Below are 111,952 nucleotides of genomic sequence, written 5' to 3' on the forward strand. Positions count from 1 at the left end.
GGGTGTCCGGACTGCGACCTTCACTTCGCTTCGCTCGTTACGGGCGCCGCCACGTCCGGACACCCCCACCCCCGCTCCGGTACCGGCCCCCTCCCCGCCGTTGTTGGGTGCGGGGGTGCTCAGGCGGGTGTGATTTCGCCTGAGCCTCGGGGGATCAGGGTGGTCGGGAGTACGACCGTCTTCGGGGGTTCCTCGGTGCCGTCCAGGCGGCGGAAGAGGCGTTCTGCGGCTGTGCGGCCCAGGGCCGCCGCGTCCTGGGCGATGACGGTGATGCCCAGGAGGTCGGCCAGTTCGATGTCGTCGAAGCCGACCAGGGCCACCGGGGTGCCGTGGGCCGCCAGGACGCGTACGGCCGTGACGGTGACGCGGTTGTTGCCCGCGAAGAGGGCCGTGACCGGGTTCGGGCCGGACAGCATCTGTCGTACGGCCTGTGTGACGCGGGCCGGTTCGGTCGGGCCGAGGGAGATCCACGTGTCGGATACTTCGAGGCCCGCGTCCTCCATGGCCGCGCGGTAGCCGCGCAGGCGTTCCGTGGCCGTGTGGATGCGGGGGCGGTCGCCGATGAAGCCGATCCTGCGGTGGCCGTGGGCGATCAGGTGGGCCACGCCCTCGTGGGCGCCGCCGTAGCTGTCGGAGAGGACGACGTCCGCGTCGATACGGCCCGCAGGGCGGTCCACGAAGACGGTCGCGACGCCCGCCCGGATCTCCGGCTCCAGGTAACGGTGGTCGGAGCCCGCCGGGATGACGATGAGTCCGTCGACGCGGCGCGCGCAGAGGGCCAGCGCCAGTTCCTGCTCGCGGTCCGGGTCCTCCGCGCTGGAGCCGTTGATCAGCAGTGCCCCGTGGGCCCGGGCGACCTCCTCCACGGCGCGGCTGAGGGGGCCGTAGAACGGGTCGGCCAGGTCCTCCAGGACGAGGCCGACCGACGCGGTGCGGCCCTTGCGCAGCACCCGGGCGCTGTCGTTGCGGCGGAAGCCCAGGGAGTCGATGGCCTCCTGGACGCGCCGTTCGGTGTCGGGGGTGACGCCGGGCTCGCCGTTGACGACCCGTGAGACGGTCTTGAGGCCGACGCCCGCTCGGGCGGCCACGTCCTTCATCGTGGGCCGGTTGCCGTATCGGTGCTCGGGGCGGCGGGCGGTGTCGGCCACGGTGTGCGGGTCCTCCGTCGGTATCGATCTCGTTGCTGTCGAGCATAGGCCCTGGACAACGTTGTCAGAGGTGGGAAGACTGTAGGTCGCTGCCGCCGTCCCACGGAGACCCCATGAGCACTGACCTCGTCGTCGCCCTCGACATCGGCGGCACCAAGATCGCCGGTGCGCTGGTCGACGGAGCCGGCCGGATCCGTGTCCGGGCGCAGCGGGCGACGCCCGCGCAGGAGGACGGCGAGACGGTCATGGGTGCGGTCGGGGCCGTGCTCGACGAGCTGGGTCGTTCGCCGTTGTGGGGTTCGGCCGGCGCGGTCGGCATCGGCAGTGCGGGGCCCGTCGACGCCTCCACGGGCACCGTCAGCCCGGTCAACGTGCCCGGTTGGCGGGACTTCCCGCTGGTCGAGCGGGTCTCCGGTGCGGCCGGGGGGCGTCCTGTCACGCTCGTCGGCGACGGGGTCGCCATGACGGCCGCCGAGCACTGGCTGGGTGCGGCGCGGGGGCATGAGAACGCGCTGTGTCTCGTGGTGTCGACCGGGGTGGGCGGTGGGCTCGTTCTGAACGGGCGGGTTCATCCTGGTCCGACGGGCAACGCCGGGCACATCGGGCATATGAGTGTCGATCTCGATGGTGAGTCCTGTGCCTGTGGTGGGCGTGGGTGTGTCGAGCGGATCGCCAGTGGGCCGCACATCGCTCGGCGAGCTCTGGAGGGTGGCTGGCGGCCCGGGCCCGACGGGGACGCCTCCGCTGCCGCTGTGGCTGTCGCCGCTCGTGCGGGCGACCCCGTCGCCCTCGCCTCCTTCGAACGGGCCGCGCAGGCGCTGGCGGCCGGGATCGCCGCCACCGCCTCCCTGGTCGAGATCGACATCGCCGTCGTCGGCGGGGGAGTGGCCGGGGCGGGCGAGGTCCTCTTCGGTCCGCTCCGGCGGAGCCTGCGGTCCTACGCCACGCTGTCGTTCGTGCGGGGCCTCACCGTCGTCCCCGCGCTCACCGGGACCGACGCCGGACTCCTCGGGGCTGCGGCGGCCGTACCCCGCACGTGATCCGTCCCGAAGTGTTACGCGGCCGGGGCCGGACCGGTTCCAGCCCGTGGCACTCCCGGGGGGTTTCCGTGGCAGGGTGGTGCGGGCAAGCCACAGGGGGCATACGAAGAGGGGGAACCGTGATCGTCTGGATCAACGGTGCGTTCGGCGCGGGGAAGTCCAGCACCGCGCGCGAGCTGGTCGATCTGATCCCGAACAGCACCCTGTACGACCCGGAGCTCATCGGTGGCGGCCTGAGCCTGCTGCTTCCGCAGAAACGTCTCGCTGAAGTCGACGACTTCCAGGACCTCGGGATCTGGCGCCGGCTCGTCGTGGACACCGCCGCCGCGCTGCTCGCCGAGGTCGGTGGGGTGCTCGTGGTGCCGATGACCCTGTTGCGGCAGGAGTACCGGGACGAGATCTTCGGCGCGCTCGCCGCCCGGAGGGTCGAGGTGAGACATGTCGTCCTCACTCCGGGTGAAACGATCCTGCGTCACCGGATCGACACGCGCAACGAGCACCCCGGCGATCCCGACGCCGAGGACCGGGCCCGTCGTTGGTGTCACGCCCACATCGAGCCGTACCGTGCCGCCTTCGGTGCCTGGCTCCGTGACGACGCCTACGCCGTCGACAACAGCGAGCTCACCCCGGCCGAGGCCGCGCGGGCCGTCGCCGACGCCCTCGACGCGGGGTTCGCCGCCCCCTGCGACATCGTCCAGACGCCCGAGCCGACCGGCGAGACCGTCGCCGCGGGCGTGCTGCTCTTCGACGAGCAGGACCGCTTCCTCCTCGTCGACCCCACCTACAAGCCCGGCTGGGAGTTCCCCGGCGGCGTCGTCGAGCCCGGCGAGCCGCCCGCCCGCGCGGGCATGCGCGAGGTCGCCGAGGAGATCGGACTCGAACTCGGCGCGGTGCCGAGGCTGTTGCTGGTCGACTGGGAGCGCCCCCAACCGCCCGGCTACGGCGGCCTCCGGCTCCTGTTCGACGGCGGCCTCCTCCCCGCCGCCGAGGCCGACCGGCTCCTGCTGCCCGGCGCCGAACTCCGCGCCTGGCGCTTCGTCACCGAGCAGGAGGCCGCCGACCTCCTCCCCCCGATCCGCTACCACCGCCTCCGCTGGGCCCTCCGCGCCCGCGAACGCGGCACCGTCCTCAACCTGGAGGCCGGAACACCGGTCGACTGAGAGGACGCGCGCCCTAAGGCCTGTCCGGGCCGTTCGGCACCGGCGTGGCCTGGTGGTAGTAGAGCCGGAACCGGCCGGCCGCGTCACGGCGCCAGATCGACGAACGGCGGGCGTGCCGGTCCTCGATACGGGTCTCGTAGGTGAGGTGGACGACTCCTGGGGCCAGGACCGTGCCCTCGAAGCGCTCCGCCGTGATCGGCGTGCTGTTCTCGGTGCCGCCGTGGAGCGTGGGCAGGGCGGCGATCATCTCCGCGCGCGTCCACCGTCGCCCGGAGGCGCCGACCTCGATGAATTCGGGGTCGAAGAGGGCTTCGGCGAGGGCACCGGAGAGGCGGACGGAGGGGTCGTGGAGGCTTCGCTCCCGGTCGATCGCCTCGGTGATGTCGGGATGCTGCGGGAGCGCCTCGGCCGCCTTCCTGAGCTGCTCGGGTGTGTCCGTCGTCACCGGGGTGCCGTGGCCGCAGCACAGGATCGTCGGGTTGAGGGTGGCCAGGCGGCGTAGTGAGGTCATGGCTTGGGGGCGGTCCGTGTGGAAGACGCCGAAGGTCACGCCCTGGACCGTGGCGACCGTGTCGCCGGTGAACAGCACGCCGTGGTGCGGGAGATGGAGCGCCAGGGAGCCGGGGGTGTGACCCGGGGTGTGGAGGACCACCGCGCCATCGCCGAAGGGGAGCTCCTCGCCGTCCGTCAGCTCACGGTCCACCCGGGTCGGTGGGGCCTCCGGGACGGTCAGGCCGTGCTCGTACAAGGGGAGCTCCCAGTCGAGCAGGTCCGGCTCGGGGACCGGGAGTTCGCCCCGGATCACCGGGGCGTCCAGCGCGTGCGCCAGGATCTCGGCGCCGAAACGGTCCGCCAGCTCCTGCGCCGCGCCCACATGGTCGCGGTGGCAGTGGGTGAGGACGATCCGGCGGATCCGGGACGGGTCCAGGCCTCCGTCGCGCAAGGCCGCCTCGATCGCGTCCGCCGCGCCCGCCCACCCCGCGTCCACGAGGGTGAGCTCCGTGTCGTCCTGCCACACGTACGCCTGGCCGATGGGCAGGCGCAGCATGTGCAGCCGGGGGGTGATCCGGACGAGTTCGACCGGGTGGGTGGCGGCGGGTGCGTGGTCTGGTGCGCTCATGGGGTGAACGTACGGTCCGGACGGCGTCCGGCGCGGGGGACTTCGCTCTGGGCGAGTTACGCCCAGAGCGTCATCCCGGTCAGGGGCGCTGGGTCACGCCCGCTTGGAGGCCGCGTAGTTCAGCAGGAAGTGCGCCTCCGCCACCGACAGGCGCTCCAGCTCCTGCGGCGACACCGACTCGTTCACCGCGTGGATCTGCGCCTCCGGCTCGCTCAGGCCGATCAGCAGGATCTCCGACTCCGGGTACAGCGCGGCCAGCGTGTTGCACAGCGGGATCGAGCCGCCCATGCCCGCCGCCTGCATCTCCTCGCCCGGGTACGCGACCCGCATCGCCTCCGCCATCGAGGTGTACGCCGGGCTCGACGTGTCCGCCTGGAACGCCTGGCCCTGCCCGACCTGCTCCATGCTCACCCGCGCGTTCCACGGGGTGTGCTTCTCGATGTGCGCGTACAGCAGCTCGGTCGCCTTCACGGCGTCCTGGCCCGGCGGCACCCGCAGGCTGATCTGCGCGCGGGCGGTCGACGGGATCGACGGCGTGGCACCGGCCACCGGGTGCGCGTCGATGCCGATCACGGTCACCGCCGGCCGCGCCCAGATCCGGTCCGCGACCGTGCCGCGGCCCGTCAGGTCCACCCCGTCCAGCACCTTGGCGTCCTTGCGGAAGTCGGCCTCCGGGTACTGCAGGCCCTCCCACACCGCGTCCGCCGGCAGCCCGTCGATGACGGTCGCGCCGCTCTCGTCACGCAGCGAGTCCAGTACGCGGATCAGCGCGGCGAGCGCGTCCGGCGCGGCGCCGCCGAACTGGCCCGAGTGCAGGTTGCCCTGGAGCGTATCGATCGTGACCCGGATCATCGTCATGCCGCGCAGCGTCGCCGTCACCGTCGGCAGGCCCACCCGGAAGTTGCCCGCGTCGCCGATGACGATCGCGTCGGCGGTCAGCAGCTCGGGGTGCGCCTCCGCGTACCGCTCCAGGCCACCGGTGCCCTGCTCCTCCGAACCCTCCACGATCACCTTGACCGTGACCGGGACGCCGCCGTTCGCCTTCAGGGCGCGCAGCGCCAGCAGGTGCATGATGAAGCCGCCCTTGCAGTCGGCGGCGCCGCGCCCGTACCAGCGCCCGTCCGCCCGCTCGGTCAGCTCGAACGGCGGGGTCACCCAGGCCGACTCGACCAGCATCGGCTGCACGTCGTAGTGCGCGTAGAGGAGGACCGTCGGGGCGTCGGCCGGGCCGGGCAGCACGCCGTAGACGGACTGCGAGCCGTCGGGGGTGTCGAGCAGCGCCACGTCCTGGAAGCCCTCGGTGCGCAGCGCGTCCGCCACCCAGTTCGCGGCGGCCTCGCACTCGCTGCGCGGGGCGACGGCCTCGTCCGCGACCGACTGGAAGGCCACCAGCTCCGTCAGCTCCGCCTTGGCGCGGGGCATCAGGGAGGCGACGGTCTCGGCGATCGGATTCGCGGTCATGGGCACGCTCCTGGTGGGTGCGACGTTGTGACGTTATGAGCGCGTCGCCGTGTATCGGTTGTACGGCGAACGCATGGCCGATCCTACGGCGCGGGTCGGCCCGGGGCGGCGCCCTGCTGCCCGGCTACCGGGTCGTAGGATGCGTGCAGAGCAGGAACCACCGGTCGGATCAGGAGCAGAAGCACATCGTGAGCAGCGAGAACGCAGACGCCGGAGCGGCGGAGCCCGGCGCGGCCGGAGCGGAATCGGTGGGTCCGGACGGGGGTCCGCCCCTGGTCTGGGACGTCGTCGTGGTGGGTGCCGGACCGGCCGGAGCCTCCGCGGCGTACGCGGCGGCCGTCGCCGGCCGCCGGGTGCTGCTCCTGGAGAAGGCCGAGCTCCCCCGCTACAAGACCTGCGGCGGCGGCATCATCGGCCCCTCGCGCGACGCGCTGCCGCCCGGTTTCGAACTGCCCTTGCAGGACCGGGTCAAGGCCGTCACCTTCTCGCACAACGGGCGCTTCGCCCGCACCCGCCGCTCGCGCCGCATGCTGTTCGGGCTCATCAACCGGCCCGAGTTCGACGCCCAGCTCGTCGAGCACGCGCAGAAGGCGGGCGCCGAGCTGCGCACCGGAGCCACCGTCACCCGTGTCGAGCAGCACGGGCAGGCCGTGCCCGACCGCCGCACGGTCGCCGTGGTCCTCGCGGACGGCGAGACCGTCCTGGCCCGTGCCGTGGTCGGCGCCGACGGAAGCGCCAGCCGGATAGGGGCGCACGTCGGGGTGAAGCTGGGCCAGGTCGACCTCGGTCTGGAGGCGGAGATCCCCGTACCGCCGTCGGTGGCCGAGGACTGGAAGGGGCGCGTCCTCATCGACTGGGGCCCCCTGCCGGGCAGTTACGGCTGGGTCTTCCCCAAGGGCGACACGCTGACCGTGGGTGTCATCTCGGCGCGCGGCGAGGGCGCCGCCACCAAGCGCTATCTGGAGGACTTCGTCGCCCGGCTGGGCCTCGCGGGCTTCGAACCGGCCCTCTCCTCCGGCCATCTGACCCGCTGCCGCACGGACGACTCGCCGCTCTCCCGCGGCCGGGTCCTGGTCTGCGGCGACGCGGCGGGCCTGCTCGAACCGTGGACGCGCGAGGGCATCTCCTTCGCGCTGCGTTCGGGCCGGCTGGCCGGTGAGTGGGCGGTGCGGATCGCCGAGGCGGGCGACGCGGTCGACGCGCGCCGGCAGGCGCTGAACTACGCCTTCGCCATCAAGGCCGGTCTCGGCGTCGAGATGGCTGTGGGCCGCCGGATGCTGGCCCTGTTCGAGCGGCGTCCGGGGCTGCTGCACGCGACCATCACCGGGCTGCGTCCCGCGTGGAACGCGTTCGCCGACATCACGCGCGGCTCGGCCACCCTGGGCGGCCTCGTCCGCGGCAACGGGTTCGCGCGCCGCGCGATCGACCTGCTGGACCGTCGCATGGACACCGAGTCGGGCGTGGGCCCGGCGGGCCGGGGCGTCGGCTCCCGCAAGGACGAGGAGCCCGGGCGGGACGAGCCGGTGGCGGACGTCGCTCCCGCCGCCGAGGTGGAGCCGGGTGAGCGCGGGGCCTCGGCCTCCGACGGCACGCAGGTGCCGGGGGCTTCCTGAGGTAGGTGACGGCCGGCCGGATCCGGCCGCGTGGGACGTGTGGACGAGGGCGGTACGGATTTGATCCGTGCCGCCCTCACTTCGTGACGGTGATGCGGAAGACCGGGTGGTCGGGGGCGGCGGCCGCCAGTTCGGCCTCGGAGGACTCGGCGGTCACGCCCTGGAAGTACTGGTTAACCTCCCAGCCCCAGCGCTTGAGGTAGCCGCGCAGCACCTCCGGCTTCTCGGCGTCCGGGATCTCGACCGCGGTGAAGTGCCGCACCTTCCGGCCGACCCGCAGCTCACCGCCGCCCGCCGCCCGCATGTTGCGGACCCACTGGGAGTGGCCGCGGGCCGACACCAGGTACTGGGCGTCCCCGTGCTCGTACGGGTTGACCGGGATGCGCTGCATCTGGCCGCTCTTGCGGCCCCGCACGGACAGCTCGGCCGAGCCGAGCAGGCTGACACCGTGCCGGGCGAGCCAGCCGACGATGCCGTTGAAGCGGATGGCGAGGGGGCTGCCCTGGAGGTAGTAAGGCTGGGGGTGGGGCTGGGAGGTCGACATCTGGGGCTCCTGTGGCGTGACGTGCGTGACGTGGGGTGATTCGGAGCGGTGCTCCGTTTTGTGAGCACTGCTCTCGCTTGACATCATCAGTGTGCACGGATCGGCGCTCCATTGCAAGAGCAGTGCTCTCGTTTCGGTGCGGTGCTCCGAGACGTGGCACACTGCTCTCCATGACCCCCGTTCAAGGAGCCCGCGCCCGCGCCCGCGTCGAGATCACCGCGGCCATCAAGGACGAGGCCCGCACCCAGCTCGCCGCCGAGGGCGCCGCCAAGCTCTCCCTGCGCGCCGTCGCCCGCGAGCTCGGCATGGTGTCCTCCGCGCTGTACCGCTACTTCCCCAGCCGCGACGACCTCCTCACCGCGCTCATCGTCGACGCCTACGACGCCGTCGGCGCCGCCGCCGAACAGGCCGACGCCGCCGCGGCGGCCAAGGCCCCCGACGACCACCTCGCCCGATGGACCGCCGTCTGCCGGGCCGTCCGCGTCTGGGCCGTCGCCCACCCCCACGAGTACGCGCTCATCTACGGCTCCCCGGTCCCCGGCTACACCGCCCCCCAGGACACCGTCGGCCCCGCCTCCCGCGTCGGCCTCGTCCTCGTCTCGCTCGCCCGTGCCGCGTACCAGGGCCGGGGCATCGCCCTCCCGCCCCTGGCGCCCGCGCTGCGACCCGAGGCCGAGCGGCTCGCCGCCGACCTGACGCCCGACCTGCCGCCGGCCCTCGCCGCCGCGCTCGTCGCCGCCTGGGCGCAGCTCTTCGGGCTTGTCTCCTTCGAGCTCTTCGGCCAGTTCCACCGGGTCGTCGAGGACCGGGACGCCTTCTTCACCGCCTCCGCCGAGCGCCTCGGCCGCGAGGTGGGGCTGCTGCCCGGCGCCTGACGCGGCGGCGGGACGCCCGTACTCCCTCGGGAGTACGGGTGAGCACCCCGCCCGGCTGACGCCCCGGCGCCCCGGGCCCGTCTAGCGTGGCGCCATGGACGCGCATCCGACGAGAGATCCCGGCCACGGCGGCCCGCCGTGGCCGCGCCGGTGGCAGTGGGCGGCACGCGAGCCGGGCGGCGGGCTGCCCTGGCGCTCCACGCTCCTCGTCGCCGTCCTCGTCCTGGTCGGCACGGGCTTCGCCGCCCACAACCAGCCCGGCCGGCTCGCCCTCGACGTCCTCGGCCGCGCGCTGCTCCTGCTCGCCTGCGCCCCGCTGATCCTGCGCCACCGGCACCCCGTCCCGGTGGTGTTCGGCGTGTCGGCGGCCACCCTCGGGTACCTGGCGGCGGGTTACCCGTACGGCCCGGTGTTCGCCGCCGTCGCCGTGGCCTGCTTCGCCGCCGTCGTGCACGGGCACCGGCGGGCCGCCTGGTGGGCGCTCGGGCTGCTGTGGGCCGGGCATCTGCTGCTCGCGCACTGGCTCTACCGCTGGCTGCCGCCCGCCGGCGACGGCCCCGCCCCCTGGGGGCAGGAGCTGCCGGTCGCCGCCTTCGCCGTCGCGATCCTCGCCGCCGCCGAACTCGCCCGGGTCCGCCGTGAGCAGTGGGCGAAGGAGCGGGCCGAGCGGGCCGCCGCCGAGCGCCGCAGGGCCGACGAGGAGCGGCTGCGGATCGCCCGCGAGCTCCATGACGTCCTCGCCCACTCGCTCTCCGTCATCAACGTCCAGGCCGGGGTCGGGCTCGCCCTCCTCGACGCCGACCCGGCCCAGGCCCGTACCGCCCTCACCACCATCAAGGCGGCCAGCAAGGAGGCCTTGGGGGAGGTACGGCAGGTGCTCGACACCTTGCGGGCCCCGGGCGACGCGCCCCGCGCCCCGGCGCCCGGCCTCGACCGGCTGCCCGAGCTCGTCGAGCAGGCCGCGGCCGCCGGGCTGACTGTGCGGACCAGGGACGAGGGGCGGCGCAGACGCCTGCCGCCCGGCACGGAGCTCGCCGCCTTCCGGATCGTGCAGGAGGCGCTGACGAACGTGGTCCGCCACTCCGGCTCGCGGACCGCCGAGGTCGTCCTCGGGTACGGTCCGGACGCGCTCGTCCTGAGCGTCGACGACGAGGGTCCGGCCACCGGCGGCGACGCGGGCGGCAGCGGCAACGGACTCGCCGGGATGCGGGAGCGGGCCGCCGCGCTCGGTGGCACCATCGAGGCGGGCACCCGGCCGGACGGCGGCTTCCGGGTGCGCGCCACCCTCCCCGTACGCCCTGAGGAGCCCTCGTGATCCGTGTCGTGCTCGCCGACGACCAGTCGCTCGTCCGGGCGGGCTTCCGCGCCCTCCTGGACGCCCAGCCGGACATCGAGGTCGCCGGTGAGGCCGCCGACGGCGAGGAGGCCGTCGCCCGGGTGCGTGAACTGCGGCCGGACGTCGTCCTGATGGACATCCGGATGCCGCACCTGGACGGCCTCGCCGCCACCCGCCGGATCACCGCCGACCCGGCGCTCGGTACGGTCCGGGTGGTGATGCTGACGACCTTCGAGCTCGACGAGTACGTCTTCGAGGCCATCCGCTCCGGTGCCTCCGGCTTCCTCGTCAAGGACACCGAGCCCGAGGAGCTGCTGCGCGCGGTGCGCGCGGTGGTGGACGGCGACGCGCTCCTTTCGCCGGGGGTGACGCGGCGGCTCATCGAGGAGTTCGCGGCCCGTTCCAAGCCGCCCGCGCGCACCACCGGCCTCGACGAACTCACCGAGCGCGAACGGGAGGTGATGGCGCTGGTCGGCATCGGCCTGTCCAACGACGAGATCGCCCGCCGTCTGGTGGTCAGCCCGCTCACCGCCAAGACCCATGTGAGCCGCGCGATGGTGAAGCTGGGCGCCCGCGACCGGGCCCAACTCGTCGTCCTCGCCTACGAGTCGGGCCTGGTCCGGCCGGGCTGGCTGGGCTGAGCGGGACTCAGACGGCCGAGTCGTCGCGCCACAGCCGGGCGAGGGCGGTGTCGCCGGTGACGGTCACCGCGTCCTGCGGAAGGCGGTTCCACAGCGTCATGTAGAGCCGGTCGGCGGGTCCGCTCAGCTCGCAGTCGGCCGGGCCGTCCGCGCCCGTCTCCGTCCGGGGGACGTCCTGGGACAGATGGACGGTCCACAGCCCGTCGCTGTCGGTGGTGCGGATCCGCAGGGTGCGCGGCCGGTCGGTGCGGACCCGGCTGCGGTCGCGGCCGTGGAAGCCGCGCAGCAGCTCGTCGATCCCGTCGGCGGCGATGTCCGGGTCGACGTGGCCGGGCCCGGCGCCGAGCGCGGACTCGGCGTCGGCGCGGTGCACGGTCGTCTCGTGGTTCTGCCGCCGGGCCCAGAAGGCGCGCGGCGACGGGGCCGGCAGGAAGGTCCAGCACTCCAGGTCCTCCGGGGCGCCGCGCAGGGCCTCGACGAGCCGGGCGTGGCCCTCGCGGGTGTACGCGAGGAGCGCGTCGCCGTCCAGGTCGGTCTCCGGGCCCGGGGAGAGGAAGGAGGTGCGGCCCTCGGCGACGTAGGCGGTGGCCCAGCGGTGGACCGTCGTGGTGTGCCGCAGCAGGTCCCGGACCCGCCAGCCCGGGCAGGTCGGGACCTCGGCGTCGGTTCCGGCCGACGTGGCGGCGTCCAGGAGTGCCTTGCCCGCCGTGTCGAGCGCGTCGATGTGCGTGTCGGTGCTCAGGGTGTCCATGGAGCGGATTATGGCGCCCCGGTCGGACAGCGCGGTCACCGGTGACGTGGGGGCGGGCTTCCTCAACTCCCGCCGTCGGCCCGCCTGTCGCGGGTCGCGTAGCCCATGGCGGCGGCGCCGGCGGCGAGGAGGGCGACGGTGGTGAGGGCGACGGGCAGGGAGAACCAGTCGGCGAGGAAGCCGATGGAGGGCGGGCCGAGCAGCATCCCGCCGTAGCCGAGGGTCGAGGCGGTCGCGACGCCGCTCGGGCCCGCGAGGGCGCCGGCGCGGGCGACGGCGACGGGGAAGATGTTGGCGAGACCGAGGCCGGTGACGGCGAAGCCGAGCAGGGCCGCCCACACGGTCGGCGCGAGCGCCCCGAGGAGCATGCCCGCGGCGGCGGTCAGTCCGCCCGCGACGAGGGTGCGGGTCTGGCCGAGCCGTTCGAGCAGGGCCGTGCCGGACAGGCGTCCGGCCGTCATGGTCAGCGCGAACAGCGCGTACCCGGCCGCCGCGATGCCCGGGTGCGCGTCCAGGTCCTGCGCGAGGTGCAGGGCGCCCCAGTCGGCCAGGGCTCCTTCCCCGTACGCCGTGCACAGCGCGATCACGCCGAACACGAGCACGGCCTTGCGGGAGCCGGTGGGCCGCGCGGCGGAGGGGTGCGCGGGGAGTGCCTCCGGCGGGGCGGGGGAGGGGTGACGCAGGAGTACGGGTCCGGCGGCGGCGGTCAGGACCAGTCCGGCGACGGTGAGGCCGAGCAGGTGCGCGGTGGGCGAGAGGCCGCCGGCGACGAGCCCGCCGAGCCCGGCGCCGACCATGCCGCCGAGGCTGAAGGCGGCGTGGAAGCTGGGCATCACGGGCCTGCGGAGCGCGGCGACGAGGTCGACGGCGGCGCTGTTCATGGCGACATTTATCCCGCCATACGCGGCGCCAAAGGCCAGCAGGACGAGGCCGAGGGCGAGCGGGGAGTGGGTGAGGGGCGGCAGCGCGAGGGAGAGCGAGAGGAGGATGGCGGTGACGACGGTCACGGGGTGGCTGCCGTAGCGGCGGCAGAGGCGCCCGGTGAGCGTCATGGTGACGACGGCGCCGGCGGAGACGCCGAGGAGGGCGAGTCCGAGGTCGCCGGCGGAGGCGCCGGTCTGCTGCTTGATGGCGGGGATGCGGACCACCCAGCCGGCGAAGAGGAAGCCGTCGAGGGCGAAGAAGAGGGTCAGGGCGGAGCGGAGGCGGGACAGGGGGAGGGGAGCGGTGTCTCCGCTGGGTCCCCCCGATACGGCCGTCCGTACTTTGTTTAGTAGCGGCACAAACTCAGGATAGGGGTGGCGGGGCCCAGGATTCAAGACGGGCTCCGGCGGGCCCGTCGCGGCCGTTCCCGGCCGGGGGAGCGGGCGAGACCCGGCCAAAGCGAGGGCGGCGGGGGCTCGGGGCGGGCCGATCATGGGAGACTCGGGCCCATGAACGGCAAGGCGACGACGACCACGCGGACACGGCTGGACAGGGGGCGCAGCGCGCTCGGACCCGCGCTGGAACTGGTGCACACGGGCCGGGCGCCCACCCGGGCCGTCCTCACCGCCGAGCTCGGTGTGACCCGCGCCACCGCCGGAGCCGTCGCCGCCGAACTGGAGGCGCTCGGCCTCATCCGGGTCGACTCCAACCCCGGCGCCGCGGCCGGCTCGCAGGGGCGCCCCTCGCACCGCCTGTCGGTCGACGAGAAGGGCCCCGTCGCGCTCGCCGCGCAGGTCCACGCCGACGGCTTCCGCGCCGCCCTCGTCAGCCTCGGCGGCACGCTCGTGGCCACCGCCCCCGGCTGCGTCACCGTCTCCGCCGACCCCGCGCAGGTGCTGGGCGCCGTCGTCGAGGCGGGGGCCGGGCTGCTCCGCGAGACGGGCCGCCGCTGCGTCGGCGCGGGCCTGGCCGCGCCCTCTGCCGTGGCCGAGCCCGAGGGGACCGCGCTCAACCCGCTGCACCTCGCCTGGCCCGCGGGCGCGCCGGTCCGCGAGATCTTCGCCGAGCGGGTGCGGGCCGCGGGGATCGAGGGCCCGGCCTTCACCGGCAACGACGTGAACCTCGCCGCCCTCGCCGAGCACCGCCACGGCGCGGGGCGCGGCGCGAAGGACCTGCTGTGCGTGGCCACCGGGCATCGCGGTGTCGGCGGCGCGCTCGTCCTCGACGGGCGCCTGCACACGGGGAGTTCGGGCCTCGCCCTGGAGGTCGGCCACCTCACCGTCAACCCGGAGGGCCGCCCCTGCCACTGCGGCTCCCGTGGCTGCCTCGACGTCGAGACCGACCCGCTCGCCTTCCTCACCGTCGCCGGCCGCGCCCCCGGCCCCGAGGTCTCCCTGCTCCAGCAGGCCCGCGACCTGCTCCGCGACCACGCCGACGACCCCGGAGTACGGGCCGCCACCGAGGAACTGATCGACCGCCTCGGCCTCGGCCTGGCCGGCCTGGTCAACATCCTCAACCCGGACCGCATCATCCTCGGCGGCCTCCACCGCGAACTCCTCAACGCCGACCCGGGCCGCCTCCGCGCCGTCGTAGCCGACCGCAGCCTCTGGGGCCGCAGCGGCGGCGTCCCGATCCTCCCCTGCACCCTGGACCACAACAGCCTGGTAGGCGCCGCCGAACTCGCCTGGCAGCCGGTGCTGGACGACCCGCTCGCGGCGCTGGGGGGGTTGGTGGGGGCCGAGTAGGGGCGCGTCGGGCCGGGGTGCCCCGTCCTGAGCCTCTGGCCCCGGCCGCTGCGCCGCCGCAAAACCGCTGGGATCGCAGGTCATGGCCGACTAAGGTCCCGGCTCATGACTGTTGATGATCTTCCGCCGCGCTTCGGCAGCGGCCTCGTCTTTCACGGACCCCTCTCCGAGGGCAGGGCCGGGCGGCTCGTGGCGCGGATCGCGGCGGCTTCGCCGGGGTCGGTGCTCGACATCGGGTGTGGGCAGGGCGAGTTGATGCTGCGGGTGCTGGAGGCCGTGCCCGGGGCCGAGGGGGTCGGGATCGACATCGACGGGGACGAGCTCGTCCTCGGGCGGGAGCTCGCCGCCGGGCGGGGGCTCGCCGAACGGGTCGAGTACGTCGAGGAGTCCGGGCTCGGCACCGCGCACGGACCCGCCGACGCGGTGCTGTGCCTCGGGTCGGGTCAGGCCCTGTGCGCGGAGGGCACGTACGACCTGGGGGTCATCCTGCGCGAACTGCGCCGCCTGGTACGGCCCGGCGGACGCGTCCTGCTCGGTGAGGGCTTCTGGCAGCGCACCCCCACCGAGGCGGAGCTCGCCACGATGTGGCCCGGCGCCGCCGTGGGCGACCACCCGCCGCTCGCGGAGCTCGTCGAGCTCACGGTCGCGGCGGGCTTCCGGCCCCTGTGGGTCGAGACCGCCGGCGACGAGGAGTGGGAGGAGTTCGAGTCCGGGTACCGGCACGACCTCGAACTCTGGCTCGCCGCGAACCCCCGGCACCCGCTGGCCGCCGAGACCCGTGCCCGCGTCGACCGTCAGCGCGCGGCCTGGCTCGGCTACCGGGGGCTGCTCGGCATCGCGTATCTGACGCTGGTGCCGGTGGACTGACGTCGGCGGGGGTGCAGGACGATTCAGGCCGTCCGGGTCACCACGGGCGGCCCGATCGGAGCTCCGCTCACCACAAACGGCCCGATCGGAGCTCCGCCCGGCCGGGCGCCGACAGGTGCAGCACCTGGAAGCGTTCGCCCGCCCCGGCCGGGGCCTCCGTCCCGGCCCACAGGGTGAAGGTCAGCAACTCCCAGTGGCGCGGGTCGATCGCCAGCGCGCTCGCCACCGCACCCCCCGCCCGCGCCTCCTCCGCGTGCCGCTCCACCGCCTCGGCGACCGCCTCGCCCGGCGTCGTGCCCTCGGCGAGCGGAGTCGCGCGGCGCGTCGCCGTCCGGGGCGCGTGCGCGGCCGCCGGGCCCTCCTCGTACGCGAGTCCCGTCCAGTGCCGCACGACGGGCCGGCCGAAGTCGTTCACGATGCCCTGGAAACCGGGGCCCCAGAGGAAGGAGTTCATGCCTTCCGGTGTGGCCCAGAGATAGAAGGGCGCGTACGCGTTGGCCGGTGAGCCGTCCTCGCGCTCCCGCATCAGATACGCCTTCAGGGCCAGGCCCGGGAAGGCGTCGAGGAGATGGCCCCGGGTCGCCACCCGCGCGCGGATGATCCCCATGTCGTAGTCGGCGGGCAGGGTGATCTCGTACTGCATGGCGTGCACGGGACTCGCTCCTCGGTTCAGCGGGTACGGGAGGACAGCAGCGCGAGCAGGCCGCGTACCGCCTGGTCGAAGGTGGCCGGTGAGCCCGACGCGCGGGCCAGGACATAGCCGCCCTGCACGGTCGCGACGACCGCCGCGGCCACCTCCTCCGGGCGTAGCCCACCGGCCAACTCGCCGCTGTCCAGGCCCTCCTGGACGATCCCGGCGAGGCGTCCGCGCAGCCAGTCGAGCGTCTCGTCGACCGGCGCCCGCAGCTCCGCGTCCGCCACGACGTCGGGATCCATCGTGAGCCGCCCCACCGGGCAGCCGCGCAGCACGTCACGCTCGCGCAGCAGATACGCCTCGATGCGCGCGTACGCCGAACCCTCGCCGCCCAGGACCTTCTCGGCCCCGGCCCGCAGCTCCTCGGCCGTGCGCCGGATCGCGGCGAGCGCGAGGTCGGGCTTGCCGGTGAAGTGGTGGTACATGCTGCCCTGCCCCGCCCCGGCGGCCTGCTGGATCGCCTTCGGGCTCGTGCCGACGTAACCGCGCTCCCAGAGGAGCTCGCGGGTGGCCTCGATCAGTCGCTCGGACGTACTGCTGGCGCTCATGAGCCGACTGTACATACCAGTAGGTACAGAGTCGAGAGAAGGGGGCGGGGGCCTTTGTACTCCCCGTGGGGTACGGGCGAAGCCGCTGGTCGTACGACGACTCCGAGGGGGTCTCGGGGCGAGGCTCGAAGCATCCACCGAACCCTCGCATCCACCGCACGAGGAGCTGAGCACGATGAACACCCTCGCCTACGCGGGACCCGGCCCCTGGGTCCTGCTCTTCCCGTTCGTCTGGGCGGCGGTGATCGTCGCCGTCGTCACCGTCCTGCGCCGCTTCGGCCCGCGCCGCCACCGCGGCCCCTGGACCCCGCGCGTCGACGAGCGGTCGCCGATCGCCCTGCTTGGCCACCGCTTCGCGGCCGGCGAGATCGACGAGGACGAGTACTGGCGGCGGCTGACCGTCCTGGAGGAGCAGTTCGGCCGTACCTCCGGGGAGAAGGGGCGGCGGTCATGACCGCCCCCGCCGCCCGCGTCGTCGACGCCGTCAAGGTGTACGGCGGCGGGGACACCGAGGTCAGGGCCCTGGACGGGGTGAGCGTCGACTTCCCGGCCGGACGCTTCACCGCCATCATGGGCCCCTCGGGCTCCGGCAAGTCCACCCTGATGCACTGCGCCGCCGGTCTCGACACCCTCACCTCCGGCTCCGCCCTGATCGGCGACACCGATCTGTCCGCCCTCGACGACCGGCGCCTGACGCTGCTGCGCCGGGAGCGGATCGGCTTCGTCTTCCAGGCCTTCAACCTGCTGCCGACCCTCACCGTCGCGGAGAACATCACCCTGCCCCTGGACCTCGCGGGCACCGCCCCCGACCGGGCCCGGCTCGACGCGCTGATCGACGCCGTGGGGCTCCGCGACCGGCTCCATCACCGGCCGGGCGAGCTCTCCGGGGGTCAGCAGCAGCGCGTCGCCGTCGCCCGGGCCTTCGCCGGGAGCCCGGACGTCGTCTTCGCCGACGAACCCACAGGCAACCTCGACTCCCGCTCCGGCGAGGAGGTGCTGCGGCTCCTGGGCGACACCGTCCGGCGCACCGGCCGGACGGTCGTCATGGTCACCCACGATCCGGTGGCCGCCGCCCACGCCGACGAGGTCGTCTTCCTCGCCGACGGGCGGCTCGTCGACCGGATGCCCCGCCCGACCGCCGACGGGGTCCTGGACCGGATGAAGGCCTTCGACCGCAGGGGAGCGGTGACATGACCAGCACGCTGCGGCTGAGCCTCTCCTCCCTCCGCGCCCACCGGCGCCGCTTCCTCGGCACCTTCGCCGCCGTCCTGCTCGGCGTCGCCTTCCTCACCGGCACCCTCGTCATGGGCGACACCCTGCGGGCCGGTTTCGACACCCTGTTCGCCGACGCCAACCGCGGCACGGACGCCGTGGTGCGCAGCACGAACGTGGTGACGGTGGCCGGGGAGGCGCAGGGCACCCGCCGCCCCGTCGACGCCGCACTCGCCGACCGCGTCGCCCGCGTGCCGGGCGTCGCCGCCGCCGTGCCCCGCATCGAGGGGGCCGGGCAGCTCGTCGGCGCCGACGGCAAGCCGGTCGGCGGGCAGGGGCCGCCCACCCTCGCCGGATACTGGATCCCGGACCCCGAGCTCAACCCGTACGCCCTCGCCGAGGGCCGCGCCCCGCGGAAGAGCGGCGAGGCCGTCGTCAACCGGGGCGCGGCGAAGGCCGCCGGCCTGACGCTCGGCTCCACCACCGTCCTGCGCACCCCCGACCCGCTGCGCGTCACCGTCGTCGGCCTCGCCACCTTCGGCGGCGCGGACGGCATGGGCCAGGTCACCTACACCGGGCTCACCCGCGCGGACGCCGAGAAGTACCTCACCCCGAAGGCCGGGGACGCCTCCGACATCCTCGTACGGGCCGGTCCCGGGATCTCCCAGCGGGAACTGGTCGCCGCCCTGGACCCCGTACTCCCGAAGGGGGTCGAGGCCCTGACCGGGCAGCAGGCCACTGACGAGAGCAACGCGTCGGTCTCCGGCCGCTTCCTCACCCTCTTCACCACCTTCCTGCTTGTGTTCAGCGGAGTCGCCCTGCTGGTCTCGGTGTTCTCCATCCACAACACCTTCGCGATCGTCGTGGCCCAGCGGACCCGCGAGAACGCGCTGCTGCGCGCCCTCGGCGCCGCCCGGCGGCAGGTCGTCGCGATGACGCTGACCGAGGCCGTCGCCGTCGCGGTCCTCGCCTCCGGGGCCGGTCTCCTCGGCGGCATCGGCGTGGCCGCCGGGCTCCAGGCGCTCTTCCCGGTGATCGGCTTCCCCTTCCCCGAGGGGGACCTGGTGGTCAAGGGCCTGTCCCTGGCCCTGCCGTTCGCCGTCGGGCTCGCCGTCTGCGTCGGCTCGGCCCTGCTGCCGGCCGTACGGGCCGGGCGCACCGCGCCGCTCGCCGCGCTCCGCGAGACGGCCGTGGACGACTCCGCCGCCTCCCGCACCCGTACCGTCGCGGGGGCCGGACTCCTCGCCCTGGCCGTGGGCCTGGCCCTCGCCGGGGTGCTCGGCCCGCCCTCGCTGTGGCTCGCGGGCAGCGGCGCGGTGCTCGCCCTGGCCGCCTTCGTCGTCCTGGGCCCGCCGGCCTCCTCGTACGCGGTACGGATCCTCGGCGGCCCGCTGCGCGGCGCCAACCGCGGTCTCGCGCGCCGCAACGCGCTGCGCAGCCCCCGGCGGACCGCCGCCACCGCCACGGCGCTCATGATCGGCGTCGCCGTCGTCTCGCTCTTCACGGTCTTCGGGGCCTCGCTCAAGACCACCATGGACCGCACGGTCTCGCACTCCTTCGCCGGGGACCTCGCCATCGGCTCGCCGTCCTTCGGGGCGGGCGGCAGCGGCCTGAGCCCGAAACTGGGGCCCGCGGTGGCGGCGCTGCCCGAGGTCGAGACCGCCGTCGGGCTCGGCCGGGGCGTGGCGGAGGTCGACGGCCGGGGCCGGGCCCTCACCGTCACCGACCCGGCGGCGCTCGCCCGTACCTTCGACCTCGGGACCGTACGGGGCTCCCTGGACGGGCTCGGCACGGACGGGCTCGCCGTCGCGTCCGCCGAGGCCGACCGGTACGGGCTGGCCCCGGGGCGCACGGCCCGGCTGACCTTCGCCGACGGCACCCGGCGGACCTTCACCGTCAGGGCCGTGTACCAGCGGTCCGAACTGGCCGGGGACTATGTCCTCACCCGCGCCGCCTGGGCCCCGCACCGCGCCCAGGACGCCGACCGGCTGGTCGCCGTCGCCCTCCGGGACGGTGTCTCCACGGACGCGGGCAAGGTGGCGGTGGAGCGGGTCGCGGCCCGGTACGGCAACCCGCAGGTGCAGACCAGGGACGCGTACGCGCAGTCGTCGGCGGCCGGCATCGACATGATGCTGACGCTCGTCTACGCGCTGCTCGCGCTCGCGGTGCTGATCGCCCTGCTCGGGATCGCCAACACGCTGACCCTCGCCGTCCACGAGCGCACCCGCGAACTGGGCCTGCTCAGGGCCGTCGGCCAGACCCGCTCCCAACTGCGGGCCATGGTCCGCTGGGAGTCCGTCCTGATCGCCGCCTTCGGCACGACCGGAGGGCTGCTCCTCGGCGGCTTCCTCGGCTGGGTCCTGGTCCGCGCCTCCGACGGCGCGAGCGACAGCGCCTTCGTCTTCGCCCTCCCGCCCGCGCAGCTCGCGACCGTCGCCGCGGTCGGCCTCGCCGCCGGAGCGACCGCCGCCTGGCGCCCGGCCCGGCGGGCCGCCCGGCTGGACGTCCTGCGGGCCATCGCCACGGAGTGACGGGGCGTCGGATCGGAATCCGGCCCTGTACGCCGGTCCCGTGCGCCGGAGCCGGTCCGTGCGCCCGAGCCGGCCTCAGCGCACCAGCGCCGCCGACTCCAGCGGGCCCGCCGTCATCGCCCCGTACATCACAGGGGAGCTCGGCGGGTCCGCCACCGGTGACGGGGGTGCCTGGAGTGTGAACCAGACGACCTTGCCGGAATCGCCCTGGGGGCGGACGCCCCAGCTCTCGCTCATCGCCTCGATGATGGCGAGGCCGCGGCCCGAGGTGGCGAACTCCTCGTCATCGGCGGCGGGTTCGGCCAGGTCCGGTATCCGCGGATCGTGGTCGCGGACCGAGACGGTGAGACGGTCGAGCAGCAGCTCGACCTCCACGGTGCACGTCTTGTCGGTCCTGGCGTGCCGGTGGACGTTGGTCAGGAGCTCGGTGACCCCGAGCGCGGCAAGGTCGATCAACGTGTCGAGCTGCCAGTGGCGCAACTGCGCCGAAACGATTCTGCGGACCTGACCGATCCGCGACGGCAGGGCCTGGAGCTCCACCGTGCAGTACCTGCTGGGCTCGCTGATCACGGCTGCGACTCCCCGAAATAGGTCCGGAAGAAGACGGAGGTTCGGATCTGTCATGCGGTGTAGCAGGACGGTGGGCCGGCTCGCAGCGTCACCGCCGGTAAACCCTCGGTGAGGTGGTCCCAGCCTGGACCAGTGGTGACCGGGCCGCAACTCGCGGCGACTCGCCGCAGGTCAGGACCGCGGACCGGATTTCCTGAGCACATCGAGCAGCCGCCCCGAACCCGCCATGCCGGAGATCCGGTAGCGCGTGCCGTTCACCGTCGCGACCGCCTCGTCGGACTTCGCGAACCAGGGCCGGCCCGCCCGGACCTTCTCCACCGGCGCGCTGTCGATCTCGCTGCCGTAACTGGTCAGCAGGGAGAGCCGGCCGTCCTCGACGCGGACCTCGCCCGCGCGGGTCAGCGACCTGGGCCAGCGGTCGATCCGTACCCCTGTGGCCGTGAACTCGGGTTCCGTCATCTTGCTCCGCCCCCTTCGCGCAGGCACTCCCACCCCAGTGTGCCGGGCCGCCGCCCCCGGCACCAGCAGGCCTCTCCCAGGAGCCGCGCGCACCCCGCCGCGCGGGCGCCTGCAAGCCACCCCTATGGACCCCCAAAGGGAACGTTTGCCCAGGTGAGAGGGGTATTGTCGATGCGTGGGGCACCGTTGCACATCCCATGAGAAGAGGCGCACATGACCAGCACCGACGACCTCGCGCGCAGCGCCATGGTCACCGTCGACGTCGACCGCAGCGACCCCGGTTACCGGTCCTGGCTCAAGGACGCCGTGCGCAAGGTCCACGCCGACGCCAACCGCTCGGCCGACACCCACCTGCTGCGCTTCCCGCTCCCCGAGAGCTGGGGCATCGACCTGTACCTCAAGGACGAGTCGACCCACCCGACCGGCAGCCTCAAGCACCGGCTGGCCCGCTCGCTCTTCCTCTACGGCCTGTGCAACGGCTGGATCCGCCCGGGCGCGCCCGTCATCGAGGCCTCCAGCGGCTCGACCGCCGTCTCCGAGGCCTACTTCGCCAAGCTGATCGGCGTGCCCTTCATCGCCGTGATGCCGCGCACCACCAGCCCCGAGAAGTGCCGCCTGATCGAGTTCCACGGCGGACAGTGCCACTTCGTCGACGACTCGCGCACGATCTACGACGAGGCCGCCGCGCTCGCCGAGCGCACCGGCGGCCACTACATGGACCAGTTCACGTACGCGGAGCGGGCCACCGACTGGCGCGGCAACAACAACATCGCCGAGTCGATCTACCAGCAGCTCAAGCTGGAGCGGTACCCGGAGCCCGCGTGGATCGTGGCCACGGCCGGCACCGGCGGCACCTCGGCGACCATCGCCCGCTATGTGCACTACATGCAGCACGACACCCGGGTGTGCGTCGCCGACCCCGAGAACTCCTGTTTCTTCGACGGCTGGACCCACCACGACCCGGAGGCCACCTCGGACTGCGGCTCGCGGATCGAGGGCATCGGCCGGCCCCGGATGGAGCCCAGCTTCGTGCCCGGCGCCATCGACCGCATGATGAAGGTGCCCGACGCGGCGAGCGTCGCCGCCGTCCGCGCCCTGGAGACGGCGATCGGCCGCAAGGCCGGCGGCTCCACCGGCACGGGCCTGTGGAGCGCGTTCAAGATCATCGCCCAGATGGTCGCGGAGAAGCGCACCGGCAGCGTCGTCACCCTGATCTGCGACCCGGGCGAGCGCTACCTCGACAAGTACTACTCGGACGCCTGGCTCGCCGAGCAGGGCCTCGACATCGCGCCGTACGCCGCTACGGTCGAGCGCTTCCTGGCGACGGGTGTCTGGCCGGAGTGAGCCGCCGCTCCAGGTTGCGCATCGCGTCCCGGAAGGACTTGCCGACGCCCGGCCGGGCCAGCCGCATCGCCAGCCGGCAGGGGCCGTTCCCGTCGACGGCCATGGTCCAGCGGACCCGGGTGCCCTCCGCCGTGGGGGAGAGCACCCACTCCTCCAGGAGCGCGGAGAGCCCGGGGGCGTTGGTCCGGTCGACCCGGTAGGCGTAGCGGGCGCCCGGGTCGGTCGCCAAGATCGTCTCGCGGAACTCCACCCCGCCCCGCAGCCGGACCGTCCGTCCCGCGCCGCCGTCGGTCGGCGTGGCGGACGTCACCGCGCCGAACCACGCCGGTGTGCTGGCCACTTCCACCGCCAGCGACCGGTACACCGCCGCGGGCGGGGCGGCGAGTCCGGTGGTGAACACCAGGCGCAGGGGCGCGGACGCGACGAAGTCGAGCTCCACCGGCCTCAGTCGGCGTGCCATGGGCGGTACCTCCCGTCGGGCGGGGCGTGGTTGCGGAACCCCACCGTAGCTGACAAGTCGTCAGTTCCGTAGTAGTCCGTCCAGGGCCCGGCCGAACAACACCCTTCCCGCCAGGGCCAGTACGGGATCGAGGGCGGCCGGAACACCGCGCAGGCGCAGCTCCTCCACCCACACGATCCGGCTGCCCGCGGACCCGTCCGCCCCCTCGGCGCCCGTCACCTCGAACGACGCCGAACCCCGTACCGCCCGCCCCAGCTTCACCAGCCGGCACACCCCCGTGCGGCCCGGCGCCGGAGGTTCGAGGGTCACGACCTCCATCGGGTCGTCGAAGGCGAGCCGCCCCACCCCGGTCCTGGCCGTGAACCGGGTGCCCACCGCGTTCGGTCCCGCCGTGAGCACCGTCGTGCGCGTGAACGGGACCCGCGCCCCGTGCGCCGGCCAGTCCGTAAGACGCCGCCACACCTCCGCGGGCGGCAGCGGCACCGTCCGCTCGATCCGGAAGCGGCTCATCCGGGCCGCCCCGCCCGGACCGGCCGCGGCCTCACTCCGGCTCCTCGCCCGCCACCACGAGCCCCGGCAGCCGCTCCGCCATCTCCTCGCGCACCTCCGCCGACAGGCCCGGGTCCGTCACCAGGGTGTCGACCTCCTCCAGCGTCGCGAACGAACTCAGCCCCACCGTCCCCCACTTGGTGTGGTCGGCGACGACCACCACCCGGCGCGCCGCCTGCACGAGCCGCCGGTTGGTCTCGGCCTCCGCCAGGTTCGGCGTCGACAGACCGGCCTCCACCGAGATGCCGTGCACCCCCAGGAACAGCGCGTCGAAGTGGAGCGAGCGGATCGCCTGGTCGGCCACCGGCCCCACCAGCGCGTCCGACGGCGTGCGCACCCCGCCGGTCAGCACCACCGTCGCCGCCCCCGGCCGGGCCTCCCCGCCGGAGCCCGCGTACTGCGCCTCGTAGAAGACGTCCGCGACCCGCACCGAGTTGGTCACCACCGTCAGGTCCGGCACGTCGAGCAGATGCCGGGCCAGCGCGTACGTGGTCGTACCGCCCGAGAGGGCGATCGCCGTCCCCGGCCGCACCATCGCGGCGGCCGCCCGGGCGATCTCCTCCTTCGCCCCGAGCTCCAGCGCCGACTTCGCCTCGAACCCCGGCTCGTGGCTGCTCGCCTCGACCACCGGCACCGCCCCGCCGTGCACCTTCGCGACCACCCCCTGCCGGGCCAGCGCGTCCAGGTCCCGGCGGACCGTCATGTCGGAGACGTTGAGACGGCGGGTCAGCTCGTTGACCCGGACGCCCCCGCGCCGCCGCACCTCGTCGAGAATCAGGGCGCGCCGCTGTTCCGCGAGGAGGTTCTGATTGTCACTCATCCGCCGGGGCCGGTCCTTTCCGTAGGGAAGAGGGGAGAAATGGGGAATGGGTAGAAGGGGTGTCGGAATCCGGGAGGGCCGTGCCGAGGAGCCCGGCCGTCCGCGATCCTGATGCTCACGTCGAATCCTCCCACTCAGAGAGCGAGTCACCGAAGTGTCCCCTGCCACACCCGACCCGAAGAGCGGGGGTGCGGCGCTCGAACTGCTCGTCCACGGCGTGGGCGGAGCCACCGCGGCCGACATGCTGGACGACCCGCGCACCGCGCGGGTCACCGGCGACCGGACGGCCGCGATGTACCGCCGCAGGGACGATCTCGACGCCGAGGACCACCCCGAGCGCTACGCCGACCGCCCCGTCCCCGAGGCCTACTGCTGGTCCAACCTCACCTCCGGCAACGGATCGCGCGCCCTGTGGCTGCTGCTCCTGCCGTTCATGGTCGCCAACCTCGCCCACTGGATGCGCCCGCCCACCGAGGGCCGGCCCCGCCTCGTACGCCTCTACGGGGTCCTCGTCCGGCTCGTGGCGCTCACCCTCACCGTGCTGCTCACCGCCGCCGCCTGCGAGGTCGCCCTCGACCTGACCGCCTGGCAGTGCGCGGGCTCCGGAGCCTGCGCCGCGCAGCGCTCCTGGCTCGGCTTCCTCTCCGCCGAGCGCGGCGGCTGGTGGTCCCAGCCGGGCCGCAGGCTCGCCCTCGCCGCCGTCGTCCCCGCCGCGCTCGTCGGACTGCTCTGGTACCTCTCCAACCGCACCTGGAGCGCGTACGAGGCCCAGCGCCCGCCCGCCGGTTACGAGACCGCTCCCGGCCCGGAGCGGCCGCCCGCCCCGGACACGGAGTCCGCCGACGCCGAGGCCCCCGCCGAGCTGCGGCCCGCGCTCGGCCGCCCCGGCTTCTGGTTCGGCCGCCGGCTCGTGGCCCGGCTGCGCGCCGCGCACACCGCCGCCGGCTTCCTCACCGTCGCCGCCGTCCTCGCCGGGGCGGCGGCCCGGCACGACACCCACGACGGCCTCCTGTGGGCCCTCGGCCTGGTCGTCCGGAGCGCCCTCGTGATCCTCGCGCTGGTCGTCGTCGTGGTGGTCTGCCGCCGGGGCCGCAGCGAGAACCGCCTCGACCTGCGGATCGAACAGGCCCTGGTGTCCTGGCTGCCCGCCACCGCCCTGCTGCTGCTCGCCCTCACCGCCCTGCACACCGGCTGGTCCCGCCCCGGCTGGATCTCCACCGGCACCCTGCCGGGCGACGTCGTCTTCGGCACCCTCACCGTGGCCCAGGGCGCGCTCGTCGTCGCCCTCGCCGTCGTCGCCCTGGTCCTGTGCCGCCCGCGCCGCGATCCGCGCACCGCCCTGTACGGGCTCGGCGGCCCGGCCGTCGCCATGCTCGCCTGCGCCCTCGGCGGGGTCATGTCCGGCGGCGTCGCCCAGCGGGTCGCCGACTGGCTCGACGGCCCCGGCACCCCCGGCACCGGCCGGGGGCTCATCACCGGGCCGCCCGTGCTGCTCAGCTGGCAGGCGTCCGTCATCCCCGTCCTGCTCCTGCTGCTCCTCGTCCCCGGCGCCGTCCTCGTCGTCCGTACCGCCCTGGCCGCCCGCACCCTGCGCACGGCCGTCGAGGCCGACTACGCCTCCGAGGACCCCGACCCCGTCCGCACCGGCCAGATCGCCGCCGGGCGGGCCCGCGCCGCCCTCACCGACTCCGCGCCCGGCCTCGTCGGCGTCGTCTCCGGAGCCACCCTGCTCCTCGGCGCCGTCTCCGTGGCCGGCGCCTGGGCCAGCGGCAACGTGCCGGGACGCGCCTTCGACGGCGCCCACGCGGCGGTCGCCTCGGCCGCCACCGCCGCCCAGGCGCTCGGCTCCTGGATGATCGGCTTCGGCTTCCTGCTCTTCGTCACCTGGGGCAGGCGCGCCTACAAGGACCCCTCCGCGCGGCGCACGATCGGCATCCTGTGGGACGTCGGCACCTTCTGGCCGCGCGCCGCCCACCCCTTCGCCCCGCCCTGCTACGCCGAACGGGCCGTGCCCGACCTCACCTGGCGGATGAGCTCCTGGACCCGGCGCACCGGCGGCCGGCTCGTCATCTCCGGGCACTCCCAGGGCAGCGTCCTCGCGGCCGCCGCCGTCTGGCAGCTGCCGCCCGCCACCCGCGCCCGGGTCGCCCTGCTGACCTACGGCTCCCCGCTGGAGCGGCTCTACGGGCGCTGGTTCCCCGCCTACTTCGGCCCCGAGGCGCTGAACGGACTGCACCGCACCGTGCACTGCTGGAGCAACCTGTACCGGGCGACCGACCCGATCGGCGGGCCGGTGCGGGTCCCGGCGCAGGGCGACCGGCCGGCCGTCGACCGTCCCGTGCTGCGCGACCCCGTCGCGTACGGGCGCACCCGCGAACACCCGCTGCCCGAACCGATCCTGGGGCACTCCGACTACCAGGCCGACCCCGAGTTCGCCGCCGCGCGCGCCGCGCTCCTGGACCGGCTACCGCCCGCGCTGCCCCGCCAGCGCGTCAACGCCCCGGCGGACCAGGGGAGTCCGGGTCAGGGGAGCTCCGGGAGGTCCTCCGGGTAGAGCAGCGTCAGGTCGTCCGTGTCCGCCTCGGCGAGCACGGCGACCCGCCCGGCGTGCCGCTCCACCATCGACTCGAAGGTCTGGCGGGCGGTGCGCCCATTGCCGAAGGCCGGGCCCTTGGGCAGCTCGGTGAAGTACTTCACCAGCGCCTCGCCCGCGCCCGGGGCGAGCCGGTACTCGTGCTCCTCCGCCTGCTGCTCCACGATCCGCAGCAGCTCCTCGGGCACGTAGTCGCTGAAGGTGATGGTCCGTGAGAAACGGGACGCCACACCGGGGTTGACGGTCAGGAAGCGGTCCATCTCCGCCGTGTACCCGGCCACGATCACCACCACCGCGTCCCGGTGGTCCTCCATCAGCTTCACCAGCGTGTCGATCGCCTCACGGCCGAAGTCCCGCCCCGAGTCCTCGGGGGACAGCGCGTACGCCTCGTCGACGAACAGCACTCCGCCGCGGGCCCGGTCGAAGGCCTCCTGGGTGCGCAGCGCGGTCGAGCCGATGTGCTCGCCGACCAGGTCGACCCGGGACACCTCCACGAGATGGCCGCGTTCCAGCACGCCGAGCGAGGCCAGGATCTCGCCGTACAGCCGGGCCACCGTCGTCTTGCCCGTGCCCGGGTTGCCGGTGAAGACGAGATGGCGGCGGGCGGACACCACCTTCAGGCCCGCCTCCTGACGCCGGCGGCCGACCTCGATCATGTTGGTGAGGGTCCGCACCTCGTGCTTGACGCTCTCCAGGCCGACGAGCGTGTCCAGTTCGCCCAGCACCTCGTGCGAGGAGCGCGCCTCGGCCGGCGCGGGCGGCGCCTCCGGGGCCGGGGCCGGGGCGGCGGGGGCGCGGGCCGGCGGCACGGAGCCGAGCAGCCCGCCGGTCCGCGTCGCCGTCAGGACCGTGCCGGCGTCCGGGGCGGCGGCCGTCCGCAGCTGGCTCTCGTCACTGGTGCAGTCCTCGGCGACCGGCCCCTCCTCGGGGAACTCGTAACCACCGCGCGCGCACCGCTCCGTACGACAGCCGCGCAGCGTGGTCCGGCAGCCGTCCATGACATGGAAGCCGTAGCCGCCGCTGCCCGTCACCCGGCAGCCGTGGAAGGAGCCCCGGCCCTCGGCCGACACGTAGAACCCGGCCTCGGCGGGGGAGGTGACCGTGCAGCGCTCGATCGTCGGGTCGGCGCCCTTGGTGACGATGACCCCGGTCTGCACGGCGTCGATGGTGCAGCCGCCCAGGGTGCCGCCGCTGCCGTGGTCGCGGAACCAGGCGCCCGTGGCGGCCTCGCGGATCCGGCAGTCGTCGAGCTGCGCGGTGGCGCCGTCGCTCACCGACACGGCCGTGTTGCGCACCTGGGACAGGTCACTGTCGACCACGTCGACGCGCGAGCCGCGGTCGAGGACGAAGAGGGCGTCGGGCACGTCGTGCACCCGGCAGGAGTCGAGGACGGCCGTCGCCCCGTCGCTCACCCAGACCGCCGGGTAGTCGCCCGTACTGTCGTGGATCTCGCACTGGTTGGCGTCCACCCGGGTCCCCGGGTCCCACACCGAGAGGCCGTTGCGCCCGAACCGCCGTACCGTCGAGCGGGTCAGCGTGAGCACCGAACGCGAGCGCAGGTCCACGGCGTTCTCGGGGATGTCGTGGATGTCGCAGTCGGAGAGGGTCAGCACGGCGTCCGTGTCGAGGGTGATGCCGTCGGCGGAGGTCCGGTGCACGGTGGAGTCGCCGAGGTGGGCGGTGGCGCGGGAGGCGATCTGGAGGCCGGTGCCCTTGATCTCGTACACCTCGCAGCCGACGGCCTCAAGGCCGCTGCCCTCGCCGTTGACGGCGATGCCCGCGCCCGAGGCGTGGTGCACCCGGCAGCGTTCGAGCCGGGGGTGGGCGCCGCCGCGCACGGAGACGCCGGACTGCCCCGCGGAGACGACCTCGCACTCCTCGAAGATCCCGCCCGCCCCGTCGAGCACGGCGATGCCGACACCGGCCGGGTTGTCCACGGTGCAGCGGCGCACGGTGGGGCGGGCCGCGCCGCGCACCTCGATGCCGGCGGCGGAGCGGGTGCTGATCCGCAGGTCCAGGAGCTCCGGGGTGCCGTCCTCGACGAGCAGCGCGGGCGCAGCCGCGTCCTGCCCCTCGATGTGCAGGTCCCGCAGGGTGGCCGAGGCCCGCACGGTCAGCGGCACCCCGTCGGCCGGCGCGATCCGCACCGAGCCGCCGTCGCCGCCCCGCAGGGTGACGGTCCGCTGGATCACCAGGTTCTCCCGGTAGGTGCCGGGGGCCACGGTGAGGACGTCGCCGTCGCCCGCGGCCTCCAGGGCGGCGGCGAGGGAGGCGTACTCGCCCGTACGGCGCCGCCATCGCGACGTTCCGGTGTGCGTCACCTGGACCGTGCCCTGTGCCATGGGTGTGCTCTGCCCCCGCCTCGTGCGCCGACGCTGATCCGATGCCCCACCGTAGCGCGCGCGGCGCCACGGAGTTGACGGGTCAGCTGCCCGTCCCCGTACGGCCCCAGTCGGGACCGGCCTGGGCCCAGGCGCGGTCGAGACGGGCGTACCGCCGCCGTACCAGCCGGTGTACGACCAGGCGTCTGGCGGTCTCCACGACCAGGCCCGCGAGCAGCGCCAGGGTCAGGCCCGCGATCAGGGCGTGCGCCCGCGCGGTCTCCGCGTGCATGGGCGGGGGCACGGCCCGGCCCGAGCGGTCGGTCCACAGCGGGAAGGAGTCGCCGGGGCGCGCGTGCTTCAGGGTGGTGTTCACCGTGCCGGTCCGGGCGCTGCCGTCCGGGGCGGTCCAGTCGGCGACCACGGCGGGCCTGAGCCGCTGCTCCCCGGCGGCCTCGGCGGTCCGCTCCCCGGTGTCCTCGGCGGCGATCCGCACCACCCGGGCGACGGTCGGCACCCGCTCCTCGTACTGGCTGCGGACCGAGCGCTGGAGCGACGCGTCGGCCGAGAGGCCCGCGACCACCCCGGCCGCGGGCACGGCCAGGCACAGCAGCACGGCCGCCGTGAGGGCGACCCAGGCCTCGATCACGTCGGTGGTCCGGCGCAGGGGATTGCGCCGCCAGCGCCAGAGTCCGATGGCTGCACGCACGCTCCGCACCCCCTCGTTGTCCGTTCTTCCAACGAGTGTGCCCCGGGGGAGGGTTCCCCGCCTGTCGAGCGGGTGAGCGGCGCGTGCGGCGGGCGGGTCAGTCCAGGATCTCGACCGGGTCGCCGGCCTTGATGACACCCCGGTGCTCGGGGACCAGGTTCTGGCCGAAGATCAGGCTGCTGCCCTGCCTGCGGTGCTGGGCCAGGGTGCGCAGCGGCTCCTTGCCGCGCTCGGCGGTCTCCTGGTCGGTGGTGGTGACCACGCAGCGGCCGCAGGCCTTGGCGACCCGGAAGGTGACCTCGCCGATGGCGAGGCGGCGCCAGCCGTCCTCGGCCCAGGGGGCGGTGCCGTCGATGACGACGTTCGGCCGGAAGCGGTTCATCGGCAGCGGGCCCTCGTCGGCGTGGTCGCCCTGGGCGATCAGGGAGTTGAGGGCGTCGAGCGAGGAGGTGGTGGCGGCGAGCAGCGGGTAGCCGTCGGCGAAGCTGACGGTCTCGCCGGGCAGCGCGAAGTCCGGGTCGACGGGCCGCCGGCTCGCCGGGTCGTCCATGTGGACGAGGCGGACCTCGCTCTCCAGGTACGCGCTGAACCAGGCGTCCGCCGCGGGGTCGGCGTGGACGGCCTCCACCAGGTCGCCGAAGATCTCCGTGGTGATCGTCGGCGTCTGTCCGCCGGAGGCCGGCACCTCGACCGTGAGCGGCTCGAAACCGGGGGCGGACAGCGTGACGCCGCCGTCCGGGAGCAGGGCGGCCGAGGCCAACGCCAGCCGCGCGTGCTGGCGTTGGGTCACGACCTTGCCCGTGGTGTCCACCACGGTCCAGCGGCGGTCACCGGCCAGTCCCCAGGGCTCGACCTCCGCCTGGGCGGGCGAGAACCCGCGCAGTGCTTTGACCGGGTGGACGTGGACGGAGCGCAAGACAGGATTCGGCATGGCGCCATCCTGCCAGTCGCCCTCCCGGCCGAAGCGATCAGTACCCGCGGCCCGGGTACGGGCGGTTGTACGGGTCCTCGTATCCGGTGGGCGTCGGCATCGGCCGGGGGGCGGCCGGGCGCATCGCCTCGTACCCGCCGGCCGCCGGACGCGGCTGCTGCGGCGCCTGCGGGCCCGGATAGCCGCGCGGGGCGACGGGCTGCTGCGGGATGTACGGGGTGGGGGCGTGCTGCAGGGGCACGGGGGCCATCTGCTGCGCGGGCTGGGGGTAGCCGTACGCGCCGCCGTGGCCGCCGTAGGACGGCATGGGCTGCTGGGGGGCGGGGGCCGCCGGGAGGGCGGGCAGGGCCGCGGGCAGCGCCGGCAGGTAGCCGCCGCTTCCGGGGAAGCCGCTGCCGGTGTCGTACGCGGAGGGCACTCGGATCGGGGCGATCTGAGGCGTGCCCCGCTCTGCGACGAGGGAGTCGTAGATCGGGGTGTCGGGGAACGACGGCGCGGTGTAGTAACCGCCTCCGTAGGTGGAGCGCGGGGAGGTCATGGCTCATAAGGTAAGCCCACGATGTGCCCTATGGGGAGTCCGGAAAGGCGCTTGGTTGACGGGTTCTGAGTGGCTGTCGATCCCCAATGCGATCGAACGTGACAAAAACGGACGTCCGGCAGTGTATGGATCTTGCAAAACCCAAGCTGAGGAGGGGTTACCGGCGGGTCCGGTGTCAGATTGACGTAAAGAAAACCACTGGTGACAAAGGGGTTCCGGCGACTCCCGAGGGCCGCGTCACGCACCTCTTTAATGACGGCGGTGTTGCGGCGGCGTTCCGTCATTACTCCGTGTGTCGGGAAAAGCGCGCTGCGGCGCCGATTTCTCCGGCCGGTCGTAAGTCCGCCCCTTCCACGCGGCACCCCGCCCCCGGTAGTGCCGCACCGCCGAGTCCACCGTCATCAACAAATAGAGGAACGCGGTGAAGGGGAGCAGCGGCCCCAGCCAGAGCGGCTGCCGGTAGTAGCGGAGCATCGGCAGATACGTGAAGGTCATCACCGCCCAGGCCGCACCGCCCGCCCACACCGCCGGGGCGTCCTCCGTGAACAGCCCCGCCACCAGGGCCGCGGGCGGCGCCAGATAGACGAGCGCGAGACCCGCGACGGTCCCCGCCAGCAGCGCGGGGCTGTGCCGGAGCTGCGTGTACGCGCTGCGCGAGACCATCCGCCACAGGTCGCCCAGGCGCGGATACGGGCGGACGCTGTCCACCCGGTCCGCGAGCCCCAGCCAGATCCGCCCGCCCACACCCCGCACCGCCCGCGCCAACGACACGTCGTCGATGACCGCCTGCCGGATCGCCTCCGGCACCCCGGCCCGCTTCGCCGCCTCCGTCCGCAGCAGCACGCAGCCGCCCGCGGCCGCCGTCGCCAGGGGGCGCCGCCGGTTGATCCAGCGGAACGGATAGAGCTGGCAGAAGAAGTAGACGAAGGCCGGGACGATCAGACGCTCCCAGGAGCTCGCCACCCGCAGCCGGGCCATCTGCGACACCAGGTCGAGGTCGTGCCCCGTCGCCGCTTCCACGAGCAGCCGCAGACTGTCCGGCTCGTGCGCGATGTCCGCGTCCGTCAGGAGCAGGAACTCCGGCCCGCGCGCCTGGGCCAGCGCCGTCCCGTGCCGCAGCGCCCACAGCTTCCCCGTCCAGCCGGGCTCGGGCTCGCCCGGCGCGACCACGGTCAGCGGCAGACCCGCCTGGCACGCCGCGAGCTCCTCGGCGATCCGGCCGGTGCCGTCGGTGCTCCCGTCGTCCACCAGGATCACCTCCGCCGGCCCCGGATAGTCCTGGGCGAGCAGCGAGGGCAGGCTCAGCGGCAGCACCTCCGCCTCGTCACGGGCCGGCACCACCACCACGACCCGGGGCCACGCCTCGGGCGTGCGGGCCGGCACGGGAAGGCGCTGGTCCGTGCGCCAGAAGAATCCCTGGCCGAGGAGCAGCCAGGCCCAGACGGCCAGGGAGGCGATCGCGATCCAGGCAAGGGGGCTCATTCGCCGCAGTCTGCCCCAGATCGCCGGGGATGCAAGGGTGGTCGGCTAGGGTGACCGGGTGAAGATCGCGCTGATGGACTCCGGAATCGGCCTGCTCCCGGCAGCGGCCGCGGTTCGCCGTATGCGGCCCGACGCGGATCTGGTGGTCTCCTGCGACCCGGACGGCATGCCCTGGGGCCCGCGCACCCCCGAGGACCTCACCGGGCGGGCGCTGGCCGTGGCCCGGGCCGCCGCCGCGCACGAGCCGGACGCGCTGATCGTCGGCTGCAACACCGCGACCGTGCACGCCCTGCCCGCGCTGCGCGCCGCGCTGGAGCCCCGTATCCCCGTGATCGGCACCGTGCCCGCGATCAAGCCCGCGGCCGTCGGCGGCGGCAAGGTCGCCATCTGGGCGACCCCGGCCACCACCGGCAGCCCCTACCAGCGCGGGCTCATCCACGACTTCGCCGACGGCGCCGAGGTCACCGAGGTGCCCTGCCCGGGTCTCGCCGACGCCGTCGAGCACGACGACGCCGAGGGCGTACGGCGGGCCGTCGCCGCCGCCGCCGCGCTCACGCCCCGGGACGTCCGGGCCGTCGTGCTCGGCTGCACCCACTACGAGCTCGTCGACGAGCAGATCCGCGCCGCCCTCGACCGTACGGAGCTGCCGCCCGTCGTCCTGCACGGCTCGGCGGACGCCGTCGTCGCCCAGGCGTTCCGGCGCATCGGGGCCGAGGCCGACCCGGCCGCCGCCCCGACCGGCACCCTCACCGTGCTCCTGAGCGGCCGCGCCGGCGGGCTGCCGGCCGCCGCGCTCGCCTACCCGCAGGGGCGCTTCCTGGGGACGGCCGCCGCCGCGCGCTGAGCGGCCTCACCCGCACGGCGCGACGGAGGCGCCGCAGCACGGGAACGTGCGTAGGCTGCGAGCATGAGGGAGCACTCCTCGCACCGGGGTCCCGAAGGACCCGCGCCCGCGGTCTGGACCGGCCGGGCGACCAACCGCCTCCAGTGGCTGCCGGCCGTCGCCGGAGCCGCCTGCATGGCGCTCGGCATCACCCTCGCCGTCGAGTCCCCCTGGACCTCCGGCGTCGCACCGCTGCTCATGGCCGTGATCGGCTGCGTCGCCGCGGGCGTCCTCGTGCTCTTCGGCACCCTCGCCTTCGTGCATGTCGCGGTACGCGTCGACGACGACGCCATGGAGGTCCGCTGCGGCCACATCGGCGTGCCGCGCCGCCGCATCCCCCTCTCCCACGTGGTCGGCGCCGACTTCGAGCCCTCCGTCACCCCGCGCCAGTGGGGCGGCTGGGGCTACCGCTGGCGCCCCGAGAAGGGGACGGCGGTCGTCGTCCGGCGCGGCGAGGGCCTGGTGCTGCGGCTCGGCGACGGGCGGACGTTCACGGTGACGGTGGACGACGCGGAGTCGGCGGTACGGGCGATCCGGGGGTTGCTGCGGAGGGCCGCGCCCACGGGGCCGGCGGGGCCGGCGGGGGTGTGAGGGGGCGCGGGGCGCGGCCGTGTGAGGCGGCGATGTCCTCTGGAGGAGCCGTCACGCCGGGCTTACATGGGGCGCGGCTAGACTCCGCCAGGTGAGCGCCACCATTACCCCCGTCGACGTGCCCGAACCCGCTTCCGTGCCGGGGCGGGTCCGTGGCCTGCGGCGGCTGCTGCGGCCCGGTGCGGCCGTCCTGTCCGGGCTGCTGCTCTTCCTGAGCTTCCCGCCCCGGCCGCTGTGGTGGCTCGCGCTGCCCGCCTTCGGGCTGCTCGGCTGGACCCTGCGCGGCCGACGGCTGCGGGCCGGCTTCGGGCTCGGCTACCTGGCCGGGCTCGGCTTCCTGCTGCCGCTCCTGGTGTGGACCGGCGAGGAGGTGGGCCCCGGGCCCTGGCTGGCGCTGGCCGCCGTCGAGGCGCTGTTCGTCGCCGCCGCGGGCGCGGGGATCGCCGCGGTCTCCCGGCTGCCCGTCTGGCCGGTCTTCGCCGCCGCCGTGTGGATCCTCGGCGAGGCGGCACGCGCGCGCGTGCCGTTCGGCGGCTTCCCCTGGGGCAAGATCGCCTTCGGGCAGGCGGACGGCGTCTTCCTGCCGCTCGCCGCCGTCGGCGGCACCCCGGTGCTCGGCTTCGCCGTCGCGCTGTGCGGCTTCGGCCTGTACGAGGTGGTGCGGCTGGTGCTGGAGCGGCGCCGCGCCGGTGCGGACGAGGCGTCCGGTGCGGAGGGGGCGTCCGGGGTGGACGCCGCTCGGGTGCCCCTGGCGCGGGGCGCGCTCGTCGCCGCCGCGCTCGCCGTGCTCGTGCCCGTCACCGGCGCGCTGGCCGCGCTGCCGCTGGTGGACGACTCCGCCGAGGACGGCACCGCCACGGTCGCCGCGGTGCAGGGCAACGTGCCGCGCCTCGGTCTCGACTTCAACTCCCAGCGCCGCGCGGTGCTCGACAACCACGCCAACCGCACCAAGGAGCTCGCCGCCGACGTGAAGGCGGGCCGGAAGCCGCAGCCGGACCTGGTGCTGTGGCCGGAGAACTCCTCCGACATCGACCCGTACGCCAACCCCGACGCCTACGAGGTGATCGACCAGGCGGTCCGGGCGATTAACGCGCCCACCGTGATCGGCGCCGTGATCGCGCCCGAGACCGGCAAGCTGCGCAACACCCTCATCCAGTGGAACCCCGGGCGCGGTCCGGTCGCCGAGTACGACAAGCGGCATGTCCAGCCCTTCGGCGAGTACATCCCGATGCGGTCCTTCGTGCGCCTCTTCAACAGCAACGTCGACCGGGTCCGCCGCGACTTCGGCCCCGGCACCAAGGTCGGCGTCTTCGACCTCGCCGGCACCAAGGTCGGCCTGGCCACCTGCTACGAGGCGGCCTTCGACTGGGCGGTGCGGGACACCGTCACGCACGGCGCCCAGCTGATCTCCGTGCCCAGCAACAACGCGACCTTCGGCCGCAGCGAGATGACCTACCAGCAGCTCGCGATGTCCCGGGTACGCGCCGTCGAGCACAGCCGCAGCGTGGTCGTGCCGGTCACCAGCGGCGTCAGCGCGATCATCCGCCCGGACGGCGAGATCGTGGCGCAGACCAAGATGTTCACGCCGGACGTGCTGGTCGAGAAGGTGCCGCTGCGCTCCTCGCTGACCCCCGCGACCCGCATGGGCACGCTCCCCGAGGCGCTGCTCGTGGCCGTGGCCGCCGCAGGTCTCGGCTGGTCGGTCGCCCGTTCCGTGCGGGCCAGGCGGGGCCGGACGGCCACCGGGGCCTGACCCGGGCGGTCCGTCCCGGGCCCGGAAGATGATCTAGGGTCGGCCCATGGGCACCCCAGACTTCATCCGTGACATCCGGGCCTCCGCGGGCCATCAACTGCTCTTCCTGCCGGGCGTGAGCGCGGTCGTCTTCGACGACCGCGGACGGGTGCTGCTCGGCCGGCGTGCCGACACCGGCATGTGGGCGGTCATCGGCGGGATCGTCGAGCCCGGCGAGCAGCCCGCCGACTGCGCCGTCCGCGAGGTGTTCGAGGAGACCGGCGTGCACTGCGTGACCGAGCGGATCGTGCTCGTGCAGACCCTGCGCAGGCCGGTCGTCTACCCCAACGGCGACCAGTGCCAGTTCATGGACGTGTCCTTCCGCTGCCGGGCCGTCGGCGGCGAGGCCCGCGTCAACGACGACGAGTCGCTGGAGGTCGGCTGGTTCGAGACCGACCGGCTGCCCGAGATGAAGCGGTTCTCGTACTTCCGGATCGAGAAGGCGCTGGCCGACGAACCCACATGGTTCGACACCACCTCCCAGGGCTGAACTATGGGTGGGGAACACATCGGTCGGGGGTGGGGCGCTTCATAGGGTGCGGAGCATGAGCGCCCCCACCACACCAGGTCCCGTACCGGCCCAGGCCCCCGCGCCCGGGCCCGTACCCGGGGCCGTCACCCTCGACCTCTCCGGGCGCACCGCGCTCGTCACCGGCGCCGCCAGCGGCATCGGCCGGGCCTGCGCGCTGCGGCTCGCCGCCGCCGGGGCCCGGGTCAGAGCCGTCGACCGGGCCGCCGAAGGCCTCGACGAACTGGCGGGCGCCGCCCGGGGCCTCGCGGGCGCGGTCGAGCCGCAGCTGCTCGACCTCACCGACCTCGACGCCGCCGAGGCGGCCGCCGCGGGCACCGACATCCTCGTGAACAACGCCGGACTCCAGCTCGTCCGGCCCATCGAGGAGTTCCCCCCGGAGGTCTTCCACACCGTTCTCACCGTGATGCTGGAGGCGCCGTTCCGGCTGATCAGGGGCGCGCTGCCGGAGATGTACGCGCGCGGCTGGGGCCGGATCGTGAACCTCTCCTCCGTCCACGGGGTGCGCGCCTCGCCCTTCAAGTCGGCCTATGTGGCCGCCAAACACGGTCTGGAGGGCCTCTCCAAGACCGCCGCCCTCGAAGGCGCCCCCCACGGGGTCACCTCCAACTGTGTCAACCCCGGCTATGTGCGCACGCCCCTGGTCGAGCGCCAGATCGCCGACCAGGCCGCCGCCCACGGCATCCCCGCCGAACGGGTCCTGACCGAGGTCCTGCTGAAGGACTCGGCGCTGAAGCGGCTCATCGAGCCCGAGGAGGTCGCCGAGGCCGTGCTCTACCTCTGCACCCCGCAGGCCTCGTTCGTCACCGGCACCTCGCTGATCCTCGACGGGGGCTGGACGGCCCACTGAGCACTCTCGCGCCGAGTCCGTTGTCCACAGGCGGTTGTCCACAGGGCTGGTGCGACCCCCCGTACGGCAGGTATCCCTGTGACCATGACCCACGAACAGGCCGTCTACCTGGAGCTCCTCGCCCGCGGCGCCGCCACCGAGGCGTACGACCGGCCCGCGCTGCTCGCCCGAGCGAGCGGCGCGGGCCCCGAGGAGCTGGCCCAGCTGGAGCAGGCCAAGCAGCTCGCGCTGCGGGTCCGGGCCGAGCTGGAGGGCCGGCGGCGGCGCGAGGCGGAGCTGTCCGCGCTCTTCGAGACCGCCAACGACCTCGCGGGCCTGCGCGACCTCGACGACGTGCTGCGGGCCATCGTGCAGCGCGCCCGCTCCCTGCTCGGCACCGAGGTCGCCTACCTCAGCCTCAACGACCCGGTCCGCGGCGACACCTACATGCGGGTCACCGAGGGCTCCGTCTCCGCCCGCTTCCAGCAGGTCAGGCTCGGCATGGGGGAGGGGCTCGGCGGCCTCGTCGCCCAGACCGCCCGGCCGTACGTGACCGACGACTACTTCCACGACGCGCGCTTCCAGCACACCGAGTCCATCGACAGCGCCGTGGGCGACGAGGGCCTGGTCGCCATCCTCGGCGTGCCGCTCACCCTCGGCAGCCAGGTCATCGGCGTCCTCTTCGCCGCCGACCGGCGGGCCAGGGTCTTCGAGCGCGAGCAGGTCGCCCTGCTCGGCTCCTTCGCCGCCCACGCCGCCGTCGCCATCGACACCGCCAACCTGCTCGCCGAGACCCGCTCCGCCCTCGCCGAGCTGGAGCGGGCCAACGACATCATCCGCGAGCACAGCGGCGTCATCGAGCGGGCCTCCGAGGTCCACGACCGGCTCACCGAGCTCGTGCTGCGCGGCGGCGGGGTGCACGACGTGGCCGCCGCCGTCTCCGAAGTCCTCGGCGGCACCGTCGAGTTCACCGAGGAGCGCCGCGCCCCCGGCCGGATCACCGAGGGCCACGCGACCCGCGCGGGCGACGACTGGATCGCCGCCGTCTCCGCCGGCGGCGAGAGCTTCGGCGCCCTCGTCCTGCGCGACAGCCCCGACGTCGACCCCGTCGACCTGCGCACCCTGGAGCGGGCCGCCCTGGTGACCTCGCTGCTGCTGCTCGCCCGCCGCTCCGCCGGCGAGGCCGAACAGCGCGTCAGGGGCGAGCTCCTCGACGACCTCCTCGACGCGCCCGACCGCGACCGGCGGCTCCTGCGCGAGCGCGCCGCCCGGCTGCGCGCCGACAGCGACGCGCCCCATGTGGTGCTCGCCGCCCGCATCGACCGGGCGGGCGCCGGAGCCGAGCCGGACTCCGGCGGACGGGAGAGCGCCGACCGCCAGCGGCTGCGCTCCGCCGCCTCGCACCTCGCCGCCACCCGGCACGGACTCGCCTCCGCCCGCGACGGCGGCACGGTCCTGCTGCTGCCCCTCGGCCCCGGCGAGACCGCCGCCGAACTGGCCCGGCAGGCCGCCCGCCAGCTGGGCGCGGCCCTCCACGAGCCGGTGACCGTCGGCGCCTCCGCCCCGCTCACCGCCCCGCTCACCCACCCGGACCGGGTCGCCCCGGCGTACGACGAGGCCCGCCGCTGCCTGGACGCCCTGCGGCTGCTGCACCGCCAGGGCGAGGGCGCCGCCGCCGAGGACCTCGGCTTCCTCGGCCTGCTGCTCGCCGACACCCGCGACATCGAGGGCTTCGTCGACCGGACCGTCGGCCAGGTCGTGGCGTACGACCGGCGCCGGGGCACCGACCTGGTGCGCACCATGGAGGCCTACTTCGCCTGTGGGATGAGCCCCGCCCGTACCAAGGACGACCTGCACGTCCATGTGAACACCGTGGCCCAGCGCATCGACCGGATCGGGCGCCTCCTCGGCCCCGACTGGCAGAGCCCGGCCCGCGCCCTGGAGATCCAGCTGGCCCTGCGGCTGCACGCCCTCGCGGAGGCCGTCATACGCTGACCCGGTCGCGCGGGCCGCCCACCGCGTGCCGCGCCTCCTCGCGCCCGGGCACGGCCCGGGTGGTGACCGTGTGCATCAGCCACTCCAGCGGGCCACGGCGCAGGAAGCGGCGCCAGAGCAGCGACACCGCCAGGGCGACGGCCGTGAAGACCGCGAAGGCGAGCACGGACCGGCCGCCGGGCATGCCCGGTCCAGCGGCCTGCACAGGCAGCGCCTTCAGGACCAGGAAGTGGCCGACGTACCAGGTCAGCGCCATGCTGCCGAAGGCCGCCAGCGGGCGCAGCAGCCGCCGCCACAGCCGCTGGTCCAGCAGGATCAGCAGACCGCCGAGGAGCGCCGTGATCAGCCCGAGCATCATCACGCCCTCCACGACGCTGAGCAGCTTCTCGGCGGGCCCCGGGTGGCCGAGGGTCACCAGCTGCTGCCACGGCACCAGGGGCGGCGGCGGGGGCACGTCCGCGGGGAGCTCGGGCATCGGCGGATTCCGGTACGCCGTCACGGCCGTCACGGCGCCCAGCGGGTACATCGCGACGAGCCCGGCCGCCACCGCCACGAGGGCCGTGGCCGCTCCGGCCGTGAGCAGCCGCAGCCGTATCGCCGCGTCCCGCAGGTCGAGCCGCCCGAGGGCCAGTCCGAGCACGAGGAACGGCAGGACGGAGACGGTGTCCTGGGTGCTGCCGCCGAGCCCGAAGAGCACGTTCTGCAGGGTCGGCCACCAGTCGCCGGGATGCGCGAGGAGGGAGAAGCCGCCGTGCAGCCGCAGGAAGACCGGGTCCATCGGATCGGGGGCGAGCCCCCAGCCGCCCGCCCGCGCGGCGGCGACCTTGAGGACGGGCGCCGCCACCGCCAGCGCCCCCGCGAGGCCGAGCAGCGTCGGCACCCGCAGCCGGGACAACGGCAGCAGGAGCACCAGCCACAGCGCGTAGAAGTGCAGGATCTGCACCTCCCACTCGCCCAGGGACCCGAGCGTCAGACCGAGCAGCAGGAGCAGTCCGGCCCGCACCAGGATCCGGCGTCGGTCGGTGCGCCGGGCCGCCCCGGCGCGCGGACGGTGGCCGCCGGTCATCAGGGCGAGGGAGAGCCCGGCGAGAAGGAAGAAGATCTCGCGCGAGCGGGTGCCGACGAGGCCGTTGATCCACAGCACCGACTCGCTCGGCGGCCGGCCCGGGGGCGCGGCGGCGAGCCAGCCGGTGAGCACGAAGTGCGCCCAGACCATGCCGAGGACGGCCAGCGCGCGGAGCACGTCGACACCGAGCAGACGGCCGCCCGGCCGGGCGGCGGGGGGAGATACGGAATTCACTGGAGTCCTTGGGAGGGGGAGAAAGGGTCAGCCGGCCTGGGGAAAACTGAAGGAATACCCCTCTTCCGTGAACCACGGCAGCAACTGCTCCAGCGCCTCCATGGTCTGCCGGCGATTTCCGCCGCCGTCGTGCATCAGCACCGTCGGGCCTTTCGCCAGTTGGTTCTTGACGGCCCGTACGATCCGCTCGGTGCCGGGCTGCTCGTAATCGCTGGGATCGACGTTCCAGCCGAGGTTCCGCATGCCCTCGGAGGCGGCGATCCGGCGGCTCTCCGGGGTGAAGGCGCCGCCCGGGGCGCGGTAGTACCAGATCCGTTCGCCGCCCGACGCGGCGTCGATCATCGCCTTGGCGTCGAGGATCTCCTTGCGCTGGTAGTCGACCGGCTTCTTGTCCATCGCCGTGTCATGGCTGATCGAGTGGTCGCAGAGGCGGTGCCCGGCGGCGACGACCTTCTTCACCAGGTCGGGGTGGGCGGCGGCGTTGGGTCCCGTCATGCAGAAGACGGCCTTGGCCTGGTACTTCTCCAGGAGTTCCAGGGCCTTGGGGGTCCAGCGCGGGTCGGGGCCGTCGTCGAGGGTGAGGTTGACCGTCTTCCCCTCGTCCTCGGAGGCGCGGACGATGGCCATGTCCACCGTGGGGGCGGGCAGCCCCGGTGCGGCCGCCGCGTCGCCGGGCGTCGCGTCCGCCGCCTCCGCCGGGCCGCCGTCCGTCACCGGCAGCAGCGCGACCGCCGCCAGGGCCAGGCCGCAGAGGGCCGCCCCGGCGATCAGCCTTCCCTGGGTCCGGTTCCGCTTCGGGTGTTCCGTGTCGTTCTCGTTCATGCCTTCGACGCAAACACGCCGGAAAGCCCGGAACGGCGGCCGTCATCGTTTCATCACACGACGCGAAAACGCTCGTCATCCGCGTCGAGCACACTGTTCAAGAAATCCGGCGGCATCCGGTGCACGATGGCCCCGGAACGGTCGCGGAGAGGAAAGCGGAGTCACCAGCACCCATGACACGAGTTCTGCTGATCGAGGACGACCCGGCCGTACGGAAAGGGGTCACCCTGGCGCTGCGCCGGCGCGGCCACGAGATCGAGACGGCGGCCAGCGGCGAGACCGGGCTGCTCGCCCTGGAACGCTCGCAGCCGGACCTCGTCCTGCTCGACCTGATGCTGCCCGGGATGAGTGGCCTTGAGGTGTGCCGGCGGATCAGGGAGAGCCGGCAGATCCCGATCATCATCCTCTCGGCGCGCGGCGACGACATCGACATGGTCGTCGGCCTGGAGGCGGGGGCCGACGACTACATCGTCAAACCGGCCAGCGGCGAGGTCCTGGAGGCGCGGATGCGCGCCGTGCTCCGCCGGGTCGTCCCGCAGACACCGCCCGGGGAGCCCGAAGGACCGTCCGGCGCGGGCACGGGCGGCGGCGGCCCGGAGATCCATGGCGCGCTGACCGTCGACCGGGCCGCGCTCCTGGTCGCCAAGAACGGCACCGAGCTGGTCCTCGCCCCCTCCGAGCTGAAGCTGCTGCTCTTCCTCAGCGCCACGCCCGGCCAGGTCTTCAGCCGCCAGCAGCTCCTCGAACAGGTCTGGGAGCACAGCTTCTACGGTGACGCCCGGCTCGTCGACGCGTGCGTGATGCGGCTGCGCGGCAAGGTCGAGGACGACCCGCGCAGGCCGGTGTACGTGCAGACCGTGCGCGGCTTCGGCTACCGGTTCGGCCCGCTGTGAGCCCGGCCCGCCCCGACGGCCCCACGGGCCCCGACCGCCCCGCGCGGCCCGGCAGGCGGCCCCGGCACCGGCCCGGACTGCGGTCCCGCCTGGTCATCGCCTTCCTCCTGGTGTCCGCGCTCAGTGCCCTGGTCACCGCCGCGCTCACCTTCCGTCAGGCCCGCGCCGCCATCCTCGACCAGGCCCAGGAGACCGCCGTACGCGACCTGCGGGCCCAGGCCGAGTCGCTCGCCCCCGACGTGCCGGTCCCGCCCACCACCGAGGACCTGCGCAACGTCGTGCTCCAGCTCGACCGGGCGGGCGCCTCGCGCGGCTGGCACGCCCAGGCCGCCTACCGGGACGGCCGGCCGGTGGCGGGCGGGCCCGGCACCCCGGAACTGCCTCCCGGCCTGCGGGCGGCCGTCGACACGGGCGGGGAGGCCGTGTACCAGCGGTTCGAGCGGTACGGCGAGCCATGGCTCGCCGTGGGGATGCCCGTCTTGTTCGCCTCCGGCGGGTCCTCCGGGCTCACCGTGTACACCTCCTTCGCCCTCGACGAGCAGAAGGCGGACATCGCCGCGCTGGTCACCGCCGCGCAGGCGGGCGCCGTCCCCGCGCTCGTGCTCGCCGTCGTCCCGGCCCTGCTCGCCGCCCGCCGCGTCCTGCGGCCGGTGCGCCAACTGCGCGGGGCCGCCGAGCGGATCGCCCACGGCGCCCTCGACACCCGCCTCGACGCCACCGGCGGCGACGAACTGGCCGACCTGGGGCGCACGTTCAACACCATGGCCGCCACCCTGGAACGCGACGACGCCGAGCTGCGCCGCCTGGAGGCCGGTGCCCGCCGCTTCGCCGCCGACGTCTCCCATGAACTGCGCACCCCACTCGCCGCGATGAGCGCGGTCACCGAGGTCCTCGACGAGGACGCCGCCTCCGGGCGGCTCGACCCCGACACCGCGGAGGCGGTCCTGCTCATCAGCGAAGAGACCCGCAAACTGGCCCGGATGGTCGAGGACCTGATGGAGATCTCGCGCTTCGACGCGGGCGCCGCGGCCCTCCACCCCGACGAGGTCGACGTCGCCGAGGCCGTCCGCAAGACCGTCCAGCTGCGCGGCTGGACGTCCGGGCAGGTCACCGTCGACGTGCCCGAGGGGCTGCGGGCCCTGCTCGACCCCCGGCGCCTGGACGTGGTCCTCGCCAACCTGGTCGGCAACGCCCTGCGGCACGGTGGCGCCCCCGTGCTCGTCCGGGGGCGCCCGGCCGCCGACGGGGAACGGCTCGTCATCGAGGTCTCCGACCACGGCCCGGGCATCCCGGAGGAGGTCCTGCCCCAGGTCTTCGACCGCTTCTACAAGGCGGACTCCGCCCGTACCCGCTCCGACGGCAGCGGCCTCGGGCTCGCCATCGCCCGCGAGAACGTACGGCTGCACGGCGGCACCCTCACCGCCGCCAACGCCCCCGGCGGCGGCGCGGTCTTCACCGTCAGCCTGCCCCTGCGCGCGGAGGAGCCGGCATGAGCGCCCGCCGCACGCTCCGCACCGGGCTCGCCGCCCTCGCCGCGCTGCTGCTCGCGGGCTGCGGGATCGAGTCGACCGGACCGCGAGGGGCGGGAGCGCCCGCCGTCGGGGCCAACCGGCCCGGGGCGCAGACCCACGACGCCCGGCTGCTGTTCGTCGGCCCCTACGGGCTGCGCTACGCCGCCCGCGTCGCGAGCGCGCCGGTCGGCCCCCAGGAGGCCGTCGACCTGCTCCTGGAAGGCCCCACCGCCGCCGAACGCGAGCGGGGCCTGGTCACCCTGGTCCCGCCGATGAAGGGCGAGGTGACCGCCGCCCCCTCGGCCCCCGACCGCGTCGACCTCCATCTCCCGGTCCCGGTCGAACGCCTGGAGCAGGCCGCGGTGAGCCAGCTCGCCTGCACCGCCGCCAAGGCCGTCGACCTCGACCAGACCAAGGTCCTGGTCCGGGTCCACGAGCCGGACGCCCCCGGCACCTGGGACCTGCGCTGCGACGCCTCCGGGAGCGCCTACCCGGCGGAGGCGCCGAAGCCCTCGGCGTAATGTCATGGCTGCGCCAGGACCGTACCCCTCAGGAGGTCACTCCATGACCGCACGCCCCGACGGGCTCCCGCTCGCCGGCATCACCGTCGTCAGCCTCGAACAGGCCGTGGCCGCGCCCTTCGCCACCCGGCAGCTCGCCGACCTCGGCGCCCGGGTGATCAAGGTGGAGCGCCCCGGCGAGGGGGACTTCGCCCGCCGGTACGACACGACCGTGCACGGCGAGTCCAGCTACTTCGTGTGGCTCAACCGGTCGAAGGAGTCCCTCACCCTCGACCTGAAGACCGAGGCGGGCCGCGAGGTCCTGGAGCGACTCCTCGGCGGGGCCGACGTGTTCGTTCAGAACCTGGCGCCGGGCGCCGCCGCCCGCATGGGACTCGGCGCGGACGCGCTCGCGGAGCGCTTCCCCTCGCTGATCGCCTGCACCGTCTCCGGGTACGGGACCAGCGGCCCCTGGGCCGACCGCAAGGCGTACGACCTGCTCGTCCAGTGCCAGACCGGCCTGGTGTCGCTGACCGGCAACGAGCACGGGGCCGCCCGCGCGGGGGTGTCGGTCGCCGACATCGCCGCCGGGATGTACGCGTACAGCGGCATCCTCACCGCCCTGTTCACCCGCGCCACCACGGGTGTGGCCCGCGCCGTCGAGGTCTCGCTCTTCGAGGCGCTCGCCGAGTGGATGGGCCAGCCCGCCTACTACACGCGCTTCGGCGGCACCCAGCCGCCGCGCGTCGGCACCCGGCACGCCACCATCGCCCCGTACGGCGCCTTCACCGCCGCCGACGGCAACGACGTCCTGTTCTCCGTCCAGAACGAGCGCGAATGGGCCGCCCTGTGCGAGCGGTTCCTCGGGCGGCCCGGCCTGGTCGACGACCCCCGGTTCGCCACCGGCTCCGACCGGGTCGTCCACCGCGACGAGCTCGACGCGATCGTCGCCGCCCGCTTCGCCGAGCTCGACAGCGCGACGGCGGGCCGGCTCCTCGACGAGGCGGGCGTCGCCAACGCCGGGGTCAACGACATCGCCGCGTTCCTCGACCACCCCGTCCTCGACGCCCGCGACCGCTGGCGCGAGGTGCCGCTCCCCGGCGGCGCCCTGGTGCCCGCGCTGCTGCCCCCGGCCGATCTCGCGGGCGTCGAGGCGCGGATGGGCGCCGTGCCCGCCGTCGGAGAGCACACCGAGAGCATCCTCGCGGAACTCGGGTACGGGGCGGCCGACATCGCGCGGATGCGGTCCGGCCGTGCAGTCTGAGGCCACGTCACCGGCCGCGGGTCTGGCCGCGGGGCCGGCCGTGTCACCGGCCGCGGGTCCGGCCACGTCCCCGGCCGCGTCGCTGGCCCCGGGCCCGGCCGCCGTCACGCTCGTCCGCGCCTGCCCGCGCGACGGCACCGGCGGCAGCCCCACCGCGGTCGTCGTCGAGACGGGCGCGCCGATGAGCGACGAGGAGCGCCGCGCGGTGCCCGGGGCGTGGGGCGCCTCGCACGCCGTGTACGTCCGCGTGCGCGCCGACGACGGTCCCGAACCCACCGTGAACCTACGCTTCTTCACCGCCGAGGGGGAGCTGCCCGCCTGCGGCCACGGCACCGTCGCCGCGCTCGTGCTCCTCGCCTCGCGCGCGGCGCCGGGCGCGCCGTACCGCGCCACCCTCCGCACCGCCCGGCGCGCCTTCGCCGGACGCGCCCGGGTGGCGGGGGACCGGGGCACCGGCCTGTTCGACCCCGGCCCCGTCGACCTGCGCGCGCCGACCGCCGCCGAGCTCGGCCTCGTCCTGCCCGCCCTCGGCCTGGCGCCCGGCGAGGCGGGCCCGGACGTCCGGGTGGCGGGCGTCGGCCGGGAACGGATCCTGGTGCCCGTGGCCTCCAGGGCCGCACTCGCCGCGCTGGCACCGGACTTCCCCCGGCTCCGCGCCGCCTGCGACCGGCTCGGACTCCTCGGGGCCTACGTCCACTCCCCGCCGTCCCCCTCGGGCTCCCTCGCGGCCCGGATGTTCGCCCCCTCCATCGGCGTCCCGGAGGACATCGCCAACGCCAACAGCACCGCCTGCCTCGCCGCCCACCTGGCGGGGCGGGGCCTCACGGACCTCGCCGTCGACATGGGCGACGCGCTGGGCAGCCCGGCGAGGATCACGGCCACCGTCGTCACCCGGGCCGGTGACGATCGGCCTGGCGGCGACCTGCCTGGCGGTGACCCGCCCGGCATCGACCGGTCTGACGCCGACCGACCCGGCGGCGATCGGCCGGGCGGCGTCCGTCCGGACCGCGACCGCCCCGCGCCCGGCCCCCGCATCCTCATCGGCGGTACGGCCCTGATCCTCGGGGCCCGGGCACCGGGGCCCGCGCGTCACGCCTCGCGGTAGAGGGTGCTGAGCAGCTCGATCACGGCCGGGGCGGCGGGGTGTGGGTCGTCCCGCCACCAGGCCAGCCGTACCGCGACCGGCTCGGCGTCGCGTACCGGGCGGTACACCACGCCAGGACGGCGGTACTGGCTCGCGGTGGCCTCCGCGCTCATGCCGATCCTCCGGCCGGTGGAGATCGCGGTGAGCCAGTCGTCCACGTCGTACGTCTCCTCCGTCGCGGGACGGGAGTCCGGCGGCCACAGGTCGGGCGTGGTGGTGCCGGTGCGCCGGTCGATCAGCAGCGTGTGGCCGGTGAGGTCCGCCAGGCGTACCGAGCGGCGGCGCGCCAGCGGGTCGTCGGCGGCCATCACGCACAGCCGCCGTTCAAGGCCCACGATCGCGGAGTCGAAGCGCCGGTCCTCCAGCGGCCTGCGCAGCACGGCGAGGTCGCAGGAGCCCTCCGCGAGCCCGGCGGTCGCGGTGTTCACCCGCACCATGTGCAGCTCGGTCTCCGGGTGCGCCGCCGCCCAGCGGCGCTGGAAGGCCGGGGTGTGCCGGCCCAGCGCCGACCAGGCGTAACCGATCCGCAGGACGCGCTGCCCGGAGGTGGCCTCCCGGACCAGCTCGTCCGCCTCCGCGAGCACCCGCCGCGCGTGCGCCACCACGCGTATCCCGTTCGCCGTCGGGGTCACGGAACGCGAGGTGCGGCGCAACAGGCGGACGCCGAGGGCCCGTTCGAGGGAGGCGAGGGTGCGGGAGACGGCGGCCTGGGAGACGCCCAGCGCGAGCGCCGCGTCCGTGAAGGTGCCCTCGTCGACGATCGCGACCAGGCAGCGCAACTGGCGCAGCTCCACGCCCCCGCCGTCCCGGCCGCGCCCGCCTCCCGTGTCGTCCCGGGCTTCGCTCGTATCCATGATTCGATCGTATAGATGTGACTCGTTCATGCATTTTGCGCAAGGAGGCCGGGCATCGACGATCACCTCATGCACTCTGCTCCTGCCGCCGGAACCGCCCCCGCGCCGCGCGCCACCTCGGCGGGCGTCGCCGCCATGCTCGGCAGCGGTCTGTCCAACCAGATCGGCGCCGCGACCGGCTCCCTCGCCTTTCCCGTCCTGGGGCCCGTCGGGGTCGTCGCGGTGCGCCAGTACGTCGCAGCCGCCGTCCTGCTGGCCGTCGGGCGGCCCGCGCTGCGGAGCTTCACCTGGCGGCAGTGGCGGCCGGTCGTCCTGCTCGCGGTCGTCTTCGGCACCATGAACCTGTCCCTGTACACCGCCATCGACCGGGTGGGCCTCGGGCTCGCCGTGACGCTGGAGTTCCTCGGCCCGCTCGTCATCGCGCTGGCCGCCACCCGCCGCCGGGTCGACGCGTTCTGCGCGGTCGTGGCGGCGACCGGAGTCGTGGTCCTGATGCGCCCGCAGCCCTCCACGGACTACGTCGGGATGGGGGCCGGCCTGCTCGGGGCGGTGTGCTGGGCCTCGTACATCCTGCTGAACCGCACCGTCGGCAGCCGGGTCCCCGGCGCCCAGGGGAGCGCGGCGGCCGCGCTGCTCTCGGCTGTCATGTTCCTGCCGGTCGGCCTCTATGTCGTCCTGCGCCACCCGCCGACGGTCGAGTCCCTCGGGTACGCCATCGCCGCCGGCGTGCTCGCCTCGGCCGTGCCCTACCTGGTGGACCTCTTCACCCTGCGGCACGTCCCGGCTGCCGCCTTCGGGCTCTTCATGAGCGTGAACCCGGTCCTCGCGGTCCTGGTCGGGTGGATCGGGCTCGGGCAGAGCCTGGGCTGGACCGAGGCGGCCGCCATCGGCGCCGTCGTCGGCGCGAACGTCCTGAGCATCGCGACGTCGGGCCGCCGGGAGGCGCCCACCTCAGGTGGCGGGCCCGCCACCTGAGCCGGGGGCCGGACCACCGGGGCCCGCCTCCTCCGCCTCCCCCGCCTCCGCTTTCGCCTCAGCCTCCCGCGCATCCCTCAACGCCGTGTGCACCGACCACACCACCGACACCAGCGGCACCGCCACCACCGCCCCGAGGATGCCGGCCGCGATCGACCCCGCGATCACCGAGATGGCCACCACCAGCGGATGCAGCCGTACGGCCCAGCTCATGACGAGCGGGTGCAGCAGATGGCCCTCGATCTGGCCGATGACCACGATCAGGGCGATGACGATCGCCGCCACCCACGGGCCCTTCGACGCGAGGGCGACCACCGCGGCGACCGCGAGCGCGATCGGCGAACCGATCAGCGGGATGAACGCGGCCAGGAACTCCAGCAGCGCCAGCGGCACCGCGAGCGGTACGCCGAGCAGCCACAGCGCGACGCCGACCAGCACCGCGTTGGTCGCGGCCACCAGCACGATCCCATGGGTGTATCCGGTGAACGTGCGCCAGGCGGCCCGCCCGCCGATGCCCACATGGTCGCGCGCGGAGCGCGGCAACTGCTCCTGGAACCAGCTCCACTGCCGGTCGCCCGAGTGGATGAAGAACACCGAGCAGAACAGCGCGAGGGCCAGCGTGGTCAGCACCGCCACCACCTGGTGCGCCCCGCTCAGCGCCTGGCTGACCAGCGCCGAGCGGTGACTCGACAGGAACTCCCCGATCCTGGACTGGACGTCGGTGAGCGCCTGCGGGTTCAGCCGGAACGGCGGCCGCTGCAGCCAGTCCTCGATCCGGCCGACGCCGTCCCGGAACTCCCGTACCAGCGTCGTCCGCTCACCCGCGACCGCCTCGCCGACCAGCGCGAGCACGCCGAGGACCAGCGCGATGCCGCCGAGCAGGGTGAGCGTCACCGCCAGCGGGCGGGGCAGCCGGCGCGCGACGAGATCGGCGACCGGGCGCAGCAGCGCGGTGACCACCAGGCCGAGGAAGACCGCCACCCCGACCTCGTGGAACCGCCCGAGCAGGCCGAACAGGAAGTACACGAGCGTGCCGACGACCAGCAGCCGCCACGCGTAGGCGGCGGCCGTGCGGAGGAACGGGGCGACCGTGGGCGGTGCGGCTGGCTGCATGCCCGACGACGTACCACCCCGGCCGCGCCCTGCCACGGCCCGGCCCCGACATTCCCCCGACCGGGTCGGGCGACCGGACCCGAGGCTACGAGCGGTCCTCCACCAGGACGACCTCCAGGGTGCGGGGGCCGTGGACGCCCTCCACGCGGTCCAGTTCGATGTCGCTGGTCGCGGACGGGCCGGAGATCCAGGTCAGCGGGCGGGCCGGGTCCAGGCGCTCCAGGGCCAGCGGCACGGAGGCGACCACCTGGGCGGGGGCGCGGACCACGCAGACGTGGTGGTCGGGGATCAGGGTGATGCGGCGGCGGCCCTGGTCGGCGGAGCCGTCGAGGACCAGGGTGCCGGTCTCGGCGACGGCCAGCGCGCAGGCGGTGACCACGCTGTCCACCCGGTCGAGTTCGGCGGGCGTGCTCTCCGCGCGGTCCGGGATCCGCTCGGCGTCGCTCGCCGCGAGCCAGCCGGGGTCGAGGCCCGGCGGGACGAGCACCGTCCGCGCGCCCCGCGCCGCCAGCAGTCCCGCGAGGAGCGCCGGGAGTTCCCCGGCCGTGCAGCGGTGCACGAGCGCCCGGTACTCCGCCAGGTTCTCCGCGAGCAGATCCACGGTCCGCTCGGGGCTCCGCTCGCCGTGCTGCCGCAGATAGGAGCGCGCGACGGCCTCCTCGTACGGTACGGGGTCCGCCGGCAGCCCGGCGAGGGCACGCCTCACCCGGCCGAGGACCCGGTCCCTGCTGCTCATCTCGTCTCCTCGCGTCCGCCGTCCGTGCGGTCCCACCAGTCGCGGAACGGCTCCGCGGGCACCTCCGGCAGGTCCCGGGTCGCGCTCCAGGCCCGGCCGGGGCCCGGCAGGGTGCGCGGGTGGAGCCGTCGGGTGCGGGCGGCGAGCCGCTGGCCGGTGCGCAGCACGCCCGGTCGGCCGAATGCCCAGCGGGCCGCCCGCATCGCCGCCCGCTCGGCGGCGTGCCCCTTCGCCGGACGCAGCACGACCTTGTTGCCCGCGCGGGTCGCGGGGCCGCCCTGGGCGACGCGTTCGCGCAGGTGGACGAGGACCTCCGGGATGTCGATGGCGACCGGGCAGACCTCGTAGCAGGCCCCGCACAGCGAGGAGGCGTAGGGGAGGGAGGCGTCGATCCCGCTCGCCGTCCCGCGCAGCTGGGGGCTGAGGATGGCGCCGATGGGGCCCGGGTAGACCGAGCCGTACGCGTGGCCGCCGGCCCGCTCGTACACCGGGCAGACGTTGAGGCAGGCCGAGCAGCGGATGCAGCGCAGCGCCTGCCGGCCCACGTCGTCGGCGAGGGTGTCGGTGCGGCCGTTGTCGAGCAGGACCAGGTGGAAGGCGTGCGGCCCGTCGTCGTCGGCCGTGCCGGTCCACAGCGAGGTGTACGGGTTCATCCGCTCGGCGGTCGAGGAGCGCGGCAGGGTCTGGAGGAACACCTCCAGGTCCCGCCAGGTGGGGATGGTCTTCTCGATGCCGACGACCGAGATGAGGGTCTCGGGCAGGGTCAGGCACATCCGGCCGTTGCCCTCGGACTCGACGACGACCAGCGTGCCCGTCTCGGCGACCATGAAGTTGGCGCCGGAGACGCCCACCTTGGCCCGCAGGAACTTCTCCCGCAGATGGAGCCTGGCCGCCTCGGCCAGTTCGGTGGGGGAGTCGGTGAGGCCCTCAGGAGCCGGGCGGCCCCATGCGGTCATCTCGGAGCGGAAGACGTCCCGGATCTCGCCGCGGTTGCGGTGGATGGCGGGGACGAGGATGTGCGAGGGCCGGTCGTGGCCCAACTGGACGATCAGCTCGGCGAGATCGGTCTCGTACGCGCGGATCCCCTCGGCCTCCAGTGCCTCGTTGAGGCCGATCTCCTGGGTGGCCATCGACTTGACCTTGACGACCTCCGACTCGCCGGTGGCCTTCACCAGGCCGACGACGATCCGGTTGGCCTCCGCCGCGTCCGCCGCCCAGTGGACCGTGCCGCCCGCCGCCGTCACCGACTCCTCAAGTCGCAGCAGGTAGTGGTCGAGATGGCGCAGGGTGTGGTCCTTGATCCGCCGGCCCGCCTCGCGCAGCTCCGCCCAGTCCGACACCTCCGCGACGGCGGCGGCGCGCTTGGCGCGGATCGTGTGGGTGGCGTGCCGCAGGTTGCCGCGCAGCCGCTCGTCGCGGACGGCCTCGCGCGCCGCGTCGGGGAACGCGGGCATCCCGACGAAGGTGCCGTTCGTGCCGCTCGCGCCGCTCACCCGGCCCGTCCCGCTCGTACCGCTCATGACAGGGGTTCCTCCTCCGTGCTCGCCAGGATCTCCGCGATGTGCACCGGGCGCAGGGCCGTCCGCAGCCGGGTCATCGTCCCGCCGAGGTGCATCAGGCACGAATTGTCGGCAGCGCACAGCACCTCGGCGCCGGTGGACTCGGCGCTGCGCACCTTGTCCGCGCCCATGGCCGCGGAGACGTCCGGGTTCTTCAGGGCGAAGGTGCCGCCGAAGCCGCAGCACTCCTCGGCGCCCGGCAGCTCCCGCAGGTCGAGCCCCTTCACCGCCCGCAGCAGGCGCAGCGGCCGGTCGCCGAGCCCCAGACCGCGCAGCCCGTGGCAGGTGGGGTGGTACGTGACCGTGTGCGGGTACCAGGCGCCGACGTCCGTCACGCCCAGCACGTCGACCAGGAACTCCGTCAGCTCGTACGTCTTCGGCACCACGGGCGCCAGCGCCGCCGCCAGTCCGCCGCCGCGCCCCTCCGCCCGGGCCCGCTCGCCCATGCGCGGATACAGCTCCCGCACCATCGCCCCGCAGGACCCCGAGGGCGTCACGATCGCCTCGTATCCGCCGAAGACCTCCGCGAAGCGCCGCGCGAGCGGTTCGGCCTCGTGCCGGTAGCCCGTGTTGTAGTGGGCCTGCCCGCAACAGGTCTGCCCGGAGGGGAAGTCGACGTCGACGCCCAGCCGCGTCAGCAGCCGCACCACCGCCCGGCCGGTGTCCGGATAGAGCGTGTCGTTCACACAGGTCAGGAACAGGGCGACACGCATCGCGGCTCCTTCGGGGGGTCGGGGGCGGGGGCCGTACGCCGTGCTGGTGTCCACCCTAGACAGCCCCGGGAACGCGGAACGCCCGCCTCCCCGGAGGGAGGCGGGCGCTCTGGACCGGTCCGGTGCCGAACGGATCAGCGCTTGGTGCCCTTGATGACGATGTCGCCGATGCCGACGTGCAGACGCCCGCTCGCCTCGAAGCCGAACTCGGCCGCCCACTCCTCGTACTCCTTGGGCGTGTAGACCATGCCCTCGCCCGACGCGATCGTCAGGAAGTACGCGGACAGCGCGGCCGCCACGTCCGGGCCGGTCTCGTCGTCGTGGGCCAGCGGGGTGGCCACGAACAGGCCGGCGCCGGGCTCGACGGCGCGGGCCGCCTTGGCGATCAGCTCCTTGTTGCGCTCCGCCGACCAGATCTCCAGGAAGTGGCCGAAGAGGACGGCGTCACAGCCCTTGGGGAACTCGTCCTTGAAGACGTCCAGGCCGACCGCGCGGACCCGGTCGCCCAGGCCGAGGTCGGCGATCTTCCGGTTGGCCCGCTCCGCGACCGTGGGCAGGTCGGCGATGGTGATCCGCAGGTGCGGCCAACGGCGCGCCAGGTGCGTCGCGTTGACGGCGGTGCCGCCGCCGATGTCGAGCAGGTGGGTGTAGCCGGAGAGGTCCAGCTCCTGCACCAGCTCCTCGGCCATGACGCGGCTCACGGAGCCCATCATGTTGTGGAACACGGTCTCCTTCGCCGGGTCGAGCGCCAGGCGCCCGTACAGCGTCGGGGAGTCGCCGGGGACCTCCTTCTGGAGACCGATGTTGCTGTACTCCTTGAGCGACTCGTAGAACCAGAACATCGGCCGGTAGTTGATCTGCTGCTCCCACGGCACGAACGCGGCCGGGATGTCGTCCAGCTTGCCGGCGAGCGGCTCGGAGACCGCCGTGTTGTAGTAGCGGTCGTCCTCCTTGCGCAGCAGTCCGGCGCTGGTGCAGCCGAGCAGCAGGATGCGGGCCGGCTGCTCCTCGATGCCCAGCCGCTCCGCGACGTCCTTCCGGGTGAGGCCGGGCTCGCGCCCCAGCAGCTCGAAGAGGCCGAACTGGCAGGCGGCGCTCAGGTACTGGAACCTGTAGTGCCCGTAGAAGAGCTCACGCAGCGGCTCGATGGAACTCGTCGAGGGGTCGATCGAAGTGTCCGACATTGTATTTCGCTCCCAGATTCAGTGCGTGGTGAATACCCGGTCGGGGCGTGAATACAGGCTGTCGTACGGGGAGACGCGGAGCATCACGTATTCAGGCGATCTGGGAAAGGGTCAGGAAAGGCGGGTCGCACGGGGGTTAATGCACTCTCGTGATATCCGGGATCGGATGGATCGGGTGGATCGGGGCGCACACGGAAACGCCCCCTGCCGGCGGCGGGAAGCCGTCGGCAGGGGGCGCGCAAGGGAGCCCGAACGGGTGGTCAGGCCGCGTTCTCCTTCTTCGGCACGAGCAGGCTGACCAGCGCGATGCCCACGGCGATCCCCGCCGCGCAGAGGAAGACCAGGTCGTAGCCGGAGGCCACGGCCTCCGCCTTCGAGGTGCCCTCGACCGCGTCGGCGGCCTTGGCGCCGGCGGCCGTCGCGAGCACCGCGAGACCGATCGAACCGCCCACCTGGCTCCCGGTGTTGGCGAGACCGCCGACGATCCCCGCGTACTCCTCGGGCGCGCCGGCGGTCGACGCGGCCATGAGGGTCGGGAAGGTCAGACCGATGCCGACCGAGATGAGCAGCGTGGGGCCGAGCACGCTCGCCGCGTAGCCGCTGCCGGGTCCCGCGGCGGACAGCCACAGGAAGCCCGCCACGAAGCAGGCGCTGCCGGCCAGGATCAGCGGGCGGACGCCGACCTTGGGCAGCCAGCCCGAGGCGAAGTGGGCGACCACCATGAACCCGACGGCGGCGGGCGTCTGGCCGAGGCCGGCCTGGAGCGCGGTGAAGCCGAGGACGTTCTGCAGGAAGAGCGCCGTGAAGTACCACATCGCGATGGCGATCCCGCCGAACAGCAGCAGCATCGCGTTGCCGGTGGCGATGCCCCGGTTCCGGAACAGCTTCAGCGGCACCATCGGGTTGGCGACCTTGGTCTCGACCACCAGGAAGGCGAGGAGCAGGACCAGGCCGACCAGGATCGGTCCGACGACCAGGCCGGAGCCCCAGCCGTGGTCCGCGATGTGCATGACGCCGAAGACCACCGCGGCCAGGCCCAGGGTGCCGGTGAGGGCGCCCAGGACGTCGAGCGACTCACGCCGGGTGGAGCGCGCGGCGGACAGCTGGGTGAGCGCCACGGTGATCAGGAGCGCGCCGATCGGCACGTTGATCAGGAAGACCCACCGCCACGACAGACCGGTCGTGAAGGCACCGCCGACGATCGCGCCGGCCAGACCGCCCACACCGCCCGAGGAGGCCCAGGCGCCGAAGGCCTTGGCCCGCTCGCCCGGCTCGGTGAAGACCGTGTTGATGACCGCCAGCGTCGACGGGGCCATCATCGCGGCGCCGACACCCTGCACGACGCGCGCCGTGACCAGGATCTCGGACGTGGACGCGAGGCCGCCGACGAGGCTCGACACGGAGAACACGACCAGACCGGCGGTCAGCACCCGGCGCGCGCCGAACAGGTCGGCCGCGCGGCCGCCGAGCAGCATGATGCCGGCGAAGGTGAGCAGATAGCCGTTCACCACCCAGGCCAGACCGGTGTCGGTGAAGCCGAGGTCCTCACGGACCGAGGGCAGGGCGACATTCACGATGGACGAATCCAGGATCACCATGAACTGACAGGCGCACACCAGCGCCAGAATCAGCCAGGCCCGGCCGTTCGCCGTTCCCGCGCCGCCGCGGGTGGTAGTGCTTTTCTCAAACTGTTCGGTCGCCACTGACGCCTCCATCAAACGAATCTGCAATGCCCGTCACGAGTTCGCCGCCGTTTTCGGTGGCGTTTTCGGCGGAGCCTTCGGGGGCGCGTCTTCACTCGCCGCGCCCCTCACCCGGTCGATGACGGCGGCCGGGTCGGCGGGGGAGCGGTCCCCGCGCCAGGCGATGTGCTGGTCCGGGCGAACCAGCGCCAGGTCGCAGTCCCAGAGTTCCCGCACCCGGACGTCCTTCACCACGACATGGGTGACCGGCAGCCCGGCCGCCTCGGCCGCGGCGAGCAGCGCGTCGGCCTTCCCGTCGCCCACCGTGTCGACCAGCGTGAACTCGCGGCCGAAGCGGTCGAAGAGCTGCTCGCCGTCGTCCAGGACCAGGCTCGGAGGGCGGGCGCCCGGCCAGGTGCTCGGGATGTACCGCAGCGGGTCGGAGGGCGGCTCGCCGGTCCCGTCGGACCAGACGATGGGCGATCCGGCGTACCGGTAGTCCAGGTAGATGCCCTCGTACGTGTTCTCGCCCGGCTGCGCGGCGAGGAACCGGCCCTGCTCGGCGGGCGTCGCGCCCTCGGCGCCCAGCCGCATGAACTGGAAGTGCACGTCGAGGTGGCGGCGCGACATCGCCATGTTGCGCAGCCCGACCGGTCGCCGCTCGGCCTCGTAGCTGTCGAGCAGCCGGGACCCGCCGTAGCCGTTGATCACCGCGGCCAGCTTCCAGCCCAGGTCGACCGCGTCGCCCGCGCCGGTGTTCATGCCGTGACTGCCGGAGGGGAACATCTGGTGCGCGGCGTCGCCGGCGAGGAAGACCCGGCCGGACCGGTAGCCGTCGGCGATCAGGTACTTCGGCGTCCAGCGCGAGGTGACGTGCACCGCGTCGATCACCAGGTCGACGTTGAGCTGCGACCGGATCCACGCCGCCGGATCGGCGGGCGGCGGGTCGAAGTCCTCCTGGCGCAGCGAGTGGAAGGCCCAGGTGCCGGCCTCGTCGAGCGAGATCAGCACGTAACGGTTGGTGAAGTAGTGCCAGAAGTAGCCGTGCCGGAACAGGCTCTCGCTGTCGGAGCTGCGGAAGGTCACGGAGAACGCGGCCGGCAGGTCGTGCACCTCGCCGCCCTCGCCGTCCGCGATGCCGCCGTTGGTGAGCGCGATCCCGACGGCCCGCCGGATGGTGCTCCCGGCGCCGTCGCAGGCCGCGACATAGCCCGAACGCACGGTGTGCGTGGTGTCGGTCTCCAGGTCGCGGAAGGTGCTGGTGACACCGTCGGCGTCCTGCTGGAGCGACTCGAAGCGCCAGAGGTGGCGCACGTCGATCAGGGGGTGCCGGCGGCAGTGGTCGAGGAGCACCGGCTCCAGGTCGGCCTGCGAGACGCGCTGGTACGGCTGGCTGGGCTGCCCGCCGTCCTCGCTCTCCCGGATCTCCCGCCACTTCTCCTCGACGGAGGGCTGCTGCCAGACGGCGAGCCGCTCGGCGTCGAGACCGGTCGACCAGAGCACGTCGAAGGGGTACTCGGCGGGCACACCCGCCCTGCGGATGTCGTCCGCCACCCCGAGCCTGGCGTGGTGCTCCATGGTCCTGGGGTTGGTGAACTCCATCTTGGGATGGACGGTGGGACCGGCGTTCTGCTCGGCGAGCACACAGGCCACACCGTGGTGGGCCAGTTCCAGTGCCGTCATCATCCCGACCGGTCCTGCACCGACCACGACTACGGGGACGTTGTCCATAGCTCCTAACCCTCCGCTGCCCGAGGTGACGTACGCAGCTTCCCCCTCGGGGGACGCGTACACATCACGTGTTCGTGGGATCTTGATCGACGACGGGAACCGGCCGGTCAGCCATGCGGAATCGCGTCAACGAGCAGGGCCTCGGCCCAGTCGCGGGTGTACTCCTCAAGCACCGGGAAGCCGCCCTCCGGGGGCGGGACGTCCTTCGACCAGTGGTAGCGGGCGCCCGGGTTGTGCACGGGCTTCCCGTCGGCGCCGAACAGGGTGGGGCTGCCCTGCACCGAGGTGCGCCTGGCCTCCGCCCAGTCCCGGTGGATCTCGGCCCGCCCCCGGCCCTCGGCCATGGCCCGCGCCAGCGCGTCGGCGTCCACCAGCGGGCAGCTCCCGGCGGCCTCCAGGATCACCGCCGGGATGCTGACGCAGCGGCTCTCCACGAGGAAGGCGCGGCGCAGCGCGGTGTCGAGCTGGTCGCTGCCGGCCAGGCCGCCCACGGCCGGGTCCTTGGCGGCCTGCACCGCCTCCATGGCGGGGAGCATCGTGACCGGGTACGTGGAGTCGGGGGCGTGCCACAGCCGCCAGCCCAGCTCCGGCAGCCGCCCGGCTATGGCGACGATCTCGCTGTCGATGATGTGCTTCGGCGTCGGCATGCTGTTGAAGAGCTCCAGCGGGAACGCCCGGTGGTCGACCAGCAGCTCCACGTCGAGACGGAGCGCCTCGGCGTGCAGGGTGTCCAGGGCGAGGGACGCCCAGGGACAGCTCAGGTCGGACCAGAAGGTCAGGGTGACGGGTCGGTCGGGCACGGGGGGCCTCCTGTGTCGTACGGGGAAGGATGGGGTTCGGGGTATGGCGTGAACACGGCATCCCGTACGGGGGCGGGGGACGGCCCCGTACGGGATGCCGCGCGCGGGCAGCACGGCGGGCCGGCCCCCTGTCGGGGACCGGCCCTCAGCGCTCCGCGACCGGAACCGGAACGGCCGCGGCCCGGCGGCCGGGTCACATGTCCGAGGGGGCCCGGACCGCCGGCGTCAGCTGCTCGGTGTGGTTGCGGCGGCGGATCTCCTCCACCGCGCGCCGCAGGTCCTCCTCGTCCTTCGGGGGCGAGGCGAGCAGGTCGGCGATCTCCTGCTGGTAGTTCTCGTGCCCGGCCGGCGTGCCGACCAGCAGGAAGCGCATCTTCACGTCGCCGGGGTTGCGGAAGCCGTGCGGGGTGCCCTTGGGCACGTAGAGCACGGTGCCGGGGGTCGCGCGGGTCACCTTCTGCCCGGTCTTCGACTCCCACTGGGTCCACGAGCCGGGCTCGGACGTGATCACCTTGGGCTGGAAGGCGAAGAACTCCACCTCGCCCTCCAGGACGTAGAAGATCTCCTCGTGGGTGGAGTGGCTGTGCGCGCCGACGTCGAAGCCCGGCGCGAACTCGCACTCGACGGCCAGCAGGTTCGGCGTGGTCTCCTGCCCCACCTTGAGGTTCACCTGGTGGCCGATCGGCCGGCCCTCACCGGGCCCCAGCGTGAATCCATCGGTGATGTCACTGATGAAGGTCATGACTGCTGTCCTCTCGTATCGCTCCGGGCGCGGCCGGCCGTGACCGGAACGTCGCTTTCAGCTTCCTGGGGCCGCGGTCGCGGCCACATCACGTGTTCCTGGGATCCCGATCGCCTCGACGACCCGGGCCGTGGTCAGCACCGCGGCGCAGCGGTCCGCCGCCTGGCCCAGGGCCTGCCGGTGCTCCGCCGGGCCGAAGTCCGCCAGGGCGTCCGCGACCAGGAAGGGCTGGATGTCGTGGGCGAAGGCGTCGTACGCGGTGGCCAGACAGCCGATGTGGGCGTAGACCCCGACCACGATCAGCTGGTCGCGCCCCCGCTCCCGCATCAGCTCGGTGAGCGGGGTGCGGTGGAAGGCGCTGTAGCGCCACTTCGTGAGGACCGTGTCGGCACCGGTCGGCGCGATCTCCGGCAGCAGCTCCCGGTCCTCCGGGGCGCTGCTCATGCCCGGCCCCCAGAAGTCGGCGAGCAGCCCGCGCTGGCGCGGGTCCATGTCCCCGGGCTGGGCGCTGTAGGCGACCGGGACGCCCTGCGCGCGGGCCGTGTCCAGGAGCAGGCGCACATGGGCGAGGAGCGGGCCCGCGGGCTCGGCCGCGCGGTCGAACGGGGCCAGGAAGTAGCGCTGCATGTCGTGGACGAGCAGCACCGCCCGGTCGGCCGACGGCAGCCAGGACACGCGGTTCCGCGGCAGCTCGCTCTCGGTGGGGAGCGGATAGGGCGGAATCGGCGGGATCGCCATCTCGGTTCTCCTTGGTGGGCGGAGGGCAGGCGTCGGCGGCGGGGCGGCGGCGGTCAGCCGAGTGCCGCGCCGCCGTCGACGTACAGGTCCTGGAGGGTGATGTGGGAGGCCTGGTCGGAGAGCAGGAACAGGACGGCCTGCGCGACCTGCTCGGCGGTGCCGACGCGGCCGAGCGGGATCCCGACCCGGAACGCCTCCAGGGAGCCGTTCACGGTGGCGTCGCCGGCCCCGTCCCCGGCCGCGTCCCACATGTCCCGCAGCATCGGGGTGTCGGTGGAGCCGGGGGAGACCACGTTGCAGCGCACGCCCCGGCCTGCGAGCTCCAGACCGAGGCACTTGGTGAGCATCGACGACGCCGCCTTGGACGCGGCGTACGCGCCCATGCCCACGCGCGGCACCCCGCCCGCGTTGGAGGCGACGGTCACGACGGCCCCCCTGCCGCGGCCCGCCATCCGGCCGGCGACGGAGCGGGAGACCGCGAACACCCCGCGCACGTTGACCCCGAAGATCTCGTCCCAGGCCTCGTCGGCGAGATCGAGGACGGCGCCGGTACGGAGCACCCCGGCCACGTTCACCAGCAGCTCCACCGGGCCGAGTTCCCGCTCCACCCGCTCCGCCGCCGCCTCGACCGCGGCGCTGTCGCGGACGTCCACGCACATGGCCGTGTTCTTGACCCCGGCGGCGTCGAGTTCGGCCGCCACCCCCGTGACCGGCTCCGGCGCGGCGTCCCACAGCGCCACCTGGGCGCCGTGCGTGCCGAGCAGCCGGGCGACGGCCGCGCCGATGCCCTGGCCCGCGCCCGTGACCACGGCGACGCGACCGCTGATCCCCTCCGTACCGGTGGACAACACCGTGCTCATTGGCTCCCCCTGCCTCGTTGGTAAGTGCTTCGCCTACTCCTGCACCGTGGGCTCCGCCGCCTCGGCGACGGCGTCGTACCCGAACAGCCAGGCCCGCTGCCGCAGCCCGAACTCCGTGTCCATCGCCGCGTCCCGCTCCCGCCGCCGATCGCCGTCCTCGACGTGGTGGTCGCGCTCGTTCTCCCGGATGAAACGGTGCACCCGCTCGGCGCGGGGCCTGCGCAGCTCCTCGTAGCGGCGCAGCGCGTCGGGGACCGTCTTGGCGGTGGCGTCCTTGAGACAGACGGCCAGCGTCAGCGCGTCCTCAAGGCCCAGCGCGGCGCCCTGCGCCCCGAAGGGCAGCATCGGGTGCGCGGCGTCGCCGATCAGGGTCACCCGGTCGGTGCTCCACCGCTCCACCGGATCGCGGTCGTACAGCGCCCAGCGCGTCACCTTCGACGCGGCGGACAGCAGCGCGAGCAGCTCCGGCGCCCACCCGGTGTAGGCGTCGAGCAGCTCCTGGGGGGAGCCCTCGGCCGACCAGGACTCGCGCCGCCAGTCGCCCGCCGGGGCGGTCGCGGCGATGCTGACCGAGCGCCCGCCCGAGATCGGGTAGGCCACGCAGTGCTGGCCCGGCCCCATCCACAGGGAGACGTGCGGCCGTTCCGCCGCCGCCGGCCAGGCCGACGCCGGGACGACGGCCCGGTAGATGGACTGCCCGGAGAACCGCGGCTCGTCGCCCACGGTCCGCCCGCGGACGGTCGAGCGGATGCCGTCGGCCCCGATGACGACGTCCGCCCGGAACTCGAAGCCGTCGGCGAAGCGCAGCACCACCTCGTCGCCGAGCTCGCCGCCCTCGTCGATCGCCACGCACTCCATGCCCAGATGCAGGGCGGACTCGGGCAGTTGCTCCACCAGGGCGCTGTGCAGCCCGGCCCGGTGCAGGGCCAGATAGGGCGCCCCGTACATCTCCGTACACGCCTCGCCGAGCACGGTCCTGGCCAGCGTTCCGCCGTCGGCCCAGCCGCGCACCTCGATCGACTCCGGCCGTACGCCGTCCCGCTCCAGGCTGCGGCCGATGCCGAGGGCCAGCAGCAGCCGCGAACCGTTGGGCGAGATCTGGATCCCGGCGCCGATCTCGCGCAGGTGCCGGGTGCGCTCGAACACGTCGCAGGTGAGACCGCGCTTGGACAGGGCCACCGCGAGCGCGACCCCGGCGATACCGGCGCCGACAATGGCGATCCTGGGGGGTACCTCCGCCATGCGCTGCTCTCCTTTCATGCCTCCCGTGCCGCCCGTGACAGCCGGGACCCGATGTCTGACGAGTGGTTCAGTAGTAGAGGAGCGCCTTGCTCCAGTCCTCGTCCGGACCGAAGAGGCTGCGCGGCTTCACCACGTCGTGGACGCCCGTGAGGGCCTCCAGCGGCACCAGCGAGCCGGGCGGCACCCCGTCGATCCGCGCCGGGACGGGCCCGTACGCGGCCTCGATCGCCGCCGCCAGCGCGGTGCGGGCGGCCTCCCGGTGCTCCGGGGCGACCTCGATCTCCAGCTCAAGGAGCTCGGGGCGGGCACGGGCCCGCCAGAACATGACGCCGTGCTCGACCGGCAGCCCGAAGACCAGCTCCTCCAGGCGCGCCTGGGTGACGGTCGCGGAGCCGACCCGGTGGCCGAACGCGGAACGCCCGAGCACCCGCACCGTCGGCAACTGCCAGCCGCACGCGCAGGGTTCGTCCGAGACCTCGACGTTGTCCTCCAGGTTGTACCGCAGCAGCGGCATCGCCTGGCGGTACAGCGGCGTGACCACCAGCTGGCCCGCCCCGTCGGCGGACAGCGTGCCCGTCCCGGGGTCGTACACCTCGAAGACCGCCCGGTCCGCCCACAGGTGCAGCCGCCCCTCCGGGCACTCGCCGGCCAGGCTGCCGGTCTCCGTGGAGCCGTACTCCTCGACGACGGGGACGCCCCAGATCTCGCCGATCCTGGCCCGGCGCGCCGGGCTGAGCGGCTCCCCGCCGACGAACACCGCGCGCAGGGCGGGGAAGTCGCGGTCCGGGACGAGCCCGGCGGCCCGCGCGGCCGCCGCCCACAGCAGGATCTCGGTGGGCATCGACCAGGTCAGGCTGACCTCCAGGTCGTGCAGCACCCGCAGCACGCGCGAGTACGGCATCGCGAGCGAGCGGTTGTCGCCGGGGACCACCGTGGCGCCCTTGAGCCGCGCCGCCGCCTGGGCCAGATGGCCGGTGATCATCAGCGCGTACGGGGTGCGCACCAGGAAGGTGTCCTCCGGCCCGATCCCGACCCACTTGCGGGCGTAGCGCTCGGCCAGGTCGGTCCAGTCGCGCTCGGTGTAGTACGAGGGGGTCGGGCTGCCCGCCGTGCCGCTGGACTCGTGGTAGGTGGCCAGCTCGCTCTTCGGCACGGCGAGCATGCCGAACGGATAGGCGTCCCTCAGGTCCTGCTTGCCGGTCAGGGCGAGCCCCTCGAAGTCCGCGCGCGAGGCGGGCGCGGGACCGGCGCCGAAACGCCGCCGGTAGAAGGGCGAGTTACGGGCCCAGGCGAGCGTCTCGCGCAACTGCTCGTCCTGCGTCTTGCGGAGCTGCTCCTGATCACGCCAGTCGCCCAGTTGGGGAAGGCGCTCCGAGAACTGCCGGCTCATGGTGTCTCCAGTCCGAGAATCCGGTGGGCGTTCCGCCACAGCACCTGGTGCAGCACCGGTCGCGGAAGCCCGAGGGCCTGGTACTTGGCCAGCTCCACCGAGGGATGCTGGAGCGGATGCTCGGCGGAGAAGAGCACCCGCTCGGCCCCGAGCCGCTCGATCGCGACCCGGACGGTGAAGCCGAACGCCCCGGAGGTCTCCACGACCACGTTCGGTACGGGCTCCACCAGGTCGATCCCGTAGGTGTCGATGAGGCCGATGCCGAGGTGGCCGAGGACGAAGACGGTCTCCGGGCGCTTCGCCGCCAGCGCGGCCAGGTCCGACACCCGGCAACCGTCCCGGTCGACGCACACGACATAGACGGGATGCCCGAACTCGGCTGCGGCGTCCAGGAATTCGGCGGTGCGCGGATCGTCCAGGGGGACGCCGTGCACCGCCGGGGAGAGCTCCAGGGCGGCGAACTCCCTGCCGAGCGCCCGGTAGTCGGCGGCCCCGCGGTGCGGGTTGCCGAACCAGAACGGCGTCAGCCGCCCGCCCGAGGCCCGCGCGGCGTCCCGTACCCCCGCGTTGTCCGGGTCCGAGGTGACGTGCCCGCCCTCGATCAACTGCCGGGCGAGGACGTCCAGATCGACCACACCGCCCGCCGCGACCCCGGCCCGCCCGACCCCGCTGCCGTCCATCACGGACAGCAGCCGGTCGAGGGCGCCGGGGGCGGCGGGCAGCCTGGCGTGGAAGTCGAAGACGGGCTGCCGCTCCATCAGGACGTGTCCCTACTTCTCGATGCAGAACTCGTCGATCGCGTAGCCGACGTGCCGGTCGGCCGTCGGCAGATAGCCGAGCACCTTGTCGCCGGGCTTCAGCTCGGTGCTGTTGAGCACCGTGCCGCCGGGGCCGAGGACCCGGACGTGCCAGTCGTCCTGGAGGATCAGGTTGGCGGTCCGCCCGTCGGGCGCCACCGCGTCGATCGAGATCAGCGGACGGGACTCGATCTTCACCCGGCCGACCGTGACCACCCGGGTCTGGCCCTTGACGTCGACCGCCAGGACCTTGCTGCCGGCCTTGAGCTCGCTCAGATAGTTGGTGCGGTCGTTCTCGCCGGAGATCGTGTACGACATGATCGCGCCCGCGTTGACGCGGAACGGGCGGGTCGGCATGTAGGGCAGCGGGTGCGTCTCGCTGACGCACAGGATCATGCCCTTGGAGTGCGAGCCGACCAGGATGCCCTCGTCCTCGCGGAAGTGCGAGCAGGTGTCGACGCAGGCCCGCTCGCCCATGCCGATGTGCTCGGTGCGCACCACCTCCAGCTCCGTCAGCTGGAGTTCGGCCGGCTGGACCTCGGCGGCGGCCTTCAGGGCGGTGGCGTCGCCGACCGTCTTCGGGGCCATCATCACGCCGTCCGAGCCGTGCTCCAGGACGCCGAAGATGATGGTGGCCTCCTCCACGTCCTCGGCCACGGTGATGATGCTGCCGTCGGCCTTCGCCGCGGCGGCCAGCACGATCTCCAGCGGGATCTTGGTGGGGTCGCGGAAGAGCAGCAGCGCCCACTTCTCGTCGCGGGACGCCTGGCAGGCGTGCTCCAGCGTCTCGGCGTCGACGATCTCCACGAAACGCCCGAACTCGACGGTCGGGTGCGCCTTGGCGAGCTCGGCCGCGTCGCCCTGACGGTCGGAGAGGATCACCACGTCGGCCGGACCGAACTCCGCCGGGAGTTCCTTCCCCTGCGGGAGGAAGACCTTCTTCACGGTCGGCGGCAGGCCCTTGAGGTCCGACAGACTGGAGGCGACCACACCGTCGATCCGCTGGTGCACGGCCTCTTCGATGACGGCCTTCTTGGCGCTCTTCAACGAGCGGACGTCGATCCAGGTGAGCTTCACGGGTACGGCTCCTTATAGGGGGCAGGCAGCGGGTGCTCTGAAGGCTGGACGGGCTGTCGGGCGGACGGCTGGACGGCTAGACGGCTCCGGAGGCATAGGCCTCCCGGCGGGCGGCGAGGGCGCCGGGGCCCTCGCTCGTGCTGTGCACGATCTGCGAGATCTTGCGCGCCATCGCCCCGGGATCGGGTGCCTGGAAGACGTTGCGGCCCATCGCGACCCCGGCGGCCCCGCCGCGGATCGCGTCGCCCACGAAGTCCAGGACCTGGTCCTCGGCGTCCACCCGCACGCCGCCGGCCACGATCACCGGGATGGGGCAGGCCTCGACGATGTCCGCCATCTCGTCGGAGGAGCCGGTGTAGAGGGTCTTGACGATGTCCGCGCCCAGATCGGCGGCGAGCGTGGCGGTGTGCACGACCAGTTCGGGATCGCGCGGGTTGCTGATCTTGGGGCCGCGCGGGTACATCATCGCGAGCAGCGGCACGTTCCAGCGGTCGCACACGTCCGCCACCGCGCCCAGGTCGGCGATCTGCCGCCGCTCGTCCCGGGAGCCGAGGTTGACGTGCACGCTGACCGCGTCGGCACCCTGCCGCAGCGCCTCCTCGACCCCGGTGACCAGGTACTTGGCGTCCGGGTCGGGCGCGTGGGCGGTGCTGGCGCTCAGGTGCATGATCAGCGACATCCCGGTGAACCGGTCGGTCCGCACATGGCGCAGGCTGCCCTTGTGCAGGACCACCGCGTCCACCCCGTTGCCGACCAACTGCCCGACCAGGGCGTCGAGTCCGCCCCGGGCGGTGAGCGGGCCGTCCGCGATCGAGTGGTCCAGCGGCACCACCATGAGCCGCTGGTCCCGGTGCCGGAACAGGCGCCGCAGGCGCAGACCCCGCGCCGAATAGTTGACTGACACGACTGACCTCCCCAACTGGTGGCTCAGAGCGCCACGGTCTGCTCGGTACCGGCTCCGGACAGGTCGAACTCCTTGTGCAGCAGGCACAGCGCCTGCACCCGACGGTCCGCGGGCACGGTGACCGAGGCGCGTAACTGGGAGGAGGACACCCAGCTCGTCGCGATGCCGGCGGCGGCCAGCGCCGCGGTCATCCGGGCCACGTACTCGGGCCGGTTGAGCAGCCCCATGCCGATCAGCGAGACCTTGGCGACGTCCGAGTCCACCCGGACCTCGCCGCCGTGCACGGCGACCGCCTTGTCCAGCGCGGGCCCGACCTCGGGCACATGACTCCTGCGGATGGTGAACCCCATCCGGAACTCTTCCTCGTGGGGCCCCGAACGGGCCACCAGATCCATCGGCACCGCGTGCCGGGCGAGGATCGACAGCACCTCGGCCGCCAGATCGCTGCGTCCCCGGGCGTGCACCAGGACCCTTGCCACATCGGGGTCCGACGTGACGGCGACGACCGCGCCCCCCGTTTCCAGCGAGGTCATCTCGCCCCCCTCTTCCTCTCCTTGTCCGACAACGGTTCCCTCCTGAGTTCCGAGCGAGGTACGGACGTGCAGCTCGACCCCGTGCAGCGCGGCCAGCTCCACCGCCCGCGGGTGGAGGACCTTCGCCCCCGCGAACGCCATCTCCGCCATCATCGAGGCGTGCACGAAGGGGAGTTTGCGGGCGTCGGGGACATGGGTGGGATCCGCGCTGTAGACCCCGTCGACGTCGGTGTAGATCTCGCAGCGGCGCGCCTTCAGGGCGGCCGCCACGGCGACGGCGCTGGTGTCCGAACCGCCCCGGCCCAGCGTGACGGTGTCTCCGTGCGCGTTGTGGCCCTGGAATCCGGTGACCACGGTGACGCTGCCCTGCTCCAGGTGCTCGGTGATCCGGGTGGTGTCGATCCGGTCGACGATCGCGGAGCCCGGCTTGCCGACCACCGCGATCCCGGCCTGGGCCCCGGTCAGCGAGACCGCCGGCACCCCGAGGCGCAGCAGGGTCAGCGCGAGCAGCGCCGCCGAGGCGCACTCCCCGGTCGCCAGGAGCTGATCGGTCTCGCGCAGGTGCTCCGTACCGACGTCGGCCCCGCCGGCCGCGGCGGCCTGGGCGAGGAGCTCGTCGGTGGCGCCGCCCCTGGCGGACACGACGACGACGGTCGACGCCCCGCCGCGGTGCGTCTCGGCGATCCTCGCGGCCACCGCGTCGAGGCGCTCCGTGCTGGCCAAGGAGCTGCCACCGTATTTCTGAACCAGCACGCCCATGTCAGGAGCCCCCGTCGGCTGTGTCTGTCGGCTGTCGGCTGTCCATCTGTTCGAACGGCGAGGCACAGCCTGGTCCAGCACACGGTTTCGGTCATCGCCGTTTCACGGGATATCCGGGGAACGGCGTGCCGTCGGGAGATCACGGGGATCACGCGAAGTCGTGATCCCCGGGCACCGGACGCCCCGTGAGGATGGGGGCCGACGTCGCGTGTCCAAGGGGGCCGTGCGGGAGCCGAAGGAGCCGTCCACGTGGGTGTGCAAGAGCTGCGGAGCCGCACGCGGGACGAGGCACGCGTGCTGGTGGCCGGCGCGGGACCGGCGGGCGCGGTCCTCTCGCTGGAACTGGCCCGGCACGGCGTACGGAGCAGGGTGGTCGACCGGGCCGCCGCCCCGCCGCTGTTCCCCAAGATGGACTACATCAACGCCCGCAGCATGGAGCTGCTGCGCCGGCTCGGCCTCGCCGACCGGATCAGGGAAGGGGCCGTGCCCGCCGGCTTCGACGCGGACTTCGTCTTCCTGACGAGCCCGGACGAGCCGCCGGCGGCGGTCTGGCGCCAGCCCTCCCCCCGGGCGCAGGCCGAGCGGTACGCGGCCGCCGCCGACGGCACCGGGGCGGCCGAGCCCTATCTGCGGATCACCGGCTCGCTCCTGGAGGACGTGCTGCGCCGGGCGCTGCGGGAGCACCCGCTGGTGGACTTCGAGGAGAGCGTCGAGCTCACCGCCCTGGAGCAGGACGCGGACGGCGTCACCGTCACCCTCGCCGACCGCGCCGGGGGGCCGTCCGACCGGGGCCGTGAGCTCCGGGTGGAGTACCTGGTCGGCTGTGACGGCGGGGGCAGCGCGGTGCGCCGCGCGCTCGGCGTCGACCAGCCCGTCAGCGGGCCCTCCAGCAGCCGCTGCTCGGTCTACTTCCGCAGCTCAGACCCGGTCCTTCGGCGCCACGGACGCGCGTTCATCACCACCAGCGCCCGGGGCATCACGCTCGTCTCCCGGGACGAGGGCGAGCTGTGGACGGCCTCGTTCCAGATACCCGACGGCACCCGCTTCGAGGGCGACCCGGTCGCCGCGATGCGCGAGAAGCTGGGGGAGGACTTCACCGTGGACGAGGTGCTGACGGTCAGCCACTGGACCGGCACCCTCGCCGTCACCGACCGCTACCGCAAGGGCCGGGTCTTCCTGGCCGGTGACGCGGCCCACCAGTTCTACCCCTTCGGCGGCCACGGCGCGAACACCGGCGTCGCGGACGCCGTGGACCTCGGCTGGAAGCTGGCCGCCCGGCTCGGCGGCTGGGGCGGCGAGGCGCTCCTCGACAGCTACGAGGACGAGCGCCGCCCGGTCGCCCTGTTCAACAAGGAGATGTCCGCCAACCTCCTGGAGGTCTGGCGGCGTTTCGGACAGCTCGCCCGCGACGGCGCCTCCCGCGAGCAGCTGGCCGGGTTCCTGGAGCGCGAGTCGTACCAGGTCGACAACACCGGCATCCACTTCGGGCACCGCTACCACCGCTCCCGGGTCGTCGCGGCCGAGCCGGGACCCGCCCCGCGCTGGGAGTGGACGGGCATCACGCCCCAGGTGTGGCCCGGCGGCCGGGTGCCCGCGCTGCGCCTGGCCGACGGGACCGAGCTCTTCGACCGCTTCGGCCCCGGCCTCACCCTCGTCGACCTCTCCGGCACCTGCGCCGGAGCCCCGCTCGCCAAACGCGCCGCCGAACAGGGCGTGCCGCTGGAACACCTGACGCTCGACGACGCCGACCGCGCCCCGGTCCGTACGGTGTGGGGCGCCGACCTGGTCCTCGTACGGCCCGATCAGCACGCCGCCTGGCGCGGCGACCGGCTCCCGGAGGACGGCTCGGCCCTGCTCGACCTGGTGCTCGGCCGCGCCGAGGCGGTCGGGGCATGAGCGAGCTCCTCGACCTGCTGCTCGCCCGCGCCGCCGCCGACGGCCCCGCCGGCCCCGGCGGAACGCCCGTACCGGAGGCGTTCGCCCTCCTGTACCGGCCGGAGCGCACCGGCGACCGGGTGGAGATCCTGCTCGGCGACGCCGGGACCGCCGCGCTGCTGTCCGAACTCCCGCTCGGCGGGCCGGAATCCGCCGCGCCGCGAAGTCCGGGCGCGCCCGACGGGCCCCGGCACCAGGTGCTGGCCCTCATCCCGTACCGCCAGATCACCGAACGCGGCTTCGTGTGCCAGGACGACCACGCGCCGATCCGCACCCTGACGGTCCGCAGACAGGGCACCGTCGGCGTCGACGAGCTGCTGCGACGGCTGCCGCGCGGCCCCGTCGAGCTGCGCGACGGCGGATTCGACCTGGACGACCGGGAGTACGAGGCGATCGTCCGCGATGTGATCGAGCGGGAGATCGGCACCGGCGAGGGCGCCAACTTCGTCATCCACCGCACCTTCGGGGCGGACCTCCCCGGCTTCGGACCGGAACAGGCGCTCTCCGTCTACCGGCGGCTGCTCGCCCGGAGCCAGGGCGCGTACTGGGTGTTCCTGGTGTGCGCCGGGGACCACATGGTGCTCGGCGCCACCCCGGAGCGGCACATCAGCGTGGACGCCGGCACCGCCGTCATGAACCCCATCAGCGGCACCTACCGTTACGCGCCCGAGGGCCCCGAACTCGCCGGCCTGACCGCCTTCCTGCGCGACCGGAAGGAGGCCGACGAGCTCCTGATGGTCGTGGACGAGGAGCTGAAGATGATCGCCGGCTTCTGCCCGGACGGCGGCGTCGCCCGGGGCCCGTACCTCAAGGAGATGGCCCGGCTCGCGCACACCGAGTACCTGATCGAGGGCCGCACCCGGGCGGGTGTGGACGCGATCCTGCGGGGCAGCCTGTTCGCCCCGACGGTCACCGGGAGCCCGCTGGAGAACGCCTGCCGGGTCATCGCCCGGCACGAGCGCGGCGGGCGCGGCTACTACAGCGGCGTGGCCGCGCTGATCGGCCGGGACGCCGCGGGCGAGGTGGCGCTGGACTCCGCGATCGTGATCCGCACGGCCGAGGTCGACGCGGAACGCCGGCTGCGGATCGGTGTCGGCGCCACCCTGGTCCGCCTCTCCGACCCGGCCGCCGAGGCCGCCGAGACCCGCGCCAAGGCGGCGGGGCTGCTCGCGGCGTTCGGGGTGGACGAGGCGGGGGAGGGCCCGCACCAGGCGCCCGTGGCCGTACGGCTCGGGGAACACCCTGAGGTCCGCGCGCTGCTCGTCGAGCGCAACCGTTCGCTCGCCCGCTTCTGGCTGGAGCCGGGGCGGGGCGCGGCGCACCGGCCGCCGGAGCTCGCGGAGCGGCGGGGCCTGGTGATCGAGGCCGAGGACACCTTCACCGCCATGCTGGCCCGCCAGCTGGAGGCCCTCGGCTGCCGCGTCGAGGTGCGATCGTGGCGGGACCACCCCGACCCCACGGCGTACGACTTCGCCGTGGTCGGCCCCGGCCCCGGCGACCCCCGGGACCTGGCCGACCCGAAGATCGCCGCCCTGCGCCGGGCGGTCCGCCGCCTGCTCGCCAAGGACGTCCCCTTCCTCGGGGTCTGCCTCGGGCACCAGGTGGTGTCGGGGGTCCTCGGCCTCGACCTGGTGCGCCGGGACCGGCCCAACCAGGGCGTGCAGCTGCCGGTGCGGCTGCCGTGGGGCGAGGAGCTGGTCGGCTTCTACAACACCTTCGCCTCGGTCTGCGCGACGGACGCCTTCGAACTCCCGGGCCTGTCCGCGCCGGTCGGGGTGAGCCGCGACCCCGTCACCGGCCAGGTCCACGCGCTGCGCGGCCCCGGCTTCGCGACGGTGCAGTTCCACCCCGAGTCCGTGCTCACCGAGCACGGGCCCGGGATCCTCGGCGAGCTGCTGTGCGGGGTGCTGGCGCCGGTGGCCGTCTGAGCCGAGAACGACGGGAACACGTCCCGGAACCCCTTGCCCACGGACGAGGACGACGAGGAACCCCCATGCCCCAGAGCCCATCCGACCGCACCCCCGAACGGCCGCCCGGCCGTCGGGCCTCCCAGCCGGAACTCCTCCGCCACTCCGCCGTGCGCTGGCTGGCCCGCCACCTCCTCGACCGAAGGGAAGGCGGCGTGCACCGGGCCGCCCCCGCGGCCGGCGGCCGCCCGATCACCGGCGACAAGCACCTCACCGACCAGTCCGCCGCGGTGCTCGCCCTGGCCGACGACGCGCCCGAGGAGCTGCCGATCGCGCTCCAGGGCCTGCTGGCCCTGCTCGACCGGGACGGCGGACCCGGCTTCGCGGAGGTGGCCGACCGGTCCTGGCGGGTCCGGCCGGAGGGCCGCGCCCGCACCCTGCGCCACCAGTTCCACGCGGCGACCGCGCTGCTCGTCGGCAGCCGCCACACCGCCGACCCGGTGGCCCGGGTCCGGGCGGTCGACCTGCTCAACCGCTGCCTGAGCACCTGCCGGGACGGCGCCTTCCCCGGCTCCCTCGGCGAGGACTGGAAGCGGACCGGCGACGACACCCCCTCGCCGCTCACTACGGCCGCCGCGCTGCGCGCGCTGGCCATCGCGGACGCGCTCGGCGAGTCCGACGTGGACACGGAGCAACTCCCGCGCATGGCCACGACCCTGGGCCGGGCCGCCCGCGAACTCCCCACCCCCGGCGGCGAACCGAGGATCGCGCTCGCCCTGGCCCATGCCGCGCGGCTGCTCGACTCGGCGGAACACGCCGAGGCCGCGCACCGCACCATGGCGACGACGGTCCGTCACTTCACCACCCAGGGCGCCGCGTTCGGCATCAGCGGCGGCGACGCCGCGCACCTGCTGCTCGCCGGGGCGGTGCTCCGCTCCCGAGGCCACGACGACTGCGGGGCCACGGCCGTCTCCCGGGCGGCGATCGACCGGCTTGCCGACCGCAGGCACGGCGGCTTCCACACCGTGCCCGGGCAGGCCGGAGACGCCTCGGCCGTCAAGTACGCGCAGGTCCAGTCCGCGCTGGCCGGGGCGCTGTGCGCCGCAGCCTCCCTTCCGACCTCCCACCAGGGCCGGCCCGCCGAGGGCGCCCGTGACGCCGATGAATGAGTCAGTCATGGTCTCCGCCGCACCCGCACCTGCACCCGCACCCGCATCCGCCCCGCCCGCCGCCCCGCCCGCCGACCTCCACCGCTGGACCTCCCAGCCCGCCGCGCAGAACCCGCACTGGCGCGACCACCCGGCGTACGCCGCCGCCATGGAGGCCCTCACGGCGGCGCCCGCCCTGGTCCGCCCCGACGACCTGGTGCGGCTGCGCTCCGCCCTCGCGAAGGCGGCGCGCGGCGAGTGGCTCGTGGTGCAGGCGGGCGACTGCGCCGAGAGCTTCTACGAGTGCGGCCCCGAGGCGACCGGCGCCCGGCTGGAGATGCTGGACCGGTTCGCCGAGGCCGTCGGCGACCACACCGGCCGCCCGGTGCTGCGTGTCGGCCGGATCGGCGGCCAGTACGCCAAGCCCCGGTCGAAGCCGGTCGAGCGCCACGAGGACCGGACGCTGCCCTCGTTCCGGGGCCACCTGGTCAACTCCGAGGTGCCGACCCGGGCCGCCCGGCAGCCCGATCCGCGCCGCATGCTGTGGGCCTACCGGGCCGCCTCCCGGGTCCTGGCCCAGGTGGACGCGCACCGGTCCGCGCGGGCCGAGGCCGACGCGGCCGCGGGCCACACGGGCCCCTCCCTCGGGCCGTGGTCCAGCCACGAGGCCCTGGTGGTCGACTACGAGGCGGGGCTGCTGCGCGAGGACCCGCGCCTCGGGACGTATCTGGGCTCCACCCATCTGCCGTGGATCGGCGAGCGCACCCGCGACCCCGACTCCGTCCATGTGCGGATGCTCGCCACCCTCGCCAACCCGGTCGGCTGCAAGGTCGGTCCGACGGCGGACCCCGCCGCGCTGCGGCGCCTGTGCGCGCTCCTGGACCCGGAGCGCACCCCGGGCCGGCTCGTGCTGATCGCGCGCATGGGCCGGGACCGGGCGGCGCAGGCCCTGCCGGGGCTCGTCGCGGCGGTACGGGAGGCCGGGCACCCGGCGGTCTGGCTCTGCGACCCGATGCACGGCAACACGGTCACCGCGGCCAACGGCCTGAAGACCCGTCATCTCGACACGCTCGCCGAGGAGGTGAGGATCTTCCTGCGGACCCTGGAGGCGCAGGGCGTGCCCGCGGGCGGCATCCATCTGGAGGCGGCGGGGGAGGCCGTCACCGAGTGCGTCGGCGGCGCCGTCACGAGCGAGCGGGAGCTGACCCGGCGCTACACCACGCTGTGCGATCCACGGCTCAGCCCGGAGCAGGGACTGCGACTGATCGCCGACTGCTTCTGAGGCGGCGCGGAGGCGGGCGGGGGCGCGTACAAGGCGTGAACGCATAGGGTCCGGGACGCGTCCCGATCCTCTACTAAGCGCATTCGGAGAATGTCCGAAACCGCTTTCTCCTGGCGGGGACCTGATGGGTTCCGGTCCCCGCCGGCGTGGATCCCTTGGGGCCGGCCGACCCCTGCTCGGTGCCCTTCGCGCGCCGGAATCCCTCCGGATCGGCGTGAAATCGCCGCGATCCGATCGCGCCACAGATGCGAGGATCGGTCATGCCCGAGTCATCCCGTGGTATCGAGTCGCTCAAGGCGTGAACCGCCCGGTCGCCGTTCAGAAGTTCGAACAGTAGCCTGACGCCGTGTGCGACGATGGCGGTGCGGAGTGAGTGACGCAGCTCACGACGTGTGCTGGGTGCATCCATGAGAAGTGGTGCGTGAGTTGGGGGAGGACACGCATATGCCCGTGGGACGCATGGTCGGCAGAGACGCCGAACTGGCCCGCATCCGCACAGCGCTCGACAGCACCATGGCCGGCGTCGGCGAATGTCTGATTATTGAAGGTTCACCTGGAATCGGCAAGAGCCGACTCCTCGCCGCCGCCAGCGAGTACGCCACCGAACTGGGCATGGCCACGGCCACCGGACGCGCCACCAAACTGGACCACGTCGCCCCCCTCAGCACCCTGCTCGGCGCCCTGAGGAACAGCTGCCCCCTCGTCGTCGACAACTTCGACCAGCTCGGCGACCCCGCCGCCAACCGCTTCTGGCTGATCGACCAGCTCGGCGACCGGCTGGAGCGCTATGTCGCCGAACGGCCCCTCCTGATCACCCTCGACAACGTCCAGTGGGCCGACGAGCTCACCGCCCTCGCGCTGCGCCTCCTCGTCCCCTCGCTCACCTCCTCGCCCGTCCTGTGGCTGCTCGCCTGCCGCACCGCGCCGTCCCGCTCGCCCGGCCGCAGCGCCGTGGAACTGCTCCTCCAGGAAGGCGTCGAGCGCCTGGACCTGCGCCCCCTCGACGACGCCGCGGTGCACGCCCTGTGCCGGGAGATCCTCGGCACCGAACCCGACCGGCACCTGCTCGCCCTCGCCCGCCGCAGCAGCGGCAACCCCTTCCTCCTGGAGGAGCTGCTGAGCGGGCAGCGCGCCGGGGGCGGAGCGCTGCCGGCCGTCGACGGCCTGCCCGGCTTCGGCGACCGTCCCCTCGGCGCCGACCTCTCGGCCGGTTTCGTCGACGCGGTCCAGCGGCACTTGCAGAGCCTCTCGCCGGACGCCCACCGATTACTGGAGGCGGGAGCCGTCCTCGGACGCCCCTTCACCGTGCACGAGGCCGCGGGCCTGTGGGGCCGCAGGGCCGTCGAACTGGTGGCCGCCGCCGAGGAGGCGATGCAGCAGGACGCCCTCATGGAGACCGGCACCGAGCTGGCCTTCCGGCACGACCTGATCCGCGAGTCCGTGCTGAGCGCCATCCCCGGCCCCGTACGCAAGGTGCTGCACCGCGAGGCGGTCACCGTGCTGCGCGCGGAGAACCGCCCGGCCAGCGAGATCGCCGAACACCTCATCCGCGGCAGCTCGCACTGGAACAGCCAGACCGTGGACGCGCTGCGCACCACCATCACCCAGCTCGCCCGGACCTCCCCCAGCACCGCCGCCGACCTGGCCCTGCGCACCCTCAAGGCGATCGGCGACGACCACCCGGTGCGCCCCCGGCTCGCCGCGGAGGCGGTCGGCCTGCTCTCCACCGTCGGCCGCCTCTCCGAGGCCCAGGAACTCGGCGAGTCCGCCCTCAAGACCGGCATGCACCCCGAGACCGAGGCCATGCTCCTGTACGGACTGGCCTCGGCGCTCAAGCACGCCGGCCAGGACGTGGCGGCCGTCCGCTACACCGAGCGGGCGCTCGCGCTGCCCAGCGTGGCCGACCCGGTCCGCGCCCGGGTGCTGGCCATCCAGGCCCACGCCCTGCTCAACGCGGGCGGCCTCAGCGACGCGGCCGTCTCGGCGGACCAGGCGGTCCTGCTCGCCCGCAGCGCGGCCGAGTACCCGTCGATGGCCCTCGGCATCGCCGCCCAGAGCATCGCCGCGCAGTCCTCCGGCGACATCTCCGGCGCCATCACCCTGGCGGGCGAGGCGGTGCAGATCGCCGACGAGTACGGCGGCGAGGCCGCGCAGCTCCACCCGCGCCTCTGGCTGGGCTCCGCGATGGCGGCCGCCGACCGCTTCACGGAGGCCGCCGCCGTCTACGAGTACGGCCAGCGCGAGGCCCACCGCTTCGGCACCGCCTGGTCACAGCCCCTGTGGCACTACCACCGGGCCGAACTGTGGCTGGCCCGCGGCCTGATCGACGACGCCGTCGCCGAGGCCGAGGCCGGCCTGCGGATGGCCGAACAGCTCACCACCATGGCCATGGGCGTGCCGCTGCTCGCCACCCTCTCCCGGCTCGCGCTCTGCTCCGGCGACCTGGAGACGGCCCGCACCCGGCTGGAGTGCGCCCGCCGCCTCGACGCGGACGGCATCGGCTCCCGGATCGAGGACCTGGCCTGGTGCACGGCGCTGCTCCTGGAGGCCGAGGGCCGCCCGGAACAGGCCCTTGAGGCGCTGCGGCCGCTCCTCGACCGCCTGCCGGGCCGGGTGCTCCTCTTCACCCAGGAGCCGGGCGCCGCCCCGAGGGTGGTGCGGCTCGCCCTGCGTACCGGCGCCCGGGGCGTCGCCGGTGCCGTCGCGGACGCCATCAGCGGCCTCTCCCGCCGCAACCCGGGGTACGTCTCGCTGGCCGCCGCCGACACCCACACCCGCGGGCTCCTCGAAGGGGACCCGGCGATGCTGCGGGCCGCCGTCGAGGCGTACCAGGACAGCCCGCGCACCCCGCTGCGCGCCGAGGCCCTGGAGGACCTGGCCGCGGCGATGCAGCACACCGGGCACCGGCACGAGGCGACCGACCTGATCCGCGAGGCGTACGACCTGTTCACCACGGCGGGCCTGAGGATGGACGCCGACCGGGTCTCCGAACGCCTCGGCAGACCCCCCGGCGTCCGTACGGCGGCGGGCCCGCCGCAGCTCGCCTCACTGGCCTGGAGCCAGCTCACCCGCTCCGAGATCAAGGTCGCCCGGCTGGTCGCCGAGGGCCTCACCAACCGCGAGGTGGCGGCCCGCCTCTTCCTGTCGCCGCACACCGTCGACAGCCACCTGCGCCACATCTTCTCCAAGCTGGGCCTGTCCAGCCGCGTGGCGCTGACCCGCTGGGTCCTCAAGCAGGACGCGGCGGCGGAGGCGGAGGGCTGACCGGGACGCTGTGACCAGGCGGGCGCCGCCGCCCGGTCACAGCCAGCCCGACCGCTGCGCCTGGAGGGCCATCTGGAAGCGGTTCGCCGCGCCCAGCCGCGCCATCAGGATCTGCAGGCGCCGGAAGAGGGTGCGGCGGCTGATCCCCAGCTCGCGGGCGATCACCTCGTCGCTCGCGCCGCCGGCGAGCAGCCGGAGCAGCCGCCGGTCGCCCGGCGCGAGACCGCCGGGGCGGGCGGCGCCGCCGTGCAGCGGCAGCGCGTTCACCCAGGACAGCTCGAAGAGCGCGACCAGCGCGGAGAACAGCCCGCACGGCTGCACGACCAGCATCGTGTTGACGACGTCCGCCTCCTTGATGGAGAGCGACACCAGCGCGTACGCCTCGTCGATGATCAGCAGCTTCACCGGCACCGACGGCAGCACCCGGGCCTGCTCCCCGGCCTCGACGCACGGTTCGATGACGTTCTTCAGATGCCCCGGATGCTCCAGCGCCTCCCGCGCGTACACCACCCGCTGCCGCACCCCCCGCGCCAGCGTGGCCAGCGAGTCCTCCGTGGCGCTGGTCAGCGGGACGTACGGCGGCGACTCGAACTGCCGGATCTGCTCCCGGGCGCTCGCCCACGCGTGCCGCATCCGGCGCCCGATGGCCTCGCCGGTGACGACCTCCACCAGATCGTCGTTGTACGCGGCGAGCCGGTGCCGCCGGAACGAGTCGAACGCGCCGCCGATCGCGATCCGCGACTCCTCCAGCTCCGCCGCCCGGTGCCGGGCCAGGATCTCCAGGCCCGCGGCCGGCGGCACCGGGGCCACCACGTCCCCCGCCTCCTCGGCGGCACTCGCCAGACCCGCCTCCACCAGGGCGTCGTAGGCGGCGGCCAGCTCCGCACCGCCGAGCCCGGCCGCGCCCCCGATCTCGCCCAGCGGCGCGGGCGCCCGCTCCAGGAGGGTCAGATACACCCGGACCGCCGGCTCGTCGATGCCGAGCAGCCGGAGTGCCTCGCCGAGTCTCGCGTTCGTCATACCCCGCATTATCGGCCCTCCACGCCCCGGAATGGCCGATCAGTGCCACTGGCACTGCTCCGCCCACACGGCCGTCGCCGGGCGCTACCGTCCAGGACGACGCCGAGCAGCACCCCCAGCGAACGAAGGGACACATCGTGGCCAAGGGCCGGAAGAACGGTCTGTACGACGGGATCTCCGAGGAACTGTCCGCGCTGATGCGCACGGGCTGGGCCGACACCGAGCGGCACGACCTGGAGCTCGCGGAGCAGTCCCCCTACGCGGCCCGCCGCCGCGAGGCGCTCTCCGCGCGCTTCCCCGGCGAGCGCCTGGTCATCCCCTCGGGCAAGCTCAAGGTCCGCTCGAACGACGACACCTACCCGTTCCGGCCGTACACCGGCTACGTCCACATGACCGGCGACCAGGCCCGCGACTGCGCCCTCGTCCTCGAACCGCGCGCGGACGGCGGCCACGACGCGGTGCTGTACACGCTGCCGCGCGACGGCCGCGACTCCGACGAGTTCTGGATCGGCTACACCGCCGAGCTGTGGATGGGCCGCCGCCGCTCCCTCGCGGAGTCCGAGCGGGTCCTCGGCCTGCCCTGCCGCGACGTCCGCGCGCTCGCCGCCGACCTGGCCGCCGACACCGAGGTCCCGACCCGCGTCGTGCGCGGCCTCGACCCGGCCCTGGAGGCCGCCGTCACCACCGACGAGGACCGCGACTACGAGCTCGAAGAGGTCCTCAGCGACCTGCGGCTCGTCAAGGACGCGTGGGAGCTCGGCGAGATGCGCAAGGCCGTGGACTCCACGGTGCGCGGCTTCGACGACGCCATCCGCGAGCTCTCCAAGGCCATCGCCACCTCCGAGCGCTGGATCGAGGGCACCTTCTACCGCCGCGCCCGCCTGGAGGGCAACCACGTCGGCTACGGCACGATCGCCGCCGCCGGCGACCACGCCACGATCATGCACTGGACCTCCAACGACGGCCCGGTGCGCCCCGGCGAGCTGCTCCTGCTCGACGCGGGCGTGGAGACGCACAGCCTCTACACCGCCGACGTCACCCGCACCCTCCCCATCAGCGGCACCTTCACGGACGTGCAGCGCAAGGCGTACGACGCGGTGTACGAGGCCCAGCAGGCCGGCTTCGACGCGGTCAAGCCGGGTGCCGCCTACCGCGACTTCCACGTGGCCTCACAGCGCTACCTCGCCGAGAAGCTGGTCGAGTGGGGCTTCATCGAGGGCCCCGCCGACCGCGCCTACGAACTCGGCCTCCAGCGCCGCTTCACCATGGCCGGCACCGGCCACATGCTCGGCCTCGACGTCCACGACTGCGCCCACGCGCGCAACGAGGAGTACGTCGACGGCGTCCTGGAGCCCGGCATGGTCCTCACCGTCGAGCCCGGCCTCTACTTCCAGCCGGACGACCTCACGGTGCCGGAGGAGTGGCGCGGCATCGGCGTCCGCATCGAGGACGACCTGGTCGTGACCGCCGACGGGTACGAGAACCTCTCCGCCGGTCTCCCGCGCACGGCCGACGAGGTCGAGGCCTGGATGGCCCGCACGGCGGGCTGACCCGAGGACCGCGGCCGTGGCGGGGTGAGGGGTGCCCCCGCCACGGCCGTGCTCAGCTCCGCGCCCGCCGTCACAGGCGGGCGCCCAGCACCTCCCGCAGCAGGCCGCCGGAGAGGCGTACCCCGTCCTCGGTGAGCAGGGACTCGGCGTGGAACTGCATGGAGGCGAAGTGCGGGCCGCGCAGGGCGTGCACCTCCGAGGTGACGGGGTCGCGGCTCACCTCGACCGGGCCCACGCCCTCGGGGTCGATCTTCTCCTCGGCGCCGCGCGCGGCGAACGTGTTGTAGAAGCCGACGCGTTCGCGGGCCCCGAAGAAGTCGATCTCCTGCTGGACGCCCTGGTTGGGGACGTCCCTGCGGACCAGGGGGAGGCCGAGACGCAGGCTGAGGACCTGGTGGCTGAGGCAGACCGCGAGGAACGGGCGGCGCTCGGCGAGCAGCGTGTCGACCGCCCCGCGCAGATGGGCGATCTTGGGGTGGGCGCCGTCCCGTGGATCGCCGGGACCCGGCCCCATGACGACCAGGTCGTGGCCGTCGAACGCGTACGGCTCGTCGAAGCGACGGACTGTCACCTCAAGGCCCAGGGAGCGGAGTTGGTGGTCGATCATCGAGGTGAAGGTGTCCTCGGCGTCGACCACGAGGACCCGCTTGCCCGCGAGGTCCGGCACGAGCCGCGCCCGCTCCGCGTGTCCGGTGAGCCAGAAGCCGGAGAGCGTGGTGTTGCGGCGCTCCAGGGCGGCCCGGACCTGCGGGTGGTGGTCGAAGCCGGGCGCGCCCGCCGGGGCCGGGTGGCCGGCGGACCGGCCGGGCTCCTGGAGCGCCGCGAGCAGTCCGGCCGCCTTGGCCCGGGTCTCGGCCACCTCGGACTCCGGGTCGGAGTGGCGCACGAGCGTGGCGCCCACGCCGATCCGCACCCGGCCGGCGCCGTCGATGTCGGCGGTGCGGATCAGGATGGACGAGTCCAGGGCGTGCTCGCCCCGGGCGTCGCGGCCGATGAGGGCGACCACGCCGCTGTAGTAGCCCCGGCCCTCGGGCTCGTAGCGCTCGATGACCCGGCAGGCGCTCTCCAGCGGGCTGCCGGTGACCGTCGGGGCGAACATCGACTCCCGCAGGATCTCGCGCGGGTCCCGGGTGGTGTGCCCCTCGATGAAGTACTCGGTGTGCGCGAGCCGGGCCATCTCCTTCAGGTACGGCCCCACCACGCGGCCGCCGCCCTCGCAGATCCGGGCCATCATCTTCAGCTCTTCGTCGACGACCATGAACAGCTCGTCGGCTTCCTTGCGGTCCGCGAGGAAGTCCATCACCCCGGGCAGATCCGGACCGGCGGCCGGATAGCGGTACGTGCCGCTGATCGGGTTCATCACGGCGTTGCCGCCCCGGACGCTGAGGTGCCGCTCGGGCGTCGCGCCGACGAAGGTCCGCTCGCCGGTGTGGACGACGAAGGTCCAGTACGCGCCCGACTCGCCGCGCAGCAGGCGCCGGAAGAACGACAGCGCGCTGTGCGGGGTGTAGCCGGTGATGTCGGCGACGAACGAGCGCTTGATGACGAAGTTGGCGCCCTCACCGGTGCCGATCTCGTCCGCGATGACCCGCCGGACCGTCTCCGCGTACGTGTCGTCGGCGATGTCGAAGTGACCGCCGACGACGTCGATCGGCAGGTCGGGCAGCCTGCGCAGCACCTCGTCGAGCGGGACGGCGGCCTGGTCGGTGACGCTCATCGCGATCAGCGGCTCGGCGTCGTCCGGCGCCGCGAAGCCGCGTTCGGTGATCTGCCGGTACGGGACGAGGGCCAGCACGTCGTGCCGGGGCCCCTCGCCCGGGTCCGGGGCGCGGTCGGGGAGGGGGAGGTCCGCCAGCGTCTCCGGGGTGGAGATCCGGCCGAGCAGGACGTCCACGGTCCCCGCGCCCGCGCTCTCGGGGCGGTGCAGCAGGGCGTAGGCGGGCGGGTCGGCGGCCAGCACCGAGGCGAGGAGGTCGTCGTGCGGCGCGGTCATGCGGTCGCTCCGGCGGTACGGGCCGCGGGCGTCCCCAGCTGGCCGAGGACGGTCCCGGTGGTCGCGACGACGGCGCAGCGCTCGGCCGCGTACGTGACCGCCTGCCGGTGGTACGCGGCGGAGAAGTCGGCGACGGCGTCGGCGACGAGGAAGGTCTGGATGTCGTTGGTGAACGCCTCGACCGCCGTCATCAGCACGCCGACGTGGGCGTACACCCCGCACACCACCAGCTGGTCGCGGCCCTGCCCGCGCATCCACTCCAGGAGTCCGGAGCGGAAGAACGCGCTGTAGCGCCACTTGGTGAACACCTGGTCGTCGGGGCCCGGCGCCAGCGGCTCCACGACCTCCCGGTCCGCGGGGTCGACGCGCATGCCGGGACCCCAGAAGTCCTTGAGCAGCCCGCGCTGTTCGTCGTCCATCCCACCGGGCTGCGCCGTGTACGCCACGGGCATGCCCGTCGCGACGGCCCGCTCGCGCAGGAGCGCCGCGTTGCGCACCAGCGGGTCGCGCAGGGGCGCGGGGAAGGGGCGCAGGAAGTAGCGCTGCATGTCGTGGACGAGCAGCACCGCGCGGTCCGGATCGGCGGACCACCGGGCGGTGTTGCCGGGCAGCTCGTCCGCGGTCGGCAGCGCGTACGGCTCGATGGGGGGTATGCCCGCCATGGGTGTTCTCTCCTTGGGGGGAGGGGGTGGTGTGGATGGCGCGGTGAGGGGGCGCGGTGGACCGCGCCCCCGGTGCGGCTACGCGGCCGCCGGGCGGGCCGCGTGGGCGGCCGTCCACCAGGACGAGACCACGGACAGGGCCTGGCCCGGGTTGAGCCGCGGGTCGCAGCAGCTCGTGTAGCGGGTGCCGACGAGATCGACCTCGGAGGCGTTCAGGACGCACTCGGTGACGTCGTCGGGGGTCGTCTCCAGATGCAGTCCGCCGGCGACGCCGCCCCCGGCGGCGACCGCGTCCCGGAACTCGTCGGCCTCGCGCGCGACGGTCTCCAGATAGCGCGACTTCAGGCCCACGGGGGTGCTGACCGTGTTGCCGTGCATGGGGTCGGACAGCCAGATCACCGGGTGGCCCGCGGCGCGCACCGCCGCGACCAGCGAGGGCAGCCGCTCGGCGACGGTCCCGGCGCCCATACGGGCGATGAGGGTGAGCCGTCCCGGCTCCCGCTCGGGGTCGAGCCGCTCGCACAGGGCGAGGAGCTCCTCGGGCGTCATGTCGGGGCCGACCTTGCAGGCCACCGGGTTGACGACCTCGGCGAGGAGGGCGACATGGGCGCCGTCGAGCTGCCGGGTGCGGTCGCCGATCCACGGCAGGTGCGTGGAGGTGAGGAGCAGCCGCCCGTCGGGCTGCCTGCGCAGCATCGGGACCTCGTAGTCGAGCAGCAGGGCCTCGTGGCTGGTCCACACGGGGGCGCCGATGCGGGGGCGGCCGGGGGCGTCGAGCCAGCCGAGGCCCGCCATGACGGCGCGGGCCGCCTGGTAGCCGGTGAGCAGCCGCTCCGGGTCGGGGCGCCGGGACTCGGCTTCGGGCTCGGGGCTGTTGACCATGTGCCCCCGGAAGACCGGGAGTTCGAGGTCGCCGACCCGCTCGGTGGGCCGGGAGCGCGGCTTGCCGTACTGGCCGGCCATGCGGCCGATCCGGACGACCGGTCTGCAGGTGGCCATCTCCAGCTGTCCGGCGAGGACGTTGAGCAGTCCGGCCTTGCGGGCGACATGGCCCGGGGTGGACTCGGCGGTGTCCTCGGCGCAGTCGCCGGCCTGCACCACGTGGGCCTCGCCGGCCGCGACCCGCGCCAGCATGGACCGGAGGGTGCGGACGTCCTCGGCGTCGACGAGCGCGGGCAGAGTGGCGAGTTCCTTGCGCACCCGGAGGACGTGCGACTCGTCCTCCCACGGAGGCTGCTGTAAGGCGTTCTCGTATCGAATGTCGAGCAGGGCGTCGTCCATCGGATTCTCCAATCGCGAGGCGGCATGCGGCGATGCGGGACGCGAAGAAGGGAAAGAGAAGAAGGGGGGGAATGGGGGCAGGGCGGGAATTCCTGCTCGCGGTAGATCGTCCGACGGATTTCGCGGCGCCGGGGGAAACGGGATCGGTATCCGTCAGGTGACGCACGATCCGTCAAGTGGCCGTGGATATGTCAAGTGCGTGTGCGGGCCGGATAGTTGACGGGAGCGGGCATAAGAAGAGACCGGCGGGCCGACGGTGGGGAAACCGTCGGCCCGCCGGTCGCGGGGGAGGGGTATAGGGGTATGGGGTATGGAGGGGGGTGTGGAGGGAAAGCGGGAATGAGTGAGAAGGGGAGCGCGGGTGAATTCGAGGAGGGATGTGCCGTCAGGCGCTTCGCACGCGGGCCTCGCTCCTGGCCAGCGCGACGACCGCGTGGGCGGCCGAGGCGAGGGTGATGTGGCGGTGCCAGCCGCCGAAGGAGCGCCCCGAGAAGTCCCGGATGCCGACCCGGTCGGCGATCTCGGTGAAGTCCCGGTCGACGCGGTCGGCCAGTCGGGTGAGCCGGACCAGGGAGGTGGCGGACGCGGTGGTCAGGTTGGTCAGCCACAGCTTGGCCGGCCAGCGCCCGCCCTCCTCGCCCACGCCCAGGAGGAGCACCTCGCCCTGTCCCGCCGAGGGTCCCGGCAGGTTCGGTCCGGTGACCCGCACGGTCGCGGCCCAGTGCGTACGGGGCCGTCCGCCCGGGTCGTGGGGGGCGGTCGTGACCGGGCGCCGGAGGTCCTTGGCCATGATCATGATCTGTTCGGCGGTCAGCGGGCCGCGTCCGGCGGCGGGCAGGGCGGGGTCCGCGACCGTCAGCGGCTGGTCCTCGCAGACGCTCACGAGCAGCGGCTTGCCGGCGGCGTGCAGCTTCTCGAAGATGGGGACGGCGTGTACCTCGCAGGAGTCGAGCACGAAGGGGCGCACCGGTAACTGCCAGCGGGTGACGGCCTCCAGGCAGGCCTCGACCACGGACTCGCTCAGGGTCTCCACCGGTACGTCGTCGGGGATCGCGACCTGGCTGCGGCGCCGGTCGTCCTTGAGCCAGGCCTGGGGGAGGTGCAGGCGCCAGTTCACCGGTGTGCTGCCGGTGTCCGAGGCGGCCCACACGCCCACCGCGCGCTGGGCGTTGAGCATCTGGCCCAGGGTCGGGAAGAAGTGCTTGTCCACGCCGACCGAATGGCGTCCGGTCTTGGGGATGATGACCGGCTGCACCACCCACGCCTGCGGCGGCCGGGCGTCGACCCAGTGGTCGGCGAGCGCCCGGCGGATGGGGATCCAGTCCCAGGTGGACGCCGAGATGAAGTGGTGGAGGTTCTGCTCCGAGGCCTGTTCGCCGAGGAGCGCGGCGATGTTGCGGACGGACTTGCGGCCGGGTGTCTCCAGGAGGCCCCGCAGGTACTGGACGGCCTTCCTGCACTGGTCGTTCCGGGACAGCGAGGTGAAGAGCGTCGAGGAGAACTCGGAGAGCACGGCGTCGTGCGTGCCGGACTGGAAGGGGCCGGGCGTGGGGACGGGGGCGGGGTGGGTCCCTCGTACGGGGGCGAAGGGACGCGGGTCGAGGCTGAGCATGGAACTCCTCACTTCTGATCCAGCCCGTGCTCTCGGACGTCCACGGTGATCGAACGGGAGCGCGGGGTGAGCCCGGCCTGACAGTAAGGGGCGGTGGGGCGGGTGATCCATCACGAGCAGGAGGAGAGTGTCAAGTTACCGAACGGTAGTCCCGTTGATGTGGGTGACATCACCGCCGCCGTCCCGCGCCGCGCCCTGTCGCGGGCCGTCGCGACCGCCAGATGGGCCACCGACGCCAGCGTGATGTGCCGGTGCCAGCCGGGGAACGAGCGTCCGGCGAAGTCCCGTAACCCGACGCCGTCCGCTATCTCGGCGGAATCCCGCTCCACGACGCGCGGCATCCGGGTCAGCCGCAGGGCGGGGGCGAGCAGGGTCGACGAGAGGTTGGTGAGCCAGAGCCGGCGCTCGGTGGCGCCGTCGGGCCCGCCGGGGTGCCACTCGCCCAGCAGGGTCAGCGCCTCCCGGCCCGCCCCCGGCACGACCACCGGGACCGCCACGGCCGTCGTCCGTCCGTCGCCCGGGTTCACCCGCTGCCGCAGCTGGGGCAGGGACTCGGCCAACTCGCCCGCCGTGCGCTGGAGATCGCCGTACCGGGGCAGGGACGAGCGGTCGAGCCGCACCGGCGCCGCCGGGTCGACCCGTACCAGGAACGGCAGCCCCATGGCCCCCAGGGAGCGCGCGACCGCGGTGCCGTCCGCCTCCGCGACGTCCACGACCACGGGCAGCCGTACCGTGCACCTGATCTCCGACAGGGCGGCGACCGCCTGGCGTACGCACTCCTCGACGGTGCCGGCCGGGGTGTCCGCCGGGACGCTGGCCCGTTCGCGGAGGGGGTCGGCCGTCCAGCGGGCGGACAGGCACAACTGCCAGTCGACCGGCACGGCCGAGCGCTCGGACGCGAGCCAGGTCCCCACCGCCCGCTGGCCGTTGACCGTCCCCAGCGGGGTGCGCTGCGGATCGGTGCCGACCGAGTGCGGACCGGCCTTCGGGATGAGCGTGGAGCGGATCACCCAGGCCTCGGGCGCCAGGGTCCGCTGCGCCTGGCGGGCCAGGGCGTGCCGGATCGGCGTCCACTCCCAGGGGGAGGCGGTGATGAAGTGGTGCACGCTCTGCTGTGCCGAGGCGCCGTCGAACTGCGCCGCCAGGCTCCGCAGGGTCTTGCGCCCCGCCACCGACAGCAGCCCCCGGACGTACTGTTCGGCCTTCACCCGCTGCCCGTTGCGGTGCAGCGACCCGAAGAGCCTGCGGCAGGACTCCGGATCGAGCCCCGCACCCGCCGGCCGTCCGGCCGGCGCGCTCCCGTCTTCCCGAAGGTTCCCCATCGCCCCGTGACCCCCTGCCCAGAGAAAGAGGACTTCCGTCCGGTTTCTTTATACGACGCGCGTGCGGGACGACCGCACATTTGCGCCAAAGGTGACATGGGGTTCGTGATCGTCTCGGCCCGTCTCGACCCGGCTCCGCCCGACTCGACCCGCCCAGGGCCGGGCATGAGGGGTGCCGGGTGGCAACCGGCCCTGCTTTACTGTTGCTTGGGCTTACATTTACCTATGACCAAAATCGAACGTACATCCCGTACTTCTGTGGTGCACCGGGTCTCCCCGACGGCCTCGCTCGCCGCCTACGCGCACCTGCGGCGGGAGGAGCACCTCCTCGTGACCGGGTGGGAGCGGCGGACCGGCTGTGACGTCGTCGTCGGGGTCAGATGGCCCGCCGTCCAGGGCGAGTTACCGTACGACCCGCGCGTCCTCGCGCAGACCGTGCGGCAGTCGGGGCTGGTCGTCGCGCACGCCGTGTACGACGTTCCACTGACCCATCAGACGATGCTGAGCACCCTCGACCTCGCGATGGCCCCGGGCCTGCGGGTGCCCCGCGGCCGGGCCTCGGCCCTGGAGGTCCACGTCGCCGTGCGCGACGGCGGCGACGGCAGACGCACCACGAGCGCGCTGCACATGACCTTCCGCGTCCTCGCCGACGGTGTCCAGGTGGCCGGTGCCGAGAGCGAGTTCACCTGGATCTCGGAGCGGGTGTACGCGCGGGTGCGCGGCGACCGGCGGAGCCTGGCGTGGGGCGCCTGGGAGGTGCCGCCGCCCGTGCCGGCCGCGCTGGTCGGCCGGACCGCGCCGGGCGAGGTGATGCTGGCCGAGGGGGACCGGCCGGACCGCTGGCTGCTGCGCAACGACCCGGGGGACCGGCTGCTCTTCGACCACCCCGTGGACCATGTGCCCGGCCTCGCGCTCCTTGAGGCCGCCGACCAGGCGGCGCGCGCCCTGCGGGCCCCCGCGCCCTTCGAACCCACCGCGATCGAGGCCTCCTACCGGCGGTACGTCGAGTTCGACCGGCCCTGCTGGATCACGGCGGCCGCGCTGCCGGAGCCGGGTGCGGTGCGGGTCGTCGGGACGCAGGAGGGGGAGACCGCCTTCCGGGTCGACTTCCGTACCGGAGGCTGACGTTCGGCGTGCCGCACGGCCCGCGCACACGACACGGCCCTGCGATCCGCCCCCGTGAACGGGGCCGGTCCGCAGGGCCGGGAGTGTCCGTGCGTTACGACGCGGCCGTCACCGTCTCGGCCTCCGCCGTCTCGCCGCTCGCGTTCCCCTGATCCTTCGGGATCCACTTCAGGGCGAGGACGCCGAGGGCGAGGCAGAGCACGCTCGCCACGCCGACCGCGACGTGCAGGCCGGAGAGGAAGGCCTCCTCCGCCTTCGCGACGAGGTCGGGGGAGAGCCCGGGGGTGTCCAGGGTCTCGTCGAGCGTGCCCGCGACGTCCGGGCCGAACAGCCGGAAGCAGACCGCCGCGAGCGAGCCCAGCAGGGAGATGCCCAGGGCGTTGCCCAGCTCGTTGCTGGTCTCGGCGAGCGAGGCGGCCGAGCCCGCGCGCTCCGGCGGCACCGCCGCGACGGCGGTGTCGGCGACCAGGCTGAAGGAGAGGCCGTAGCCGACGCCGGCGACGATCGTGGAGGCGATGAACGCCGCCACACCGTGCTCGGTGGTCGTCGCGAGGAGGAGCAGCAGGCCCACGCCCATGAAGAAGTGGGAGGCGATGAGCGCCGACCGGGTGCCGATCCGGTCGGCGATGCTGCTCGTCTTGATGCAGACGATGGTCAGGACGGCGGCGCCCGGCAGGGCCAGCAGCGCCGCGGACAGGACGCTGTAGCCGAGGACCGACTGGAGGTAGACGCCGCTGAGGTAGCCGGCGGCCGCCCAGGCGACCAGGGTCAGCAGACCGGTGAGGATCGCCACGGTGAACACGCGGTCCTTGAAGAGCCGCAGGTCGAGCAGCGGGTGCTCCAGGCCGAACTGACGGCGCACGAACCAGACCAGCAGGGCGACGCCGACGACTCCGGTGACGGCCTGCACGGAGGAGAAGCCCTCCGCCGCGGCGGTCTTGACCGAGTAGACGGCGAGCAGGATGCCGACGGCGGACAGGACGACGCTGAGGGCGTCGACCCGGCCGGGGTTCGTGGTGCGGACCTCGCGCAGCAGGACGGGCGCGAAGGCGAGGAACAGCACGACGACCGGGAGGTTGATGAGGAAGACCGAACCCCACTCGAAGCGGCTGAGGAGCAGTCCGCCGATGACCGGGCCTGCCGCGAATCCGGCGGCGAAGGTCGCCGCGAAGATGCCGATGGCCTGCGAGCGCTGCCGCGCGTCGTGGAAGAGGTTGCTGATGATGGCGAGGCCGGCGGGGAGCAGGGTGGCGCCGCCGAGGCCCATCAGCGCGCGGCAGGCGATGAGCATCTCCGGGTTCGGCGCGAACGCGGCGCCCGCGGAGCCGAGGCCGAAGACGACGGCGCCGGTCAGCAGGAACTTGAGCCGGCCGTAGCGGTCGCCGAGGTTGCCGAAGGCGATGAGCAGGGACGAGACCACGAAGCCGTAGATGTCCAGGATCCACAGTGCCTGGTCGGTACTGGGCGTGATCGCGGACGTGATGCTCGGCATCGCGAGGTAGAGAACGGAGCCGTCCATCGCGACGAGCGCGACCGGGCCGAGCACGATGACGAGGCCCAGCCAGGCCCGCCGGTCGGCACGCTCCGCGACTAATTCAGGGGAAGTCACGGGGGCAACCTTTCAGGAGAAGGTGCGAAGAAGTTCAGGACCGCTGCATACGGCGTACGCGAAAAGGTCGGCGCGCGTCGGCGGCGAGCGGCGTGCGTACATCGTACGCGAATTCTGTGCGTACGTCGTACGCAAGCTGCTGGGTATAATAACGCATGGCCATCAAGACACAAGGCAGGCAAGTGAGTTCACCGAGCCTGTCGCGCGGCGCGATCGTGGCGGCCGCGGTCCGCATCGCCGACGCCGAGGGCATCGCCGCGATCTCGATGCGGCGCCTCGCGACCGAGCTGGACTCGGGCGTCATGTCGCTCTACCGCCACGTGGCGAACAAGGACACGCTGCTCACCCTGATCACCCAGGCGGCGTGCGACGAGCACCCCTACCCCGAGCCCATGCCGCCGGACTGGCGCGAGGCGATGCGGCTCGCCGCCCGGCTCGACTGGGAGGTGTACTGCGCCCACCCCTGGGCCCTGGTGACGTCCAGCTCCGCCCGGCACTTCTCGGACACCTCCTGCCTCGACTGGATGGTGGACGCGCTCGCCGACCTCACCGACGACCCGGACCTCGCGCGGACCTGTTCGATCGCCCTGTGGTCGTACGTCCAGGGCGTCTGCATCCAGCACGTGGCCCAGCAACTGCTCCCCGGCGGCGACAAGCCCGAGCAGTCCCCGCTGCGGGCCACCGAGGAGGACTTCGAGACAGGCCTGGAGATCTTCCTCGACGGGATGGAGCTGCGGGCCGCCCGCGCCGGGTCCGACCGCGCGGACGCCCGGCCCACCCGCACGTTCTCGGCCGCCGGGCGGCCCTGACGGGGGTGTCCGGCCGGGAGCCGCGTCGTTGGGCATGCCATGACGACCACCCAGTCGAACACCACGATGACCAGGCGCAACGACCAGGAGGCCGACGCTCCGGATCTCGCGCCGCTCGCCTTCGCCGGCTACGCCCACTTCACCGCGACCCAGGTCCGCGACGGCCGGATCCGCGGCCTCGACCTGCACCTGGCGCGCCTGCGGCACGGCTCGCTCGAACTCTTCGGGCGGGCCCTGACCGACGACCGCGTACGGGCCCTGCTGCGCGCCGCCCTGGCGGACGCGCCGGCCGACCTCTCGCTGACCGCCACGGTCTATCTGCCGTCCGGCGAGTTCACCGTGGCCGCGCCCGACGAGGACCCCGAGCTCCTGATCCGTACCGCGCCGCCCGCCACCGGCCCCCGGGGCCCGCTCTCGCTCGCGCTGGTGGAGCACGAGCGCTTCCTGCCCTCGGTGAAGCACGTCGGCGAACCGGCCAAGACCTACTTCCTGCGGCAGGCCGCCGACCAGGGCCACGACGACGTCGCCTTCGTCGACCGCCGGGGCCGGCTGAGCGAGGCGTCCATCTGGAACCTGGCCTTCTGGGACGGCGACGCCGTGGTGTGGCCGGAGGCCGCCATGCTGGACGGCGTCACCATGGGCATCGTCCGCCGACAGCTCGACCGGCTCGGCATCGCCCAGCGGACCCGCGAGCTCACCCCCGCCGACCTGCCGGAACTGGCGGGCGCCGCCGTCATGAACTCCTGGACGCCGGGCGTCGCCGTCCGCCGCGTCGGCACCGTGCCGCTGCCCGAGGCGCCGGACTTCCTGGCGCTGCTGCACCGCGCCTACGAGGCCGAGCCGCTCATCTCCCTGTAGGGCACGCCGCACAGTTCACCGTCGGTCATCGCGACGCAGGCGTACGGCAGCGGCCGCCCGTCCGGCCGCCGCCGCGCCGACGGTGACTCGCCGCCCGGGCGGGCGGCACCGCCCGCCCCCTCGCCCCGGGCGCCCGCCGCGTCGATCCGGCCGCGCACGGCGTCGGCGGCCAGCTGCGGAAGGACCAGCCGCCAGAACGGCGCCACCGACTGCACCGCCCGGGCGCGGTCCGGGTCGCGTTCGAGCCCCTCCACCCCGGCCATCACCGCGGTGATGGCCGCGACGGCGTCGTCCAGGTCCACCCCCGGCGCCAGGCTGCCCTGCCGCCGGGCGAGATGGAGCACGCCGCGGGCCCAGTCCCGCCAGTGCTGCCAGGGACTCGCCCCGCCCCGCCAGCCCGGGTCGTGCGCCAGGCCGAAACCCGCGCGGAGCACGAGATCACCGGCCATCCGGCGGGCCAGCGCGTGCGAGGTGTCGACGAGCAGTTGGAGCGGCGCCGGATGCCACGCCGGGACCTGCCCGGTGACGCACAGCAGGATCTCGGCCGCGGCCGACTGGACCGCCTCGCCGAGCGCCTGCTTGTTCCGGAAATGGAAGTGCAGCGCGCCCTGGCTCACTTGGGCCAGGGCACAGATCTGCCCGATGGAGGATCCCGCGAATCCGCTCCGGTCGAAGACCTCTGCGGCGGATCGGATCAATTGTCGGCGAGTTTTGGCGGCACGATCCTGCATGACGATGCGCACTCCGGGAGAAGAAGGGGAGCGATGAGCGAGAAGGGACCCGCGCGCGAAGTACCGGGCACCCGCGCGGGGCCCCGCTCGCGGCGGAATCACGGGCGCACTTCCCGTGCGCCGCTCCACTCTTACCACGCCCGCAAAGGGCCGCGTCCGACGGTCGGCCATACCGGCCGGGGACCTGACAGATAGTCGGCCGATTCTCCGGAGGCCCGTTCGTGTGTGCCTAGCATCGAGTGACGGACGGAACGGCTGGGCGCCCCTCGGCGCGGCAGTCCCCGAGGCCGCCGGTATTCCCGACGGAATACCGAAGCGCGCCCGCCCGCCGTCGATTCCCCATTCCCTGAAGTCGGCCCATACACGTGACGCGGAGAATCAGAATGCGACTTGCGCAAGTGGTGGCATCTGTCATGCAGAGCCACGCGGACCGGCCCGCCATCGGCGAGCGCGTCAAGGAATTCGCGAAGGACGCCGAGACGGGACGGGTCTCGATCCGGCTGCTTCCCCGCTACGAGACCACCACCTACCGCGAGCTGTGGGCGCGGGTGCGCGCCGTGGCGAGCGAGTGGCACCACAGCCCCGACCGGCCGTTGGCCGCCGGAGAGCGGGTCGCCCTGCTCGGCTTCACCAGCCGCGACTACACGACGATCGACCTCGCCTGCATCCACCTCGGCGCCGTCTCGGTCCCGCTCCAGACCAGCTCCGCCCCCGCCCAGTTGCGGGCGATCGTCGCCGAGACCGAGCCGTTCACGCTGGCCGCCAGCCTGGAGCGGCTGCCCGCCGCCGTCGACCTGGTGAGCGCGAGCGACTCCGTACGGCGCCTCGTCGTCTTCGACGTCCACCCCGAGGCCGACGCCCACCGCGAGGCCCTCGCCGCGGCCCGCGAGCGGCTCGCCGAGACCCGGCCCGACGTCACCGTGGACATCCTGTCGGAGCTCGTCGCACGCGGCACGGCCCTGCCCGAGGCCCCGCTGTTCACCGCGCCCGACGGCGAGGACCCGCTCGCCATGCTGATCTACACCTCCGGGAGCACCGGCACGCCCAAGGGCGCCATGTACACGGAGCGCCTGGCCGGCGCCATGTGGGGCGGCGCCTGGGCGAAGCTGTTCGACGAGACGTACGCGGTCACCTTCCACTACGCGCCGATGAGCCATGTGGCCGGGCACTCCTCGCTGAAGGCCACCATGGCGCGCGGCGGCACGAGCTACTTCACGGCCAGCAGCGACCTGTCGACGTTCTTCGAGGACGTCGCCCTGGCCCGGCCCACCGAACTCTCCCTGGTGCCCCGCGTCTGCGAGATGCTCCACCAGCGCTTCCGCGGCGACGTCGACCGGCGCACCGCCGCGGGCGCCGACCGCGAGACGGCCGAGGCCGAGGTGCGCACCCACCTCAGGGAGAACGTGCTGGGCGGCCGGGTCACCTGGGCCAGCAGCAGCTCCGCCCCCCTCTCCGCCGAACTGACCGCCTTCACCGAGTCCCTGCTGGGCCTCGAACTGCACAACGTCTACGGCTCCACCGAGGCCGCCGGCGTCTCCGTCGACGGAGTGCTGCTGCGCCCGCCGGTACGCGACTACAAGCTGGCCGACGTACCCGAACTCGGCTACTTCCGCACCGACTCGCCGTACCCGCGCGGCGAACTCCTCCTGAAGACCGACGTCATCATCCCCGGCTACTACAAGCAGCCCGAGCTCACCGCCGAACTCTTCGACGAGGACGGCTTCTACCGGACCGGCGACATCGCCGCCGAACTCGGCCCCGACCGGATCGCCATCGTGGACCGCGTCAAGAGCGTCCTCAAGCTGTCCCAGGGCGAGTTCGTGGCCACCGCCCGTCTGGAGGCCGTCTTCGCGGCCGGTCCGCTGGTGCGCCAGATCTTCGTGTACGGCAACAGCGAGCGCTCCTACCTCCTCGCCGTGGTCGTCCCCACCCCCGAGGCGCTGACCGAACACGGCTCTGACGAGCGGGTGTTGAAGCAGCGGATCGCCGAGGCGTTCCAGGAGCTCGCCAAGGAGGCCGGGCTCAACTCGTACGAGATCCCCCGCGACGTCCTCATCGAGACGGAGCCCTTCAGCCAGGCCAACGGCCTCCTGTCGGACCACCGCAAGCTGCTCTGGCCCCGCCTGGTCGAGCGCTACGGCGAGCGACTCGAAGCGCTCTACGCCGACACCGCCGCCCGCGAGGACGCCGAACTGGCCGACATCCGCGCCGCCGGAGCCGACCGCCCGGTCCTGGAGACCGTCCAGCGGGCCGTGCGGGCCCTGATATCCGGCTCCATGGCCGAGGTCGACCCCGGCGCCCACTTCCGCGACCTGGGCGGCGACTCGCTGACCGCCGTGCAGTTCTCCAACCTGCTCCAGGACACCTTCGGCGTCCGCGTGCCCGTCGACATGCTCATCAGCCCCGCGTACGACCTGCGGCACCTGGCCGAGCACATCGAGGCCCGGCGCGGCGCCGCCACCGAGCGTCCCACCTTCGCGTCGGTGCACGGCGAGGGCAGCACCGAGGTCTTCGCCAAGGACCTCACCCTGGACGCCTTCCTCGACGCGCGGACCCTCGCCGACGCCCTCGCCCTGCCCCGCGCCGAGGGGGAGCCGCGCACCGTGCTCCTGACCGGGGCGAGCGGCTACCTCGGGCGCTTCCTCGCCCTGGAGTGGCTGGAGAAGCTGGCCCCCGTCGGCGGGCGCCTCATCGCCCTCGTACGCGGCAAGGACGCCGCCGCGGCCCGGCGGCGCCTCGACGCGGCCTTCGACAGCGGCGACCCCGAGCTCCTGCGGACGTACGGCGAACTCGCCGAAGGACACCTGGAGGTGGTGGCCGGCGACATGGCCGAGCCGCGCCTCGGCCTGGACGAGGCGACCTGGGACCGGCTCGCCGACGAGGTCGACGCCATCGTCCACGCCGGCGCGCTCGTCAACCACGTGCTGCCCTACCCGCACCTGTTCGAGGCGAACGTCGTCGGCACCGCCGAACTCGTCCAGCTGGCCCTGACCCGCCGGATGAAGCCGTTCACCTACATCTCCAGCGTCGCCGTCGCCACCGCGCGCCCCGGCGAGCCCGCCCTCGACGAGTACACCGACGTCCGCGCCGCCCTGCCGGTGATGGAGGTCGACGGCGGCTACGCGGGCGGCTACGCGACCAGCAAGTGGGCCGGCGAGGTGCTGCTGCGCGAGGCCCACGACCTGTGCGGGCTGCCGGTCACCACCTTCCGCTCCAACATGATCCTGGCGCACAGCCGTTACGGCGGGCAGCTGAACGTCCCCGACATGTTCAGCCGCCTGCTGTTCAGCGTGCTCGCCACCGGGATCGCGCCGCGCAGCTTCTACCGCGCGGACGGTGAACGGGCCCACTACGACGGCCTGCCCGTCGACTTCACCGCCGCGGCCGTGGTCGCCCTGGGCGGGCGTACGGGCGGGTCGACGGCGCCCCAGTACCGCACGTTCAGCCTGGTGAACCCGAACGACGACGGCGTCTCGCTCGACCGGATCGTCGACTGGCTCGCGGAGGACGGGCACCGCGTCGAGCGGATCGACGACCACGCCGACTGGTTCGTCCGCTTCGAGGCGGCCATCCGCACCCTCCCCGAGGCGCAGCGGCAGTACACGGCGCTCCAGATCCTGCACGGCTTCCGGGAACCCGAGGAGTCGGTACCGGGCTCGGTCATCCCCTCCGACCGCTTCCGCGCCGTGGTCCGCGCGGGCCGCGTCGAAGGACACGAGGACATACCGAGCCTCGGCCGGGCCCTCGTCGCCAAGTACGCGAGGGACCTGAAGGAGCTGATGGGGCAGAAGGGGCTGAAGAGCACCTCGGTCGGGGTAGGCACCCGGGCATGACACCTCCGAACCACACGCACAGCGACCTCCTCGCCGGGAAGGTCGTGCTCGTCACCGGCGCGAGCAGCGGCATCGGCGCCGCCGCGGCCCGCGTCTTCACCCAGGAGGGCGCGACGGTGGTCCTCGCCGCGCGCCGCGAGGAACGCCTGGCGGAACTCGCCGAGGACATACGGGCCAAGAGAGCCGAAGCCGCGTACGTCGTCTGTGACGTCACGCGCGCCGAGGACGCGGCCCGGGCCGTGGAGTTCACCGAGACGCGGTACGGGCGTCTCGACGCGGCCTTCAACAACGCGGGCGTCGGCGGCGACCGCACCCCGCTGCACCTGATGCCCGACGACGTCTACGACACGGTCATGGACGTCAACGTGCGGGGCATCTGGAACTGCCTGCGCCCCGAGATCGGCGCCATGCTGCGGCACGGCGGCGGCGCGATCGTCAACAACAGCAGTGTGGCCGGCCTCGTGGCCATCCCGGCCGCCGCGCCCTACATCGCGGCCAAGCACGCCGTCGTCGGCCTCACCAGAGCGGCGGCCGACGAATACGCCAAGGAGGGCATCCGGGTCAACGCCGTCGCCCCGGGCACCACCCGCAGCGAGATCACCGAGGACTGGTTCCGGCGCAACCCCGGACTCGAACAGACCGTCAACTCGATGACCCCGCAGGGCCGTACGGCCGCGCCGGAGGAGATCGCCGCCGCGGCGGCCTGGCTCCTCAGCGACCGCTGCCCGTTCCTGACCGGAACGGTGCTGCCGGTGGACGGCGGCTTCGTCAACCAGTGAGACGAACCGCCCGGGACCGCGGAGCCGAGGGAACCCCCGCCCTCGGCTCCGCGTCCCTTCCACCGGCTCGTACGAATTCTGTGCGAACGCTTGATAACATACCGAGCCTTTGTCAGCGGAAAGTCCGAGGGGGCGGCCGAGTGGCGCGGCAGGAGCGGGCGATCCGCACGCGTGAGTCCATCCTCGACTCCATGGCGAGCCTCTTCATCGAGGTCGGCTACGAGGCCGCCACCATCGCCGCGCTCGTCGAGCGCACCGGCCTCACCCGGGGCGCGCTGTACTTCCACTTCCCCACCAAGGAGTCGATGGCCCACGGGGTGCTCGCGCGCGCGGTGACCCGCGAGGGCCTGCTGCCGCAGACGTACAAACTCCAGGAGTGGGTCGACCTGGGCCTCCTCCTCGCCCACCGGCTGCCCCGCGAGCCGATGCTCCGCGCCGCCGTCCAGCTCTCCGTCGACCCCAAGGCCCGCTCCCTGTTCGGCACCCGTTGGCCGGACTGGATCGACCTGGGCCAGGACCTCCTCGTCGAGGCCAAGGAGCGCGGCGAACTCCTCCCGCACGCCGTCCCCGCGGAGATCGCCCGCCTCGCCGTCGGCGCCTGGACCGGCGTCCAACTGGTCACCGAGGCCCTCCCGGAGGGCCGCGAGCTCTCCGAGGAGATCGCCCGCCTCTACCAGCTGATCCTCCCCAACATCGCCAGCATCGGCGTCCTCGCCAAACTGGACACCTCGCCGTACCGCGCGGACCGGCTGCTGGGGTCCGGCACGGCGGGGGAGCTCACGCCCGGGTGAGGGCGGTGACCAGCAGGGCGAAGGCGGCGATGATGACGGCGACGCGGACGTAGTGGTAGCGGTCCCAGCGGTTCGACTGCTCCTTCCAGTCGGCGGGCCGGTTCTCGGGGGTCCACGTCTTGCTCCGGTTGTTGATCGGGACGAGCAGCAGGACCGACATGAGCACGCTGACGATCAGCAGCGCGCCGGCGGTGACGACGAGTCCGGCGCCGGGGCGCTGCCATCCGGCGACGGCCCAGACCGCGACCAGGACGAGCGAGCCGATGTACCAGAACGGCATCACGGCGCCGAGCATCCGGCCCCCGTGGGCGCGGCCGAGCTGGCCGCTGTCCTCCGGGAGGGCGTTGAAGATCGGGTTCATGACGAAGGAGACGGAGAACTCCACCCCCACCATCACGCCGACACAGACGGTGGTGAGGACCTGAAGTGCGTTGAGCATGACGACCCCTCCGAGATCTAGCGCTGCTAGCTACTGAGGCAACGCTAGCGTTACTGCCGCTCGATTGTCTAGCGGTGCTAGAATCCATTCATGTCGGTACAGGAACGCAAGGAACGCGAACGGGCGGACCGCGAGCGCCTCATCGTGGCGACGGCCCGCGAACTCGCCGAGGGGCAGGGCTGGGACGCGGTCACCACCCGCCGTCTCGCCGAGCGCATCGAGTACAGCCAGCCCGTCCTCTACAGCCACTTCCGCGGCAAGCGGGAGATCATCGGCGCCGTCGCCCTCGAAGGCGCCGCCGAGATGGCCGTGGCGCTGCGGGCCGCCGCCTCCGCCGCGGACGGCCCACGCGCCCGGGTCACCGCCCTCGCCCGCGCCTACCTCGACTTCGCCGCGCGCAACCCCGCGGTCTACGACGCCATGTTCCAGCTCGACGGCGGCCTGGCGTTCGCGCACGAGGACACCCCGGCACCCCTCAAGGACGCCTTCGCGGCCCTCCTGGAGACCCTCGGAGAGGTCGCCGGCAAGGGCGTCCACACGGGCCTGTTCACCGAGCTGTTCTGGGCGTCCCTGCACGGCCTCGCGACCCTGACCAGGTCCGGCCGGCTCCCCCCGGAGGAGACCGAGCGGCGTACGCAATTGCTGGTGGACCGGCTCCCCGTACTCTGACGCACCGCCCCACGAAACCCTCCCGTACGCTGACGCGCATGGTCTCGACAGTGCAGAACATGGCAATCGACTGCGCGGACGCCTACGGGCTCGCCCGCTTCTGGAGCACGGCGACCGGCTCCCCCCTGGACCCGGACGCCCGCCCCGGCGACCGCGAGACCCAGGTGCTCCTGCCGGAGGGCCCGGCCCTCTACTTCAACCAGGTCCCCGAACCCAAGACGGTCAAGAACCGCCTCCACCTCTGCCTGCGCCCCGAGACCTCACGCGACCAGGAGGTGGAGTGGCTCCTGACCCTCGGCGCCACCCTCGTCGCCGACCACCGCAACCCCGACGGCACAGGCTGGGCAGTCCTCGCGGACCCCGAGGGCAACGAGTTCTGCGTCCTGCGCGGCGACTCCGACCGGGCGGCGCCCGCGCGTTGACCGATTGTCTACCGGGGCGCGGCAGATTCCCTGACGACGGCGGGCCGGACGAACCGGGCCGCGGGGAAATGGGGAGTGAAGACATGGCTGTCTACGAGTCCGTGCCCAGTACGTGGGACCACATCAGCTCGGGGATGGGACTGGCCCCGGGCCAGCGCATCAAGTCCGAGCTGATCACGCTCGACGCGGGCCTGGCGTACAAGCAGATCGTGCACACCCTGGTCTACCAGCCCGACGGCAACCTGGTGCTCTACCGCACCACGTACTACGGCGCCCCCGATGTCGGCGGCGAGGCGCCCGACTTCGGGATCATCTTCGACGAGCTCATCAACGGTGCCATCAGCGGCGACCTCCAGGACGGGAAGCTGTCCGACGGTCAGATCGGCGACGACATCGTCGAGGCGGTCTGGGCCAGTGGCACCAACGGGCGCAGCGCCGGCGCCGCCGTCATGCAGGCCGACGGCAACTTCGTCGTGTACGACGCCGACGACCAGGCCGTCTGGGCCAGCGGCACCGGCCCGGAGCACGACGGCGAGTACGTCTGGCTGCGCGTCCAGCGCGACGGCAACATGGTGCTCTACAAGGGCCACGCCGCGGGCGAGGACGAGAGTCAGTGGGTCGCGGTCTGGTCCACCGGCACCAAGATGCCGGACGCGTAGCCGAGTTCGGCCAGCCGGGCCTCCGTGCGGTCCAGCAGGGTGTCCAGGAGGACCGGGTAGGCGCTGTGGTTCATCCGGTCCGCCAGGAGGTGGGCGGTGGCGGCGATGTGCGGGTGCGTGGCGGCGGGAAGGCGGGCGTACGTGGAGGACCACATGTCCTCGTCGGCCGCCCGCGCCTCGTCCTTGATGGTCAGCGCGCCCGCGTCCAGCGCGGCGAACGCCAGGGCCAGGTCGATGAAGGCGTGGTAGACGCCGACCGCCTCCCCGTCGGGGAAGCCCGCGCCGCGCAGGATGCCGAGCGCCGCCTCGTCCACCGCGATCTCGCGCGGGCGCCCGGTGACCCGGCTCGCGGTCAGCAGGGCGGCCTGCGGATGGGCCAGGTAGGAGGCGTGGATGGCCAGGCCCAGCGCGCGCAGGTCGGGGCGCCACGCCCCGGTGGGCGTCCAGCTGTCCAGGGCGCGCCCCATCAGGACCTCGCCGATGGCCCGGGTCAGGTCGTCCAGGCCCGCGAAGTAGCGGTACAGGGTGCTCGGGTCGGCGCCCAGCGCGCTGCCCAGGCGGCGGGCGGTCAGCCCGGACGCGCCGTGCTCGCGGAGCATCCGCAGCGCGGTCGCGACGATCAGCTCCTCGGACAGGACCGTGCCCTGCCGCGTCGGGCGCCGGCGCCGGCGCTCCGCCTCGGGGACCACCTTCTTGGGCATCGCGCCCCTCCCCGTACCTCTGGAGTCTCTTATGCCAACGCCGTAGACCTTAACAGCGGGCCTCGTGTTCCATCAGGGCGTTCCCCGGCGACACCCGCCGGGAGCGTCTACCGAACAGGTGTGTGACATGCGCGTACTTCTCGTGGGTGCGGGCGGCGTCGGAACCGCCGTCACCCGGATCGCGGCCCGCCGGGACTTCCTGACCCACATGGTCGTCGCCGACTACGACCTGGCGCGCGCCGAGGCGGCCGTCGCCGCGCTCACGGACCGGGCGGACCGTTTCAGCGCCCGCCGCCTGGACGCCTCCGACCAGGACGCGGTCCGCCGCGCGCTCGTCGAGGAGGGCTGCGACGTGCTGCTCAACGCGACCGACCCGCGCTTCGTGATGCCCCTCTTCACCGCGGCGCTCGCCGCCGGCGCGCACTACCTCGACATGGCCATGTCGCTGTCCGTGCCGCACCCGACCGCACCGCACGCGGAGTGCGGGGTGAAGCTGGGCGACGAGCAGTTCGCCGTGGCCGCCGACTGGGAGCGGGCGGACCGCCTCGCGCTCGTCGGCATGGGCGTCGAGCCGGGTCTCTCGGACGTCTTCGCCCGGTACGCCGCCGACGAGCTCTTCGACGAGATCGAGGAGATCGGCGTCCGCGACGGCGCGAACCTCACCGTCGAGGGCTACGACTTCGCGCCCTCCTTCAGCATCTGGACCACCATCGAGGAGTGCCTCAACCCGCCCGTGGTCTACGAGAAGGAGCGCGGCTGGTTCACCACCGCCCCCTTCAGTGAGCCCGAGGTGTTCGACTTCCCCGAGGGCATCGGCCCCGTCGAGTGCGTCAATGTCGAGCACGAGGAGGTGCTGCTGATCCCGCGCTGGGTGGACGCGCGGCGGGTCACCTTCAAGTACGGCCTCGGCGACGACTTCATCGCCAAGCTGAAGACCCTGCACGAGCTGGGCCTCGACGCCACCGCCAAGGTCACCGTCCCCGGCCCCGACGGCCCCGTCGAGGTCTCCCCGCGCGACGTCGTCGCCGCCTGCCTGCCCGCCCCCGCCACCCTCGGCGACCGGATGAAGGGCAAGACCTGCGCCGGCACCTGGGTCAAGGGCACCAAGGACGGCGCCGACCGCGAGGTGTACCTGTACCACGTCGTCGACAACGAGTGGTCGATGCGCGAGTACGGCTCCCAGGCCGTCGTCTGGCAGACGGCCGTCAACCCCGTGATCGCCCTCGAACTCCTCGCGAGCGGCGCGTGGAAGGGCAGCGGCGTCCTGGGCCCCGAGGCCCTGCCGCCGCGCCCGTTCCTCGACCTGCTCACCGCGTACGGGACGCCGTGGGGACAGCGTGAGGAGCTCGGCCGCTCCTGACGGAAGGTGGCGGCGCGCCCCGGCTCACGCCATCCAGAAGAAGACCGCCGTCATGCGCTTGTCCTCCAAGGTGCTGCCCCAGTAGCCGGTGGCGCTGTGGATCATGTTGGCGGTGTAGAGCAGCAGGCGGTTGTAGCGGTGCGGGACGGCGACGTCCTCGGCGAAGGAGTCCGCGGGGACGAAGCGGGTGCCGAGGGCCTCGGCCAGGTTGTTGTGGGGAGCCGCCACCGTGTTGCCGCCCAGGACGCCGCCGGGGAGCTGCTGGCGGTAGAAGCTGGTTCCGCAGGTCTTGGGCGCGTGCGGGTTGAGGTAGAGGACGGCGGCGTACCGGCACATGCTGCGGGAGTCGGTGTGGGGGCGCGACTCGCACTCGCCCTCGCCGACGACCTGGACGCAGTTGTGGTTGAACGTTCCGCCTCCGGACTCCGTCAGCGCCCACACCCGCTCGGCGCCGGTCGCCCGCACGACGAGCCGCTCGACATGGGCGAGTTCGTCGGGTTCGAGGCCCGGCATGGTCCGCATGCCGGGCCAGCTCTCGGGCTTGTGCGGATAGCCCTCCGTCCAGTCCGTCCTGGCCAGGCACCGGGCCCGTACGGCGTCGGGGTCGGGCAGGACGTCGTCCAGGACCCAGTAGTCGCGGCCGCGGGTGGGTTTGCGGTAGGGGAGGACCGGGAGCGCCGGGGTCCTCGGGGGACGCGCGGGCTGTGGGGGGCGTGGGGGGCGTGGGGGCATGCGGCCGAGACTAGGGACGCGCAGGCCATCCCCGGCCCGTGGATTGGTCAATCTTCCGTCAACCCACGGGCCGGGGGCCCGCCCACGGCGGCCCTAGACTGGGAGGTCTTCGGGCGGTACGGGGAACGGGAGAGGGACGGTGGCGGCGGACGTGGGCGGTTTCACGGACCCTCCTGCCGAGGTGCTGGCCGAGGCGGCCGCCGCCTTCGGACTGCTCTCCTCGCCCTCGCGGCTGCACATCGTGTGGGCGCTCGCCCAGGGCGAGAGCGACGTGACCGGGCTCGCCGAGCGGGTGGGCGGCGCCCTGCCGGCGGTCAGCCAGCATCTGACCAAGCTGAAGCTGGCGGGTCTGGTGCGCTCGCGGCGCGAGGGGCGGCGGCAGGTGTACTTCGTCGACGACCCCGAGGTGGTGACCGTGGTCCGGGTGATGGTGGGCCAGCTCACCGCGCGCTCCGACCGCACCCCGACGCCCGTGCGACGCAGCGGCTTCGGTGCCTGAGAGGGCTGCCCCCGGCCCGCTCGCTCCCGGCACCCCCGGCGGCCGGCCGCCGCTGGGCCGGGAGAGCCCGGACGCGCTCACCGCGCTCCAGGTGCTCCGCCGGCTGGACAGCGGGCCGCGCGGCCTCACCGACGCCGAGGCCGAGCGGCGGCTCGCCCGGTACGGCGAGAACGTCCTGCCCGCCCGGCGGCCCGTCTCCTGGCCCCGCCGGTTCCTGCGCGGCCTGCGCGACCCCTTCACCGCCGTGCTGCTCTGCCTCGGCCTGGTCTCCGTGGCCGTCGCCGCCTGGGGGACCGGCGGGGTGATCCTCCTCCTGGTCGCGGTCAGCTGCGCGCTGCGCTCCTCGGGCGAGCACCGGGCCGACCGCGCCATGGCGGCCCTGCGCGCGTCGGTGGCCGCGACCGCGACCGTGCTGCGCCGCCCCGGACCCGACGCACCGGCCGCCGTGCCCCGGGAGATCCCGGCGGCCGACCTGGTCCCGGGCGACGTGATCCGGCTGGGCCCCGGCGACCTGGTACCCGCCGACGCGCGACTGCTGCGGGCCCGGGGCCTACGGCTGCACGAGGCGGCACTCACGGGCGAGTCGGCGCCCGTGGCGAAGCACGCCGCCGAGGGGCCTGACGGTCCTGGGGGGCCTGACGGTCCTGGGGGTCCTGGGGGTCCCGGGGGTCCCGGCGGTCCGGGGGGTCCCGGCGGTCGCGAGGGCCCTGGCGGTCCTGACAGCCGCAGCGGTCCCGGGGGTCCCGGCGGTCCCGTGCCTCCCGCCGGTCGCGAGGGCCCTTGCGGTCCCGACAGCCTCAGCGGCCCCGGGGGTCCTGTGCCTCCCGCCGGTCGCGAGGGCCCTTGCGGTCCCAACAGCCTCAGCGGCCCCGGCGGTCCTGAGGGTCCCGTGCCTCCTGCCGGTCGCGAGGGCCCCGGCAGTCCCGACAGCCTCAGCGGCCCTGGAGGTCCCGGCGGCCCCGGCGGCCCTGACAGCCCCGACGACCCCAACGACCCCGCCGCCCCCCGTCCCGCCCCCTCCCCGCAGCCCCGCATGTGCTTCCTCGGCAGCAGCGTGGCGTACGGCAGCGCCACCGCGGTGGTCGTCGCCACCGGAGCCCGTACCCGCTTCGCCGCCGCCCACGGCACGGGCGGGCGACGTCGGGACAGCGCCTTCGATCGGGCCGTCCACGGCATCTCCTGGACCCTGATCCGGTTCATGCTGCTGACTCCGCCGCTGGTGCTCATGGCCGGTGCCGCCCTGCACGGGCGTGGCCTGGAGACGCTTCCCTTCGCGGTCGCCGTGGCGGTCGGGCTGACCCCCGAGATGCTGCCCGTCGTCGTCACGACCGTCCTCGCCCGGGGGGCCGCGCGGCTCGCCCGCGAGCACAAGGTGATCGTCACGCGGCTGCCCGCGCTCCACGACCTCGGCGCCGTCGACGTCCTGTGCCTGGACAAGACCGGCACGCTGACCCAGGACCGGCCCGTCGTGGTCCGCGCCGTGGACCCGCACGGCCGGGACGAACCCGAGGTGCTGCGCTGGGCCGCCGCCAACGCCTGGTGGACGCTCCAGCTCGCCGAACTGCCCACCCCCGACGCCCTCGACGAGGCGGTCCTCGAAGCGGCGGCCCTGGAGGAGGCCGCCGGGGCGGACCCGCTCGACTGCGACGGCGTCGCGGCGCTGCCCTTCGACCCGGTACGCCGCCTGGCGACCGCCGTCGTACGCCGCCCCGGCCGCCTCGGCACCCACACCCTGGTCGTCAAGGGCGCGGTGGAGAACGTACTGGAGCGCTGCGCCCTGGACACCGCCGAGCGGACGCGTCTGCTCGCCCTCGCCGCGCGCGAGGCGGACACCGGCGCCCGCCTCCTCGCCGTGGCCCTCGCCGAGCGCCCGGCCCGCCACCGGGACTACACGCCGGCCGACGAGCGCGGGCTCGCACTCCTCGGGTTCGTCGTCCTGCGCGACGCCCTCGCCCCCACCGCCGCCGGGGCCCTCGCCGGCCTCGCCGAACGCGGTGTGGCGGTACGGATCCTGACCGGCGACCACCCGGGCACGGCCGCCCACACCTGCCGCGAACTCGGACTCGACCCGGGCCGGGTGCTCACCGCCGAGGAACTCGACCGCCTGGCCGACGCCGAACTGGCCGACGCCGTCCGGCACACCACCGTCTTCGCGCGCTGCGCCCCCGAGCACAAGGCCCGCGTCGTCACCGCGCTGCGCGCCGGCGGACACGTCACCGGATTCCTCGGCGACGGCGTCAACGACGTGCCCGCCCTCCGCGCGGCCGACGTCGGCCTCTGCCCCACCGGCGCCGTCGACGTCGTCCGGGAGACCGCGGACGTCGTCCTCGCCGAGAAGGACCTGGCCGCGGTCGAGCACGCCATCGCCGCCGGCCGGCACGGCGGCGGGAACATCACCGCCTACCTGCGCGTCACCCTGTCGTCCAACCTCGGCAACGTCATCGCCATGCTGGCCGCCGCGCTCCTGCTGCCCTTCCTGCCGATGCTCCCCGCCCAGGTGCTCGTCCAGAACCTGTGCTTCGACGCCGCCCAGCTCGCCTTCGCCTACGACCGCCCGGACCCGGCGGCCCCGCACGCCCCCACCCGGCTGCGGCACCGCGCGTTCCTGCGCTTCATCACCGGCTTCGGACTGCTCAACGCCGTCGCCGACGTGGCCACGTTCGGCGTGCTCCTGGTCACCACGAGCTCCACGGCCGACGCCCAGGGGGCCTTCCACTCCGGCTGGTTCACCGAGAACCTGCTCGCCCAGGCCCTGGTGATGCTCCTGCTGCGCGGGTCCGCACCCGGTCCCGTCCGGTACGCGGCGGCGGCCCTCGCCGTCATCGGCGTCCTGCTCCCGCCGTCCCCGCTCGGCCCGCTCCTCGCCATGACCCCGCCGCCCCCGCTGTACTACCTGCTCCTGGCCGCCGTCCTCGCGCCGTACGCGGCCGCGCTGCGCGCCGCGAGGTCACGCCACGACCGGCGGACGTCCCCCTAGGGGCTGGCCGGGTCGTACCCGTACCGCAGCAGTCCCTCCGGGGTGCTCCCGTCGAGCCGGTAGACGTACAGCGCCTCGACCCGGATCCCGGTCCCGGCCGCCTCGGCCGCCTCGGCCGGGACCGGGCAGGTCACCTGGAGCACGGGCGGCCGGTCGGACACCGAGACCGTCACCCGCACCCCGTCCGCCGGACCGCCCAGAAGCACCGCGCCCCGACGGTCGTTCATGTCGTTCGTCCCCATGAGGCAACTCAATCAATCGGTTGTACAGTTGCGCAACAAGGCAAGCGTCAGTCGAGAGGGAGAGTGACCGAGTGCTCCGCAACGCACTGGAACCGTGGCATCTGCTGCTGGTGGCGATCGCGTTCATCGTGCTGTTCGGGTCCAAGCGGCTGCCGGACACCGCGCGGTCCCTGGGGAAGTCCCTGCGCATCCTCAAGAGCGAGACCCGGGCCATGCGCTCCGAGGGCGCGGAGCCGGACACGGCCCCTTCCACCCCGCCCGGGGACGCTACTCGTTGACGAGTACGGGTACGGAGAGCACCGCGGACGCGGGCGTCGCGCGCGGGTTCTTCGCGGTGACGGAGAAGTCGATGCCCGGCCCCGTCGCCCGCCGCTCCGTGTGCCCGCCCTGCCCGCCCTGCCCGCCCTTCTCGCCCTCGTGCTCCTCCCCGTAGGTGAAGACCCCCGACCCGAGCAGGCGGCCGTCGGCGTCGTAGAAGGCGGCGCGCAGCTCCAGGGCGATCACGTCGCTGACGTCGGAGGTGATCGCCAGATGTCCGGTCACGGCCTGCCGGCCGTGCAGGGCGAGCCGGGTGAAGCGCACGCGGTCGGTGAAAGGCCCTTCCTCGACGCGCACGTCACCCCGCCGGGGCGCGGGGGAGAGCAGGGGAGCGGGCGGCGGAGCCGTACGCGGAGCGGGAAGCGCGGCACCGGGAAGCGCGGCCGAGGCGGCCGTGGGCCGCGTGCCGTTCCCCGCCTTCCCGCCGCCGTCGCCCGAGGCGCCGCAGCCCGTGAGCGTGGCGAGAGCGGCGAGGGTGGCGGCCAGGGTCACGGCCGCGGCCGAGGTGCGCGGTCTCATCGTGTCTCCAGGGGTCCGGGGTGCGAGGGGGCCGGATCCGGCCCCCTCGCGGGCGGTCGGGGTCAGTGGCCGCGGGGCGCGGTGTCGAAGAGCGAGCGGTACATCTTTCCGTACAGCTCGACGTTGTTCTGGCTGGTGGCGAAGCGCCTGCCGCCCGGCCCGTAGGCGTAGATCGGGACGTCGGCGCCGGTGTGGTTGCCGGACAGGTAGGACAGCCAGAGACTGGCCTCGGGGCTGCCGTCCTGGACGCCCGCCGGGTCGTCGGGAGTACGGAAGGTGGCCGGGCCGAAGTTCTTCGGGTCGTTCGCGCCGGCGCCGTTGACGGGGCCCGAGGAGCGGGCCGGGTCCTTGGCACCGGACGCGGGCCGCGACGGCGTGGAGTTGTTCGCCGGGTTGCCCGCGTCGGCGTTGGCCGGCGGGGCGGCCGCCTCGGCGTTGGTGTACGAGCCCTTCTCGATGATGTTGAAGCCGGCGCACTCGTGGTCCGCCGTCACGATCACCAGGGTGTGGCCGTCCTCGCGCGCGAAGTCGACCGCGGCCCGCACCGCGTCGTCGAACGCCTTGATCTCGCCGAGCGTCTGGGCGGCGTCGTTGGCGTGCGAGCGCTTGTCGATCTGGGCGCCCTCGACCTGGAGCAGGAAGCCCTTCTTGGAACGCCCGTCGAGGAGCGACAGGGACTTCCTGGTCATCTCCGCGAGCGTCGGCTCCTGCCGCTGCGGCGCGTCGGCCGGCAGCTTCGCCTTGGCCTGCTCCACCGTCAGGTTGCCCCGGTTGAACAGGCCGACGACCTTGCCGCGCCGCACGCCCGCCAGGTCGCCCTTGGTGGCGACCCGCTGGCTGGCGGCGGTCTGCGCGGGCAGCGCCGGGTCGCCGAAGCTGCCGAGGACCTGGTAGCCCTGCGCCCGCAGCGCCTCCTGGTCGTCCGGCTCGAAGCGGGCGAGCCCGCCGCCGAGGATGACGTCGGCCGTGCCGTTGCGGGCGATCTGCTCGGCGATCGGCGTGATCAGGGTCGGATCGGCCGGCTTGTCCTCGTAGCTTCCGTCCGCCTTCTTCGGCAGGCAGGAGGCGTCCGAGTAGACCGGGCCCTGGCAGCCGCGCAGCAGCGCGTGGCTGAACTGGGCGGCCGGGGTGGCGTCCGTGATCTCGGCGGTGGACACGTTGCCCGTGGCGAAGCCCGCCCGGTGGGCCTGCTCCATCAGGGTCGCGACCCGCTTCTCGTACGCGTCGACGCCGATGGCGGCGTTGTACGTCTTCACGCCGGACGACCAGGCGGTGGCCGAACTGGCCGAGTCGGTCACCAGCGCCGGCCGGTCGCTGTCCTTCTCGACGGCGTAGGTGGCGACGGCGCCGTAGTTCGGCAGCCGCTCCATGTTCAGCTTGCCCGCCGCGCCGTAGTAGCGCTCACGGGCGGCGGTGACATGGGTGCGGCCCATGCCGTCGCCGAGCAGGTAGATGACGTTGTGTATCTCCCGCTGCCGTTCCTCGTGCCGGGGCGCGGCGCCGGCGGTGACGACGGCGCCCACCGTCACCGCACCGCTCACGCCGAGCACCATCAGGGTCCTCATGCCTCTACGCATGTGAGAGATGCCTCCTCGGGCATGTCGTCGACCACCCACGGCCGTCCCCATGAGGCCGTGGGCGCACCCGGATCCCCAGGCGCTGCGAGGCTAGGGACGGCCGGTGTACGCCCCACGGCATCCGGATGGCGCCCGGACCAACGCCGCCCGCATGCTGTCCTCGGCCGTGGCCCGGCCTCAGGACGCGAAGAAGTCCTCGGGCGCGTCGTCGAGGACGAACCCGTTGTCGAGGCGGACCCGGACCGTGACGCGGAGACGCTGGCGTTCGTACGCGGCCCATGCGGGCTCCAGGGCGTCCACCTGCTCCGCCAGCCGGTCCCTGCTCGCCTGCGGCATCTGGTGCCCGAAGGAGTCGAGCAGGGACTTCAGACGCTGGTATTCATCGGCCTCGGGGCTCGGCTCCTTCTCGTGCTCGACCACGCGCTCGACCGTGCCCTCGGTACCCGCCGCCAGGGCCAGGGTCGCCGCGCCGAAGCCCGGCTCCGCCGGGGGCTCCCCGGCCGGACCCACCGACCCGTTCAGCGCCAGATCCGCCGCGAGCCGCACCCGCCGGCCCTCGTTCAGTCTCATCGATCCCTCGTCCTCCTCGTCGACCGGTGGCGACCCGGTGCGCAAGGTGTCGCCAGGTGCCGGAGAGAGCAGGATCATCCCACCTCACACGGGCACGTCCCACGACGGAAGGGGAACGGAATGGACCACGGCGGTACGCGAGGGCGGCCGGTCTCGGCGGCGGAGCTGTTCGACGGGCTCGGTATCGCATACGAGCACGCCTTCGTCCGGCTGCCGGCCCAGGCGCGGGCGATCGAGTGGCTCACCGCACGGCTGGGCCCGGGTGCCTCGGTCCTCGACGTCGGCAGCGGCACCGGACGCCCGGTGGCCGAGCTGCTGGTGCGCGCGGGCTGCGAGGTGACCGGCATCGACGTGTCCGGCGAGATGGTCGCCCTCGCGCGCTCGCAGGTGCCCGGGGCCCGCTTCGAGCAGTGCGACGTGCGCGCCTTCGACGCGCCGGAGGGCGGCTTCGACGCGGTGTGCGCGTTCTTCCCGCTCCTGATGATGAGCCGGGCGGAGGCCGCCGCGAGCCTGAAGCGCATGGCCGGCTGGCTGGCGCCGGGCGGCTTCCTGGTGACGGCGACCGTGCCCGCGGACGTGGCGGACATCGAGATCGTCTGGATGGACCGTACGGTCAGGGTCTCCAGCTTCTCGACGGAGGAGTACGTGCGCCTCCAACGGGAGGACTGCGGCCTCGACGTGCTCCACCACGAGGAGTCGTTCTTCGTCCCGGACGACCCGCGCGCGACCCCGGAGGAGCACCTCTTCACGTACGCCCGCCGCGGTGACGGGGGCACGCCGGGGCGGTAGCCGGCCTCCCGGACGGTCGGGACACCTGCCCCATGCGGAGGGGACGGGCGGCGGGCGAACGTGGTGGGCGACAGCGCGGAACCGCCGCGCTCCATCGACGGAGGCATCGACGCATGTCCGGATTACGAAACTCGGGCCTGGCCGGAGCGGTCGCCGTGGCGGCCCTGATGACCCTCGCGGGGCCCTCGGGCGCCGCCGTGGCCGCGACCGGCGGCGACGGGGGCGGCAAGCACTGCACGGTGCGGCCGAACCAGCAGGCGGTCTGCTTCGACACCTTCGCGCAGGCCATCGCCGACGCGACGAACGGAGCCGTACGCCTCCCGGCCGGGGCGACGACGGTCACGCAGCGGCAGCTCGACGCGGGCGCCGCCGCGCGGGGGTTCGGGGCGAACGAGTCGACGGTCATCGCGGTCATCTACAACGACGCGGACTTCAAGGGACACTCGTACACGTTCGTCAAGGACCACGGATGCGACGGTGACTGGGGGACCGTCGACTTCGAGGAGGGCAACCTCCGGTACTTCTACGACAACACGAACTTCAACTGGGGCGACGAGATCGGCTCGGCCCAGGAGTACGCCGGCTGCCACGGCATCTACTACGAGAACAGCTGGTTCAACACACGGAAGTCCGGCCGCACGGCCGAGAGTCCGTGGAGCGGGGGATGGATGGACGACGAGGCCTCCTCCATCCGCTGGGTGTGACGCCAGGGCGGCGGGACCGTGACCGCCCGGCCCGGCCGGTCACGGTCCGCCGCCCAGGCCCGACTGGCGGGCCCGCACGATGGCCTCCGCGCGGGTCGCCGCCTGGAGTTTGGCGAGGATGTTGGACAGGTGGTTGCGGACCGTCTTCGGGCTCAGTGCGAGGCGCCGGGAGATCGCGAGGTTGTCCAGGCCACGGGCCACCAGGTCCAGCACCTCCCGCTCCCGCGAGGTCAGCTCCGGCAGCGGCACCGGTCCGCCCCAGGCCGCGTGGCCCAGCAGGTAGTCCATCGCCCGGACCGCCACCGCCGGGCCCAGGATCACCTCCCCGTTGGCCACGGCCCGCACCGCCCGCTCGATCTCCTCCGCCGCCGCCCCCTTCAGGAGGTACCCGCGCGCCCCCGCCCGCAGGGCCGCGAAGACCGAGTCGTCGTCGTCCAGCATCGTCACCACCAGGACCCCCGCCCCGGGCAGCACCCGGAGGATCTCGCGGGTCGCGTCCACGCCCGACGCGGCCGCGTCGCCCAGGTGCAGGTCCATCACCACGACGTCCGGCGCGTGCGCGACCGCCGCCGCCACGGCCTCGTCCATCGAGGGCACCTCCGCCACGACGTCCACGCCCGTCAGCGAACCGAGCAGGGCGGACATCCCCAGCCGGAAGACGGGATGGTCGTCCACGACCAGCACCCTCAGCACGGGAGCCTCAGTTCCAGCCGGGTGCCCCGTCCGGAGCCGCCCGGGCGCCAGGCGGCGGTGCCGCCGACGCCCTCGGCCCGCTCGCGGATCGAGACCGTCCCGACCCCGTGCCGTACCTCCACGGGCATGCCCCTCCCGTCGTCCTGGACCGATACCTCCAACAGGCCCTCGCACGCGTGGAGTTCGACCGTGCACAGATGGGCCCGCGCGTGCCGCGACACATTGCGGATGGCCTCCGCGACGATCGCGTACACCGCTCCCGCGACCTCCGGGGGCGTCCGGTCGATCCCGTCGCCCTCCTCCCGCACCAGCACCGTCAGGCCGTCCGCCTCGTAGCGCATCACCAGTTCGCGCAGCGCCGCCACCAGGCCCAGCTCGGCGAGGACCGGCGGGACCAGGCCGCGCGCGAGCACCCGGACCTCCTCCACCCGGGCGTCGACCTCGCCCCGTAACCGGCCCAGCAGCTCGTCGGCCCGGTCCGCGCCCTCCGGCAGCAGATTGCGGACGGCGGAGAGCCCGAGCCCGATCCCGGCCAGTGAGGGCCCGATCTCGTCGTGCAACTCACGCCGCAGCACCCGCCGTTCGTCGTCCCGCGCGGCGGCGAGCCGCCCGCGCGACTCCCGCAGCGCCCGCGTGACGGCGGCCAGTTGCACAGCCGTGGCGACCAACGGCGCCACCTCGTCGAGCGCCGCGCGGGTCCGCCGGTCGAGGCGCTCACCGGGACGCGGGGTCACGAGCAGCACACCGGCGGACTCTCCCCGTACGACCAAGGGCACGGCCGTCACGTCCCCCGGCGCCTCGACCGGCTCCACCGCCTCGCCCGCGCCGAGCACCCGTACGCCGCCGAGGTTGAAGGAGGCCGCGATGGACTCCGCCATCCCCGCGAGCGACTCCTCCGGGGTCCCCGCGCTCCCCAGATGCCGCCCCACCCGGCTGAGCGCGGGCGCCGCCGCCTCCCCGTACACGAGCCGGTCCACACGCCGTTGCAGCCAGCCGCGGACCGGCTGGACCCCGGCCGCGGTGGCGGCGGCGGCCAGCACCCGCGTCACGGCGCCGTCGCCCGGCAGCAGGAGCCCCAGGACCGCGACCGTGGCGAGGTAGCCCGCCACCAGCATGCCCGTCAGGAGCGTCCAGGTCAGGGTG

The 111,952-nt window shown here is 73.9% G+C and carries 101 protein-coding genes and 1 pseudogene (1 of these 102 cut by a window edge); 46 read left to right on the top strand and 56 right to left on the bottom strand.

Features of this window, described 5'->3' with window-relative positions; genetic code table 11:
* Window positions 1–119 precede the first annotated feature (119 nt).
* Complete coding sequence (locus ABTZ54_RS23730; RefSeq protein ID WP_351666823.1) at window positions 120–1,097, bottom strand: LacI family DNA-binding transcriptional regulator; 978 nt, start codon at window positions 1,095–1,097, stop codon at window positions 120–122.
* Between the two features lie 164 nt (window positions 1,098–1,261).
* Between ABTZ54_RS23730 and ABTZ54_RS23735 the strand changes: the two genes are divergently transcribed.
* Together ABTZ54_RS23735 and ABTZ54_RS23740 are read left to right on the top strand one after the other, a co-directional pair.
* A complete protein-coding gene (locus ABTZ54_RS23735) occupies window positions 1,262–2,188 on the top strand; it encodes an ROK family protein (RefSeq protein WP_351666542.1) in 927 nt (308 codons plus the stop codon).
* Window positions 2,189–2,307: 119 nt separating this feature from the next.
* Window positions 2,308–3,348 carry an NUDIX hydrolase gene (locus ABTZ54_RS23740; RefSeq protein ID WP_351666544.1) on the top strand — a complete coding sequence of 347 codons (1,041 nt, stop codon included), beginning with the start codon at window positions 2,308–2,310 and terminating at the stop codon, window positions 3,346–3,348.
* Between the two features lie 13 nt (window positions 3,349–3,361).
* On the opposite strand, the gene ABTZ54_RS23745 is transcribed toward ABTZ54_RS23740, so the two are convergent.
* The 3 genes and pseudogenes from ABTZ54_RS23745 to ABTZ54_RS23755 form a co-directional block, all read right to left on the bottom strand.
* Entirely contained in the window at window positions 3,362–3,730 is a 369-nt protein-coding gene (locus tag ABTZ54_RS23745) for a nuclear transport factor 2 family protein (RefSeq protein ID WP_351666825.1), read from the bottom strand.
* A gap of 24 nt (window positions 3,731–3,754) precedes the next feature.
* Window positions 3,755–4,468, bottom strand: a pseudogene (locus ABTZ54_RS23750) (MBL fold metallo-hydrolase); the annotation flags it as partial.
* A 93-nt stretch (window positions 4,469–4,561) separates the two neighbouring features.
* On the bottom strand, window positions 4,562–5,929 hold the full coding sequence (locus tag ABTZ54_RS23755; RefSeq protein ID WP_351666546.1) for a dipeptidase: 1,368 nt from the start codon (window positions 5,927–5,929) through the stop codon (window positions 4,562–4,564).
* Between the two features lie 188 nt (window positions 5,930–6,117).
* Between ABTZ54_RS23755 and ABTZ54_RS23760 the strand changes: the two genes are divergently transcribed.
* Window positions 6,118–7,542 (top strand): geranylgeranyl reductase family protein, encoded by a 1,425-nt coding sequence (locus ABTZ54_RS23760; protein WP_502997300.1) that lies wholly within the window; start codon window positions 6,118–6,120, stop codon window positions 7,540–7,542.
* Between the two features lie 76 nt (window positions 7,543–7,618).
* Here ABTZ54_RS23760 and ABTZ54_RS23765 read toward each other — a convergent pair whose 3' ends face one another.
* Window positions 7,619–8,086 (bottom strand): nitroreductase family deazaflavin-dependent oxidoreductase, encoded by a 468-nt coding sequence (locus ABTZ54_RS23765; protein ID WP_351666548.1) that lies wholly within the window; start codon window positions 8,084–8,086, stop codon window positions 7,619–7,621.
* 170 nt (window positions 8,087–8,256) lie between these two features.
* Here ABTZ54_RS23765 and ABTZ54_RS23770 point away from each other — a divergent pair, with 170 nt between their 5' ends.
* The 3 genes from ABTZ54_RS23770 to ABTZ54_RS23780 all read left to right on the top strand — a co-directional run bounded on the left by ABTZ54_RS23770 (window position 8,257) and on the right by ABTZ54_RS23780 (window position 10,938).
* On the top strand, window positions 8,257–8,961 hold the full coding sequence (locus ABTZ54_RS23770; RefSeq protein WP_351666550.1) for a TetR/AcrR family transcriptional regulator: 705 nt from the start codon (window positions 8,257–8,259) through the stop codon (window positions 8,959–8,961).
* 94 nt (window positions 8,962–9,055) lie between these two features.
* Window positions 9,056–10,276, top strand: coding sequence for a sensor histidine kinase (locus ABTZ54_RS23775; RefSeq protein ID WP_351666552.1), 1,221 nt, complete (start codon window positions 9,056–9,058; stop codon window positions 10,274–10,276).
* Window positions 10,273–10,938 (top strand): response regulator transcription factor, encoded by a 666-nt coding sequence (locus ABTZ54_RS23780; protein ID WP_351666554.1) that lies wholly within the window; start codon window positions 10,273–10,275, stop codon window positions 10,936–10,938. Before ABTZ54_RS23775 ends, ABTZ54_RS23780 begins: the two co-directional genes overlap by 4 nt.
* A 7-nt stretch (window positions 10,939–10,945) precedes the next feature.
* Here the strand turns inward: ABTZ54_RS23780 and ABTZ54_RS23785 are convergent, their stop codons facing one another.
* Entirely contained in the window at window positions 10,946–11,680 is a 735-nt protein-coding gene (locus tag ABTZ54_RS23785) for a maleylpyruvate isomerase family mycothiol-dependent enzyme (protein ID WP_502997304.1), read from the bottom strand.
* A gap of 71 nt (window positions 11,681–11,751) precedes the next feature.
* Window positions 11,752–12,972 (bottom strand): MFS transporter, encoded by a 1,221-nt coding sequence (locus ABTZ54_RS23790; RefSeq protein ID WP_351666558.1) that lies wholly within the window; start codon window positions 12,970–12,972, stop codon window positions 11,752–11,754.
* Window positions 12,973–13,122: 150 nt separating this feature from the next.
* On the opposite strand from ABTZ54_RS23790, the gene ABTZ54_RS23795 reads away from it, so the two are divergent.
* Both ABTZ54_RS23795 and ABTZ54_RS23800 read left to right on the top strand, forming a co-directional pair.
* The gene (locus ABTZ54_RS23795) at window positions 13,123–14,358 is read left to right on the top strand and encodes an ROK family protein (RefSeq protein ID WP_351666560.1); all 1,236 of its coding nucleotides are present in this window, start codon (window positions 13,123–13,125) and stop codon (window positions 14,356–14,358) included.
* Window positions 14,359–14,463: 105 nt separating this feature from the next.
* Window positions 14,464–15,225 (top strand): SAM-dependent methyltransferase, encoded by a 762-nt coding sequence (locus tag ABTZ54_RS23800; RefSeq protein WP_351666562.1) that lies wholly within the window; start codon window positions 14,464–14,466, stop codon window positions 15,223–15,225.
* Window positions 15,226–15,292: 67 nt separating this feature from the next.
* Here the strand turns inward: ABTZ54_RS23800 and ABTZ54_RS23805 are convergent, their stop codons facing one another.
* Window positions 15,293–15,877, bottom strand: a complete 585-nt coding sequence (locus ABTZ54_RS23805; protein ID WP_351666564.1) for a DUF4865 family protein — start codon at window positions 15,875–15,877, stop codon at window positions 15,293–15,295.
* A 17-nt stretch (window positions 15,878–15,894) separates the two neighbouring features.
* A complete protein-coding gene (locus ABTZ54_RS23810; RefSeq protein ID WP_351666566.1) occupies window positions 15,895–16,482 on the bottom strand; it encodes a TetR/AcrR family transcriptional regulator in 588 nt (195 codons plus the stop codon).
* Window positions 16,483–16,642: 160 nt separating this feature from the next.
* Here ABTZ54_RS23810 and ABTZ54_RS23815 point away from each other — a divergent pair, with 160 nt between their 5' ends.
* From ABTZ54_RS23815 to ABTZ54_RS23825, 3 genes are read left to right on the top strand one after another with little or no spacing between them, the layout of a single operon-like run.
* On the top strand, window positions 16,643–16,921 hold the full coding sequence (locus tag ABTZ54_RS23815; protein WP_351666568.1) for an SHOCT domain-containing protein: 279 nt from the start codon (window positions 16,643–16,645) through the stop codon (window positions 16,919–16,921).
* On the top strand, window positions 16,918–17,661 hold the full coding sequence (locus tag ABTZ54_RS23820; RefSeq protein WP_351666570.1) for an ABC transporter ATP-binding protein: 744 nt from the start codon (window positions 16,918–16,920) through the stop codon (window positions 17,659–17,661). The genes ABTZ54_RS23815 and ABTZ54_RS23820 overlap by 4 nt, the downstream gene beginning before the upstream one ends.
* The gene (locus ABTZ54_RS23825; protein WP_351666572.1) at window positions 17,658–20,210 is read left to right on the top strand and encodes an FtsX-like permease family protein; all 2,553 of its coding nucleotides are present in this window, start codon (window positions 17,658–17,660) and stop codon (window positions 20,208–20,210) included. The genes ABTZ54_RS23820 and ABTZ54_RS23825 overlap by 4 nt, the downstream gene beginning before the upstream one ends.
* Before the next feature lie 75 nt (window positions 20,211–20,285).
* On the opposite strand, the gene ABTZ54_RS23830 is transcribed toward ABTZ54_RS23825, so the two are convergent.
* A complete protein-coding gene (locus ABTZ54_RS23830) occupies window positions 20,286–20,780 on the bottom strand; it encodes an ATP-binding protein (RefSeq protein WP_351666574.1) in 495 nt (164 codons plus the stop codon).
* A 171-nt stretch (window positions 20,781–20,951) separates the two neighbouring features.
* Window positions 20,952–21,239, bottom strand: a complete 288-nt coding sequence (locus ABTZ54_RS23835; RefSeq protein ID WP_351666576.1) for a hypothetical protein — start codon at window positions 21,237–21,239, stop codon at window positions 20,952–20,954.
* 213 nt (window positions 21,240–21,452) lie between these two features.
* Here ABTZ54_RS23835 and cds1 point away from each other — a divergent pair, with 213 nt between their 5' ends.
* A complete protein-coding gene (gene cds1 / locus ABTZ54_RS23840; RefSeq protein WP_351666578.1) occupies window positions 21,453–22,583 on the top strand; it encodes an L-cysteine desulfhydrase Cds1 in 1,131 nt (376 codons plus the stop codon).
* On the opposite strand, the gene ABTZ54_RS23845 is transcribed toward cds1, so the two are convergent.
* Genes ABTZ54_RS23845 through ABTZ54_RS23855 form a run of 3 tightly spaced genes read right to left on the bottom strand, consistent with a single transcriptional unit; the run spans window position 22,540 to window position 24,412 of the window.
* A complete protein-coding gene (locus tag ABTZ54_RS23845; protein WP_351666580.1) occupies window positions 22,540–23,043 on the bottom strand; it encodes an SRPBCC family protein in 504 nt (167 codons plus the stop codon). The genes cds1 and ABTZ54_RS23845 overlap by 44 nt on opposite strands.
* 60 nt (window positions 23,044–23,103) lie before the next feature.
* Window positions 23,104–23,553 carry an SRPBCC family protein gene (locus ABTZ54_RS23850; RefSeq protein WP_351666582.1) on the bottom strand — a complete coding sequence of 150 codons (450 nt, stop codon included), beginning with the start codon at window positions 23,551–23,553 and terminating at the stop codon, window positions 23,104–23,106.
* 31 nt (window positions 23,554–23,584) lie between these two features.
* Window positions 23,585–24,412 carry a DeoR/GlpR family DNA-binding transcription regulator gene (locus tag ABTZ54_RS23855; protein WP_351666584.1) on the bottom strand — a complete coding sequence of 276 codons (828 nt, stop codon included), beginning with the start codon at window positions 24,410–24,412 and terminating at the stop codon, window positions 23,585–23,587.
* 154 nt (window positions 24,413–24,566) lie between these two features.
* Between ABTZ54_RS23855 and ABTZ54_RS23860 the strand changes: the two genes are divergently transcribed.
* Window positions 24,567–26,966, top strand: a complete 2,400-nt coding sequence (locus tag ABTZ54_RS23860) for a hypothetical protein (RefSeq protein WP_351666586.1) — start codon at window positions 24,567–24,569, stop codon at window positions 26,964–26,966.
* On the opposite strand, the gene ABTZ54_RS23865 is transcribed toward ABTZ54_RS23860, so the two are convergent.
* From ABTZ54_RS23865 to ABTZ54_RS23885, 5 genes are all read right to left on the bottom strand, one after another.
* Entirely contained in the window at window positions 26,936–29,347 is a 2,412-nt protein-coding gene (locus tag ABTZ54_RS23865) for a right-handed parallel beta-helix repeat-containing protein (RefSeq protein WP_351666588.1), read from the bottom strand. The genes ABTZ54_RS23860 and ABTZ54_RS23865 overlap by 31 nt on opposite strands.
* 82 nt (window positions 29,348–29,429) lie before the next feature.
* Window positions 29,430–30,035 carry an Rv1733c family protein gene (locus tag ABTZ54_RS23870; RefSeq protein WP_351666590.1) on the bottom strand — a complete coding sequence of 202 codons (606 nt, stop codon included), beginning with the start codon at window positions 30,033–30,035 and terminating at the stop codon, window positions 29,430–29,432.
* Window positions 30,036–30,132: 97 nt separating this feature from the next.
* Window positions 30,133–30,966, bottom strand: coding sequence for an MOSC domain-containing protein (locus ABTZ54_RS23875; protein WP_351666592.1), 834 nt, complete (start codon window positions 30,964–30,966; stop codon window positions 30,133–30,135).
* A 37-nt stretch (window positions 30,967–31,003) separates the two neighbouring features.
* A complete protein-coding gene (locus tag ABTZ54_RS23880) occupies window positions 31,004–31,504 on the bottom strand; it encodes a DUF6643 family protein (RefSeq protein WP_351666594.1) in 501 nt (166 codons plus the stop codon).
* A gap of 249 nt (window positions 31,505–31,753) precedes the next feature.
* Entirely contained in the window at window positions 31,754–32,986 is a 1,233-nt protein-coding gene (locus ABTZ54_RS23885) for a glycosyltransferase (RefSeq protein WP_351666596.1), read from the bottom strand.
* A 58-nt stretch (window positions 32,987–33,044) separates the two neighbouring features.
* Here ABTZ54_RS23885 and ABTZ54_RS23890 point away from each other — a divergent pair, with 58 nt between their 5' ends.
* From ABTZ54_RS23890 to ABTZ54_RS23915, 6 genes are all read left to right on the top strand, one after another.
* On the top strand, window positions 33,045–33,830 hold the full coding sequence (locus ABTZ54_RS23890) for a glutamate racemase (protein WP_351666598.1): 786 nt from the start codon (window positions 33,045–33,047) through the stop codon (window positions 33,828–33,830).
* A 63-nt stretch (window positions 33,831–33,893) separates the two neighbouring features.
* A complete protein-coding gene (locus ABTZ54_RS23895; RefSeq protein ID WP_351666600.1) occupies window positions 33,894–34,460 on the top strand; it encodes a PH domain-containing protein in 567 nt (188 codons plus the stop codon).
* Between the two features lie 91 nt (window positions 34,461–34,551).
* Window positions 34,552–36,213, top strand: a complete 1,662-nt coding sequence (gene lnt, locus ABTZ54_RS23900) for an apolipoprotein N-acyltransferase (RefSeq protein ID WP_351666602.1) — start codon at window positions 34,552–34,554, stop codon at window positions 36,211–36,213.
* A 46-nt stretch (window positions 36,214–36,259) separates the two neighbouring features.
* Window positions 36,260–36,742, top strand: a complete 483-nt coding sequence (locus tag ABTZ54_RS23905; RefSeq protein ID WP_351666604.1) for an NUDIX hydrolase — start codon at window positions 36,260–36,262, stop codon at window positions 36,740–36,742.
* Between the two features lie 55 nt (window positions 36,743–36,797).
* On the top strand, window positions 36,798–37,631 hold the full coding sequence (locus ABTZ54_RS23910; protein WP_351666605.1) for a 3-hydroxybutyrate dehydrogenase: 834 nt from the start codon (window positions 36,798–36,800) through the stop codon (window positions 37,629–37,631).
* Between the two features lie 84 nt (window positions 37,632–37,715).
* Complete coding sequence (locus ABTZ54_RS23915; protein ID WP_351666606.1) at window positions 37,716–39,605, top strand: helix-turn-helix domain-containing protein; 1,890 nt, start codon at window positions 37,716–37,718, stop codon at window positions 39,603–39,605.
* Here the strand turns inward: ABTZ54_RS23915 and ABTZ54_RS23920 are convergent.
* Window positions 39,595–40,905 (bottom strand): DUF418 domain-containing protein, encoded by a 1,311-nt coding sequence (locus ABTZ54_RS23920; RefSeq protein WP_351666608.1) that lies wholly within the window; start codon window positions 40,903–40,905, stop codon window positions 39,595–39,597. The genes ABTZ54_RS23915 and ABTZ54_RS23920 overlap by 11 nt on opposite strands.
* A gap of 27 nt (window positions 40,906–40,932) precedes the next feature.
* Window positions 40,933–41,727, bottom strand: coding sequence for a polysaccharide deacetylase family protein (locus tag ABTZ54_RS23925; protein WP_351666610.1), 795 nt, complete (start codon window positions 41,725–41,727; stop codon window positions 40,933–40,935).
* A gap of 173 nt (window positions 41,728–41,900) precedes the next feature.
* Between ABTZ54_RS23925 and ABTZ54_RS23930 the strand changes: the two genes are divergently transcribed.
* Genes ABTZ54_RS23930 through ABTZ54_RS23950 form a run of 5 tightly spaced genes read left to right on the top strand, consistent with a single transcriptional unit; the run spans window position 41,901 to window position 47,000 of the window.
* On the top strand, window positions 41,901–42,620 hold the full coding sequence (locus ABTZ54_RS23930) for a response regulator (RefSeq protein ID WP_351666612.1): 720 nt from the start codon (window positions 41,901–41,903) through the stop codon (window positions 42,618–42,620).
* A complete protein-coding gene (locus ABTZ54_RS23935) occupies window positions 42,617–44,113 on the top strand; it encodes an ATP-binding protein (RefSeq protein WP_502997301.1) in 1,497 nt (498 codons plus the stop codon). The genes ABTZ54_RS23930 and ABTZ54_RS23935 overlap by 4 nt, the downstream gene beginning before the upstream one ends.
* Window positions 44,110–44,652, top strand: coding sequence for a hypothetical protein (locus ABTZ54_RS23940; protein WP_351666614.1), 543 nt, complete (start codon window positions 44,110–44,112; stop codon window positions 44,650–44,652). The genes ABTZ54_RS23935 and ABTZ54_RS23940 overlap by 4 nt, the downstream gene beginning before the upstream one ends.
* A 43-nt stretch (window positions 44,653–44,695) precedes the next feature.
* Entirely contained in the window at window positions 44,696–45,895 is a 1,200-nt protein-coding gene (locus tag ABTZ54_RS23945; RefSeq protein ID WP_351666616.1) for a CaiB/BaiF CoA transferase family protein, read from the top strand.
* A gap of 40 nt (window positions 45,896–45,935) precedes the next feature.
* Window positions 45,936–47,000, top strand: coding sequence for a PhzF family phenazine biosynthesis protein (locus ABTZ54_RS23950; RefSeq protein ID WP_351666618.1), 1,065 nt, complete (start codon window positions 45,936–45,938; stop codon window positions 46,998–47,000).
* Here the strand turns inward: ABTZ54_RS23950 and ABTZ54_RS23955 are convergent.
* Window positions 46,985–47,893 carry a LysR family transcriptional regulator gene (locus ABTZ54_RS23955; protein ID WP_351666620.1) on the bottom strand — a complete coding sequence of 303 codons (909 nt, stop codon included), beginning with the start codon at window positions 47,891–47,893 and terminating at the stop codon, window positions 46,985–46,987. The genes ABTZ54_RS23950 and ABTZ54_RS23955 overlap by 16 nt on opposite strands.
* Window positions 47,894–47,962: 69 nt before the next feature.
* Here ABTZ54_RS23955 and ABTZ54_RS23960 point away from each other — a divergent pair, with 69 nt between their 5' ends.
* The gene (locus ABTZ54_RS23960) at window positions 47,963–48,868 is read left to right on the top strand and encodes an EamA family transporter (RefSeq protein WP_351666622.1); all 906 of its coding nucleotides are present in this window, start codon (window positions 47,963–47,965) and stop codon (window positions 48,866–48,868) included.
* On the opposite strand, the gene ABTZ54_RS23965 is transcribed toward ABTZ54_RS23960, so the two are convergent.
* From ABTZ54_RS23965 to ABTZ54_RS24045, 17 genes are all read right to left on the bottom strand, one after another.
* A complete protein-coding gene (locus ABTZ54_RS23965) occupies window positions 48,845–49,981 on the bottom strand; it encodes an AI-2E family transporter (protein ID WP_351666624.1) in 1,137 nt (378 codons plus the stop codon). The two genes, ABTZ54_RS23960 and ABTZ54_RS23965, sit on opposite strands and share 24 nt — an antisense overlap.
* 85 nt (window positions 49,982–50,066) lie before the next feature.
* Window positions 50,067–50,717: a LutC/YkgG family protein gene (locus ABTZ54_RS23970; protein WP_351666626.1), complete on the bottom strand. Its 651-nt coding sequence runs from the start codon at window positions 50,715–50,717 to the stop codon at window positions 50,067–50,069.
* The gene (locus ABTZ54_RS23975) at window positions 50,714–52,171 is read right to left on the bottom strand and encodes a lactate utilization protein B (protein ID WP_502997305.1); all 1,458 of its coding nucleotides are present in this window, start codon (window positions 52,169–52,171) and stop codon (window positions 50,714–50,716) included. The genes ABTZ54_RS23970 and ABTZ54_RS23975 overlap by 4 nt, the downstream gene beginning before the upstream one ends.
* A 62-nt stretch (window positions 52,172–52,233) precedes the next feature.
* The gene (locus tag ABTZ54_RS23980) at window positions 52,234–52,989 is read right to left on the bottom strand and encodes a (Fe-S)-binding protein (RefSeq protein WP_351666630.1); all 756 of its coding nucleotides are present in this window, start codon (window positions 52,987–52,989) and stop codon (window positions 52,234–52,236) included.
* Between the two features lie 134 nt (window positions 52,990–53,123).
* The gene (locus tag ABTZ54_RS23985; protein WP_351666632.1) at window positions 53,124–54,173 is read right to left on the bottom strand and encodes a methyltransferase; all 1,050 of its coding nucleotides are present in this window, start codon (window positions 54,171–54,173) and stop codon (window positions 53,124–53,126) included.
* Window positions 54,174–54,433: 260 nt separating this feature from the next.
* The gene (locus ABTZ54_RS23990; RefSeq protein WP_351666634.1) at window positions 54,434–55,876 is read right to left on the bottom strand and encodes an MFS transporter; all 1,443 of its coding nucleotides are present in this window, start codon (window positions 55,874–55,876) and stop codon (window positions 54,434–54,436) included.
* Between the two features lie 33 nt (window positions 55,877–55,909).
* Window positions 55,910–57,586 carry an FAD-dependent monooxygenase gene (locus ABTZ54_RS23995; protein ID WP_351666636.1) on the bottom strand — a complete coding sequence of 559 codons (1,677 nt, stop codon included), beginning with the start codon at window positions 57,584–57,586 and terminating at the stop codon, window positions 55,910–55,912.
* Window positions 57,587–57,693: 107 nt separating this feature from the next.
* Window positions 57,694–58,386, bottom strand: a complete 693-nt coding sequence (locus tag ABTZ54_RS24000) for a DsbA family oxidoreductase (RefSeq protein WP_351666638.1) — start codon at window positions 58,384–58,386, stop codon at window positions 57,694–57,696.
* 193 nt (window positions 58,387–58,579) lie between these two features.
* Window positions 58,580–59,128 carry a cupin domain-containing protein gene (locus tag ABTZ54_RS24005; protein WP_329418467.1) on the bottom strand — a complete coding sequence of 183 codons (549 nt, stop codon included), beginning with the start codon at window positions 59,126–59,128 and terminating at the stop codon, window positions 58,580–58,582.
* 57 nt (window positions 59,129–59,185) lie between these two features.
* Window positions 59,186–59,866, bottom strand: a complete 681-nt coding sequence (locus tag ABTZ54_RS24010) for an isochorismatase family protein (protein WP_351666641.1) — start codon at window positions 59,864–59,866, stop codon at window positions 59,186–59,188.
* 53 nt (window positions 59,867–59,919) lie between these two features.
* A complete protein-coding gene (locus tag ABTZ54_RS24015) occupies window positions 59,920–60,726 on the bottom strand; it encodes a 2,3-dihydro-2,3-dihydroxybenzoate dehydrogenase (protein ID WP_351666643.1) in 807 nt (268 codons plus the stop codon).
* A gap of 33 nt (window positions 60,727–60,759) precedes the next feature.
* Window positions 60,760–61,968, bottom strand: coding sequence for an FAD-dependent monooxygenase (locus ABTZ54_RS24020; protein WP_351666645.1), 1,209 nt, complete (start codon window positions 61,966–61,968; stop codon window positions 60,760–60,762).
* 67 nt (window positions 61,969–62,035) lie between these two features.
* A complete protein-coding gene (locus ABTZ54_RS24025) occupies window positions 62,036–63,358 on the bottom strand; it encodes a phenylacetate--CoA ligase family protein (protein WP_351666647.1) in 1,323 nt (440 codons plus the stop codon).
* Complete coding sequence (locus ABTZ54_RS24030) at window positions 63,355–64,116, bottom strand: amidohydrolase family protein (RefSeq protein ID WP_351666649.1); 762 nt, start codon at window positions 64,114–64,116, stop codon at window positions 63,355–63,357. The genes ABTZ54_RS24025 and ABTZ54_RS24030 overlap by 4 nt, the downstream gene beginning before the upstream one ends.
* 12 nt (window positions 64,117–64,128) lie before the next feature.
* Entirely contained in the window at window positions 64,129–65,232 is a 1,104-nt protein-coding gene (locus ABTZ54_RS24035) for a 3-dehydroquinate synthase II family protein (RefSeq protein ID WP_351666651.1), read from the bottom strand.
* Between the two features lie 76 nt (window positions 65,233–65,308).
* Complete coding sequence (locus tag ABTZ54_RS24040; RefSeq protein ID WP_351666653.1) at window positions 65,309–66,136, bottom strand: 2-amino-3,7-dideoxy-D-threo-hept-6-ulosonate synthase; 828 nt, start codon at window positions 66,134–66,136, stop codon at window positions 65,309–65,311.
* Window positions 66,137–66,159: 23 nt separating this feature from the next.
* The gene (locus ABTZ54_RS24045) at window positions 66,160–67,428 is read right to left on the bottom strand and encodes an aspartate kinase (RefSeq protein WP_351666655.1); all 1,269 of its coding nucleotides are present in this window, start codon (window positions 67,426–67,428) and stop codon (window positions 66,160–66,162) included.
* A gap of 249 nt (window positions 67,429–67,677) precedes the next feature.
* Between ABTZ54_RS24045 and ABTZ54_RS24050 the strand changes: the two genes are divergently transcribed.
* From ABTZ54_RS24050 to ABTZ54_RS24070, 5 genes are all read left to right on the top strand, one after another.
* Complete coding sequence (locus ABTZ54_RS24050) at window positions 67,678–69,324, top strand: FAD-dependent monooxygenase (protein ID WP_351666657.1); 1,647 nt, start codon at window positions 67,678–67,680, stop codon at window positions 69,322–69,324.
* On the top strand, window positions 69,321–71,291 hold the full coding sequence (locus ABTZ54_RS24055; protein WP_351666659.1) for an anthranilate synthase family protein: 1,971 nt from the start codon (window positions 69,321–69,323) through the stop codon (window positions 71,289–71,291). Before ABTZ54_RS24050 ends, ABTZ54_RS24055 begins: the two co-directional genes overlap by 4 nt.
* A gap of 65 nt (window positions 71,292–71,356) precedes the next feature.
* Window positions 71,357–72,439 carry a hypothetical protein gene (locus ABTZ54_RS24060; RefSeq protein WP_351666661.1) on the top strand — a complete coding sequence of 361 codons (1,083 nt, stop codon included), beginning with the start codon at window positions 71,357–71,359 and terminating at the stop codon, window positions 72,437–72,439.
* Window positions 72,440–72,446: 7 nt separating this feature from the next.
* Window positions 72,447–73,700, top strand: a complete 1,254-nt coding sequence (locus tag ABTZ54_RS24065) for a 3-deoxy-7-phosphoheptulonate synthase (protein WP_351666663.1) — start codon at window positions 72,447–72,449, stop codon at window positions 73,698–73,700.
* Window positions 73,701–74,144: 444 nt separating this feature from the next.
* Window positions 74,145–76,964, top strand: coding sequence for an ATP-binding protein (locus tag ABTZ54_RS24070; protein WP_351666665.1), 2,820 nt, complete (start codon window positions 74,145–74,147; stop codon window positions 76,962–76,964).
* Window positions 76,965–77,000: 36 nt separating this feature from the next.
* Here ABTZ54_RS24070 and ABTZ54_RS24075 read toward each other — a convergent pair whose 3' ends face one another.
* Window positions 77,001–77,984 carry a LuxR C-terminal-related transcriptional regulator gene (locus tag ABTZ54_RS24075; protein WP_351666667.1) on the bottom strand — a complete coding sequence of 328 codons (984 nt, stop codon included), beginning with the start codon at window positions 77,982–77,984 and terminating at the stop codon, window positions 77,001–77,003.
* A gap of 137 nt (window positions 77,985–78,121) precedes the next feature.
* On the opposite strand from ABTZ54_RS24075, the gene ABTZ54_RS24080 reads away from it, so the two are divergent.
* Window positions 78,122–79,534 (top strand): aminopeptidase P family protein, encoded by a 1,413-nt coding sequence (locus ABTZ54_RS24080; protein WP_351666669.1) that lies wholly within the window; start codon window positions 78,122–78,124, stop codon window positions 79,532–79,534.
* A 70-nt stretch (window positions 79,535–79,604) separates the two neighbouring features.
* Here the strand turns inward: ABTZ54_RS24080 and ABTZ54_RS24085 are convergent, their stop codons facing one another.
* The 5 genes from ABTZ54_RS24085 to ABTZ54_RS24105 all read right to left on the bottom strand — a co-directional run bounded on the left by ABTZ54_RS24085 (window position 79,605) and on the right by ABTZ54_RS24105 (window position 86,404).
* The gene (locus ABTZ54_RS24085) at window positions 79,605–81,527 is read right to left on the bottom strand and encodes an anthranilate synthase family protein (protein ID WP_351666671.1); all 1,923 of its coding nucleotides are present in this window, start codon (window positions 81,525–81,527) and stop codon (window positions 79,605–79,607) included.
* Window positions 81,524–82,189 (bottom strand): isochorismatase family protein, encoded by a 666-nt coding sequence (locus tag ABTZ54_RS24090; protein WP_351666673.1) that lies wholly within the window; start codon window positions 82,187–82,189, stop codon window positions 81,524–81,526. The genes ABTZ54_RS24085 and ABTZ54_RS24090 overlap by 4 nt, the downstream gene beginning before the upstream one ends.
* A gap of 78 nt (window positions 82,190–82,267) precedes the next feature.
* The gene (locus ABTZ54_RS24095) at window positions 82,268–83,470 is read right to left on the bottom strand and encodes a 3-deoxy-7-phosphoheptulonate synthase (RefSeq protein WP_351666675.1); all 1,203 of its coding nucleotides are present in this window, start codon (window positions 83,468–83,470) and stop codon (window positions 82,268–82,270) included.
* A gap of 385 nt (window positions 83,471–83,855) precedes the next feature.
* A complete protein-coding gene (locus ABTZ54_RS24100) occupies window positions 83,856–85,082 on the bottom strand; it encodes an IS701 family transposase (RefSeq protein ID WP_351666677.1) in 1,227 nt (408 codons plus the stop codon).
* 110 nt (window positions 85,083–85,192) lie between these two features.
* Window positions 85,193–86,404 carry an IS701 family transposase gene (locus tag ABTZ54_RS24105; RefSeq protein ID WP_351666679.1) on the bottom strand — a complete coding sequence of 404 codons (1,212 nt, stop codon included), beginning with the start codon at window positions 86,402–86,404 and terminating at the stop codon, window positions 85,193–85,195.
* A 225-nt stretch (window positions 86,405–86,629) separates the two neighbouring features.
* Here ABTZ54_RS24105 and ABTZ54_RS24110 point away from each other — a divergent pair, with 225 nt between their 5' ends.
* A complete protein-coding gene (locus tag ABTZ54_RS24110; protein ID WP_351666681.1) occupies window positions 86,630–87,529 on the top strand; it encodes a ScbA/BarX family gamma-butyrolactone biosynthesis protein in 900 nt (299 codons plus the stop codon).
* A 94-nt stretch (window positions 87,530–87,623) separates the two neighbouring features.
* Here ABTZ54_RS24110 and ABTZ54_RS24115 read toward each other — a convergent pair whose 3' ends face one another.
* Window positions 87,624–89,048: an MFS transporter gene (locus tag ABTZ54_RS24115; protein WP_351666831.1), complete on the bottom strand. Its 1,425-nt coding sequence runs from the start codon at window positions 89,046–89,048 to the stop codon at window positions 87,624–87,626.
* A 272-nt stretch (window positions 89,049–89,320) separates the two neighbouring features.
* Here ABTZ54_RS24115 and ABTZ54_RS24120 point away from each other — a divergent pair, with 272 nt between their 5' ends.
* Both ABTZ54_RS24120 and ABTZ54_RS24125 read left to right on the top strand, forming a co-directional pair.
* Window positions 89,321–89,947, top strand: coding sequence for a TetR/AcrR family transcriptional regulator (locus ABTZ54_RS24120; protein ID WP_351666683.1), 627 nt, complete (start codon window positions 89,321–89,323; stop codon window positions 89,945–89,947).
* 39 nt (window positions 89,948–89,986) lie between these two features.
* Window positions 89,987–90,805, top strand: a complete 819-nt coding sequence (locus ABTZ54_RS24125) for an aminotransferase class IV family protein (RefSeq protein WP_502997302.1) — start codon at window positions 89,987–89,989, stop codon at window positions 90,803–90,805.
* On the opposite strand, the gene ABTZ54_RS24130 is transcribed toward ABTZ54_RS24125, so the two are convergent.
* A complete protein-coding gene (locus ABTZ54_RS24130; RefSeq protein WP_351666685.1) occupies window positions 90,775–91,536 on the bottom strand; it encodes a ScbR family autoregulator-binding transcription factor in 762 nt (253 codons plus the stop codon). The genes ABTZ54_RS24125 and ABTZ54_RS24130 overlap by 31 nt on opposite strands.
* A 383-nt stretch (window positions 91,537–91,919) precedes the next feature.
* On the opposite strand from ABTZ54_RS24130, the gene car reads away from it, so the two are divergent.
* From car to ABTZ54_RS24145, 3 genes are all read left to right on the top strand, one after another.
* Window positions 91,920–95,369 (top strand): carboxylic acid reductase, encoded by a 3,450-nt coding sequence (gene car / locus ABTZ54_RS24135; RefSeq protein ID WP_351666687.1) that lies wholly within the window; start codon window positions 91,920–91,922, stop codon window positions 95,367–95,369.
* A complete protein-coding gene (locus ABTZ54_RS24140; protein WP_351666689.1) occupies window positions 95,366–96,148 on the top strand; it encodes a glucose 1-dehydrogenase in 783 nt (260 codons plus the stop codon). Before car ends, ABTZ54_RS24140 begins: the two co-directional genes overlap by 4 nt.
* 140 nt (window positions 96,149–96,288) lie before the next feature.
* Window positions 96,289–96,939, top strand: coding sequence for a ScbR family autoregulator-binding transcription factor (locus ABTZ54_RS24145; protein ID WP_351666691.1), 651 nt, complete (start codon window positions 96,289–96,291; stop codon window positions 96,937–96,939).
* On the opposite strand, the gene ABTZ54_RS24150 is transcribed toward ABTZ54_RS24145, so the two are convergent.
* Entirely contained in the window at window positions 96,926–97,378 is a 453-nt protein-coding gene (locus ABTZ54_RS24150) for an anthrone oxygenase family protein (protein WP_351666693.1), read from the bottom strand. The genes ABTZ54_RS24145 and ABTZ54_RS24150 overlap by 14 nt on opposite strands.
* A 90-nt stretch (window positions 97,379–97,468) precedes the next feature.
* Here ABTZ54_RS24150 and ABTZ54_RS24155 point away from each other — a divergent pair, with 90 nt between their 5' ends.
* From ABTZ54_RS24155 to ABTZ54_RS24165, 3 genes are all read left to right on the top strand, one after another.
* Window positions 97,469–98,047, top strand: a complete 579-nt coding sequence (locus ABTZ54_RS24155) for a TetR/AcrR family transcriptional regulator (RefSeq protein WP_351666695.1) — start codon at window positions 97,469–97,471, stop codon at window positions 98,045–98,047.
* Between the two features lie 38 nt (window positions 98,048–98,085).
* Complete coding sequence (locus ABTZ54_RS24160; protein ID WP_351666697.1) at window positions 98,086–98,469, top strand: VOC family protein; 384 nt, start codon at window positions 98,086–98,088, stop codon at window positions 98,467–98,469.
* A gap of 83 nt (window positions 98,470–98,552) precedes the next feature.
* Entirely contained in the window at window positions 98,553–99,128 is a 576-nt protein-coding gene (locus ABTZ54_RS24165) for a hypothetical protein (RefSeq protein ID WP_351666699.1), read from the top strand.
* Here the strand turns inward: ABTZ54_RS24165 and ABTZ54_RS24170 are convergent.
* A complete protein-coding gene (locus ABTZ54_RS24170) occupies window positions 99,080–99,829 on the bottom strand; it encodes a TetR/AcrR family transcriptional regulator (RefSeq protein WP_351666701.1) in 750 nt (249 codons plus the stop codon). The two genes, ABTZ54_RS24165 and ABTZ54_RS24170, sit on opposite strands and share 49 nt — an antisense overlap.
* Window positions 99,830–99,956: 127 nt before the next feature.
* On the opposite strand from ABTZ54_RS24170, the gene ABTZ54_RS24175 reads away from it, so the two are divergent.
* Entirely contained in the window at window positions 99,957–101,189 is a 1,233-nt protein-coding gene (locus tag ABTZ54_RS24175) for a saccharopine dehydrogenase family protein (protein WP_351666703.1), read from the top strand.
* 24 nt (window positions 101,190–101,213) lie between these two features.
* Here ABTZ54_RS24175 and ABTZ54_RS24180 read toward each other — a convergent pair whose 3' ends face one another.
* Window positions 101,214–101,921, bottom strand: coding sequence for a DUF6445 family protein (locus ABTZ54_RS24180; RefSeq protein WP_351666705.1), 708 nt, complete (start codon window positions 101,919–101,921; stop codon window positions 101,214–101,216).
* 139 nt (window positions 101,922–102,060) lie between these two features.
* On the opposite strand from ABTZ54_RS24180, the gene ABTZ54_RS24185 reads away from it, so the two are divergent.
* Both ABTZ54_RS24185 and ABTZ54_RS24190 read left to right on the top strand, forming a co-directional pair.
* Complete coding sequence (locus ABTZ54_RS24185; RefSeq protein WP_351666707.1) at window positions 102,061–102,420, top strand: ArsR/SmtB family transcription factor; 360 nt, start codon at window positions 102,061–102,063, stop codon at window positions 102,418–102,420.
* Window positions 102,413–105,397, top strand: coding sequence for an HAD-IC family P-type ATPase (locus ABTZ54_RS24190; protein ID WP_502997303.1), 2,985 nt, complete (start codon window positions 102,413–102,415; stop codon window positions 105,395–105,397). The genes ABTZ54_RS24185 and ABTZ54_RS24190 overlap by 8 nt, the downstream gene beginning before the upstream one ends.
* Here ABTZ54_RS24190 and ABTZ54_RS24195 read toward each other — a convergent pair.
* Window positions 105,394–105,639, bottom strand: a complete 246-nt coding sequence (locus tag ABTZ54_RS24195) for a DUF8847 domain-containing protein (RefSeq protein WP_351666709.1) — start codon at window positions 105,637–105,639, stop codon at window positions 105,394–105,396. The genes ABTZ54_RS24190 and ABTZ54_RS24195 overlap by 4 nt on opposite strands.
* Window positions 105,640–105,710: 71 nt before the next feature.
* Between ABTZ54_RS24195 and tatA the strand changes: the two genes are divergently transcribed.
* Window positions 105,711–105,917 carry a Sec-independent protein translocase subunit TatA gene (gene tatA / locus ABTZ54_RS24200; protein WP_351666711.1) on the top strand — a complete coding sequence of 69 codons (207 nt, stop codon included), beginning with the start codon at window positions 105,711–105,713 and terminating at the stop codon, window positions 105,915–105,917.
* On the opposite strand, the gene ABTZ54_RS24205 is transcribed toward tatA, so the two are convergent.
* The 3 genes from ABTZ54_RS24205 to ABTZ54_RS24215 form a co-directional block, all read right to left on the bottom strand.
* Entirely contained in the window at window positions 105,907–106,476 is a 570-nt protein-coding gene (locus ABTZ54_RS24205) for a hypothetical protein (protein ID WP_351666713.1), read from the bottom strand. The two genes, tatA and ABTZ54_RS24205, sit on opposite strands and share 11 nt — an antisense overlap.
* Before the next feature lie 62 nt (window positions 106,477–106,538).
* The gene (locus ABTZ54_RS24210) at window positions 106,539–108,053 is read right to left on the bottom strand and encodes an alkaline phosphatase (protein WP_351666715.1); all 1,515 of its coding nucleotides are present in this window, start codon (window positions 108,051–108,053) and stop codon (window positions 106,539–106,541) included.
* A gap of 177 nt (window positions 108,054–108,230) precedes the next feature.
* On the bottom strand, window positions 108,231–108,623 hold the full coding sequence (locus ABTZ54_RS24215; protein ID WP_351666717.1) for a hypothetical protein: 393 nt from the start codon (window positions 108,621–108,623) through the stop codon (window positions 108,231–108,233).
* 120 nt (window positions 108,624–108,743) lie between these two features.
* Here ABTZ54_RS24215 and ABTZ54_RS24220 point away from each other — a divergent pair, with 120 nt between their 5' ends.
* Together ABTZ54_RS24220 and ABTZ54_RS24225 are read left to right on the top strand one after the other, a co-directional pair.
* Window positions 108,744–109,412 (top strand): class I SAM-dependent methyltransferase, encoded by a 669-nt coding sequence (locus tag ABTZ54_RS24220; protein WP_351666719.1) that lies wholly within the window; start codon window positions 108,744–108,746, stop codon window positions 109,410–109,412.
* Window positions 109,413–109,525: 113 nt separating this feature from the next.
* Window positions 109,526–110,116, top strand: a complete 591-nt coding sequence (locus ABTZ54_RS24225) for a hypothetical protein (protein WP_351666721.1) — start codon at window positions 109,526–109,528, stop codon at window positions 110,114–110,116.
* Window positions 110,117–110,155: 39 nt separating this feature from the next.
* On the opposite strand, the gene ABTZ54_RS24230 is transcribed toward ABTZ54_RS24225, so the two are convergent.
* Together ABTZ54_RS24230 and ABTZ54_RS24235 are read right to left on the bottom strand one after the other, a co-directional pair.
* Window positions 110,156–110,791, bottom strand: a complete 636-nt coding sequence (locus tag ABTZ54_RS24230; RefSeq protein ID WP_351666723.1) for a response regulator transcription factor — start codon at window positions 110,789–110,791, stop codon at window positions 110,156–110,158.
* A gap of 11 nt (window positions 110,792–110,802) precedes the next feature.
* Window positions 110,803–111,952, bottom strand: partial view of a sensor histidine kinase gene (locus ABTZ54_RS24235; RefSeq protein ID WP_351666725.1) — the 3' portion only. It continues 884 nt past the right edge of the window; 1,150 of the gene's 2,034 nt are visible here — the last part of the coding sequence; its start codon lies off the right edge, out of view — the gene reads right to left on this strand; it ends in the stop codon at window positions 110,803–110,805.

The organism is Streptomyces sp. NPDC094032, from assembly GCF_040303965.1.
Taxonomy (GTDB): Bacteria; Actinomycetota; Actinomycetes; order Streptomycetales; family Streptomycetaceae; genus Streptomyces.

What these genes read in the sequence shown, in the direction of transcription:
- ABTZ54_RS23730 (WP_351666823.1), bottom strand. Translation starts at nt 1,097, where the DNA reads ATGAAGGACGTGGCCGCCCGAGCGGGCGTCGGCCTCAAGACCGTCTCA.
- ABTZ54_RS23735 (WP_351666542.1), top strand. Translation starts at nt 1,262, where the DNA reads ATGAGCACTGACCTCGTCGTCGCCCTCGACATCGGCGGCACCAAGATC.
- ABTZ54_RS23755 (WP_351666546.1), bottom strand. Translation starts at nt 5,929, where the DNA reads ATGACCGCGAATCCGATCGCCGAGACCGTCGCCTCCCTGATGCCCCGC.
- ABTZ54_RS23765 (WP_351666548.1), bottom strand. Translation starts at nt 8,086, where the DNA reads ATGTCGACCTCCCAGCCCCACCCCCAGCCTTACTACCTCCAGGGCAGC.
- ABTZ54_RS23770 (WP_351666550.1), top strand. Translation starts at nt 8,257, where the DNA reads ATGACCCCCGTTCAAGGAGCCCGCGCCCGCGCCCGCGTCGAGATCACC.
- ABTZ54_RS23775 (WP_351666552.1), top strand. Translation starts at nt 9,056, where the DNA reads ATGGACGCGCATCCGACGAGAGATCCCGGCCACGGCGGCCCGCCGTGG.
- ABTZ54_RS23795 (WP_351666560.1), top strand. Translation starts at nt 13,123, where the DNA reads ATGAACGGCAAGGCGACGACGACCACGCGGACACGGCTGGACAGGGGG.
- ABTZ54_RS23800 (WP_351666562.1), top strand. Translation starts at nt 14,464, where the DNA reads ATGACTGTTGATGATCTTCCGCCGCGCTTCGGCAGCGGCCTCGTCTTT.
- ABTZ54_RS23810 (WP_351666566.1), bottom strand. Translation starts at nt 16,482, where the DNA reads ATGTACAGTCGGCTCATGAGCGCCAGCAGTACGTCCGAGCGACTGATC.
- ABTZ54_RS23815 (WP_351666568.1), top strand. Translation starts at nt 16,643, where the DNA reads ATGAACACCCTCGCCTACGCGGGACCCGGCCCCTGGGTCCTGCTCTTC.
- ABTZ54_RS23820 (WP_351666570.1), top strand. Translation starts at nt 16,918, where the DNA reads ATGACCGCCCCCGCCGCCCGCGTCGTCGACGCCGTCAAGGTGTACGGC.
- ABTZ54_RS23825 (WP_351666572.1), top strand. Translation starts at nt 17,658, where the DNA reads ATGACCAGCACGCTGCGGCTGAGCCTCTCCTCCCTCCGCGCCCACCGG.
- ABTZ54_RS23835 (WP_351666576.1), bottom strand. Translation starts at nt 21,239, where the DNA reads ATGACGGAACCCGAGTTCACGGCCACAGGGGTACGGATCGACCGCTGG.
- cds1 (WP_351666578.1), top strand. Translation starts at nt 21,453, where the DNA reads ATGACCAGCACCGACGACCTCGCGCGCAGCGCCATGGTCACCGTCGAC.
- ABTZ54_RS23845 (WP_351666580.1), bottom strand. Translation starts at nt 23,043, where the DNA reads ATGGCACGCCGACTGAGGCCGGTGGAGCTCGACTTCGTCGCGTCCGCG.
- ABTZ54_RS23850 (WP_351666582.1), bottom strand. Translation starts at nt 23,553, where the DNA reads ATGAGCCGCTTCCGGATCGAGCGGACGGTGCCGCTGCCGCCCGCGGAG.
- ABTZ54_RS23855 (WP_351666584.1), bottom strand. Translation starts at nt 24,412, where the DNA reads ATGAGTGACAATCAGAACCTCCTCGCGGAACAGCGGCGCGCCCTGATT.
- ABTZ54_RS23865 (WP_351666588.1), bottom strand. Translation starts at nt 29,347, where the DNA reads ATGGCACAGGGCACGGTCCAGGTGACGCACACCGGAACGTCGCGATGG.
- ABTZ54_RS23875 (WP_351666592.1), bottom strand. Translation starts at nt 30,966, where the DNA reads ATGCCGAATCCTGTCTTGCGCTCCGTCCACGTCCACCCGGTCAAAGCA.
- ABTZ54_RS23880 (WP_351666594.1), bottom strand. Translation starts at nt 31,504, where the DNA reads ATGACCTCCCCGCGCTCCACCTACGGAGGCGGTTACTACACCGCGCCG.
- ABTZ54_RS23885 (WP_351666596.1), bottom strand. Translation starts at nt 32,986, where the DNA reads ATGAGCCCCCTTGCCTGGATCGCGATCGCCTCCCTGGCCGTCTGGGCC.
- ABTZ54_RS23895 (WP_351666600.1), top strand. Translation starts at nt 33,894, where the DNA reads ATGAGGGAGCACTCCTCGCACCGGGGTCCCGAAGGACCCGCGCCCGCG.
- ABTZ54_RS23905 (WP_351666604.1), top strand. Translation starts at nt 36,260, where the DNA reads ATGGGCACCCCAGACTTCATCCGTGACATCCGGGCCTCCGCGGGCCAT.
- ABTZ54_RS23910 (WP_351666605.1), top strand. Translation starts at nt 36,798, where the DNA reads ATGAGCGCCCCCACCACACCAGGTCCCGTACCGGCCCAGGCCCCCGCG.
- ABTZ54_RS23915 (WP_351666606.1), top strand. Translation starts at nt 37,716, where the DNA reads ATGACCCACGAACAGGCCGTCTACCTGGAGCTCCTCGCCCGCGGCGCC.
- ABTZ54_RS23925 (WP_351666610.1), bottom strand. Translation starts at nt 41,727, where the DNA reads ATGAACGAGAACGACACGGAACACCCGAAGCGGAACCGGACCCAGGGA.
- ABTZ54_RS23930 (WP_351666612.1), top strand. Translation starts at nt 41,901, where the DNA reads ATGACACGAGTTCTGCTGATCGAGGACGACCCGGCCGTACGGAAAGGG.
- ABTZ54_RS23940 (WP_351666614.1), top strand. Translation starts at nt 44,110, where the DNA reads ATGAGCGCCCGCCGCACGCTCCGCACCGGGCTCGCCGCCCTCGCCGCG.
- ABTZ54_RS23945 (WP_351666616.1), top strand. Translation starts at nt 44,696, where the DNA reads ATGACCGCACGCCCCGACGGGCTCCCGCTCGCCGGCATCACCGTCGTC.
- ABTZ54_RS23955 (WP_351666620.1), bottom strand. Translation starts at nt 47,893, where the DNA reads ATGGATACGAGCGAAGCCCGGGACGACACGGGAGGCGGGCGCGGCCGG.
- ABTZ54_RS23960 (WP_351666622.1), top strand. Translation starts at nt 47,963, where the DNA reads ATGCACTCTGCTCCTGCCGCCGGAACCGCCCCCGCGCCGCGCGCCACC.
- ABTZ54_RS23965 (WP_351666624.1), bottom strand. Translation starts at nt 49,981, where the DNA reads ATGCAGCCAGCCGCACCGCCCACGGTCGCCCCGTTCCTCCGCACGGCC.
- ABTZ54_RS23970 (WP_351666626.1), bottom strand. Translation starts at nt 50,717, where the DNA reads ATGAGCAGCAGGGACCGGGTCCTCGGCCGGGTGAGGCGTGCCCTCGCC.
- ABTZ54_RS23975 (WP_502997305.1), bottom strand. Translation starts at nt 52,171, where the DNA reads ATGCCCGCGTTCCCCGACGCGGCGCGCGAGGCCGTCCGCGACGAGCGG.
- ABTZ54_RS23980 (WP_351666630.1), bottom strand. Translation starts at nt 52,989, where the DNA reads ATGCGTGTCGCCCTGTTCCTGACCTGTGTGAACGACACGCTCTATCCG.
- ABTZ54_RS23985 (WP_351666632.1), bottom strand. Translation starts at nt 54,173, where the DNA reads ATGTCGGACACTTCGATCGACCCCTCGACGAGTTCCATCGAGCCGCTG.
- ABTZ54_RS23995 (WP_351666636.1), bottom strand. Translation starts at nt 57,586, where the DNA reads ATGGACAACGTCCCCGTAGTCGTGGTCGGTGCAGGACCGGTCGGGATG.
- ABTZ54_RS24005 (WP_329418467.1), bottom strand. Translation starts at nt 59,128, where the DNA reads ATGACCTTCATCAGTGACATCACCGATGGATTCACGCTGGGGCCCGGT.
- ABTZ54_RS24010 (WP_351666641.1), bottom strand. Translation starts at nt 59,866, where the DNA reads ATGGCGATCCCGCCGATTCCGCCCTATCCGCTCCCCACCGAGAGCGAG.
- ABTZ54_RS24015 (WP_351666643.1), bottom strand. Translation starts at nt 60,726, where the DNA reads ATGAGCACGGTGTTGTCCACCGGTACGGAGGGGATCAGCGGTCGCGTC.
- ABTZ54_RS24020 (WP_351666645.1), bottom strand. Translation starts at nt 61,968, where the DNA reads ATGGCGGAGGTACCCCCCAGGATCGCCATTGTCGGCGCCGGTATCGCC.
- ABTZ54_RS24025 (WP_351666647.1), bottom strand. Translation starts at nt 63,358, where the DNA reads ATGAGCCGGCAGTTCTCGGAGCGCCTTCCCCAACTGGGCGACTGGCGT.
- ABTZ54_RS24030 (WP_351666649.1), bottom strand. Translation starts at nt 64,116, where the DNA reads ATGGAGCGGCAGCCCGTCTTCGACTTCCACGCCAGGCTGCCCGCCGCC.
- ABTZ54_RS24045 (WP_351666655.1), bottom strand. Translation starts at nt 67,428, where the DNA reads ATGGGCGTGCTGGTTCAGAAATACGGTGGCAGCTCCTTGGCCAGCACG.
- ABTZ54_RS24055 (WP_351666659.1), top strand. Translation starts at nt 69,321, where the DNA reads ATGAGCGAGCTCCTCGACCTGCTGCTCGCCCGCGCCGCCGCCGACGGC.
- ABTZ54_RS24060 (WP_351666661.1), top strand. Translation starts at nt 71,357, where the DNA reads ATGCCCCAGAGCCCATCCGACCGCACCCCCGAACGGCCGCCCGGCCGT.
- ABTZ54_RS24065 (WP_351666663.1), top strand. Translation starts at nt 72,447, where the DNA reads ATGGTCTCCGCCGCACCCGCACCTGCACCCGCACCCGCATCCGCCCCG.
- ABTZ54_RS24070 (WP_351666665.1), top strand. Translation starts at nt 74,145, where the DNA reads ATGCCCGTGGGACGCATGGTCGGCAGAGACGCCGAACTGGCCCGCATC.
- ABTZ54_RS24075 (WP_351666667.1), bottom strand. Translation starts at nt 77,984, where the DNA reads ATGACGAACGCGAGACTCGGCGAGGCACTCCGGCTGCTCGGCATCGAC.
- ABTZ54_RS24085 (WP_351666671.1), bottom strand. Translation starts at nt 81,527, where the DNA reads ATGACCGCGCCGCACGACGACCTCCTCGCCTCGGTGCTGGCCGCCGAC.
- ABTZ54_RS24090 (WP_351666673.1), bottom strand. Translation starts at nt 82,189, where the DNA reads ATGGCGGGCATACCCCCCATCGAGCCGTACGCGCTGCCGACCGCGGAC.
- ABTZ54_RS24095 (WP_351666675.1), bottom strand. Translation starts at nt 83,470, where the DNA reads ATGGACGACGCCCTGCTCGACATTCGATACGAGAACGCCTTACAGCAG.
- ABTZ54_RS24100 (WP_351666677.1), bottom strand. Translation starts at nt 85,082, where the DNA reads ATGCTCAGCCTCGACCCGCGTCCCTTCGCCCCCGTACGAGGGACCCAC.
- ABTZ54_RS24105 (WP_351666679.1), bottom strand. Translation starts at nt 86,404, where the DNA reads ATGGGGAACCTTCGGGAAGACGGGAGCGCGCCGGCCGGACGGCCGGCG.
- ABTZ54_RS24110 (WP_351666681.1), top strand. Translation starts at nt 86,630, where the DNA reads ATGACCAAAATCGAACGTACATCCCGTACTTCTGTGGTGCACCGGGTC.
- ABTZ54_RS24115 (WP_351666831.1), bottom strand. Translation starts at nt 89,048, where the DNA reads ATGGACGGCTCCGTTCTCTACCTCGCGATGCCGAGCATCACGTCCGCG.
- ABTZ54_RS24125 (WP_502997302.1), top strand. Translation starts at nt 89,987, where the DNA reads ATGACGACCACCCAGTCGAACACCACGATGACCAGGCGCAACGACCAG.
- ABTZ54_RS24130 (WP_351666685.1), bottom strand. Translation starts at nt 91,536, where the DNA reads ATGCAGGATCGTGCCGCCAAAACTCGCCGACAATTGATCCGATCCGCC.
- car (WP_351666687.1), top strand. Translation starts at nt 91,920, where the DNA reads ATGCGACTTGCGCAAGTGGTGGCATCTGTCATGCAGAGCCACGCGGAC.
- ABTZ54_RS24140 (WP_351666689.1), top strand. Translation starts at nt 95,366, where the DNA reads ATGACACCTCCGAACCACACGCACAGCGACCTCCTCGCCGGGAAGGTC.
- ABTZ54_RS24150 (WP_351666693.1), bottom strand. Translation starts at nt 97,378, where the DNA reads ATGCTCAACGCACTTCAGGTCCTCACCACCGTCTGTGTCGGCGTGATG.
- ABTZ54_RS24155 (WP_351666695.1), top strand. Translation starts at nt 97,469, where the DNA reads ATGTCGGTACAGGAACGCAAGGAACGCGAACGGGCGGACCGCGAGCGC.
- ABTZ54_RS24160 (WP_351666697.1), top strand. Translation starts at nt 98,086, where the DNA reads ATGGTCTCGACAGTGCAGAACATGGCAATCGACTGCGCGGACGCCTAC.
- ABTZ54_RS24165 (WP_351666699.1), top strand. Translation starts at nt 98,553, where the DNA reads ATGGCTGTCTACGAGTCCGTGCCCAGTACGTGGGACCACATCAGCTCG.
- ABTZ54_RS24170 (WP_351666701.1), bottom strand. Translation starts at nt 99,829, where the DNA reads ATGCCCAAGAAGGTGGTCCCCGAGGCGGAGCGCCGGCGCCGGCGCCCG.
- ABTZ54_RS24175 (WP_351666703.1), top strand. Translation starts at nt 99,957, where the DNA reads ATGCGCGTACTTCTCGTGGGTGCGGGCGGCGTCGGAACCGCCGTCACC.
- ABTZ54_RS24180 (WP_351666705.1), bottom strand. Translation starts at nt 101,921, where the DNA reads ATGCCCCCACGCCCCCCACGCCCCCCACAGCCCGCGCGTCCCCCGAGG.
- ABTZ54_RS24195 (WP_351666709.1), bottom strand. Translation starts at nt 105,639, where the DNA reads ATGGGGACGAACGACATGAACGACCGTCGGGGCGCGGTGCTTCTGGGC.
- ABTZ54_RS24205 (WP_351666713.1), bottom strand. Translation starts at nt 106,476, where the DNA reads ATGAGACCGCGCACCTCGGCCGCGGCCGTGACCCTGGCCGCCACCCTC.
- ABTZ54_RS24210 (WP_351666715.1), bottom strand. Translation starts at nt 108,053, where the DNA reads ATGCGTAGAGGCATGAGGACCCTGATGGTGCTCGGCGTGAGCGGTGCG.
- ABTZ54_RS24215 (WP_351666717.1), bottom strand. Translation starts at nt 108,623, where the DNA reads ATGAGACTGAACGAGGGCCGGCGGGTGCGGCTCGCGGCGGATCTGGCG.
- ABTZ54_RS24220 (WP_351666719.1), top strand. Translation starts at nt 108,744, where the DNA reads ATGGACCACGGCGGTACGCGAGGGCGGCCGGTCTCGGCGGCGGAGCTG.
- ABTZ54_RS24225 (WP_351666721.1), top strand. Translation starts at nt 109,526, where the DNA reads ATGTCCGGATTACGAAACTCGGGCCTGGCCGGAGCGGTCGCCGTGGCG.